Genomic DNA, 111,219 nt, shown 5'->3' on the forward strand with positions numbered 1-111,219 from the left:
CGGCTGGGTCTCTGACGAGGGCGGCTATCGCTACCAGCCCAGCCATCCCGAAACCGGGGAGCCCTGGCCGGCCATGCCTTTGCGGCTGCTGCGCGCCTGGGAGGAGCTCGCGCGCTATCGGCATCCGCCGCAGGCCTGCCTGATCAATTTTTACGAGCCGACCGCGAAGATGGGCCTGCACCAGGACCGTGACGAGGAGGAGTTCGCCGCTCCCGTCCTGTCGCTCTCGCTTGGCGACACCGCCGTTTTCCGCATTGGCGGCACGGTGCGTGGCGGCAAGACGATTTCGCTGAAACTGGCCTCGGGCGATGCGCTCGTCTTCGGCGGCGAGGCGAGGCTGGCCTATCACGGCATCGACCGCATCCTCGCCGGTTCGTCGAGCCTGTTGCCGCAGAGCGGGCGGATCAATCTGACGTTACGTCGAGTGACCGTTGCTGCCTAGTTCTTGATCGGCTAGCGTTTGGAGTAGCGGGGAGCGGGGAGTGAATTTGATATGAACGAATCAATCGTTCCACCCAAGCTTGGGTAGCATCTTCATACATCGTTGTAAGTTTTTGATACTGCTGCTCAAGTTCGTGGCGGTCATCTCGTCGAATTGTATGGACCTGCATGACGCCTTCCTCCCTGAAGAATCATTGCTAACAGGGGATTAACGAATCGTGAAGTCTCGGACTGTGGACGATGAAGGCAATCTTTTATTTCCAGAGCTGATTTTTGCTTTTGTTGCGCCTATCGGAGCCAATTTGGAATCATCTATCTCTGCCTTGGAGAAGCATCTAAAGATTCTTGATTATCAAGTTGAGCTGATAAAAGTTTCCGATTTTTTTCAGAAACTTAAAGATAATATTCCGCCTAAAGTCGAATTGGTTCAAGAGCTAGAATATAAGAGATATAAGACATACATTGAATACGGAAATCAATTAAGGCGTGATTTTGGAAGAAACGCAATTTTATCTGAACTGACTGTTGCTGAAATTTGTATCAGAAGAATAAGGAAATTTAGAAATAGTATACCGCAGAAGCAAGCTTATATTATTTTTCAGTTTAAGAGACCGGAGGAAATTGAGCTTCTTAGAAATGTTTATGGTCGCTTATTTTTCCAGGTTTCTGTTTATAATCGACGATCGGCTAGGGTTGATAACCTTGCGGCTCAGTTTGCGAGCGCCGACGGAAACGGCGATGTCGGAGTGTACCGCTCTGCTGCGGAGGAGCTGGTATGTATCGATGAAAATGAGATTCTAGATGAGCACGGTCAGAGAATCTCAAAAATATTCCACGAGGCTGATCTTATTATAAATGAAGACACTGATACGAGTGTTGATCGACAGGTTCAACGTTGTGTTGAATTAATATTTGGCGCGAACGATGTTTCTCCCACAAAAATTGAATACGGAATGTTTCTTGCACAGGCTGCAGCGCTTCGGACTATAGACCTTTCTCGACAGGTCGGGGCTGCAATTCTGTCTTCAAACTCTGAAATCATAGCCCTTGGTTCAAATGAAGTGCCAAAGGCTGGGGGAGGTACTTATTGGGAGGATGGGGAGTACGATGATCGTGAATATAGGCGTAAAATAGATTCCAACGATAAGCATAAAGACGATGTTTTAAAGGAAATGTTAGAAATTTTAGACATAAAATTTGATAGCATTTCTGCGGATCGTAAGAAAAGAATTGAAGATAGCGCCCTTATGGGTGCGTTGGAATATGGAAGGATCGTCCATGCCGAAATGTGCGCGCTGACGGATGCTGCTCGGTTGGGCCGTCCTGTCGCGAACGCTTTCTTATTTTCAACGACTTTCCCATGTCATTTGTGTGCAAAGCACATTGTTGCAAGTGGGATACGCGAGGTTTGCTTTCTGGAGCCGTACCCTAAGAGCCTAGCCGCAGTCCTGCACAACGATTCTATCAAGATCGAGGGTGTTGGTAGAGGTAAATATTCAAAGTTTCCAGCGGTTAGATTTTTCCATTTTCATGGCATTACGCCAAGAAGATATGGTGAGTTGTTTAAACGGGGAAAGCGTAAAGATAAAAATTCTCGATTTATAAAATGGCGAGGTGATTCGCCTCGGCCAACACCAAAGGTGAAGATGCCGTTTTATTTTGCGTCAGAGAGTTTTGTTTTAAGAAATATTGAGGTTCTTATTCGAGATGAGAAGTTAAAGAAAAAGATTCTGCCAAAGAAAATGATGACGAAGTGATTTTGCTTTACTTAAGTACGGTGCGACCAAGCAGGAGCTCGTGCACACAGCATGCTATACTAGGCGCTCCGATCCGTTTCGACGATCGGGGTGTCCGATGCCGCAGAGCGGGCGGATCAACCTGACGCTGCGCCGAGTGACGAAGCCGCCGGTCTGAGGCGCGACGGCTCGGCCAAGAAGATTGAGCAAGGCGAGGGCGGGCGACGTCGCGCGCCCTCGCGCCGTTCTTAGTTTCCGGCAGGCTTGTCGCCGGCCTCGGGAGCCTGGGCGCCGTTCGCCGCAGGCTTCGCGCTGCCGGCCGAGACACCGACCAGCGCCGGCCGCAGCACGCGCTCGCCGATCTTGTAGCCGGTCTGTACCACCTTCGAGACCAAGCCCTTGGCGATGCTCTCGTCGGGCGCCTCGAACATGGCCTGATGCAGGTTCGGGTCGAACTTCTCGCCATGCGGCTCGATGCGCCGCACGCCATGGCGCTCCAGCGTCTTGAGCAGTTCGCGCTCGGTCAGCTCCACGCCCTCGACGACCGACTTCAAGGCGCTGTCGGCGGCAGCCTCGGCCGTTGCCGGCACGCTCTCGATGGCGCGGCGGAGATTGTCGGCCGAGCCCAGCATGTCGCGGGCGAAGCTGGTCACGGCATAGGCCTTGGCGTCGGCGATCTCGCGCTCGGTGCGGCGGCGCAGGTTCTCCATTTCAGCGAGCGTGCGCAGCAGCTTGTCCTTGAGGTCGTCGCGTTCGGCCTCGGCGGCGGCGAGGGCGTCGGGCGTCTGGCCCTCGGTCTCGATCTGGGCTTCCGTCTCGGGCTTGGGATCGTCCATCGCAGGGTTCTGCGTCATCGCGTCATCAAACTCCGGTCATGCAAACTGTCAGGGGCGGAAGCGGGTCCCGCACCTGTTTCGAGGCCGATATCGGATTTCGGTCGCCCGAAATCAAGCTCGGGCTGGCGCTTTGCCCCGCGCCGACTGGGCTTTGTCGTGCTCGAAGCTGAACACGGCGAGCAGCGCCTGACGGATGATCAGCTGGCGCGCGGTCGTGGTGATCTTCGCTCCTGTGAGGTCGGTCACGTAGAAGACGTCGACCGCCTTCTCGCCGAAAGTGGCGATATGGGCCGAGGCGATGTTGAGATTGAGCTTCGAGATCGCGGTGGTGAGATCGTAGAGCAGACCCGGTCGGTCGAGGCCGGAGACCTCGAGCACGGTGTGCCGGGTCGAGAGCACGTTGTCGATGATGACCTCGGGCGCGACCTGGAAGGTCTGGCCGCGCGGCGGCGGGGCGCGGCGCTGCGCCACAAGGTCGGCGATCTTGATCTCGCCCTTGAGGGCGCGCTCGATCGCAGCCGCAATGCGCTCGGCCCGGCGCAGCTCGTCGTCGTCGCGCTCGAAGGCGCGCGAGACGAAGATCGTGTCGAGCACGAGGCCGTCGCTGGTGGTGAAGATCTGGGCGTCCACGATGTTGCCGCCGGCGGCCGCGCAGGCGCCGGTGACGATGGCGAGCAGGCGGGGATGGTCCGGCGCCAGGATGGTGAGCTCGGTCACGCTGCGGAAGCTGTCGGTCTCGACCTTGGTCGCCGTGGTGCGCCCGGCCGCCTCGGCGGCGTGCAGGAAGCGCGCATGCTGCTCCTGCCGGTCGAGCTCGACCTTGAGCCAGTAGGCCGGATAGTGCCGGGCGAGATAAGCTTGAACGGCATCCCGCGGCCAGTCGGAGAGCTTTTCCGCGAGCGCGTCCTGCTTCAGCTCGACCCTTGCCTTGCGCTCGATGGCCGAATGGCCGCCGGCGAGCACGACCTCGGTCTCGTAATAGAGCGTGCGCAAGAGCTGGCCCTTCCAGCCGTTCCAGACGCCGGGGCCGACCGCCTTGATGTCGGCGACGGTGAGCACGAGCAGCAGCTTCAGCCGTTCCAGAGACTGCACGATCGCGGCGAAGCTCTCGATCGTCTTGGGGTCGCCGAGATCGCGGCTCTGGGCGATCGTCGACATCACCAGATGGTTTTCGATCAGCCAGACCACGGTTTCGGTCTGCGCCTCGCTCAGGCCGAAGCGCCGGCAGAGCTTGCGGGCGATGCGCGCACCGGCGACCGAATGGTCCTCCGGCCGGCCCTTGGCGATGTCGTGCAGGAACAGCGCCACATAGAGGGCGCGCCGGTTGGCGATCGAGGCGAAGATCGAATTGGCCAGCGGATGCTCGGCTTCGAGCGCTCCGGCATCGATCTCGGCGAGGATACCGATCGAGCGGATCAGATGCTCGTCGACCGTGTAGTGATGATACATGTTGAACTGCATCATCGCGACGACGCGGCCGAAATCAGGGATGAAGCGGCCGAGCAGGCCGGATTCGTTCATGCGCCGCAGCACGGCCTCGGGCGAGCGGCGCGAGGTGAGGATCTCCAGGAAAATCCGGTTGGCCTCGCGATCATGGCGCAACTGGGCCGTCACCAGGCGGAGCGACTGCGTCACCAGCCGACTGGTGTCGGGGTGGATCGCGAGGTCGTCGCGGCTGGCGATCTCGTAGAGCCGCAGCAGGTTGACCGGGTCGCGCTTGAAGGCGTCGTCGTCGACGACTGCGAGGCGCTGGCCCTTCAGCGTGAAATCGGGATGGCCCAGCGCCCGCACGCGCTTGCGCTTGGTCAGCGAGCCCAGAAGCCGCGTCAGCGTGGCGCGCGGCTTCTGCTGGCGCGCCTCCAGTGCGGCGCAGACGATCGCGGTGAGGTCGCCGACATCCTTGGCCGTGAGGAAATAAGCCTTCATGAAGCGCTCGACCGGCGCCTGGCCGTTGCGGCCGGCATAGCCGATCGCCGCCGCCACCTGACGCTGCAGGTCGAAGGACAGGCGCTCCTCGGCCCGGCCGGTGATGAAATGCATCCAGCAGCGCACCCGCCAGAGGAACTCCTCGGCGCGCTGGAAGATCGCCAGCTCTCTTGCGTCGAACAGGCCGGCCTCGACGAGATCAGCGGGATCGTCGACGCGATAGGCGTATTTGGCGATCCAAAACAGCGTATTGAGGTCGCGCAAGCCGCCCTTGCCGTCCTTGACGTTGGGCTCGACCAGATAGCGCGAGGTGCCGGCCCGCATCACCCGCGTCTCGCGCTCGGCGAGCTTGGCCTCGGTGAAGGCGGGCGCCGTGCCCTCGACGACTTCGGCGCCATAGCGCCGCTGCATTTCCTTGAACAGCGCGGCATCGCCGGCGACGAGGCGGGATTCCAGCAGCGCTGTGCGGATCGTCATGTCGCCGCGGGCTTCGCGAATGCAGTCCTCGATCGAGCGGACGGAGTGGCCGACCTTCAGCTTCAGGTCCCAGAGCGGATAGAGCACGGCCTCGACCACGCTCTCGCCCCAGGCGGTCTGCTTGTCCGGGAAGAGGAACAAGAGGTCGACATCCGAGCCGGGGGCCAGCGTGCCGCGGCCATAGCCGCCGACGGCGACGACCGCCATGCGTTCGCCGGAGGAGGGGTTCTGGACGGGATAGAAATGCCGGGTCGCCGCAGCATGTAGGCTGGCGACGACGGCATCCATCGCGGCTGAGAGCCGCTTGGCGCAGGCAAGACCGTTACGGGTGCGGGCGAGGAGGTCCTTGGCCGAGGCGCGGCCGTCCTCGAGCGCGTCGCGCAGCACGGCGACGAGTTCGGCACGCAACGCATCGCTTCCGCCGCGGGTTTGTCGTGCCAGCCTTGCGACGGCCGCAGCCGGATCCTCGATCAGCTCGGCCAGTTTTAGGGCAGGCTTGTCGTTCGCTGGCGGCACGGCTGCGCTTTCGCGGCGTAGGGGTCGGGAACGATCCCTAGCACGATGGCGGCCATGGCTGAAATTCTTATTAAACATGATTTTGATGTGGAAATTCAGTAAGCCGATTCTGAGAAGGATTGTTTGACAAACAGAACGCGTGAACCTAAAAACCGGATACGCGCCGATTTGAGCCACCAGCTTGCGGGCGCGAAACAAGTGCAGCTAAAGCGTGGGGCGCGGGAGGCCCGGCAAAGGCCTCCGATCCCTTCGCAGCCATGTGACGAAAGGGAAACGCCATGATCCGGACTCTGCTTCCGAGCCGCCGCGCTGTGCTTGCCGGCTTCGCCGCTCTCAGCATCACCGCCGGCACCGCTTTGGCCCAGGCGCCGAAGGAAATCCGCATCGACTACGCGACCTATAATCCGGTCGGCCTCGTCCTGAAGGAGCGCGGCATCCTCGAGAAGGCGCTGGAAGCCGACGGCATCAAGGTGCGCTGGGTCTTCTCCGCCGGCTCCAACAAGGCGCTCGAATTCCTCAATGCCGGCTCGCTCGATTTCGGTTCCACGGCCGGCGCCGCCGCGCTGATCGGCAAGATCAACGGCAATCCGATCAAGTCGGTCTATGTCTATTCGCGGCCGGAATGGACGGCGCTGGTCACCGGCGCCAAGAGCGAGATCGCCAAGGTCGCCGACCTCAAGGGCAAGCGCGTCGCCGTCACCCGCGGCACTGATCCGCACATCTTTCTGGTGCGTTCGCTCGCCGACGCCGGCCTGACCGAGAAGGACGTCAAACTCGTCCTGCTGCAGCATGCCGATGGTCGCCTCGCGCTCGAGCGCGGCGACGTCGAGGCCTGGGCGGGGCTCGACCCGCTTATGGCGGCTGCCGAGGTCGAGAGCGGTGCCAAGCTCTTCCACCGCAAGGCGGCGGACAACACCTGGGGCGTGCTCAACGTCCGCGAGGAGTTCGCCGAAAAGAACCCGGATCTCGTCCGCAAGGTGCTGAAGGCCTATGAGGAGGCGCGCGCCATCGCCCTCGCCAATCCGGGTGAGGTCAAGAAGGCGCTGGTCGAAGCGACCAAGCTTTCGGACGCGGTGATCGAGCGCCAGCTCACCCGCACCGAACTGACCCACAGCAATATCGGGCCGGCCCAGGCCGAGACGATCCTCGCTGCCGGCCTCGCCTTGCAGCAGGCCGGGGTGCTGCCCGCGAGCACCGATGTGAAGGCGGCGGTCGACGCGCTGCTCGACCGGCGCTTCGCCGCCACCAACTGAGCGGCGTGACCGGGCGGCGATGAGCGCGATCGAGATCGGAACGGCGGCAGCGGCGTCTGAGGCTCCCCCGGCAAAACGGGCGGGCAGGGCGCAGCTGCGGCTCGCCGGGCTGGTGCTGCCGGTCGTGCTCGCCGTGATCTGGGAACTGCTGGTCAGGACCGGCCTCGCCAATGGCCGATTGATGCCGCCGCCGAGCGTCGTCGGCGCGACGCTATGGGAACTCGCGCGCAGCGGCGAGCTTGCCACGCACGCCGCCGCGACGCTCTGGCGCGTGCTGGCCGGGTTCGGCATCGGCGCGGTCGCCGGCACCGTGCTGGGGGCGCTGACGGGCGCCTTGCCCGTGGCGCGCAGCCTGCTCGATCCGACCTTGCAGGCGCTGCGTGCCATCCCCTCGATCGCCTGGGTGCCGCTCTTCATCCTCTGGTTCGGCATCTTCGAGGCGTCGAAGGTGGCGCTGATCGCGGTCGGCGTCTTCTTCCCGATCTATCTCGGCGTCGCCGCCGCGATCCTCTCGATCGACCGCAAGATCGTCGAGGTCGGGCGTGTCTTTCGCCTCAGCCGGCTCGCCATGGTCCGGCGCGTGCTGCTGCCCGCGATCCTGCCGGACTGGTTCACGGCGCTGCGCGGCGGTCTCGGCCTCGGCTTCATGTTCGTCGTCGCCGCCGAGATCATGGGAGCGAGCGAAGGTCTCGGTTATCTCCTGGTCGACGGTCAGCAGCTCGGCCGGCCGGCGACCATCATAGCCGCAATCATCTCCTTCGCCGTGCTCGGCAAGCTCGCGGACGGCGTACTCGTCGCGCTCGCCCGGCCGTTCCTGCGCTGGCAGGACACGGCGCGCGACAAGCTCTGAAGGGGAGGGGCGATGCTGACCTTCGACAACCTCTCCAAGACCTATGCCGATGGCACAAGGGCGCTTGCGGGCATCACAGCCGAGGTGGCGGCGGGCGAAATCCTTGCCCTCGTCGGCGGCTCCGGCTGCGGCAAGACCACTCTGCTGCGCCTCGTCGCCGGGCTCGACCGAGCGAGCGAGGGCCGGATCGTGCTGGACGGCAAGGCGATCACCGAGCCGCGCGCCGATGTCGGGGTGATCTTCCAGGAACCGCGGCTCTTCCCCTGGCTCAGCGTCGCCGACAATGTCGGCTTCGGCCTGTCGGACCTCGCGGCCGGCGAACGCCAGCGCCTCGTCGGCCATGCGCTCGAACGCGTCGGCCTTGGCGGTTACGACAGGCGCTGGCCGCGCGAGCTCTCCGGCGGCCAGCAGCAGCGCGTCGCCATCGCGCGGGCGCTGATCACCCGTCCGAAGCTCCTGCTGATGGACGAGCCGTTCTCGGCGCTCGACGCCACCACCCGCACCAGCCTGCATGAGCACCTCCTGGCGCTCTGGGAGGAAAGCCGGCCGACGGTTGTGATGGTCACCCATGACGTCGAGGAGGCGGTGACGCTGGCCGACCGGATCATGGTGATGCAGCCGAGGCCGGGCCGCGTCTTCGACGAGCTGGAGAACCCACAGACCCGGCCGCGAGACCGGCTCTCGCCGGCCTTCGAGGCGAGCAAGCGCGAGGTGCTGCGCACGCTCGACCGTTCGCTGCGCGACGACCAGCCCCAGCAGCACAAGGCTGCCGAGAGCGCGGGGATGTGGTGGTGAGGCAGGGTCCTTGCGTTTGACAAAACGGACGAAAGAACCTTATTAAAGGATACGCGCCGATTTGAGCCTCAGCTTGCGGGCGCGAAATAAATGCCGCTAAAGCGTGGGAGACGAGATGGTGGCCTCAGCCGCCGGCGCTTCCCTTCGCCTGATCTGGAAGGAAGCGTCCGATGTCCATCTGTCCCAATGATCCAACGCTTTTCGCTGCTGGTTTCGACGCCGCCGCGCTGCGCCCGGCGCCCGGGCAGGTCGTTGCGCTGCTCGGCGGGCCGGCTGGTGGCCGGAGCGCGTTGCTGAGGGCCCTTGCCGGGCTCGCAGCCGCTGCCGACCCGGTGCCGACGGCCGAGCTTGGCCTGCTCGGTGCGAGGCCGAGCTTCTTTCCCTGGCTCAACCTCTCCGAGAACCTCGCCTTCGCTCTCCCCGGTGCGACGCCTTTCGCCCGTGAGGGGCTGATCGCCAACGCGCTGGTCAGGGCAGGCCTCGGCGCGTTCAAGGACCGGCGCCCGGGCACCTTGTCGTCGGCCGAGCTCCAAGCTCTCGCGATCGCACGGCTGTCGCTGCTGCGCCCGAAGCTGCTGCTGGTCGACGCGCCTTTCGCAGGGCTGGACGATGAGGCGCAGGACGCTCTCGCCGGCTCGCTCTCCGAACTCTGCAGGCAGGGGCGGCCGGCGGTTGCGATCGCCACGAGCTCCGTCGAGGAGGCCGTTCGTCTCGCCGACCGTATCCTCGTGCTGCCGCAGACGCCGGGGCCGCTCGCCTTCAGGCTCGACAATCTCCTGCCGTACCCGCGCGATGCCCGTTCGGTCGGTTTCGTCGCCCTGCGCCGCGAACTGCGCCGTTCTCTGGAAAAAGAGCTGGGCGCAGCGCAGTTGGAAGTCGCGGAAGTCGCTGCCTGACAAGGTCGCGAGGCGGGCAACGCCCCTACCGAAAACCGCATCCACTTTTGCGCCCGATGCGGTAAACCCTGCCGGCATCCGTTTCGATCGATCGAGGATAAGCCATCATGGACGTCACCGCGCTGCGCGCCCTCCAGGCTCCGCTCAAGGACAAGTATCGCGAGGCGCCCGACGCCGCCGTGATCACCCTCAAGGCCAAGGGCGAACTCGACGACCAGCACATCGCCTGCAAGGTCGAGACCGGCCGCGCCATCGCGCTCGCCGGCCTGCACCCGGCGACCGGCGGCTCGGGTGCCGAGCTCTGCTCCGGCGACATGCTGCTCGAGGCGCTGGTCGCCTGTGCCGGCGTCACCCTGAAGGCGGTCGCGACCGCGCTCGAGATCGAACTCAAGAAGGGGGTCGTCCGCGCCGAGGGCGACCTCGATTTCCGCGGCACGCTCGGCGTCGCCAAAGACGCCGCCGTCGGCTTCAAGGCGATCCGCCTGTTCTTCGATGTCGAGACCGACGCTCCGCAGGAGAAGCTCGACAGCCTGCTCAAGCTGACCGAACGCTATTGCGTCGTCTTCCAGACGCTGAACGTCAAGCCGGAGCTGTCGGCGACCCTGCAGACGGCCTGAGCCACCGGCTCAGGCGGGGAGCGGGCGCGGCGTTCCGTCCGCGTCCGTCGCTTCCGGCTCCTGCGAGATCGGCGCCGCCAGCGGGTCGATGATCGCGAAGGGCCGCTCCGCCATCTGCTCCGGCGGCGCGCGGTGCCTGATCCGCAGGCCTGCGACCGCAGCCAGGGCGATCGCCGCGGCGGCCATGAAATAGAGCAGCCCGTTGATGTCGAGCTGTCCCATCACCTGGGCGCCGAGGATCGGGCCCAGCGCCGAGCCGATGCCGCTGACCAGGATCAGCCGGCCGCTCACCGCCACGACCCGGTCCTGAGGCATGCGGTCGAGCGCATGGGCGACGCAGACCGGGTAGAGCGTCGACATGAAGCCGCCGAGCAATGCCGCGATCGGCAGCACGAAGACGAGCCTCGGCGGCACGAGCTGGATCAGGATGGCCGCGACGGCGAAGCCGATCGCCAGTCCGGCGAGCACGACCCGCCGGTCGCCGCGGTCGGAGACCTTGCCGACCGGGACCTGGAAGGCGAAGCCGCCGAGCACCGCGACCAGCATGAACAGGGCGATCGTTCCCTGGGGAATGTCGTTGCGCGCCATCCAGGCCGGCACCAGTGCGTAGAAGGCGCTGGTCACGATGCCCGAGACGATGCAGCCGATCACCGAGACCGGCGCCTGCCGGGTCAGCTCGCCATAGGGCAGGGAGGCTTCGGGCGAGAGGGCCGGAGCCTCCGCGCGCGTCGCGCTCACCATCATCAGCGCCAGCGCGAACAATGCGATGATGATGAAGAACGGGGTCAACGAGGCGATCGGCAGCTTTCCGATCAGCAGCTGGCCCATCGCCAGCGCCAGGAAGGTGCCGACCATGTAGATCGAGAAGATCCGGCCGCGCTGGTCCGCCGGCGCCTTGGCGTTCAGCCAGCTTTCCGTGGTGATGAACAGGCCGACGCAGCCGATGCCGATCGCCATCCGGCACAGGATCCAGCCGAGTGGCGAGACGAAGAGCGCCATCCCGGCCGTTCCGACGACGACCATGCCGGCGAAGGCGGCATAGGCGCGAATATGCCCGATGCGCTGGATGATGGCGCCGCTGCCGACGGCGCCGATCGAGAAGCCGATGAAATAGGCGCTAAGCACGATGCCGGTCAGCGTCGGGCCGAAATTCTCGGTGGTCAGCCGCAGGGACAGAAAGGTGTTGAAGAAGCCGTTGGCGAGCTGGACGAGGCTCGTCGCGGCGATGAGCGTTCCGATCTGGACGAGCACGTCTGGCGGTCTCCTGCGCAGCGGGTAGGGCGCGCAGGCTACGCCGGAATGTGATCTGCAGATGGCGGCCCGGGTTTATTCTGCCGCCTTGAGCCGGTTTTCCCTCGCGAAGGGCAGTGCCGGCTGGCTGCCCGGACCGTCGTCGAACTCGAGCGCGCCGATCCTTTCCGCGCGGCCGGTGACCTTGCCGGCCGAGGTCTTGATCAGGCCGACATCCTCCTGCGCCTGGCGGAAATGCACGTCGAGCTTGTCGACTCGCTCGCCGAGCCGGCGGACATCGTCGAGCAGCTTGCCGACCTCGGACTGGATCACCCGAGCCTCTTCGCGCATGCGGGCATCGCGGACCAGCGACTGCATCAGCTGGATCGCCAGCGCCAGCAGCGAGGGCGAGACGATCATCACGCGGGCCCGGCTGGCCTTCTGGATCACGTCCTCGAAATGCTCGTGCAGATCGGCATGGATCGCCTCCGACGGCACGAAGAGCAGCGCCACGTCCTGCGTCTCGCCGGGCAGGAAATAGCGCTCGGCAATGTCCTTGATGTGCTGGCCGACATCGCCGCGCACCCGCGCTGCTGCCTGCTTCTTCGCCTCCTCGCCGCGTGCTTCGCGCAGCAGGGTGAAGCTCTCCAGCGGAAACTTGGCGTCGATGACGAGGCCGCGGCCGTCGCCGGGCAGGGTCACCAGGCAGTCGGGCCGGCGGCTATTGGAGAGCATGGGCTGGAACGAGAAGAATGCAGCGGGCAGCCCGTCGCGGATGATCGCCTCCATGCGGCCCTGGCCGTAGGCGCCGCGCGCCTGCTTGTTGGCCAGCACGTCCTTCAGCGTCACCACCTCGCCGGTCAGCTCCGTGAGGTTCTTCTGGGCGCTGTCGATCACCGCGAGGCGCTCCTGCAGCTTGCCGAGGCTCTCATTGGTCTGGCGGACATTCTGCTCCAGCCCGGCGCCGACCTGCTGGCGCAGGCCGTCGATCCGGTCGGCCACGAGGCGGGCGAGATCGCCCTGCCGGGTCGAGAGGATCTCGGCCATGGTCTGCATCCGGCCGGTCAGCTCGGACTGCATCCGGTTCATCTCGGCGACCTTGTCGTCCATCTCGCGCGCCCGCTCGGCTGCGGCGGCCGCTTCCGCCGCGTGCCTGTGCCCGCCGCGCCAGGCGGAGAGCAGCGCCAGCGCGAGCAGGAGCAGGGTGAGGCCGGCAAAGCCGAAGGCAGCGTCCGCCCAGCTGACGGGCCGTTCGAGCAGGACGAAGGCGATCTGGTTCATGGAACGAGCCTACACTAATGCGAACGAAAGCGGAACAGTTTGACCGCTCCTGCACAAGTGCTTATGTCGCCTCAATCTCAAGACATTTGCTGCAGAGCGCTCCATGGCCATTCGCCCCCTCGTCATCCTGCCCGACAGTCAGCTCAGGCTGGTCTCGGCCCCCGTCGCTTCGGTCACGCCCGAGATCCGCAAGCTCGCCGAGGACATGCTGGAGACGATGTACGACGCGCCCGGCATCGGCCTTGCCGCGATCCAGATCGGAAAGCCGGTCCGCCTCGTCACCATCGATGTCTCGAAGAAGAGCGAGGACGACGAGGAGACGCCGAAGACCCCGATGGTCTTCGTCAATCCCGAGGTCACCTGGAGCTCGGAGGAGAAGAACGTCTATGAGGAAGGCTGCCTGTCGATCCCCGAATATTACGAGGAGGTCGAGCGGCCGGCGCGCGTGAAGGTGCGCTATATGGATCTCGACGGGGCGATGCAGGAGATCGAGGCTGACGGCCTCCTCGCCACCTGCCTCCAGCACGAGATCGACCATCTCAACGGCGTGCTCTTCATCGACTACCTGTCGCGCCTGAAGCGTGAGCGTGTAACCAAGCGCTTCGCCAAGGCCGCCCGCCGGGAGAGTGCGGCCTGAGCGGCCGGGAAATCACATGAGCCTGCGCATCATCTTCATGGGCACGCCGGACTTCGCCGTGCCCACCCTGACCGAGATCATCGGCCAGGGCCACGAGGTCGTTTCCGTCTATACGCGCCCCCCGGCTCCGGCCGGGCGCGGCATGGAGCTGAAGCCGTCGCCGGTGCAGTGCACCGCCGAGCGCTTCGGCATCCCGGTGTTCACGCCGAAGACGCTGCGGAACGCCGAGGCCGCCGAGATCATGGCCTCGCATGACGCCGATGTCGCGGTCGTCGTGGCCTATGGGCTGATCCTGCCCAAGGCTATCCTCGAAGTGCCCGAGCTCGGCTGCCTGAACCTGCACGCCTCGCTCCTGCCGCGCTGGCGCGGCGCTGCCCCGATCCAGCGCGCGATCATGGCCGGCGACGCCGAGACCGGCGTCTGCGTGATGAAGATGGAGGAGGGGCTCGACACCGGCCCGGTCGGCATGGTCGAGCGGCTCGCCATCGACAGCGATGCCACTGCCGGCGACATGCATGACCGGCTTTCCGTGCTCGGTGCCGACCTGATGGTGAGGGCGCTGGCGGCGCTCGGACGCGGGGGCCTGCGCTTCACGCCGCAGGCGCAGGACGGCGTCACCTATGCCAGCAAGATCGGCAATGACGAGGCGCGGCTGAGCTGGACCAGGCCGGCACAGCAGGTGCACGATCTGGTGCGCGGCCTATCGCCCTTTCCGGGCGCCTTCGTCGAAGTCGACCTCGGCAAGGGGCCTGAGCGCCTCAAGCTGCTGCGCACGGCACGTGCCGGCGGTGCGGCCGAGCCCGGCACGCTGCTCGACGACGAGGGCACCGTCGCCTGCAAGGTCGGCGCGGTGAAGCTGCTGCAGGTCCAGCGCGCCGGCCGCGCCCCGATGAGCGGCGGCGAGTTCCTGCGCGGCGCCCGGCTCTCGGCCGGCGCGAAGCTCTAGCGTGTTGCAGCGCTCTCATTTCACGCCGTCATCCCGGGCGAGCTCAGCTCGACCCGGGATCCATGCCGGAGCGGTTCAGGCATGGGTCCCGGCTCTCCGCTTCGCTTCGGCCGGGACGACCGACAAAGGTGCAGTCTCCCTGGTGGAGCGAGTCTGATGCCGCGCTACAAGCTCGTCATCGAATATGACGGCACGCCGTTCTCGGGCTGGCAGCGCCAGCTCAACGGCCCTTCCGTCCAGCAGAGTGTCGAGGAGGCGGTCGAGGCCTTCTGTGGCCACCCCGTGCGTCTGCATTGCGCAGGGCGCACCGATGCCGGTGTCCATGCCACACATCAGGTCGCCCATGTCGATCTCGACAAGCAATGGCGCACCGACGTGGTGCGCGACGCCAGCAATGCCAGACTGAAGCGCCTGTCGGTCGCGGTGCTCAGCGCCGAGGCGGTGCCCGACACGTTCGATGCCCGGATCTCGGCGCTGCGTCGCTATTACATCTATCGCATCCTCGACCGCAGGGCGCAGCCGGCGCTGGATGCCGGCCGTGTCTGGCATGTTCCGGTTCGGCTCGACCATGAGGCGATGGACCGCGCCGCCAAGGCTCTGCTCGGCCATCACGACTTCACCACCTTCCGGGCTGCCGAATGCCAGGCCAACAGCCCGCTGCGCACGCTCGACCGGCTCGATTGCCGGCGCGAGGGCGCCGAGATCGTGGTCTATGCCCATGCTCGCTCGTTCTTGCACCATCAGGTCCGCTCCATGGTCGGTTGCCTGAAAATGGTCGGCATGGGGCGTTGGCCCGAGAACAAGGTCGGCAAGGTTCTGGCTGCACGCGACCGCTCGCAATGCGCTGCGCTCGCCCCCTCCTGCGGACTCTATCTCGCCGGTGTCGACTATCCGCCGTTGGCCTGAAATGCGCTCTACTCAAGGTTGCGGATTATGAGTCATTATGCAACTTTAGGTATATAGGCATTGTCAACGCCCGCCGGAGTTGGCCATGGGTCGGGAACCGAGATTGCGGCTCGCATTCTGCCTTCTAGCCGGGCTCCCACTGGCCGCCTGCCAGAGCGAGGACCGCCAGCTCGAAGGCATCGTCGTCAAATACGGCTTCTCGCGAAATGTGCCGCCCAGCACGTTGCACGGGCCGGGTCTGCTGGTCGCGAAGGAGAATTACGACCCGCGCGACCAGAGCCCCCGCTCGGTGCAACTGGCGACGCTCTGCACGGCGCGTTACTCGGTCGATCTCTATGGCTTCAAGCCGACGCCGAGCGAGACCGAAAGCCGCGACGTTGCCAGTCAGATCGGTGGGAGCTTCAGCGTCGAGGCGCCTGCGCTCAAGACGCTCTTCAACCTTTCCGCGACGGCTCGCGCCGCGAGGAGCGCCGTGGTGACGGTGGCGGACGCCAGGATCTACACCTATGCACGCGATGAACTGGCCGAGATTCGTGCACTTCTCAGGCCGGTCTGCCGCGAAACAGTCCGCACCAATATCGGGCAGGGCAATGCCCATCAGGTGGTGAAAGTCCTCGAGGCGACGATCGAGCTGAAGATCAACTTCGACGCGTCAGCGTCGGCTGCGGTCAAGGCCAAGGCGTTGACCGAGCTGACCAAGGCCGGCTTCGAGATCGGCCCCGTCTCGGAATCGCTCACCACCAGGGGCAAAGCGCTCTATTACGGCGTCACCCTGATGCCGGTCACGCAGATCTAGAGCCCAGCCAGAGAGCTAGAAGCCGGCAAGCCCGAAGGTCCGGATGATCGCGTAGTCGGCGAGGAGGCTGGCGCAGGCGATTGCTCCGGCGATGCCTGTTTCGGAGCCGAAGGTCGCGCGGGCCACGCAATAGCGCAGCCGCAGGATGATCACGCCGAAAGCAAGCGCCTGGATCACCGCGATACCGCCATTCGACCAGCCGAGCGCGAACACCGCCGCCGGCACCGCGATCAGCCCGGCCGAAAGAATGCTCGACCAGTTCCAGGCGATGATGAAGCCGGTGAAGCGCGGGCATTGCCAGAGCCCCGGCGCCAGCATGACCAGCAGGGCCGGCACGGTGATGACTGCCAGAAGCTGGGCCGCGATCACCGAGGCCAGCAGGACAGGGGCATCAAACAGGCCGGCCGCATTGGGCAGCCCGGCCAGCACGCGCTCGGCGGCCAGTACCGGAATGATCGCGGGCACGGTCAGCACCAGCGCCAGATAAGAGCGCCAGAAGCCGTCGCGGGAAAGATCGAAGTCGGGCAGGGTCCTGGAATCCGCCGAAAGCAGACGCCATGAAGCTCGCAGAGAGCGTGTCACATCGTCGGCACCAAGCCTCATGGCCAGACCCTCCGGGCTCGACAGCATTAGACTTTCGTCTAAAGCATGTCCGGCCCGAAAGGTTCCGTCAAGCCGCCGAAGCTGCGGCGAAATAGGCCGTCAGGAGCCGGTGAGTGATGCGCTCCAGCGCCCGCAGGTCGGCAAGGGAAACGCGTTCGTCGATCTGGTGCATGGTCTGGCCGACCACGCCGTATTCGACGACCGGGCAATAGTTCTTGATGAAGCGCGCATCCGAGGTGCCGCCGGTGGTCGAGAGCGCCGGGCGCTTGCCGGTCTCGGCTTCGACCGCGTCGGCCACCATGGCGACGAAGGGGCCGGGCTGCGTCAGGAAGGCGACCGCGTTGGTCGGCTCGAAAACGATCTCGTAGCGCACCGTGTTGCCGGCCGCCTCGCGCAGCCGACGTTCGATCTCGCCGGCGAGCGACTCGGGCGTCCAGAGATCGTTGAAGCGGATGTTGAACACGGCGCGTGCCTGCGCCGGGATGACGTTGGTCGCGGGGTTGCCGACATCGAGCGTCGTCAGCTCGAGATTGCTCGGGTCGAAATGCTCGGTGCCGGCGTCTAGCGGCGTCGCATCCAGCCCGGCGAGCAGCCGGACCATGCCGCGGATCGGGTTCTGCGCCAGATGCGGATAGCCGACATGGCCCTGGATGCCATGGACGGTGAGCTTGCCGGTCAGCGAGCCGCGCCGGCCGATCTTGAGCATGTCGCTCATCGTCGCCGGATTGGTCGGCTCGCCGAGCAGGCAATGGTCGAAGCGCTCACCGCGCGCCTTCACCCATTCCAGCAGCTTGACCGTGCCGTTGACGGCCGGACCTTCCTCGTCGCCGGTGACGAGAAAAGCGATCGATCCGGGAGCCTGCGGGTTGTCGCGGCGATAGCGGATAACCGCAGCGACCATCGAGGCGAGGCCGCCCTTCATGTCGCAGGCGCCGCGGCCATAGAGCGTGCCGTCGACGATCTCGGCCGCGAACGGCTCATGCGTCCAGCTGGTAAGATCGCCGGGCGGCACGACGTCGCTGTGGCCGGCGATGACCAGCACCGGCGCCTCGTTGCCGATTCGGGCATAGAGGTTCTCGATGTCAGGCATGCCGGGCTCGGAGAATACAGGCCTCTGGACGGAGAAGCCCTCGGCCGCGAGCACGGTTTCGAGCAAGGCGAGGGCGCCGGCTTCGGCGGGCGTCACCGAGGGGCAGCGTATCAGGGCCTGCGTCAGGGCGACGGGATCGGTGGCGTCGAAGGCGAGGGTGTGCGTCGTGCTCTGGCTCATGACGCCCGTTTAGCAGCAGCCTCCTGCGCTGCAAGCGCCCTGCCGGGCTCGACGCCCGGCATCAGTCCGAGATCGACCAGGGCGATCAGCCAGGCAATGGTCGAGATCGCCTCGAACGAAGGACGCCAAGCATAGCCGAGATACGGCCGCAGCTCGGTCGGCAGCACGATGGCGCAGACCAGGAAGATGCCGAACAGTGCCGAGCCGCCGCGGTCGGTGGCGCGCTTTGCCGCAAGGGCGGCCCAGGGAAAGAGCGCGAAGGCTTTGCTGAAGGCGACGATGCCGATTGCCGTCGGCCTTTCCACGAGGTGGGGCGCAGCCCATTGCACAGCCAGCAGGCAGAGCGCGAGCGCTATGCTGCCGAGCCAGAACTGGCGCAGGCCTATGCGGCCATCGAGATCGGTGAACAGGCGAATGAGGGTCATGCGTCGGGCTCCGATCCGGCACCCTCGCACGCCTAGGCCTTGAGATGAAGGATATGGTGAACAGAAGGTTAATTTTCCCGCGGCGGTTGGAGCGAGAAAAGGCTTGTGCCGCGGCGGTGGGCTCGGTAGCTGGCAGGGACGTCCGCCGGCCCGGCCCGCGGCAAGTGTTTGCAAGGGTTGAGTCAGAGCCATGACCATTCATCTGCATCGCGGCGACCTGCCGGCCGATTTCCAGCCCGGGCCGATCCTGGCGATCGACACAGAGACGCTCGGTCTCAATCCGCAGCGCGACCGGCTCTGCGTCGTGCAGCTCTCGCGGGGCGATGGCTCGGCCGATGTCGTCCAGATTCCCAAGGATGCGCCGGCGCCCGCCAATCTCTGCCGCATCCTCGCCGATCCCGGCGTGCTGAAGCTGCTCCATTTCGCCCGCTTCGACATTGCGGCGCTGCAAAAGGCCTTCGGCGTCGTCACCGCGCCGGTCTACTGCACCAAGATCGCCTCCAAGCTGGTGCGAACCTATACGGACCGGCACGGGCTGAAGGATCTGGTCCGGGAGCTGCTCGGCATCGACCTGTCGAAGCAGCAGCAATCTTCGGATTGGGGCGCCGAGACCCTGTCGGAATCCCAGCTCAGCTACGCTGCGGCCGATGTTCTGCATCTTCATGCATTGAAGCTGCGCCTCGACGTGATGCTGGCCCGCGAGGAGAGGACTCATCTGGCCCAGGCCTGCTTCGACTTCCTGCCGACTCGGGCGGAGCTCGATCTCGCCGGCTGGCCTGAGACCGACATCTTCGCACATACGTAAAGTTGTTGTATTCCAGCTAGGTCATCGTCGAGCGGTCGGTATGGCGATTTCGCAACTGCGCAATCGCCGACATGAAAAAGCCGTGGGCGGCTGGCATTGGGCGGGACATGACCTTGGCAATGACATCTCCTGACATCGCGGGATCGGCGGTGAAGCAGGCGCGGGCGCGGCAGGCCGCGTTCAAGGCCGCGCGCCGCCACTCCGGCGTGGTGCGGCTGCTGCGGCGCGCAATTCCGGTCGGCGCGGTCGTGGCCGTACTGGGGCTGATCGTCACGCCATTCCTTAACCCGCTGCGCGAGGCCGGCAATCTCTCGCTGGGCTCGATCGGCCTGTCCGGCGGCAAGGTCGTGATGGAGGCGCCCAAGCTCGCCGGCTATCGCAAGGACAACAGCCCCTACGTGGTCACCGCCGAGTCCGCGCTGCAGGACATCCGCAATCCCACGCAGATCGAACTGGTGAAGATGACGGCCCGGGTCCAAATGAAATCCGAGGAAGGCTGGGTCACCGTCAATGCCCTCAGCGGCCTTTTCGACCAGCAGAAGGAAAAGCTGAAGCTGGTCGACGACGTCAAGATCCGGACGGAATCGGGCTATGATGTGCGGATGCGAACGGCCGATGTCGATTTCAAGGCCGGAACGGTCGTGTCGCGCGAGCCGGTCACGGTTAATCTTGGCACGACCACGGTCAATGCCGATACACTCGATGTTAAGGATAACGGCGCCCTGATCGTGTTCGAGGGCCGCGTGCGTGTCGTGATCGAGAATGCGCCGGCCAACAGCCTTGCCGGGCCGGAGCGTCAGGGCAGCACGCCCAATCCGGGCCTGCTGCGGCCCGCTGCGGACGCGCAAGGCGAGGCGGCACCGCCGCCGCAGCGTTGAAATCGGCTCGAGACAGTGAAGCCAAGCGAATGACAGGTCGGCGATGAAACCTACAACCCTCCTCTTCGCAGCCGTATCCGCACTTTTCTGGCTGCCTTCGGCGGCGGCGCTGGCTCAGCAGCAGGCGCCGTCCAGGTCCGGCGCGACGCCGGCGCAGCCGGCCGCCAAGCCTGCGGCGGCGCCGGCAAGGCGCGGTGGCGCTCCCGGCTCGCCCTTTGGCGGCATGGGCGGCGACAGCAAGGAGCCGATCAAGATCGACGCCGACAAGCTCGACGTGCTCGACAAGGACAACAAGGCGGTCTTCTCCGGCAATGTCGTCGCAGTGCAGGGCGAGACGACGGTCCGCTGCTCGACCATGACCGTGTTCTATGAGGGGCGCGGCCAGAACGGCGCCGGCAAGCGCGCGGCGCCGGAGGCGGCTCCTGCGCCGGCGGCAGCCGGCGGGGCGCCATCGTCGAACGATGGCGCGATCAAGCGCATCGAATGCGCCGGGCCCGTCACCGTCGTCTCGAAGACCCAGGCAGCGACTTCCGACAACGCCGTCTTCGACCGCGCCAACAACAAGGTGATCATGACCGGCAATGTCGCGTTGAACGACGGCCCCAACATCACCCGTGGCGAGCGCCTCGTCTATGACACGCAGACCGGCATCGCCAATGTCGACACCAAGCCGGGCGGTCGCGTGCAGGGCTTTTTCGTGCCCAATTCGGCCGAGGCCGGCAAGGAGAAGCCGGGTGGAGCGGGAAAGCCCGCGACGCCGACGAACTGACCCCATCGCTCGGTACGTCTGGGTGACGAAGGCGTTGCCAGTTTGGAACGCCTCGAATACCAGAGCTCACGCCGTGCCGAAAACCAGCAGGTTGCGCCCTTTCCCGTGACGATCTCCCCGCCATCGCCCGCCGAAACCGCCACAAGGCCGCAGCGCTCGCAATCCTCGGCAGCCGCCGCTGCGTCGCTCGCTGGCGGTGGAATGCTGTCGCGCCTCGGCCGGCTGTTCGGCCGGAAGGGCGAGGCCCAGGCTACCGAACAGTTCGCAGGATCGGAACCGGTCGCCTCCTCCATCGGCGGCCCCGGCATCCTTGCCGTCAGCGGCCTGCGCAAGAGTTATGGCGCCCGCAATGTCGTGAGCGAGGCTTCGCTCTACGTGCGTAACGGCGAGGCCGTCGGCCTGCTCGGGCCGAACGGCGCCGGCAAGACCACGATCTTCTACATGATCACCGGCCTGGTCGGGGCCGATATGGGCGTGATCTCGCTCGAAGGGAACGACATCACCAACCTGCCGATGTACCAGCGCGCCCGGCTCGGCATCGGCTATCTCCCGCAGGAGGCCTCGATCTTTCGTGGCCTCTCGGTCGAGGACAACATCCGGGCGGTGCTCGAGGTCGTCGAGCCGAACCGCAAGAAGCGTGAGCGCGAGCTCGACAAGCTGCTCGACGAATTCAACATCACCCGCCTGCGCAAGGCGCCTTCGATCGCGCTCTCGGGCGGCGAGCGCCGCCGCTGCGAGATTGCCCGTGCGCTGGCCGGTCGTCCGTCCTTCATCCTGCTCGACGAGCCCTTCGCGGGCATCGACCCGATCGCCGTCGGCGATATCCAGGAGCTCGTCCGGCAGCTGACCGATCGCGGGATCGGCGTGCTGATCACCGACCATAATGTCCGCGAGACGCTCGGACTGGTCGATCGCGCCTACATCATCCATTCCGGCCGCGTGCTGACCGAGGGCTCGCCGGCCGAGATCATCGCCAATGCCGACGTCCGGCGCGTCTATCTCGGCGAGGATTTCCGCCTCTGAGCGGATCGGCCGGCCAGGGCCGGCGGTCGATGCTGCGGCGCGACAAAATCTCTCTCCTCGCGCATGCAAGGGCTTTGACGCCGCTGCGGCCCGAGTCTAGGCTTTCCTCACAGGCAAGAAGCGTGCCGAGGTGGCGCGGAGGAAAGGGGCCGGATCGTCTATGGCGATGATGCCGCGTATGGAGCTGCGCCAGGGGCAGTCCCTGGTGATGACGCCGCAGCTTTTGCAGGCGATCAAGCTCCTCCAGCTCTCCCATCTCGAACTCCAGAATTTCGTCGAGGGCGAGCTCGAGCGCAACCCGCTGCTGGAGCGTAATGACGAGGCCGGCGAGGCGCCGCTGGCCAATGGCGGCAGCGAGGGCGCGCATGCGGCCGATCAGGCGAGCTATGAGCGCGCCGAGAGCCTCAACACGCAGGAGGGCATGGAAGGGCGGCTTGGCACCGGGCTCGAGAACGTCTTCCAGAACGAGCAGCCACAGATCGCTCGGCTCGATACGCGTGGCGCCGACAGCCTGCCGATCACCGGCGGGGCTTATGGCGGCAGTGGCGGCTCGTTCGAAGATGGGCCCGAGGGGTTCGAGAGCAGCCTGACCGCCGAGCTTTCTCTGCATGACCATCTCGCCGCTCAGCTCGATCTGGCGGTCGCCTCGCCGGCCGAGCGGCTGATCGGCCGGCACATCATCGACGGGGTCGACGATGCCGGCTACCTCGCCGAGCCGCTGGCCGACATCGCCATGCGGCTGGGTGTCGACGAGGCCAGGGTCGAGCAGGTCCTGCGCATCGTCCAGGGCTTCGATCCCAGCGGCGTTGCGGCGCGCGACGTCAGTGAGTGCCTGGCCATCCAGTTGCGCGACCGGGATCGCTACGACCCGGCCATGCAGGCTCTGCTCGCCAATCTGCCGCTGGTCGCGAAGCGCGACTATACCGCGCTGAAGCGCATCTGCGGCGTGGACGACGAGGACATCGCCGACATGGTCGCCGAGATCCGGCGCCTCGATCCCAAGCCCGGCCGCGCCTTCGGCGGTTCGGCCGCCGAGACGGTGGTGCCGGACGTTTTCATCCGCCCCGCGCCGGATGGCTCCTGGCTGGTGGATCTCAACCCCGACACGCTGCCGCGCGTGCTCGTCAACCAGACCTATCACGCCCGCGTTTCACGGGCCGCGCGCAACGACGAGGACAAGGCTTTCATCGCCGAGTGCCTGCAAACCGCAAACTGGCTGACCCGTTCGCTCGAACAGCGTGCCCGTACCATCCTCAAGGTTGCCAGCGAGATCGTGCGCCAGCAGGACGGCTTCTTTGCCCATGGCGTCGAGCATCTGCGCCCGCTGAACCTCAAGACCGTCGCGGACGCGATCGGCATGCACGAATCGACGGTCTCGCGCGTTACGTCCAACAAGTACCTGACCTGCCCGCGCGGCGTCTTCGAGATGAAGTATTTCTTCTCGGCCGCGATCGCCGCGACCGGCTATGGCGAGGCCCATTCGGCCGAGGCGGTGCGCTACCGGATCAAGCAGATGATCGACGAGGAGAGCCCGGCGGAGATTCTGTCGGATGATGCGATCGTCACGAAGCTGAAGACGAACGGCATCGACATCGCCCGGCGGACCGTGGCGAAGTACCGGGAATCGCTGCGCATCCCGTCCTCGATGGAGCGCCGGCGGGAGAAGCTCGCCATGGCCGGCGGGGGGCGCTGAACCCGCCCGCGACACATGCCGCGCATGCCCCGGTGAAGAGGCCGCGGGGCCTGTCCTGCGATCTGCTCCGGCCGGTCGAGTTGCCCCTGCGGCATGCGTCCCGTTGAGAGCAGCCCCTTCGAGGCACCCGCCTTCGGGCTCATTGACAAGCCGGTGACCCCGTTCTTACCTCCAGTAGATGGTCGACTACTGGCCATGGCGACAAGAAGGGGAAGCACTCCATGAGCTTGCGAATCTCCGGCAAGAATCTCGATGTCGGCGAGGCCCTGCGGGGTCAGGCCGAAGCGCGCGTGGCGGCAGCCCTGAGCAAGTATTACGAAGGCGGTTATCAGGGGCACGTCACCGTCGGCAAGGACGGGACCGCCTTCAAGACGGACGGCGTCCTGCACCTCTCCTCCGGCATCACGCTCGAAGCTTCGGCAGTGGCGCATGACGCCTATGCCAGCCTCGACAAGATGGCCGAGCGCATCGAAAAGCGCCTGCGTCGCTACAAGCGGCGGCTGAAGGATCGCTCCGCGGCGATGAACGGGCGCGAAGCCGGCCTCGAAATCCCCAGCTATGTGATCGCGGCTCCCGACCAGGATATCGAGGAGCATGACGCCGAGCATGTCGGCGAAAACCCGGTCATCGTGGCCGAAACGACCAAATCCCTGCATCAGATGACGGTCAGCGACGCGGTTGCCGAGCTCGACATGACCGGCGCGCCCGTCGTCATCTTCCGCCACGCTGGCAATGGCCGCATGAACGTCGTATACCGCCGCCGCGACGGCAATATCGGCTGGATCGATCCGCCGGCTTCTCTCTCTTGAGGTTCCGCCGCTGACGAATCTGGGCGCCTGCCGGGCCTTCCGGCAGGGACCGGACCGGCAGGCACGGGACATGCATGGATTGGCCTATGACGCTGACCGATCTCCTCCGGCCCGAGGCGGTGATTTCGCCGCTGCGCGCCAACAGCAAGAAGCAGGCGCTTCAGGAACTGGCCCAGCACGCGGCTTTGCTCACCGGCCTGCCCGAGCGTGAACTCTTCGAGGCGCTGCTGCAGCGCGAGCGCCTCGGCTCCACCGGGATCGGCGACGGCATCGCCATCCCCCACGGCCGAATGCCCGGCATCGACAAGCTTGTCGGCCTGTTCGCGCGGGCAGAGAAGGCGCTCGATTTCGAGGCGCTGGATGGCCAGCCCGTCGACATCATCTTCGTGCTGATCGCGCCGGAAGGGGCGGGGGCCGACCATCTCAAGGCGCTGGCGCGCGTCGCGCGCGTGCTGCGCAATCAGGCCGTGCTGGACCAGGTGCGCCATGCGCATGATCCGGCGGCGATCTACGCCATCCTGGCGGAGACGGCCGCCAAGGCAGCCTGATCGGAAGGGCGCCCTGACTGGAAAGGTTTCAGTCTAGGGCTTGGAGCCCTCGGGCCGAAGGGTTATGACGCGGCGCAACGCCAAGGCGCCGCGCCCTCCGCGCAAGGCGCCGCCGAAATGCCGGAGTGCCGCCCGATGGCCTATACCCATGTCGATCTCTTCCCCCTCGGCGAGGACAAGACCCCTTACCGCTCGCTCGGCACGGAGGGCGTCACGGTCGAGAAAATCGGTGATCGCGAACTCCTGACGGTCTCGCGCGAGGCGATCCGCCGGCTCTCTGAGCAGGCCTTCATCGACATCAACCATCTGCTGCGTCCGGGCCATCTCGCCCAGCTCCAGAAGATCCTCGACGACCCTGAGGCGACCTCGAACGACAAGTTCGTCGCCTACGACCTGCTGAAGAACGCCAACATCGCCGCCGGCGGCGTGCTGCCGATGTGTCAGGACACCGGCACCGCGATCATCATGGGCAAGCGCGGCCGCAAGGTCTGGACCGATGGCGACGACGAGGCTGCGCTCGGCGAAGGCGTTGCGGATGCCTATTTCAAGCGCAACCTGCGCTATTCGCAGCTCGCGCCGCTCTCCATGTTCGAGGAGAAGAACACCGCGACCAACCTGCCGGCGCAGATCGACATCTACGCCGAGGGCGAGGATGCCTATAAATTCCTCTTCGTCTGCAAGGGCGGCGGCTCGGCCAACAAGACCTTCCTCTACCAGGCGACGCCGTCCCTCCTGACCAAGGACCGGATGACCGCCTTCCTGAAGGAGAAGATCCTGACGCTGGGCACCGCCGCCTGCCCGCCTTACCACCTCGCCATCGTCATCGGCGGCACCTCGGCCGAGCAGAACCTCAAGACGGTGAAGCTCGCCTCGACCCGCTATCTCGACGGCCTGCCGACCAAGGGATCGCCCTCCGGTCACGCCTTCCGCGACATCGAGATGGAAGAGGAAATCCACAAGCTGACCCAGTCGCTCGGCGTCGGTGCCCAGTTCGGCGGCAAGTATTTCTGCCATGACGTGCGCGTCATCCGCCTGCCGCGCCATGGCGCCTCGCTGCCGATCGGGCTCGGCGTCTCCTGCTCGGCCGACCGTCAGGCCAAGGGCAAGATCACCCGCGACGGCATCTTCCTCGAGGCGCTGGAAACCGATCCGTCGAAGTACCTGCCGGAGATCGAGGACGCCTCGCTTGGCGGCGAGGTCGTCAAGGTCGACCTCAACCAGCCGATGAGCGAGATCCTGGCGACGCTGACCAGGCACCCGGTCAAGACCCGGCTTTCGCTGACCGGGACTATCGTCGTTGCCCGCGACCTCGCCCATGCCAAGATCCGCGAGCGGCTGGAGAGCGGGCAGGGCATGCCTGACTATTTCAAGAATCACCCAGTCTATTATGCCGGCCCGGCCAAGACGCCGGACGGCATGGCCTCGGGCTCCTTCGGCCCGACCACGGCCGGCCGCATGGATTCCTTCGTCGACCAGTTCCAGTCCTTCGGCGGTTCGATGGTGATGCTCGCCAAGGGCAACCGCTCCTCGGCGGTGCGCGAGGCCTGCGCCCGCCATGGCGGCTTCTATCTCGGCTCGATCGGCGGCCCGGCGGCGCGCCTCGCCCAGGACTGCATCAAGAAGGTCGAGGTTCTGGAATATCCGGAGCTCGGCATGGAGGCAGTCTGGAAGATCGAGGTCGAGGATTTCCCGGCCTTCATCGTCATCGACGACAAGGGCAACGACTTCTTCAAGGAGCTGAACCTCGGATGATCGTTCGTGCCGCCGCCGCCGTCCTGCTGACCCTGGTTCCGACCTTCGCGTTGGCACAGCCGCGTCCCGTTCCGGCGACCTGCACGCGCGACCTGTTCCAGAACGAGGCTGGCATGCGCCAGCGGCAGTACAAGATGCAGCAGGTCGCCAATGCCGACCAGGCGACGCAATGCGCAGCCTGGCGCGAGCATGTCGCCTTCATGCAGAAGGCCCGCTCGGTCTTTGCGACCTGCCAGAGCGGGCGGGAGCGCGAGCAGAACGTCGCGCAGATGGACGAGTCGCTCTCCGACTACCGGGTGCTGCTCGCCAATCGCTGCGGCAAGCGCTAGCCCGCACCGGTCGGTTTCTCTCACCAAGCTCCGCCCATTTCAGCGAAAGGCGTCGTCATGACCGACCAAGCGCAGCCCCCGCTCAGCGTCGCCGTAATCCCGGTGACGCCGTTCCAGCAGAACTGCTCGCTGATCTGGTGCACGAAGACCAGGGAGGCCGCGGTCGTCGATCCCGGCGGCGATGTCGCGCGCATCCAGGCGGCTCTGAAGGAAACCGGCGTCAAACCAGTCGCGATCTGGCTGACCCATGGCCATCTCGACCATGCCGGCGGTGCGGCCGAGCTCGCCGAGGCGCTGTCCCTGCCGATCATCGGCCCGCACGAGGCTGACAAGTTCCTGCTCGACGCGCTGCCCGAACAAGGCCTGCGCTTCGAGATCCGCGACATGAAGGCCGTGACGCCGACGCGCTGGCTCGCGGAAGGGGACAGCGTCTCGGTCGGCGACGTCACATTCTCCGTCCAGCACGTGCCGGGCCACACACCGGGCCATGTCACCTTCTTCCAGAAGGAGCTGCGTTTCCTGCTCGCCGGCGATACCGTCTTCGCCGGTTCTGTCGGCCGCACGGATTTCCCTTATGGCAGCCACAGCGACCTGATCGCCGGCATCAAGGGCAAGCTCCTGCCGCTCGGCGACGATGTGCAATTCCTGCCCGGCCATGGCCCGGCGAGCACGCTGGGCGAGGAACGCCAGACCAATCCGTTTCTGCAGGGCTGACAAGAAAAGACCCGCCGCGAGCGCTCGCAGCGGGTCTCTGATTGGCCAACGGCCATGTCCCGAACCTGTGCGCGTACATCCGGCGTCACCGGTCCAAATTCATGGCCGTCTTCAACGGCGCTGGAGGGCCGTGGAACGCCCTCGACATCGCCGTGATCCCGATATGGGTATGCTCCTGCCCTTGCGCAAGGGGTAAGCCGGCAAGTCTGAGCCGGCGCCATTGCCGGGGCTGCGGGCCGTGCGATAGTCGCGGCCATGTGGGAGATTCTCTACGGCTACTGGCCGCATATCCTGGCCGCCCTGTCGCTTGCGATCACGGCGGTCGCCGCCAGCCACGCCGCGCTGACCAAGGACGAGGTGCGCGCTGCCATCGGCTGGGTCGGCGTCATCCTGCTCTCCCCTTTCCTTGGCGCACTGATCTATGCGGTCGCCGGCGTCAACCGCATGCGCCGCGCCTCCCTTGTCTCGCAGCGCAAGCAGGAGCCTGGGGTCGGCACGGCGGGCGAATCCGCCGCGATTCCCGACGAAGCGGTGGCGCGTGATTTCGGCCGGCGCTTCGCCGCGCTGAAGACGCTCGGCGACAAGGTCGCGCGCCGCCCCCTCAAGAGCGGCAATGCGATCTCGACCTTGCGGACCGGCGACGAGGCCTATGCCGCGATGGCGGAGGCGATCGCCGGCGCCCGCCGCGCGATCATCCTCGAGACCTACATTTTCGACCGCGACCCGATAGGCCTGCGTATCGCCGACGCGCTGATCGCGGCGCTCGGGCGCGGCGTTGCGGTGCGGGTGCTGATCGATGCGGTCGGCGCGCGCTATTCGGTGCCGAGCATCGTCGGCTACCTGCAGAAGGGCGGGGTCCCGGTCGACGTCTTCAATGGCAACATCATCATGGGATTGCGGCTGCCCTATGCGAACCTGCGCACGCACCGCAAGCTCCTGATCGTCGATGGGGAGGTTGCCTTCGCCGGCGGCATGAACATCAGGCAGGGCTTCACCCGCGAATTCGCCGGGGACGCGACGGCACGCGACACGCATTTCCGTATCGCCGGACCGGTGGTCGAGGACCTGCTCGCGGTAGCCGCCGAGGACTGGCGCTTCGCCTCGGGCGAGGATCTGGACGATGCCGCCTGGTCGGTCGCGCCGCAGCCTCCACCCGGCGAAGGCGGCGTGGTGATGCGCGCCGTCGCCTCGGGGCCGGATTCCAGCCTCGAGACCAATCACCGGCTGCTGATCGGGGCCTTCTCGGTGGCGCGCGATTCGATCCGGATCATGTCGCCCTATTTCCTGCCGGATCGCGAGCTGATCAGCGCGCTCGTCACCGCCGCCCGCCGCGGGGTAACGATCGACATCGTCGTGCCCGAGGTTAACAATCTCGTCCTCGTCGACCGCGCCATGCAGGCGCAGTTCGACCAGGTGCTGAAGGATGGCTGCCGGGTCTGGCGCGCCACCGGGGCATTCGACCATTCCAAGCTGCTCGCCATCGACGGCACCTGGGCCTATGTCGGCTCGTCCAATCTCGATCCGCGCTCGCTACGCCTGAATTTCGAGATCGACCTGGAAGTGCTGGACGAGGATTTCGCCCGCAGCATCGAGGCCCGCATTGACGGGGTGATTGCCTCGGCGCGCCCGGTCACCCTGGCGGAGCTCCGGGCCCGCCCTTTTCCGATCCGCCTGCTCGACCGCCTGCTCTGGCTCTGCTCGCCCTATCTGTGAGGCTGGCCGCTGCATCCAGTAGCGTCACGGAGTGACGGAGACACGGTCTCGTCGAAGTTCGGGCGAGCCGCTTGCCGTCATGATCGGGCTTGTCCCGACCATCCGCGTCTTCCCGTGACGAGCGCGGTGTTCGAGACGTGGATGCTCGCCACGAGGGCGAGCATGACGACGGTTGTCAGGTCCCATGCTCGCGGGAGTGCAGCGTGGCTCAGGCGTCGAACACGCCCTTGAGGAAATCCTGCTTGCCGATCGAGAAGCAGTTCTCGCGCAGGATCGCGTAGGCTGTGGTGGCGTGGAAATAGAAGTTCGGCACAGCGAAGCGGGTGAGATAATCCGCGCCCTTCATCGTCACGGTGGCGGACTGGCCGCGCGGGAAGGTGACGTCCCGCTCCAGCCCGGCATCGAGCGCCGCCCTGTCGACCGAGGCGACGAAGTCGAGTGTCCGGGCGATCCGCGCCTTGAGTTCCTGGAAGGTCTTTTCCTCGTCGGGGAAGCGCGGATTATCCCCCCCGGCGAGGCGGGCCGCGGCATTCTTGGCGAAATCAGACATCAGCTGGATCTGTCGGGTGAAGGGGAGCATGTCGGGCGCGAGCCGGCTCGACAGCAGCACCTCCGGCTGGATCTTGCGCGTTTCCGCCTCGGCCTGCGCCTTGTCGAGGATGGCGTCGAGCGCCTTCAGGGTCTGGACGAAGCCGGCGAAGGCGGCGGCGTGAGCGGATAGCGGCATGATTGGGCTCCAGAAATGGAAACGGGCCCGGAAAGGGCCCGCTGCCTCATTCTATAGCGCATGCGCCGTCACACGGGGCGCCGAAGCGCGATCAATCCTTCGCGCGCTCGACATAGGAGCCGTCGGCGGTCATCACCACGATGCGGGTGCCGACGCCGACATGCGGCGGCACGGCCGAGCGCACGCCGTTCGACAGGATCGCCGGCTTGTAGGAGGAGGAGGCCGTCTGGCCCTTGGTCACAGGCTCGGTCTCGACCACCTCGAGCGTGACGCGCTGCGGCAGCTCGATCGCGACCGCCCGGTCGTCGAACACCGAGAGGGTGACCTTCATGCCTTCCTGGAGATAGGCGGCGAGATCGCCGACCACATCGCCGTCGACCGGCAGCTGGTCATAGGTCTCGGGGTTCATGAAGACGTACTGCTCGCCGTCCTGGTAGAGATAGGTGAAGTCGCGATCCTCGACATAGGCGCGCTCGACCTGCTCGGTCGTCTTGTAGCGCTGCGTCACCTTCACGCCGTCCGCTATGCGGCGCATGTCGATCTGCGTCGTCGGCGTGCCCTTGCCGGGGAAGAAGCTCTCGGCCGACAGCACCGAGCAGAGGTGCCCGTCGACTTCGAGGACGTTGCCCTTGCGGACGGAGGAGGCGATGACCTTGACCACTTGAAATTCCTTGCTGGTGCGCGGCGGAGGGGCGCGCTATGCCGATTTCATCGCCGCGCAACTACCGCATTTATGCGCAAAACGGAAGCTGGCTGACGGGTTTGCCAGAGGATCCATGAACGAAAATCCCCCGCCCTTCTGGCGGCCGGACATCCATGCCGACCGGCGTCCAGCGCTGATGGCGCGGGGCCGCGTCAAGGCGGCGCTGCGGCGCTGGTTCGAGGCGCGTGATTTTGTCGAGGTCGAGGCGGCGCTGCTGCAGGTCTCGCCCGGCAACGAGACGCATCTGCACGGCTTTGCGACCACGCTGATCGACGAGGCCGGCGCTGCGCACCCCTATTACCTGCATACCTCGCCGGAATTCGCCGCCAAGAAATTGCTGGCCGCCGGCGAGCGGCGCATCTTCGATTTCGCTCGCGTCTTCCGCAATCGCGAACGCACGGCGCTGCATCATCCCGAGTTCACCATGCTGGAATGGTATCGGGTCGGCGAGCGCTATGAGGCGCTGATGCAGGACTGCGCGGCGCTGCTGGCCGAGGCGGCGCGGGCTGCCGGCGTGTCCCGTTTGCTCTGGCGCGGCGCCGAGGTCGATCCCTTCGCCGAACCCGAGCGACTGACCTTGCACGATGCCTTCACGCTCCATGCCGGAATCGACCTGATGGCGACGATCGCGGGCGACGGAGCGACGGATCGCGAAGCGCTGGCGCAGCAGGCCCGCGGCGCCGGCATCAGGCTGGCCGAGGACGACAGTTGGTCCGACATCTTCAGCCGCGTCCTTGCCGAGAAGGTCGAGCCGCATCTCGGCCGCGGGCGCGCCACCATCCTGTGCGAATACCCGATCTCCGAGGCGGCGCTGGCGCGGCCGAAGCCCGGCGATCCGCGCGTCGCCGAGCGTTTCGAGTTGTTTGCCTGCGGTGTCGAGCTGGCGAATGCCTTCGGCGAATTGACCGACCCGGCGGAGCAGCGCCGACGCTTCGAGGCGGACATGGACGAGAAGGAGCGCATCTATGGCGAGCGCTATCCGATCGACGAGGACTTTCTCGCGGCGCTCGCCGAGATGCCGCAAGCCTCCGGCATCGCACTCGGCTTCGACCGGCTGGTGATGCTCGCGACCGACGCGCGCCGCATCGACGACGTGCTCTGGACGCCGGTCGCGCAACCGGGCAGGGCAGGACGATGACGATCCACCAGCCGCCCGGCCAACCGCTGAAGACGGTCGACGCTCTCGTCGAGCGAGGCCTCGTCGCGCCCGCCAGGCGCGAGGCCTTGGCCGAGGTCGCCAAGCGCTACGCCGTTTCGGTGACGCCGGCCGTTGCGGCGCTGATCGACCCGGCCGACGCGGCTGATCCGATCGCCCGCCAGTTCGTGCCGGATGCCGACGAGCTGACCACCTTGCCGGAAGAGCTGGCCGATCCGATCGGCGACGAGGCGCATTCGCCGGTCGAGGGCGTGGTCCATCGCTATCCCGACCGCGCCTTGCTCAAGCTGGTCCACGCTTGCCCGGTCTATTGCCGCTTCTGCTTCCGCCGGGAGATGGTCGGCCCCGGTGGCGATGCCTTGACCGGCGAGAAGCTCGACGCGGCGCTCGCCTATCTCGCTTCCCGGCCCGAGATCTGGGAGGTGATCATGACCGGCGGCGACCCCCTGATCCTCTCCGCCCGGCGCCTGCGCGAGGTCGGCAAGCGGCTCGCCGCGATCCCGCATATCAAGGTGGCGCGCTGGCACACGCGCGTGCCGATGGTCCAGCCGGAACGCGTCACCGAGGACTACGCCAGGGCACTGCGCGTGCCCGGCAAGGCGAGCTATGTCGCCGTCCACGCCAACCATCCCCGCGAGTTCACCCCGGCGGCGCGCGAGGCGCTCGCCCGGCTCGCCGATGCCGGTCATGTCCTGGTCAGCCAGAGCGTGCTGCTCAAGGGCGTCAATGCCGATGTCGAGACGCTCTCGGCGCTGATGCGCGCCTTCGTCGAGAACCGGGTCAAGCCCTACTACCTGCACCATCCCGATTTCGCGCCTGGCACCAGCCATTTCCGGCTCTCGCTGGCGGAAGGGCAGGCCCTCGTCAAAAGCCTGCGCGGCAATCTTTCCGGCCTCTGCCAGCCGACCTATATCCTCGACATCCCCGGCGGCGCCGGCAAGATCCCGGTCGGCCCCGCCTTTCTCTCGGGCTGCGAGACGCCGGGCGCGCAAGGCCATGCGGAAGATCGCCATGGCGATCTCCACGTCTATCCGCCGAACTGAAACCAGCCGCGTCCGGCGCCAAGGAACGAGCCATGCAAGACAAGATGCCGATCGCGATCGTCTCCGATCTCGCCTGCCCCTGGTGCTTCATCGGCAAGGCGCGGCTTGAAACCGCGCTCGCCAATCACGGCCTTACCGAGCGCGTCGCCATCACCTGGCTGCCTTATGAACTCAATCCGGACATGCCGGAGGAGGGCATGGACCGCACCGCCTATCTCGATGCCAAGTTCGGCCCGGGCAAGCGCAGGGAGATCGAACTGCGCCTCTCCGAGGCGGCGCTGGAAAGCGGCGTCACCTTCAACTGGGCTGCGGTGAAGAAGAGCGTCAACACCCGCATGGCCCATATGCTTGTCGCCGCCGCCTCGACCGTGCAACGCGGCAGCGAGATGAAGGCGGCGCTGTTCAAGGCCTATTGGCAGGACGGCCGCGACATCGGCGATCTCGACACGCTCGTCGCGATCGCGGGCGAGCAGGGTTACGACGAACGGGCGGCGCGCGACGAACTCGCCAATGATGAGTTGCGCGAGACGGTGATCGGCCTCGAGGCCCATGCGCAGCGGGTCGGCGTCACCGGCGTGCCCTTCTTCATCGTCGACGGCAAGCTCGCCGTCTCCGGCGCGCAGACTCCGGACGTCTGGGCCAAGGTCTTCGCGCAGGTGCTGAGCGGCGCGGCCTGAAGCGGCTCCGGCCGGACGAGGCAGTCAGGCATCGCGCCAACCGCAGCTAGTTGAAGAACCGCCAGTTGATGCTCATGGCTTGGAGGCCGATCGTCTCATACGGGACCGAGCCGCCGGTGGTAAAACTGTAGTCTGCAATGATTGTCTTCGAGAGCGTGTAGATCATATAGGGCGTAGGGTGCCCTTGCTTGCGCAGCTCGATCGTGACGGTCTCGAACTCGGTTCCCTTGGCGGCATGCGTCATCAGCTTCGCCGAGAGGAAGTCAGTTTGCTTGGTGAATGTGATGTCGTCCGCCTGAGCGCGGGTGCGCAGCCCGGTGGGGGCGGCAGTGCTGCCGGTGTGGAGCAGCTGCGCGCTTTCTGCCGTGCAGCTGTTGCTGATCGGGGCGCTGAACGTGACATGGATTGGCATGACGGCTCCTCGCGAGGGCAGCTGGGCAGGCCGACGGCGAAGGCATGGGGCGCTGAGCTGATCTTGCTCCTGCGGCGGCAAGACTAACCCATCGCCTGTCGCAACGGAATGCTGTGCCCGGCTTGCGTCCGGCGTCGAATCGTGCCCCATCGCCGCCGGGCAGCGAGGAGGACAGGGCCATGGCGCAGAAAATCAACGATCTTCGGGACCGCATGATCGTCGCGCTCGACGTGCCGACGATCTGGGACGCCTATCGCATCGTTTCGACGCTCGGCGACCAGGCGAGCTTCTACAAGATCGGCTACCGGCTCGCCTTCGCCGGCGGGCTCGATCTCGCCCGCCAGCTGATCGGAGAGGGCAAGAAGGTCTTCCTCGACCTGAAGCTGCACGACATCGGCAACACCGTCACCGAAGGGGTGGAATCGCTGACCAAGCTCGGCGTCACCTTCCTGACCGTGCACGCCTATCCGCAGACCATGCGCGGCGCGGTCGAGGGGCGCGGCGACTCCGCCATGAAGCTGCTCGCCGTCACGGCGCTCACCTCCTATGACGATGGCGATCTCAAGGATGCCGGCTACGGGCTCGCCGTGCGCGACCTCGTGCGCATGCGCGCCCAGCAGGCCCGCATCGCCGGCGTCGACGGCATCGTCTGCTCCGCCGCCGAGACCGAGATCGTCCGCGGCGTCATCGGCCCCGACATGGTCATCGTCACGCCCGGCATCCGCCCAGCCGGCAGCGCCGCCGGCGACCAGAAGCGCACCTTGACGCCGGGCGAGGCCATCGCCGCCGGTGTCGACCATCTGGTGATCGGGCGTCCCGTCATTCGCGCAGCCGACCCGCGCGCAGCGGCGGCCGCGATCATGGACGAGATCGCCGGCGCCGCCTAAGCTTCGCTCCCCATCCAAACGGAAATGGAAGCCGAAATGCCCAAGGGATATGTGATCGCGCGCGCCAAGGTCACCAACGCGACGCAGTGGGCGGCCTATGCCGCCAAGGCCTCGGAAGCGATCAAGCAATATGGCGGCACGCCGCTGGTCCGCGGCGGCCAGATGACGGTGGCGGAAGGCTCGGGCACGGCCCGCAACGTCGTCATCGAGTTCGCCGACTTCGCCGCGGCCAAGGCCTACGCGATGTCGCCGGAATACGCCGAGGCCCGCAAGCTGCGCGAGGGCGCCGGCGAGATCGACATCGTCGTCGTCGAAGGGGTCTGACCATGGCGAAGGGCTACTGGATCGCCCGCCTCGATGTGCAGAACGAGGCGGAATACGCGACCTACCGCTCGCTCAACGCCATCGCCTTCGCGAAGTATGGCGGCAAGTTCATCGTCCGCGGCGGCGAATACAAGCTCGCCCGCGGCGAGGGCCGCAAGCACAACGTCGTCATCGAGTTCAAGGACGAGGCGACGGCCCGTGCCTGCTACGAATCGCCGGAGTACCAGGCGGCGGTGCAGCACCTCGCCAAGGTCGGCCCGGTCGATCTCGTGATCATCGGCGGCTATGACGGAGCCCAGCCGGGCGATTGAGCGGCTGTTTCGCAAGACGTCGTCTTTTCGGGGCGGCCGTAGGGCCGAGCCCGAAACCCATGAACACCACTTTTGCCGTCATGGTCGGGCTTGTCCCGACCATCCACGTCTTCCCGTTACGAGAGCGGTGTTCAAGACGTGGATGCTCGCCACAAGGGCGAGCATGACGAGCCGGAACAGCACTGATCATAGGGGCCTGGCTCTTCGCTGCGCGAAGCCCCGAAATGACAGCTCGAACCCGGCTCAGCTCTCGAACAGCTCCTTCAGCTGCCGCGGCTGCGAGCGCAGATACTGCTTCGGCGCCCTGACGCTGGCGCCGAGATGGGCGGCAGCGTGCCAGGGCCAGCGCGGATCGTAGAGAATGCCCCGCGCCAGCCCAACCATGTCGGCATCGCCGCCGGCGACGATCGCCTCGGCGTGCTCGTATTCGGTGATCAGCCCGACAGCGATGGTCGGAAGCCCGGTCGCGGCCTTCACGGCCCGGGCCAGAGGAACCTGGTAGCCCGGCCCGAGCGGGATCTTCTGCTCCGGCGAAACGCCGCCGCTCGAGACGTGGACGAAACTGACGCCGCGCGCCTTCAGCGCCCGCGCGAAGGCGATGGTCTGTTCGATCTCCCAGCCGCCTTCGACCCAGTCCGTGCCAGAGACCCGCACGCCGACCGGGATGTCGGCCGGCACCGCGTCGCGCACCGCCTCATAGACCTCGAGCGGAAAACGCAGCCGGTTCTCCAGTGTGCCGCCATAGGCATCCTCGCGCCGGTTGGCGAGCGGCGAGAGGAACTGGTGCAGCAGATAGCCATGGGCGCAGTGGATCTCGACCATCTCCAGCCCGATACGCACCGCGCGCTTCGCCGTCGCGACGAAGGCCTCGCGCACGCGCTTCAGCCCCTCGGCGTCGAGCGGCAGCGGCGGCCGGTCGCTCGCGTTCATCGGCAGCGCCGAGGGCGCGACGGTCTGCCAGCCGCGGTCGTCGAGCGGGCGCTGGCGGCTGCCGTTCCAGGGCGAATGCACCGAAGCCTTGCGCCCGGCATGACCGAGCTGGATGCCGACCGGCATGTCGGAATGGCGCCGGACGGCTTCGAGCACGCGGCCGAGCGCCGCCTCGTTCTCGTCGCTCCACAGCCCGAGATCGTCGGGGCTGATCCGGCCCTCCGGCTCGACCGCCGTCGCCTCGATGATCAGGAGGCCGGCACCGGAGAGGGCGAGGTTCCCGAGATGGATCAGGTGCCAGTCGGTCGCCGAGCCATTCTCCGCCGAATACTGGCACATCGGCGCGATGACGATGCGGTTCGGGAGCTGGAGCCCGTCGAGAGTAAGCGGGCGGAAGAGCTGGCTTGTCATGCGCTGTCCTCGGGCTGCGGGAGCGGTGGGAAGGCCGGGAGCCGGCCGGCTGCAGTTCAGCCGGAGACCAGCCAGATCGCGAAGGGGAATGTCAGGGCCGCGGCCGCGGTCGAGATCACGATGGCGGCAGCCAGCGGCCGGCTGTCGGTCTCGAAGCGCTCCGAGATCACGAAGACATTGGCGGCGATCGGCAGCGCCGCATAGAGCACGCCGGCCTTGACCCAGAACGGGTCGAGCCTGAGCACGACCGCGAGCACGAACCAGGTCAGCAGCGGGTGCAGCACCAGCTTGCCGAGGACGAGCGGCAGCACCCCGCGCAGCGGCAGCCTGCCTTCCCGGCTCCACTGCCAGGCGGCGACGCCGAGCGCGAAGATGCCAACCGGAGCGGCCGAGCCGCCAAGGAAGACGAGGAAGCGGTCGATCGGCTCGGGGATGGAAAGGCCGCTGAGCGAGAGCGCGACGCCGCCCATGATCGAGAGCATGAATGGGTTGACGATGGTGCCGCGCACCAGCCGCGCCGCGATACGCCAGGGCGAGCCCTTGCCCCGCCCGGCCTCGATCAGCCCGATTGCGAGGGGGACGACCAGCGCCGTGTCGCAGATCAGCCCGATCGCGATCGGTGCGGCGGCTCCGTCGCCAAGGAAGGCGAGCATCAGGGGAATGCCGAGGAAGGCGAAGTTGCCGCCGACCAGGCTTTGGCCGCGCGAGACCGCATTGGGGAAGGGTAGCCCGAAAAAGCGGCGGGCGATCAGGATGCCGAGGCCCATCACGGCGATGCCGATCAGCGCCAGCGCCGCGAAGAACACACCGTTCCAGAGCTCTGCGATCGGTTGGCGCGACATTACCCGGAGCACCATCGCCGGCGTCGCCACCATGAAGGCATAGGTGTTGAGAACCCGGACCGCATCGCTGCCGAACAGGCCGCGCCAGGCGGAAAGCGCGCCGAGCCCGATCACGGCGAAGAAGGGCGTGCTGGTGGCGAGGAAATGCAGCATGGCGGGTCCGGCGGCCCGTGTGCCGGACCCTGGGCGAGGAGCTAGCAGATTTCCGCCGCGATGACGGCCCCCGCCCATGCATGGCGCCCGGCACGTTTGCGGGATGGACGCAGCGGTCTGCCGCGGATCATGCGCGGCCGAGGCGTTCGAGCGCGAGCTGGAGCGGCAGGTCGGAGACGCGGATGAAGCCGAGATAGGGGTGGTCCATGTCGATGATCAGGACCAGCGCCGCCGTCACCGACAGCGCCGAGGCGAACAGCGTCACCACCACCGTGGCATTGCCCGGGGCCAGAAGGCCGAAGGAGGCGAAGAGCAAAGCGAGCCAGAAGACGAGGATGATGATGAAGATGCCGGGAAATCCGCCGGTTTCGGTTTCCGGCCGCTGCCACCTCATTTCCGAAATCTGCGAGCTGAGCTGGAGCGCGCGGACCTGAAGCCAGCGCTGCCCGTCATTTCCCGGCACCAGGCGCCTGAGGCCGACCTGGATGGGCTCGACGTCGAGGCCCTCGTGCAGCAATCCCTCGCGCTGGTCCCTGAGTTCGTTCAGCCGGGCCTGGAGGCTCCTTCGCAGCGTCTCCCGCAGGGCCGCCGTCTCCGGCCCGTACTGGGCCATCGTCCGATCGAGCAGCACCACATGCGCGGCCGAGGTCCTGAGCTCTGACGCTGCCTCGTCGAAGGACCGTTTCGCCGAGGCGATCAGCAGGCCGAGCGCGATGGCGGACAGTGTCCCGATGATCGCGGTCGCGAGCTTGATCAACTCCCGGGAGTCAGGGGAGAGGTGATGGTCAGGCAGGCGGGCGCGCAGCAACATTCCGCCAGCTGCCGCGCCGAATATGAAGAGGAACGCGACGGCGCCGACCAGGAACGGAGTCATGCCCTTCCCCCGCATTTGCGTGGCGCGAGATTAGTCGGCAAGCCACAGGCGCGGTAGTGAGCGTTTGGGTAGCGAAGTGCCGCCTGACAGCTTTCGTCGGCTGGACTATTTCCGCGCTGCGGCGCCGGCGGTCTTCGCCGCCCTGCCGCGCCAGGCCTTGAGAGCGGGCTCGACGACAAAATGCATGCCGACGAGGCAGAGCCCGCCGATCGCCACTCCGAACACGGCCGAAGCGCCGGCGGTGGTCAGCCATGCGAGCAGGCCGGACGCCGCCGGGACGGCCTGCCCGACGGTTACCGAGACGCCATGAATGGCGTGCTCGATTCCGTCGAGGCCGTAGCCGGCGAGGCCATGGATGATGATGCCGCCGCCGACCCAGAGCATCGCGGCCGTGCCGACCGCGCTCAAGGCTTTCAGGAAATGCGGCATGCCGAGGACGAGGCCGCGGCCGATCTGCCGGATGATGGGCTTGCCGGTGCGCGCCATGGCCGCGCCCGCATCGTCCGCCTTCACGATCAAGGCGACGGCGCCGTAGACCAGCATGGTCATGCCGAGGCCGACCACGGCGAGCACCAGGCCTTGCGTCCAGTAGGATGAGGTGGTGACGGTCGCGAGCGTGATCGCCATGATCTCGGCCGAGAGGATGAAGTCGGTCTTGATCGCGCCCGAGATCTTCTGCTGCTCGAGCTGTGCGGCATCGAGGATTTCGGCCGTGCCTTCGCCTTGCGCCGTCTCGTGCTCGGCATGCGGCACGACGAGCTCGTGGACCTTCTCGAAGCCTTCGAAGCAGAGATAGGCGCCGCCCGCCATCAGAAGCGGGGTGATCGCCCAGGGCGCGATGAAGCTCAGCACCAGCGCCGCTGGCAGCAGGAAGATGAGCTTGTTCTTGAGCGAGCCGAGCGCGATCTTCCAGATGATCGGCAATTCGCGGTCGGCGGAGAAGCCGACGGCATAGCGCGGCGTCACCGCCGCATCGTCGATGACGATGCCCGCAGCCTTGGCGCCTGCCTTGGTCGCCTGGCTCGCCGCATCGTCGAGCGCGGCGGCCGCGACCTTGGCGAGGCCGGCGATGTCGTCGAGAAGCGCGAACAGTCCTGAGCTCATCTCGGTCCCCGGAAAGGCGGCCGCTGGCGTGCCTGCGTCGCAGCAAGCCGATCAGCGTTTCCTTGATATGACAGAAACGCCGGGATTGGCGACAGTTGCGCCGGCTGGAAGACAATTCCGGCCGCGTCTCGCCTTTCTGGCAAGGAGCGTGCCGCATATCCGGGCTTGACTCCGGCGGGGTTTGGGAGTGGTTTTATATCGGAACAAATAGTGAACATTATTCCATGTCCGATGCTTCTTCCCGTTCCCTGGCCGGCCTCCGGCAGAGTCTCGCTCTGGCGGGGCTGGCGCGCGAGCTCGCGCCGGTGGAGCGCGTCGGCTTCGGCATGGCGGAGCTGGATGAGCCGCTGGGCGGCGGCATCGCCCGGGCCGCCCTGCACGAGGTCTATGCCTCGGCTGGGGCCGATCTGCCCGCGGCGACCGGCTTCGCCGCGGCCCTGGCCCTGCGGGCCGCGGGGACGCGGCCGCTGCTCTGGGTTCGGCAGGATTTCCTGGCGGCCGAGGCCGGCCGGCTGCACCCGTCCGGTCTCGCCGAGCTCGGCCTCGATCCCGCGCAGGTGCTGCTGGTGCGGGCCCGCGATGCCGAGGGCGTGTTGCGTGCCGGGGCCGAGGCGGCCCGCTGTTCGGCTCTCGGCGCGGCGCTGATCGAGCCCTGGGGCGAGCCGCGCCAGCTCGATCTGACCGCCAGCCGGCGCCTCGTTCTGGCGGCCGAGGCGTCCGGCGTCATGACCCTGCTGCTGCGGGTCGCTCCCGAGCCGGCGCCCAGCGCGGCGACGACGCGCTGGCTGGTGCGGGCCCTGCCGTCGCGGCCGCGCGAGGCCAATGCGCCGGGTGATCCGGCCTTCAGTTTGAGGCTGCTGCGCCATCGCGGCGGCCTCGGTGAGTGTGAGTGGCGTGTGGAGTGGAACCGTGAGCGACGATCTTTCCAGGAATGGAGCCGGGAGGGGGGAGGCCGACAGGATGCAGCGCCGCTATCTCGCCCTCTGGTTTCCATTCCTGGCGAGCGACCGGCTGCATCGGCAGAGGGCGCTCCCGCCTGGCGCCGGGCCGGATGAGCGACCGCTCGTCCTGGTCGAGAAGGAAGGCGGCGCGCTCAGGCTCGCCGATTGCGACCGGCGTGCCGTCGCGCTCGGCCTCACCCGTGGCCTGACCCTTGCCGATGCCCGCGCCCGCATTCCCGATCTCGCCATCGCCGAGGCCGATCCCGCCGCCGATGCGCGCTTCCTCGAACGCCTCGCCGGGCTCTGCGACCGTTTCACCCCGCTGGTCGCGCTCGACCCGCCGCATGGGCTGGCGCTCGACATCAGCGGCTGCGCCCATCTCTTCGGCGGCGAAGCGGCGCTGCGCCAGGAGATCGGCATCCGGCTGCGCCGGCTCGGCCTCCAGCTTCGCGCCAGCATCGCCGGCACGCCCGAGGCGGCGCGTGCGCTGGCCCGCTTCGGCGATTGCGCGATCTCCCCGCCGGGCGGCGATGCGGAGCGCACCCGGCTCCTGCCGGTCGCCGCCCTGGAGGCGCCGCCCGAGGTCATTCTTGCCCTGTCGCGGGCCGGGCTGAAGACGCTTGCGGATATCGCTGCCCGCCCTGCGGGCACGCTGTCCGCCCGCTTCGGCGAGGCCCTCGCCAGGCGCCTGCAACGCATCCTCGGCCATGAGGATATCCGCATCACGCCCTTGCGGCCGCCGCCCGATTGCATGGTCGAGCGGCATTTCCCCGAGCCGCTGCAGGATACCGAGGGGCTGGAGGCGATCCTGCGGCACCTGCTCGACGAGGCCGCCCGCATCCTCGAGCAGCGCGGCGAGGGCGGACGTGCCTTCGAGATCAGCTTCTTTCGCAGCGACGGCGCGGTCCGGCGCCTTTTCCTCGAGACCGGTCGTCCCTCCCGGGATCCTGCCGCCATCCTGCGGCTCTATCGCGAGCGCATCGACACGCTGGCAGACCCGCTCGATCCCGGTTTCGGCTTCGATGCGATCCGCCTCGCCGTGCCGGTCTGCGAGCCGCTCGGGACGCCGCAGGCGAGCCTCGACGGGCGTGCCGTCGAGGAGGAGGCGGTGGCCGATCTGGTCGACCGGCTCGTCGCCCGCTTCGGCCGCGACCGGGTGCTGCGCTTCGTCGCCCGCAACTCCCACCATCCCGAGCGGGAAGCGGGGGTGATCCCGGCTGTCGGCACGCCGGCCCCGGCGCAGGCCTGGCCGGAACCCGAACCGGGCGAGCCGCCGGCGCGCCCACTCCAGCTCTTCGAGCCGCCGCAGCCGGTGGAGACGCTCGCCGAGGTGCCGGACGGGCCGCCTTTGCGCTTTCGCTGGCGCCGGGTGCTGCATGAGATCGCCCGCGCCGAGGGGCCGGAGCGGATCGCGCCGGAATGGTGGCGCGACGGGCCGGACGAGCCGACGCGCGATTACTACCGTGTCGAGGATGCGCAGGGGCGCCGCTTCTGGCTGTTCCGCGCCGGGCTCTACGATCGCGAGAGCGTCCAGCCACGCTGGTTCCTGCACGGGCTGTTCGCATGACGACTTACGCCGAGCCCGTCGCCGCGACGAATTTCTCCTTCCTGCGCGGCGCCTCGCCCGGGCCGAACTTGGTCATGACCGCGCTGCTGCTCGGCCAGACAGGCCTCGGCATTGCCGACCGCAACACGCTCGCCGGCGTGGTGCGGGCCTGGAGCGCGCTGCGCGATCTGCGCGAGACCGGCTTGCCTGCCGCGGAAAAGGTCCGCGAGGGCGGCAGCCCCGGCGAGTATGTCTGGGTCGAGAATCCGGCTTTTGCCGATCTGCCCTTCACGGAAGAGCAACTGCGGACGAGGGCGCAGGCCTTCAAGCTCGTCACCGGCAGCCGCCTCGTCTTCGCCGACGGCACGCCCGACATCGTCGCTTATCCCGCCAATCGTGCCGGCTGGGGTCGGCTCTGCCGCCTGCTGACAGTCGGTAATCTGAAGACGGCAACGAAGGGCGAATGCATCCTCGCCCTCGACGATCTCCTGAACGATGCCCGCGACCTCCTGCTGATCGTCATGCCGGAGCGCCGGCTCGATGGCCTGCCGGATCTTCTCGCCCGGCTCGATGCTGCCGCGCCCGGCGCCGTCTGGCTTGCCGCCACCATGTCGCGCCGCGGTGACGACCGCCGCCGCCTCGCCCGGCTGAGGGGCATCGCGGCCCCGACCCGCACCCCGCTGATCGCCACGAACGACGTGCTCTACGACGCGCCCGGACAGCGCGATCTGCAGGACCTCGTGACCTGCATTCGCGAGGGCACGACGATCGCCAGGGCCGGGCGCCTGCTCGAGGCCAATGCCGAGCGCCATCTCAAGACCCCACAGGAGATGGCCCGGCTGTTCAAGGAGGCGCCGGAGGCGATCGAGGAGACGCAGCATCTCTTCGGCCGCGTCGATTTCGACCTCGATCAGCTCAGATACGAATATCCCGACGAGCCGGTGCCGCCCGGCTGGACGCCGCAGGGCTGGCTGGAGGAACTGGTGCGCCGGCGCCTGCCGATGCGCTATCCAGGCGGCATCCCGCCCGCGGTCCAGAAGCAGGTCGACGACGAACTCGTCCTGATCAGCAGGCTCGACTATGCCCGCTATTTCCTGACCATCCGCCAGATCGTCGAGTTCGCCGAAAGCGAGGGCATTCTCTGCCAGGGGCGAGGCTCGGCCGCCAATTCGGCCGTCTGCTACGCGCTCGGCATCACCGCGGTCGATCCGGCCGAGCATACCCTGCTCTTCGCGCGATTCATCTCGGAGGAGCGGCGCGAGCCGCCCGATATCGACGTCGATTTCGAGCATGAACGGCGCGAGGAGGTGATCCAGTGGATCTACCGGACCTATGGCCGTGAGCGCGCCGGCATCGCCGCGACCGTGATCCATTACCGGCCGCGCAGCGCCATCCGCGAGGCCGGCAAGGTGCTGGGGCTGACCGAGGACGTCACCGCCCGCCTCGCCGCGACGCAATGGGGCAGCTGGGGCTCCGACATCACCCGCGAACAGGTCCGCCAGGCCGGGCTCGATCCCGACAATCCGGTGATCGCGCAGGCCGTGCAGTTCGCCGTGCGCCTGCTCGGCTTCCCGCGTCATCTCTCGCAGCATGTCGGCGGCTTCGTGCTGATGCGCGGGCGCCTCGACGAGACCGTGCCGATCGGCAATGCCGCGATGGAGGATCGCACCTTCATCGAATGGGACAAGGACGATATCGACGCGCTGCGCCTGATGAAGGTCGACGTGCTGGCGCTGGGCATGCTGACCTGCATCCGCAAGGCATTTGACCTGCTGCGCGAGCATGAAGGCATCGACCTGGGGCTCGCTGACGTCCCGCAAAACGACAAGGCGACCTACGCCATGCTGCAGCGGGGCGAGTCGCTCGGCGTCTTCCAGGTCGAGAGCCGGGCGCAGATGAATATGCTGCCGCGGTTGAAGCCGAGAGAGTTCTACGATCTCGTCATCCAGGTTGCGATCGTCCGCCCCGGCCCGATCCAGGGCAATATGGTGCATCCCTATCTGAAGCGGCGCTCCGGGATCGAGAAGGTCAGTTACCCGTCGCCGTCCCCGGCTCATGGGGAGAGGGACGAGCTCTATCAGGTTCTGAAGCGGACCCTCGGCGTGCCGCTGTTCCAGGAGCAGGCGATGCAGCTCGCCATGACGGCGGCGAAATTCACCGATCCCGAAGCCAACGGCCTGCGTCGCGCCATGGCGACCTTCCGCAATGTCGGCACCATCGGCCAATATGAAGCGCTGATGGTCGGGCGCATGGTCGAGCGTGGCTATGAGCCGGCCTTCGCCCAGCGCTGCTTCGAGCAGATCAAGGGATTCGGCAGCTATGGCTTCCCGGAAAGCCACGCCGCCTCCTTCGCCAAGCTGGTCTATGTCTCCTCCTGGCTGAAATGCCATTATCCGGCGATCTTCGCCGCGGCGCTGCTGAACGCGCAGCCCATGGGCTTCTACGCCCCGGCCCAGATCGTCCGGGAGGCGCAGGAGAATGGCGGCGTCGAGCCGCGGCCGATCGATGTGAATTCCAGCGCCTGGGACAATCTCTTGGAGCCGGCGGCGCCCGGCTGGAAGAGCCCCTGGGCATTGCGCCTCGGGCTGCGCCAGCTCGATGGCTTCAAGGAGGCTTGGGCGGAGCGCCTGCTAGCGGCTCGCGGCGACGGCTATCGCGATGTCGAGGGGCTCGCCCGCCGGGCGCGGCTGCCGGCGCGTGCCATGCGCCTGCTCGCCGATGCCGACGCCTTCCGCTCGCTCGGGCTGGACCGGCGCGAGGCGCTCTGGGCGGTGCGGCGTCTGCCGGATGACGAGGCCCTGCCGCTGTTCGAGGCGGCAACGGCCCGCGAGCTCGGGGAGGAGCCGGAGGCAGCCTTGCCGGCGATGCCGCTAGCCGAGCATGTCGTCGCCGACTACCAGACGGCGCGGCTCTCGCTGAAGGGCCATCCGATGGGCCTGCTGCGCCCGCGCTTTACAGGGGCGGGCGTCGCGACCTGCGCGGCGATCGCCGCCGGACGCGACGGGGCCTTTGCGAGCGTCGCCGGCGTCGTGCTGGTGCGCCAGCGCCCCGGCAAGGGCAATGCCATCTTCATCACGCTGGAGGACGAGACCGGCATCGCCAACATCGTGCTCTGGGCCCGCGATTTCGTCCGCTTCCGCCGCGAGGTGATGGCGGCGCGGCTGCTCCTGGTCGAAGGCAGGGTACAGAAGAGCGTCGAGGGCGTGGTGCATCTGATGGCGCGGCGCGTCTTCGACCGCTCGGCCGATCTGCTCGGCCTGTCCGATACCCACCGGGCCGAGATCGCGCTCAGCCGTGCCGACGAGTTCCTGCACCCGCAGCATCCGCGCGCCGGTCATCCGCGCAATGTCCGCATCCTCCCGAAGTCGCGCGATTTCCACTGAGCTTGCGCCGGTCGGAAGCTGCTCAGAAAACGACATGATTTACGGGCAGATGGAGGCAGCCCCTGCCGGGTCTTGGTTGAAATAGCGACGGATGAACGACGGAAAACGGCTTCTTCGGCTGGCCTTCAAGCGGCTGGAGCAGGAACTGCCCGACAGGCTCGCCGCGGCCAGCCGCTGGCTCAGGCATCCCTCCTCGCGGCTCGTCCGCATTCCAGCGGCGCTCCTGCTGATCCTCGGCGGCATCTTCTCGATCCTGCCCTTCCTCGGCATCTGGATGTTGCCTCTGGGCCTGATGCTGATCGCCGCCGACATCCCTTTCCTGCGCAAGCCGATGGCGGCTTTCGCGATGCGCAGCGTCGGCCTGCTCGAGCGCTATCGGGCCTGGCGCGCCAGGCGGTGAAGCGGCCAATGCCTTCCGCGGTCCCACCGGGACCGCGGAGCCTGGAAAGCGCAGCGACCTGCGCGGGTATCCATCCGATAGGCCATCGATCACGGGCACTGGCTCAATGAATGGCAGTGCCCGGTTCGGGCACGTCGTGCCCCTCCGCAGCATAGGCTACGATCTTGTTCCTGAGCGTCCTGATCGAGAGCCCAAGGATATGCGCGGCATGCGTACGGTTGCCGCGTGTCTCACGCAGTGTCGCGAGGATGAGATCGCGCTCCACCTCCGCGACAGGCAGGCCGACGAGGTCATTGACCGCCGCCGCTTCTGGCCCGGCATCGCTCATGGCCTTATCCTTCCCCGGTTGCCCAGCCCCCGGTCGGATGTCTCCAGAAAGAAGCGATAGGGTTAACAAATGGTTGAGGCCGCGGAGATATTGCCGCTGAAGCCGGGGTGCCCGGCATCGCGGCCAAAGCGATGCCCCAGTCAGGGATGCCCCCTACAGCTCTGACCGGAATGGCATCGGCGCGGGCGCCTGCATAACGGCGGGTTATAAGGCCGCGTAAAATTGGCATGCGCGGTGCGTTGCCGGGACCGGCTAGCATGACGCTGCCATTTCAACGGAAACCGAGCCGGCCACATCATGAGCGACTTCGATCTCGTCCTTCGCGGCAACATCGTCCTGTCCGACAAGATCATCGAGGACGGCTATGTCGCCGTCTCGGGGGGCAAGGTCGGAGCGGTTGGCGCCGGCACGCCGCCTTCGGCCCGCGAGACGCAGGATTTCCGCGGCCAGTGGATCATCCCCGGCGTCATCGACGGCCAGGTCCATTCCGGCAGCCAGGCCAATCATGAGGGCATCGGCATGTGCTCGCGTGCCGCCGCTTCCGGCGGCGTCACCGTGATGGTCGACATGCCCTATGACGAGCCCGAGCCGGTCACCAATGCCAAGCTCTTCAACGAGAAGGTCGCGATCGTCGAGCGCGATGCGCATGTCGATGTCGCGCTCTATGCCACGATCACCATCGAGAACGGGCTGCATGCCATTCCCGGCCTCGTCGATGCCGGCGCCTGCGCCTTCAAGTTCTCGACCTTCGAGGCCAATCCGACGCGCTTCCCGCGCATCGGCGACGACACGCTCTACGAGGCCTTCAAGCTGATCGAGCCGACCGGGCTGCTCTGCGGTGTCCACAACCAGGATCAGGAGATGACCCGGCGCAACATCGCCCGCCTGATCGAGGCCGGCGATACCGGGCAGGACGCCTTCCTGCGCGCCCACACCCCGCTGATCGAGAACCTCGCCACCGCCCGCATCTACGAGCTCGGCGCCGAGACCGGAGCGCGCGCCCACGCCGTCCACGTCTCGACCTCGCGCGGCTTCGAGATCTGCAACCTCTACAAGCGCGCCGGCCACAAGGCGACGGTCGAAAGCTGCGTGCAGTACTTCATGCTCAATGCCGAGGAGCACGGGCCGCGCTTCGGCGCGAAGATCAAGCACTACCCGCCGATCCGGCCGAAGGCCGAGAGCGAGCTGCTCTGGAGCCATCTCGCCGCCGGGCATTGCGACTTCATCTCCTCGGACCATGTCTCCTGGGGGCTGGAGAAGAAGGGCGATCCCAACATCTTCAAGAACACGTCGGGCGGCCCCGGCATCGAGACGCTGCTGCCGGCGCTGTGGACCGGCTGCGAGGAGCGCGGTATCTCGCCGACCATGGTGGTGAAGCAACTCTGCGAAGGCCCGTCCAAGGCTTTCCTCCTCGCCGACAAGGGCCGTCTCGCCCCCGGCGCCGATGCCGACATCGTCGTGCTCGAGCCCGGCCGTTTCGTGCATGATCCCAGCAAGAGCCTGTCCGCGGTGAAGTGGAGCTCGCTCGAGGGCCGCGAATTCCGCGTCCGGGTCGCCGCGACCTATGTCCGCGGTGCGCTCGCCTGGGACGGCAGCAAGATCACCAACAAGGCCGGCGACGGCCGTTTCCTCCGGCCCGCGGCGTAATCTGACATGACGATCGATCAAGCTCGCCTCTGGAACCGTTTGGAGGCGCTGTCGCGGATCACCGACCCGGAGCGCCCCTGGACGCGGCGCTCCTTCACGCCGCGCTTCCTCGAAGGGCGGGACTGGCTGGCGGCGGAGTTCCGCGCCGCCGGGCTCGAAACTGCGATCGATGCCGCCGGCAACCTGATCGGCCGCCTGCCGGGGAGCGATCCCGCGCTGAAGCCGATCCTGATCGGCTCGCATTCCGACACGGTGCCCTCAGGCGGGCGCTATGACGGCATTCTCGGCGTGCTCGCCGGGCTGGAGGTGGCGCAGAGCCTTGCCGAAAGCGGGCAGAGGTTGCGCCATCCGCTGGAGATCGTCGACTTCCTGGCCGAGGAGCCGAGCGAGTTTGGCCTCTCCTGCATCGGCAGCCGGGGCCTCGCCGGCGCGCTGAGCGAGGAGCATCTGGCGCTGCGCCGGCCGGACGGCATGACCTTGCGCGAAGGCATCGCCTTCGTCGGCGGCCGCCCGGAGGAACTGGCGTCGGTGGTGCGCCCGGCCGGCAGCGTCGCGGCCTATGTCGAGGTCCATATCGAGCAGGGCCGCGTGCTGGAGAGCGAGGCGGTGCCGATCGGGATCGTCACCGATATCGTAGGCATCCGCCGCGAGCGCATCACCGTGACCGGCCGGGCCGACCATGCCGGGGCGACACCGATGCCGCTGCGGGCCGACGCGCTGGTCGGTGCCTCCCGGCTGATCGAAGCCGCCTATCGCCGCGCGCTCGCGACGGCGCGCGACAACCAGCCGCTGGTTGCGACCTTCGGGCGGATCGAGGTCAGCCCGAACGCCGCCAATGCCGTGCCGGGCGAGGCGGTGATGATCCTCGAAGTGCGCTCCGGCGACGAGGCGGCGGTCAAGGCCTTCGGCGCGGCGCTGGTGCGCGATCTCAGACCCGCGCTCGAGGAATTGCGCCTCACGGTCACCTCCGAGCCGATCAGCCATGTCGCGCCGACCGCCTGCGCCCCGGAGATCCGCAAGGCCATCGCCGATGCCTCCGCCTCGCTGGGACTTTCGACGCGGGGGCTGCCGAGCGGCGCCGGCCATGATGGCGTCTTCGTCGCCCGCACCGGGCCGATCGGGATGATCTTCGTGCCCTGCCTCGACGGTCGCAGCCATGCGCCGGAGGAATCGATCACACCGGAGCAGGCGGGAGATGGCACTCGCGTCCTCGCACAGACCTTGCTGTTGCTTGACGAGCGCCTGAGCTGAGCGGGTTCGGCCGAAGGGCCGAACGAAATTATGGTCCCCTCGGCCGCATGCGGCCGAGGGGAGTGGTGTTTCAGCGCAGCGGCGCGCCGTAGCGCTCGACCTGATACGGCTCGCGGGCGAGGCCGATGCAGAAGCTCGCCACCGCATCCTGCAGCTTCTCGGCCAGGATCTTCATCGGTGCGTTGACCGCCTCCAGCCGCTCGCGGGCAGCTTCCGCCTGCCGCGCCAGCTTGGCGAGGTCGATCGTCAAGAGGCGGCCTTCCTTCACGACGAAGCGGCCGCCGATCATCACGTCGCGCACCGCCGTGCCGTCCTCGACATGGACGATCTGGTTGACCGTGCGGTTATGCGGCAGCCAGTTGATGTGGCCGAGATCGACGAAGACGAGGTCGGCCTTGTAGCCGGCCTCGATGCGGCCGATCTTGCCCTGGAAGCCGAGCGCGCGGGCGCCGCCCTCGGTCGCCGCATGCAGCGCTTCCGGCGTGGTCAGCCATTGGTGCATGTCCGGTCCGCGCACCTTCGAGACGAAGGAGGCGAGCCGCGTCGCCTCGTACATGTTCTGGTTGTCGCCGCTGTTCGAGCCGTCGGTGCCGATCGCCACGTTGACACCGGCATCGAGCATCGCCCTGAGATCGGCGAGGCCGCTGCCGAGGCGCATGTTGCTGGCCGGGTTATGCGCGACCGAGGCGCCGTGGCCGGCGAGGATGCGCATGTCGTCGGGGTCGAGCCAGACGCCGTGCGCCACCGTGAAGTTCGGGCCGAGCAGGCCGAGCTTGTCGAGATGGGCGGTTAGCGTGCGGCCGTAGCGCTTCACGCCGGAGAGCGCCTGGATCTTCGATTCCGAGACATGGCTGTGCAGGCCGAGTCCGAAGCGCCGGGCGCAGTCGCGGCAGGCGCCGAGGAACTCGTCGGAACAGTGCAGCGGGATGGTCGGAGCAAGCGCGATCTTCAGCCGCTCGCTGTCGATCCGCGTCTGCGTCACGAAGGCCTCGAAGCCTTTCAGCGTCTCGGTATAGGGCTGCATCCGGAAGCGGTCGACGGCGGTGCGCAGCGTCTCGGGGAGGGCGTCGTAGAGGCCGGGAATGGCCTCGTAAAGCGTCTTGTCGGCGACCATAGGCGCGATCGTCGCGCGCATGCCGACATCCTGATAGGCCTGCGCGACCGCCGACATGCCCTCGACCGACGGCGCCGGCACCTCGAAGAACAGGTCGTAGCAGGCGGTCGTGCCCTTCAGCACCATCTCGGCGCCGTTGAGCGTGGCGCTGAGATACTTGTCCTCGAGGCTGCGATTGCCGCTGATCCAGGGGCCGGCGGCGAGCAGCAGCTCGAGCGTCCAGCGGTCGCCCATCGCCTTGGCGAGGGCGCCGTGCCCGTGCGTATGGGCGTTGATCAGCCCGGCATGGACGAGCTTGCCGGCGGCATCGACGACCGTCGCATCCGCCGGGGCCGACATGCCTTGCGGGCCGATCTCGCGGATCGTGTCGCCTTCGAGCAAGAGGTCGACCGGCTCGGCCTGCGCCTTGCCCGGCAGGAGGACGAGGGCGTTGCGGACGATGGTATAGAGCGGGCTGGTGGTCATGGCAGGTTTCCTTTCCGCGCAGTCCGTCAGCGCCGCTGCTCTGCGGCAGCCCAGGGGAAGAACACCCGCTCGGCCACGACGATGAGCTGGAACAGCACGATGCCGAGCAGGGCGAGGATCAGCATTGCGCCGAAGGCCACCGGCACCTTGAAGAAGGCGGTCGCCGAGGTGATGAGATAGCCGAGGCCCTTTTCCGCGGCGACGAATTCGCCGACCACGGCGCCGACCACCGAAAGCGCGATCGCCGATTTCAGGCCCGAGAACACGAAGGGGATCGAATAGGGCAGGCGCACCCGCAGCAGCTCCTGCAGCTTGGTCGCCCGGCAGGAACGGGCGAGCTCGACCAGCTCCGGCGGCACGGCGAGCAGGCCGGTCGTCATCGAGATCACCAGCGGGAAGAAGGCGACGAGGAAGGTCACGATCACGCGCGGCAGCTCGTTGGGGCCGAGCACCACGACGAGGATCGGCGCGATCGCGACCTTCGGCACCGACTGGGTCAGCACCAGCAGCGGATAGATTGCATCGGCGGCCAGCCGCGACGAGGAGATCAGCACGGCGAGCGGGAAGCTGACCGCGATTGAGAGCAGGAAGCCGAAGAGCACGGTCCGCAGCGTCGCCAGTGTGTGCTCCCCGAGCGCCGGGCCCATCGCCGCCGTGTCCTGGAAGATCCGCGAGGGGGCTGGCAGCAGGTATTCGGGAATGGCGAAGGCCTGGACGCTGACCTCCCAGATCGCCATCAGCACGACGAGCGCGGCGAGCGGGATCAGGAATTCGCGGCTGGCTCCGAGCAGGCCCTGGATCTTAGTGTTCGACATCGAAGCGCGCTCCCTGCTCGCCGAAGATCAGTTCGCGGATGCGGCCGGCGCAGCGCTGGAATTCCGGATGGCCCGACATCGCGAAGTCGCGCGGACGCGGCAGGTCGACATCGATGATCTCAGCGATTCGCCCGGGGCGCGGCGACATCACCACGACCCGGTCCGCCAGGATCACTGCTTCGGGAATCGAATGGGTGACGAAGATGATGGTCTTGGGCGCGTTCGCCCAGATCCGCAGCAGCTCGATCGTCATGATCTCGCGGGTCAGCGCGTCGAGCGCGCCGAACGGCTCGTCCATGAGCAGGATGCCGGGGTCGTGGACCAGCGCCCGGCAGATCGCGGCGCGCTGCTGCATGCCGCCGGAAAGCTGGCGCGGCCGGTGATCGGCGAAATCGGCAATCCCCGCGACGGCCAGAAGGTCCTTGGCCCGGCGGCGCGCCGCGTCGTCGGCACGCCCCATGATGGTGGAGGGGAACATCACGTTTTCCATGATGGTCGCCCAGGGCAGCAGGGTCGGCGCCTGGAAGACGATGCCGGTGTCCTGCCGGGGGGCGGTGACCCGCTCCCCGTTGATGGTGATGCTGCCCTCGCTCGGCGGCACCAGGCCGGAGATCAGGCGCAGCAGCGTGGACTTGCCGCAGCCGGAAGGCCCGACGAGCGTGACGATCTCGCGGTCCCGGATCGAAAGGTCGATCCCGTCGAGCGCGCGCACGCCGCCGTTGCCGACCGACCCGAAGACCTGGCCGGCTCCGCTTATTTCAATCATCTCTGTTCTCCGGCGGCGGCTGTCTTGCCCGCTGCGTTCACTTCTTCGGCGGCAGGAAGGACATGTCGACCGCGGTCGCCGGGTCAACCTTCGGGTCGAGGCTCTGCGCCTGGGCCACGACCTCATAGGTCTTGTTCAGGCGCTCGGCGGTGATGCCGCCGACGCCGGCATCCTTGGCATGGTCGGTGAAGATGAAGCCGAGCGTCGCCTTCAGGCTGCCGAGGCAGTCGTCGAGATCGACCTGCGGGATCGCCTTCACATGGGCCTCGCAGGTCGCCTGCGGATCCTTGCGGGCGGCCTCCCAGGATTCGGACGTCGCCTTCATGAAGTTCTTCAGCATCTCCGGGCGGTTCTTGATGTTCGCCTCGGTGGTGTGGAAGGCCAGCGAATAGATCGCGAAGCCAGCCTCGACGAAGGGCAGGAAGGCGAGCTCCTTGCCGGCCTTCTGGGCCTGCTTGTTCTGGTAGTAGAAGTTGGTCGAATAGGACGGGATGGCGTCGACCTTGCCGCTGATCAGCAGCGGGCCCATCGCCGAGCCGTCGACCGTCACCCATTCGATCTTGTTGGGGTCGGTCTTGGCGGCGGCCGCCACAGCCGGGAAATAGAGCCGATGGCTGTTGCCGGGCGTGATCCCGATCTTCTTGCCTTCGAGGCCGGTGAAGGTAGTGATTCCTGAATCCTTGCGCACGAAGAGCGAGTGCGGCGAGTGGGCGTAGACGGCGCCGATCATCTTCAGCGGCACGGAGCTGCGCTGCCGGGCGGTGAACAGCGCGGAGATGTCGGCCATGCCGATCTCGGCGGCGCCGCCAGCGACCTTGCTCAGCGTGTCGCCCGAGCCGTTGCCCTTGCTGATCCGCAGCTCGATGCCGTTGCGCTCGTAGATGCCCGAGGCGATGCCGGCATAATAGGGCGCGTAGTCGCCCGTCGGAATCCAGTCGAGCATGAGATGGACCTTGTCCGCGGCGCGCGCTGCGCCGGGCAGGGCGGCAAGCGCGATGGCGGCGCTGAAGACGGCGGTGAGAGCGCTCGACTTGGTCTTCGACATTGTGGTCGTCCTTTCTGGTTCCCCTTTCGACAGAAACAGCGGGGACGGCAATCGAATCAAATACCAATTTCGCTGCGGTACATAATCTCCGGTTATGGAATGGCTTCATGCGAGATGCGCATCGGGCGAGGATCGCCTCGTCGTGCCTCAGTCGAGCGCGGCGGAATCGGGCGGGCTCGGCACCATCTCCCTGAGGTCGCGCACGAAACTGCGCGCCACGCGCGAGAGGGGCTCGATCCGCGAGGACAGCAGGTGCGGCCGCGTCGTCGTCTTCGGCACCAGCGGGCGCGAGCGGATGTTCGGCCAGGCATTGTCGAGCAGCACGAACTCGTCGACGATCGCGATGCCGCCGCCGGCCTGGACGAGGCAGCAGGCATTCGGCGTGAAGCGCACCTGCGCATTGAAGCGGATCGGCTTCGGCGCGGCGCTGAGCGCCCGGTTGACGATCATGCCATAGGGCGTCTGCGAGCCGTAGCCGATCATCGGATAAGGGACGAGATCGGCCAGCTTCAGCACCCGGTTTGCGCCGAGCGGGTGCCCCTCCGGAAAGATCACGCGCAGGCGCCCTTCGGCGAGTTGTTCCGCCTTAACGCTGGCATCGTCGACGGCCATCGAGGTGATGGCGAGGTCGGCGCGATGGCTGGCGATGCGCGCGATCAGGTCCGTCAGCGTCAGGATCTCGAATTCGACCCGCACATCCGGGTGCGATTGCCGGAAGCGCGCAATCGCCTTCGGCACCAGCATATGGCCGACGCTCGGGCTCGCCAGCAGCCTGACCGAGCCGGCACTGCCGCGGCGCAGCTCCTCCGCCATCTCGTTGACCCGAGTGACGCCCTGATGGACCTGCTCGACCTCGGCGAAGAGCAGCCGCGCCTCCGGCGTCGGCTGGACGCGCCCCTTGACCCGCTCGAACAGCGTCAGGCCGAGCCGGTCCTCGGTATAGGAGAGCAGCCGGCTGATCGCCGGCTGCGAAACCGAGAGCAGCCTTGCCGCGCCGCTGATCGAGCCTGTCGCCATGACCGCGCGAAACATCTCGATCTGCCGAAGATTCATCGCCATTGCGCATAACATCCGCTTATGTGTGAGCGGAGAAATAGCATATGCTTGTTCTGAAGGCACTCGGCTAGATTGCGGCCCGTTCGATCTGGCTGTTCCAGTTCCAAGGAGTCTTCCCCGATGTCGCGCCTTCTCACCGTCGCAGCGGCTCAACTCGGCCCCATTCATCGCGCCGATGATCGCGCTTCGGTCGTGCGCCGGATGATCGCGCTGATGGAGCAGGCGAAGGCGCGTGGCGCCGATTTCATCGTCTATCCCGAACTCGCTTTGACCACCTTCTTCCCGCGCTGGTACTGCGAGGATCGTGCCGAGGCCGACCAATGGTTCGAGGCCGCGATGCCCGGGCCCGACACGCAGCCGCTCTTCGATGCCGCCCGCCGTCTCGGCATGGCCATGAGTTTCGGTTATGCCGAGCTGACGCCGGAAGGTCGCCATTTCAACAGCTCGATCCTGGTCGACCGGGCGGGCTCGATCGTCGGCAAGTACCGTAAGGTGCATCTGCCGGGTCATGCCGAGCTCGACCCGACCCGGGCGCACCAGCATCTCGAAAAGCGCTATTTCGAGCCCGGCGATCGCGGCTTCCCGGTCTGGAACTTCGAGGGCGGCCTCGTCGGCATGGCGATCTGCAATGACCGGCGCTGGCCCGAGACCTATCGTGTCATGGGCCTTCAGGGCGTCGAGATGGTCGTGCTCGGCTACAACACGCCGACCGTCAACGGCCATTCCAAGACCGAGACCCTGGCCGACCGCCTGTTCCATCACCGCCTGTCGGTGCAGGCCGGCGCCTATCAGAATTCGACCTGGGTCGTCGCGGTCGCCAAGGCCGGCGTCGAGGACGGCTACCCGCTCTTCGGGGGCACGCTGATCGCCGGGCCGGACGGCAAAATCGTCGGCGAGCTCGACCATGACGATGACGGCGTGCTCGTCCATGGCTGCGATCTCGACGCCACCCGCTTCGGCAAGGAGACGATGTTCAACTTCGCCGCCCATCGCCGCGTCGAGCACTACGAGCTGATCACGGCGCGCACCGGTGTCGGCGAGCCGCTCGGCCGCGCGGAGTAGCGCACCGGGCCTCGGCCCGCTGTCGCTCCGCATGGCCTGGCACGCCTCTCCGGACCATTTTGCAAGACCCGTCTCCTAAGAGGCCCGTGCAGCCGCACGGGCCTCTTTACGTTGCGGCCTCGGTCACGGCAGGCGGTAGGCGGGCGGCGGTGAGCGCCGCTTCGGGTCTGTGCCAATGCGTCGCGCGAGGCGTTTCGACCGTGGCTCAGGCGGTCACACTCCCTGGAACCGCCCAGCCTTCGGCTGGAGGTGGCACCTATCCGGGCGGAAGATCCCGCAGGGCATGCGAAGAAGCACAGGCAGGCGCCCGTCCGTTAGATCGCCAAGGGAGCCAACCTCCGGATGAAGTCCGCCTGCGATTGAGATCCTGTTTTCGCGAGGATTTTCTTGACCTGAGATCGGACGGTTTCCCGGGAGATGCGGCGCTCGACCGCAACCTCGTTGACGGAAAGGCCTGCGAGTATCCGGTTGGCCACGGTCGCCTCGGCCGGCGTCAGATCGAACAGGCCGGTCAGAATTTCGGCGGATGGCGACGTTGACCGATCCAGCTTGGTGACGATGACGATGGCTGTGGCTCCATCGAACACGTCGGATGCTTCTCCGGGCAAGGGAAGAGCGTGGATCACGGCGGCGGAGCTATCGGCCTGCGCGGGAACGGGGATGGAGTTCGTCGTCGTGACGGATGCGCGGATCGCGTGAAGCGCCTGCGCGAGGAGGCGGTTGCTTGCGACATCGGCCAAGGCGAGTTTACCGTGGGCCAGGAAAACGACCTGCTCTTTCATCGCTTCGAATGCGGAATTCGCTGCGAGAATCCTGTCCTGGCCACTCAGAATGGCAGCGGGCATGCCTGCCTTGTCCAGCGTGTCGACGATGGCGCGGGCCCGTTGAAGCTGAAGGCGTATCGAGAGCGCCGCCGATCGCGCCATATGCGGCCAGAGCGCGTTCAATTGAGCAAGCTCCTGGGCCGAAACCGGTCCGTCCGCGAAGCGCCTTTCCAGATCGAACACCGCGAGATCGCCATTCGGCATCGGCAGGACGCTGCCGGCCGCATATCCCCAGCCATTCGGCAAAAGGAAATCCGTATAGACTGCGCTGCTCTCCCTTTCAGCGCGTCCGTACAATTGATGAGTGCCGAAGAAGCCGTGGTGCCTGGCTTCGATGCCGCGTTTCAAGCGAATATTGTCTTCCTGAGCCGCACGATTGGCCAGGAACGCGTCGAAAAAGCGCTTGCCTTCGTCGGAACCTGTCCAGCGCGTTATCCCGCGCGCGGTTGTCGTGAAGATGATGCCGCCGAAGCAGCCTGCCAACTCTGCGATGTCATGCAGAACGCCCGGCCATAATTCCGGCACGACCGCCGCTTCGTAAATGCGGTCTACGAGCGCTTCTCTATCCGACATTGAGCTTCCGCCCACGTAACATTCGCTCGGAATGGGCTCGTTTGCGCGGGTAGAACCGGGTTTCGTCTCCCCGACCACGGCCTTGACGGGAATGGGCGAAGGGGAGCCTCCCGGTGCAGCCGAAATCCTGGGCCATGCACGTGATTGCCACAAGCCATATCTCCGACGCCGCAGCGGGCGCGTGGAGCGTCGCCACGGAATCGCCGAACCCGTTCGCATTCAGCATTCAACATTGCCCCAAGCCGCTCTTCGCTGATGCTGCACGCGGACGAATCCGTCAATTGTCACCCTATCGGGTGATGCGCGCGAGCATGACCCAACGGCGATGTAGGCAGTGGTTCCGATCGTCCTGCCGAGTATTGAATGACCGAGTATATTTCCCGCGATGTTCGGTTTTTCTCGATTTCAGACCACGTCGACGGCAGTCGAACCAATCTGATTTCACGGTGGAGCGCACTTGGACGATGGTTCGTCGAACGTGGAGATGCTGGCCTAGACACGTACCAGAGAGTTGCCTCCGAGCGTATCGGGCCGGAGACGAGGGGTTTTCTTCGGGACGGTGCTCCGTTCTCGGGCGTCAACTTCGTAAGCCAGGACTATCTTTCCCTAGCCAGCCATCCTTCCATCGTTCGATCTGCTGCGGAAGCGGCTGAGCGCTTCGGTGTTCATAGCGCCGGTTCCGCAGCCTTGATGGGGAACACGTCACTATCAGTGGCGTTGGAGGAGCGCCTTGCCCGCTTTCTCGGATACGAGATCTGCACCCTGTTCCCGATCGGCTGGGCTGCGGGCTACGGCATCATCAAGACGCTTGTTCGGGAGACCGATCACGTCGTCATCGATATCCTCGCGCATGCCTGCCTTCAGGAGGGCGCGCGTGCAGCAACAGCCAATGTCAGCCGCTTCCCGCATCTGTCGACGGGTGCGGTCGAGAAGCGCCTGAAGCGGATTCGCGATGGTGATCCGCGGGCCGGCATCCTCGTCGTGACCGAAACCCTGTTCTCAATGGACAGCGATATTCCGGATATCGTCGCGCTCCAGGCTTTTTGCCGTCGCTACGACGCGACGCTGCTGGTCGATTGTGCCCATGATCTCGGTGCCCTCGGAGAACGCGGCCTCGGCGTCCTTCATGCTCAGGGCATGGTCGGCAAGGTCGACATCCTGATGGGGTCGTTCTCGAAGACTTTCGCCTCGCCAGGAGGATGGTCGCAAGCTCGGCCGCTCGCCACTCGTCGGTCGGAGTTCTCGGCGAACGTGGTGGGCCGCAAGTCGCGCTAATCACGCAACTATCGCGTTGTCATTGGAAAATCACTGGTCATCCGGGAAATGGGCTGGTGCTGCGAGAGAGGATTGAACTCTCGACCTCTCCATTACCAATGGAGTGCTCTACCACTGAGCTACCGCAGCAGGATCGTGCCGTCTGCGCCAGGCCCTTGAAGGGCTTGCCGGCGCCGCGTCGTTCCGAAGCGGCGTCCTGATGCCACAAGCCCCGCCCCGACGCAACCTGTTCCGCGCATATCTCTGTGTCTGAAATTGAAGGGCGCTGGAATGCCGCGGGTGCAGAGCGGTGTCCTGCCTTCGGATGGGTGCGTGGATCGTACGCCCTTAACGTGCGTCAATCCGGCAGCAGCAGGCGCTGGTCGATGCGGAACAGCCTTCCGTCGCCGAGGAGATGGGCGGAAAGGCCTACGCCGAAGAGCGGCCGGAAGGCCGCGTCGCGGACATTGAGGCCGCCGGCATAGGCGCCCATCGCCGGCATGACGCAGCGCGTCGCGGAGAGCGCAAAGCAGCGCCGGCGCAGCGCCCGGCCGCGCATCCGGACCTTGGCGGCGGGATGCAGATGGCCGGCGATCTCCGGCAGCGCACCGGCAGAGCTCGGCTCGTGCCGCAGCAGGGTGCCGCGCAGTTCGAGCTCGTCCAACACTGTGCCGCCCATCGCGGCCGAGATCTGGGGGTCGTGGTTGCCGCTGATCCAGAGCCAGTCGCGGCCGGCCTGGAGGGCGCGCAGACTCGCAAGGCAGCTGTCGTCGATCCGCGCTTCGGCGCCGCGATCATGGAAGCTGTCGCCGAGCGCGATCACCCGCGCCGGCTGGTAGCGCGCAATCGCCGCACCCAGCAAAGCGAGCGTCGCGGCCGAATCATAGGGCGGCAGCAGGACGCCGCGGGCGGCATAGGCCGAGCCCTTTTCCAGATGCAGGTCGGCGACGACGAGGGTGCGCTCATCCGGCAGATAGAGCGCACCGGAGAGATCGGGCACGAGCGCGAGCCGGCCGAGCATGAAGGCTTCGGCCACCGTCTGCGTCGCTTGCTTCGCCGCCAGGTTCACGCCATCGCCTCTTCGAGCATCTGCGCTTCCGCCTCGGCCAGGATCTCGTCGGCCGCCTCGCCACTGACCGCCTCGCGCCCGATTTCGAGCATGACCGAGACCGAGAGCGGCGAGACGTGATCGAGCGGCTGATGCACGATTCGCCCGCTGATCCGTGTCAGCATCTGACCCAGACGGCCGATATCGAGCAAGCCGGTCGCGGCATCGGCCCGCGCGGCGCGGAGCAGCACATGGTCGGGCTGGTGCCGGCGCAGCACGTCATAGACCAGATCGGTCGAGATCGTGACCTGTCGCCCGCTCTTCTCCTGGCCGGGGAATCGCCGCTCGATCAGGCCGCCGATCACCGCGCAGGAGCGGAAGGTGCGCTTCATCAGCGCCGATTCGGCCAGCCATTCCTCGAGATCGTCGCCGAGCATGTCCTGCGAAAACAGCTCGTCGAGCGAGAGTGCCCCGCGCGCGATCGCCGCCGCCATGTCGCCGAGCGTCCAGACGGCGATGCCATAGTCATTGCAGACGAAGCCGAGCGGCTTCAGCCGTGCCCGTTCCAGCCGCCGCGTCAGCAGCATGCCGAGCGTCTGGTGGGCGAGGCGGCCTTCGAAAGGGTAGGCGACGAGGAAGAAGCGACCGGCGCGCGGAAAGGTCTCGACCAGCAGCTCGCCCGGCTTGGGGAGGCGCGATTTCAGGCGCTGCGCGTGCAGCCAGGACGAGACTTCCTCAGGCAGCTTCGTCCACTCCTTCGGCGAGGCGAGGATGGCGCGGACGCGCGCGGCGAGAAAGGTCGAGAGCGGGAACTTGCCGCCGGCATAGGACGGGATCTTCGGGTCGGTGCCGGCCGCGGTGCGCGAACAGACCACCTCGTTCTCGACGATGCCCTCGAAACGCAGCACCTCGCCGGCGAAGATGAAGGTGTCGCCCGGCGTCATCGTCTCGGCGAAGTACTCTTCCAGCTCGCCGAGCATGCGGCCGCCGCGACTGAGCATCTGCTGGCCGCCGGGGCGCGCCGGCCGCGAGCGCCCGAGCCGGACCTTGAGCATGGTCGATTCGACGATGGTGCCGACATTCATCCGGTATTGCTGGATGGTCTGGGCGTTGCTCGCCCGGTAGAGTCCGTCCTTGCCCCGGCGCAATTTGGCGAAGCGCTCATAACTCTTCAGCGCATAACCGCCGGTCGCGACGAAATCGACGACGGCATCGAAATCGGCACGGGGGAGATCGGCATAGGGCGAGGCACTCAAGACCTCCTCGTAGAGTGCGTCGGGCTCGAAGCCGTCGGAGCAGGCGACCCCCAGCACATGCTGGGCGAGTACGTCGAGCGCGCCGATCCGCGGCGGCGGGGTATCCTGCGCCGCTTCCGCCACCGCATCGAGCGCGGCGCGGCATTCGAGTAGCTCGAACCGGTTCGAGGGCACTAGGAGCGCCTGCGAGGGCTCGTCCATGCGGTGGTTCGAGCGGCCGATGCGCTGCATCAGCCGGCTTGCGCCCTTCGGCGCCCCGACATTGACGACGAGGTCGACATCGCCCCAGTCGATGCCGAGATCGAGCGTCGCGGTGCAGACGACGGCTTTCAGCTTGCCGGCCGCCATCGCCGCCTCGACCTTGCGGCGTTGGCCGACATCGAGCGAGCCGTGATGCAGCGCGATCGGCAGCGTCTCCTCGTTCACGCTCCACAGCGCCTGGAACATGAACTCGGCCTGCATGCGGGTGTTGACGAAGACCAGCGTCAGCCTGTGCGCCTGGATCGCGGCATAGATGTCGTCGACGGCATGGGCGGTGATATGCCCCGCCAGCGGCAGCCGGCGGGCGGTCTGCATGATGCCGATCTGCGCCTTCGCGCCGCCCTTGACGGTGACGAGGCCGGACGGTGTGCCGGCACCGCCGAGATAGGCCTGGAGATCGGCCGGCTCGCGCACCGTCGCGGAAAGGCCGACCGCGCTCATCTGAGGCGCAAGTCCACGCAGGCGCGCGAGGTCGAGCGAAAGCAGGTCGCCGCGCTTCGAGGTGACGAGCGCGTGCAACTCGTCGAGCACGACACGGCGCAGATTGGCGAAGAACGGTTTTGCATCGCGATGCGAGACCAGCAGCGCGAGCTGCTCGGGGGTTGTTAGCAATATGTCCGGCGGGCGCGCGATCTGGCGGGCGCGCTTGGCCGGCGAGGTGTCGCCGGTGCGGGTCTCGACCTTGACCGAGAGCCCCATCTCTCGGATCGGGGTTTCGAGATTGCGGGCAATGTCGACCGCAAGCGCCTTCAGCGGCGAGACATAGAGCGTGTGCAGCCCCTCGCGCTCGCTACCGCGCTCGGTCAGCTCGACCAGCGAGGGCAGGAAGCCGGCAAGCGTCTTGCCGGCGCCGGTCGGCGCGACCAGCAGGGTCGAGCGCCCCGCCCGGGCCTCCTCCAGCAGTGCGAGCTGATGCGGCCGCACGTTCCAGCCGCGGCTGGCGAACCAGGCGGCGAAGGCAGGGGGAAGGGGAGAGGCGACCGCATCCATGCGCCGACAGAGATAGGCTCTGTCGAACGAAATGGGAACATGCGGCGCGTCGTTTCCGGCAGCGGAAGGAGCCACAGCACCGCCCGTCATCCTGAGCGCCGGGATCTATCGTAAGGCTCCAGCGTTCTTCGCTGGATCCCTGGGGCAAGCCCGGGATGACCTCGTATTCTCCCGAAGCGATCGACTGCAGGTAGCCAGAATGCTGCGCTGCTGCCCTTTTCGAGCAGGGACCTCGGCTTATCTTGAGAGGCGATGACAAGAGCCTTCGGCAATCGGCCGCCGCTGCGGCCTTCGGAACTGCTGATTCCGACACCGGCCGGGCTCTACTGCCCGCCCGCCGATATCCATATCGATCCGGTCCGCCCGGTTGCGCGCGCGCTGATCACCCATGGCCATTCCGACCATGCGCGCGCCGGCCATGGCGCGGTGCTGGCGACGCGTGAGACGCTGGCGATCATGGCGCTGCGATATGGCGAGGCTTTCACCGGCTCGCGGCAGGTGGCCGCGCCCGGCGAAACCACTCGGATCGGGGAGGTCGATTTCCGCTTCGTGCCGGCCGGCCATGTCCTCGGTTCGGCGCAGATCGTGGTCGAGCACAAAGGTCTGCGCATCGTCGTCTCCGGTGATTACAAGCGGGAGCGCGACCCGACCTGCGCGCCCTTCGAGCCGGTCATCTGCGACGTCTTCATCACCGAGGCGACCTTCGGCCTGCCGGTCTTCCGCCATCCGCCGGCGAGCGCCGAGACCGCCAAGCTGCTCGATTCCGTCCGGCTCTTTCCCGAACGCACGCATATCGTCGGCGCCTACTCGCTGGGGAAGGCGCAGCGATTGATGGCGCTGATCCGCGAGGCCGGCTACGAGCGGCCGCTCTTCATCCATGGCGCGGTCGAGAAGATCACCGAGCTCTACCAGGCCGAGGGCATACCGCTTGGCGATGTCAGAAGGATCGAGCCCGGCGAGCGCAAGGCCGAGGGACGCAAGGCATTTGCCGGGGAGATCGTCATCTGCCCGCCGAGTGCCATCCAGGACCTCTGGTCGCGCCGCTTCCCCGATCCTGTCACCGCCTTCGCCTCGGGCTGGATGCGGGTTCGGGCCCGCGCGCGCCAGAAAGGCGTCGAATTGCCGCTGATCATCTCCGACCATGCCGACTGGGACGATCTCCAGGCGACGATCCGCGAGGTCCAGGCCGGCGAGATCTGGATCACCCATGGCGAGGCCGAGGCGCTGGCGCATTGGTGCGGCACCGTTGGGCTCAAGGGCATGCCGCTGCATCTCGTCGGCTATGGCGACGAGGGCGAGGCCGAGCCGGAGGGAAAGCCGGCGGAGGTTGCTCCATGAACCGCTTCGCCTGGCTGCTCGACCGTCTCGCCTATGAGCCGCGCCGCAACGGCAAGCTCGCGCTGATCGCGGACTATCTGCGCACCACGCCCGATCCCGATCGCGGCTATGCGCTGGCGGCGATGACCGGCGGCCTCGTCTTCCAGAACGCCAAGCCCGGCCTGATCCGCGCCTTGGTCGCCGAGCGTACCGACCCGGTACTGTTCGCGCTTTCCTATGACTATGTCGGCGACCTCTCCGAGACGGTCGCGCTGATGTGGCCGGCTCGGCATGGCGCCAACGACGTGCCGCATCTGCCCGATGTCGTCGCAGGACTGCAAAAGTCCGGCAAGACCGAGATGCCGCGCCTGATCGCCTCCTGGCTCGATGCGCTCGACGAGACCGGGCGCTGGGCCCTGCTCAAGCTGATCACCGGCGCCCTGCGCATCGGCGTCTCCGCTCGCCTCGCCAAGACCGCCGCCGCGAGCCTTGGCGGCATTCCCGCCGACGAGGTCGAGCAGGTCTGGCATGGGCTCGAGCCGCCCTATACCGCGCTTTTCGCCTGGCTGGAGGGCAGGGGCCCGCGTCCCGAGGCGACCGACCCTGCGCCGTTCCGGCCGGTCATGCTCTCGCATGCCATCGAGGACGGCGATTTCGAAAAGCTCGACGCGGCCGAATTCGCCGCCGAATGGAAATGGGACGGCATTCGGGTCCAGGCCGTCGCCGGCACGCGGCCCGATGGCGGCCGCACCGTCAGGCTCTATTCCCGCACCGGCGAGGAAATCGGCGGTGCCTTTCCCGATCTCACCGAGGCGCTGACGCAGGACGGGGCGCTCGACGGCGAGTTGCTGGTAATGCGCGATGGCGTCGTCCAGAGCTTCAACACGCTGCAGCAGCGGCTCAACCGCAAGGCGGTGACCGCAAAGATGCTGGCCGAATTCCCGGCCCATATCCGCGCCTATGATCTTCTCGCGGAGGGAGAGGAGGATCTGCGGGGGCTGCCCTATACGCAGCGGCGCGCTCGGCTCGAAGCCTTCCTCGGCAAGCTCGACAGCGCGCGCTTCGATCTCTCGCCGCGCATTCCCTTCGCCAACTGGGAAGAGTTGACGGCGGCCCGCGCCGATCCCGCATCAGCCGAAGCCGGAAACGACGCCGAAGCCGTCGAGGGCTGCATGCTCAAGCGGCTCGATTCGCCCTATCTGCCGGGCAGGCCGAAAGGCTACTGGTACAAATGGAAGCGCGATGCCCGGCTGGTCGACTGTGTGCTGATGTATGCCCAGCGCGGCCACGGCAAACGCTCTTCCTTCTATTCCGACTACACCTTCGGCGTCTGGCGGGTGGGCGAGGCGGGTGCGGATGAGCTGGTGCCGGTCGGGAAGGCCTATTTCGGCTTCACCGATGAGGAGCTGATCGAGATCGATCGCTATGTCCGCAAAAACACGCTTAATCGTTTCGGCCCGGTGCGCGAGGTGACGCACAACCCGTCGAGCGGCCTCGTCTTCGAGGTCGCCTTCGAAGGGTTGCAGCGCTCGACGCGGCACAAATCCGGCATCGCCATGCGCTTTCCCCGGATCAGCCGCATCCGCTGGGACAAGCCGCCGGGCGAGGCCGACCGGATCGAGGCGCTGGAAGCGCTCCTGCCGGCCGCGAGCTGAAAAAATGCGAGCCATGGCAGGTTGAAAGAGGCCGACTTACGACATTCGTCGACACTTGGGCATTGACAGCGCCGGAGCGTGGGCGCTTGAAATTTTAGCGGGCGCGAACGCGCCCGAGCCGGGGGGCGGCGCTGGAGATGGCTATGACGGGGCATCCGACACGGATCGTGATCGCGGACGATCACCCGCTGTTCCGTGGCGCCTTGCGCCAGGCGGTTTCGCATGCGCTGGCGGGGGCCGAGGTCAGCGAGGTCGGCTCGCTCGAGGCGTTGGGCCAGGCGCTGGCCGAGGCCGCCGATCTCGACCTGATCCTGCTCGATCTGACCATGCCCGGCGTGCAGGGCTTCTCTGGCCTGCTTTTCCTGCGCGCGGCTCATCCCGAGATCCCGGTCATCGTCGTCTCGGCCAATGACGACCCGGCGGTGATCCGCCGCTGCATCGAGTTCGGGGCGCTGGGCTTCCTGCCGAAGACCGCCGAGGTCGCGCAGATGGGCGAGGCGATCCGCGCCGTGCTCGATGGCGGGGTCTGGACCCCGCCCGGCGTCGATCTCTCCGCGCCCGTCGACCATGAGACTGCCGACATGGTGCGGCGCCTGGCGACGCTGACGCCCCAGCAGGTGCGCGTCCTGATGATGCTGTCGGAAGGGCTGCTCAACAAGCAGATCGCCTATGAGCTCGGCGTCTCCGAGGCGACGGTCAAGGCGCATGTCTCGGCGATCCTGACCAAGCTCGACGTCGACAGCCGCACTCAGGCGGTGATCGCGGCGGCAAAGATCGCGGGAGCCGGCTGGGCTGCGGCGGGCGCTTCCGCGACGAGCTGAGGCTCGAACCGAACGCGGCCTCATCCTGAGGGGCGATCGCAGATCGCGTCTCGAAGGATGTTCCAGCCGGTTCCAAAGCCTCCTGATGCATCCCTTCGAGACGCCGCAACGCGGCTCCTCAGGATGAGGGCAGCAAAATGGACACGGATCAGTTGACGGCGAGGTTCAGGCTCGGTTCAAGCGTGGGCTGATTTATCTCGCAGGGTCGGTCCAGAGGAGATTACGGCATGGCCAATGGTGGCATCGAGCGCTTTCTCGGCGGCTCCGTTCTCAGCGTCCTCGTGCGCCTGCTGTTCATCTCGCTCCTGGTCGGCGCGGCGATGGCCTTTCTCGGCCTGTCGCCGGCGGGGCTCTATGAAAGCGCGCTGCGCTTCGTGCGATCGCTCGGCAATCTCGGCTTCGGCGCGGTGCGCGAGGTCGGCGGCTGGGCCATCGCCGGCGCGCTGATCGTCGTGCCGCTCTGGCTGATCAGCCGGCTGTTCGCCTCGAAGCGGTAGGAGCAGAGGCGGGGCGCGGAGGCGGCTTTGGCCCATCGCGGACGTCTGGAACGTCTGCCTTCAGGCAGTGCAGTTGAGCGAGGAGCAGCATGGCGGCGCTCCTACTGGCTCGGCCATGCTCCCCCTTAGAGCACGCCCGATCTGCACCCAAGCAACAGTTCGACGACCTTCGCGATCGATCCGGCCCGGCTCGTCGAGCGATAGTGGACAAAGTAGGACTGCCCAGGGAAGCCGATCTCGGGGAGAACCGGACAGAAGATCGGCTTGCCCACATCGTTCTGGAACAGGTTGTAAGGGGCGACGATGGTCCCGATCCCGTCGCGGGCGCAGTGCAGTGCGATGAAAAGATGATCGAACAGGTGGCGGAAGCGGACATGCTCGCCGCGCAGCCCCGCACTGTTCAGCCAGTTGGGCCAGTCGGTCGGGCGTGTCACCGTGCCGATCATCTGGTGACGCAGCACGTCGCGCGCGCTTCTGACATCGGCCGTCTCCCGGAATGACGGCGTCGCCAGGAGGCGCATGTCCTCGTTCATCAGCACGAACTTCTCGAAGCTCTGCAGACGTCGGTCGAGCCCGCGATCGCGCGTGATGACGATGTCCCCCAGCGGGCCATCATAGCTCTGATTGGTCATCCGGGTCGCCAGCGAGATCTCGGTGTCGGGCGCGCGCGCCTCGAACTCCTTCAGCCGTGGCAGCAGCCAGTACATCGCGAAGGTGGTCGGCGCCTCGATCGTCACGACATGGCGCTTGCCGGTGCCGGCGATGTCGCTGCAGGCCGACATCATCTCAGTGAGCGAATGGCCGATCCGCGAAGCGAGCAGTTCGCCCGTCGGGGTCAGCACGAGCTGGCGGCCCTGTCGGCTGAACAGGTCCTGTCCCAGCCATTGCTCGAGCTTGCCGATCTGCCGGCTGATGGCGCCATGGGTCACGCCGAGTTCGTCGGCTGCGCGGCCTAGGCTGGTCCATTGAGCCGCGGCGGCAAAGGCACGCAGGGCCGAGAGCGGCAATTCGCGAGGTTTCATCTAATGTGACTTCAGCGCACAGATAGGTGAGTTATTATCGATTTTTTCGCGCGATTTAAGCCCCTATCGTCACCCCATCGCCTGGAACGAAGGAATGGCTGGCATGACGATGGGGACCAACGCAGAGATCAGGGTCAACGGCCGCAGCTACCGCAGGCCGACCGTTCCGACCGTCGTGATCTGCTTCGACGGCTGCGATCCGCGCTACATTGCGCATGGCCTGGAAGCGAACCTGCTCCCCAATATCTCGCGGGTCATTTCGCAGGGCTTCTATGCCATCGCCGATGCCGCGATGCCGACCTTCACCAACCCCAACAACATGTCGATCGTCGCCGGCGCTCCACCGAAAGTGCACGGAATCGCCGGCAACTATTATCTCGACCGGGCGACCGGCAAGGAGGTGATGATCACCGACGCCTCGCTGGTCGCCTCGGGCACGATCCTGGCTGCGCTTGCCGATGCCGGGGCGCGCGTCGCGGCGATTACCGCCAAGGACAAGCTGCGCAAGATGCTGGGCAGCGGCCTGAAGGGGATCTGCTTCTCCTCGGAACGCGCCGGCGAGGCCACTCTCGCGGAGAACGGCATAGAGAATGTCGAGGCGCTCGTCGGACGCAAGGCCCCCGACATGTACAGCCCCGATCTCTCTCTTTTCGTGCTCGATGCCGGCATCAAGCTGCTCGAAGCCGGGCGCGCCGACCTGCTCTATCTTTCGCTCTCCGACATGGTGCAGCACGCAGCCGCACCGGGTGATGCGCTGGCCGATCAGTTCAACCGCGATGTCGACCAGCGCGTCGGCCGCCTGCTCGAGCTCGGAGCAGTCGTGGGCATCGTCGCCGACCACGGCATGACCGATAAGAGCGGCCCCGACGGTCGGCCCCAGGTAGTCTATCTCGAAACCCTGCTGAACCAGCAGTTCGGCGCCGGCTCGGCCCGGGTCATCTGCCCGATCACCGACCCCTTCGTGAAGCATCACGGCGCGCTCGGTTCGTTCGTGCGGGTCTACGCCACCGGCGACACGCCCGCAGATGTGCTGATGGACGCGGCCGCCCGCATCCCGGGGGTCGGGCTGGTGCTCGACGGCGTCAGCGCCGCAGGGCGCTTCGAGATGCCGCTCGAGCGTGAGGGCGATTTCGTCGCGATCGGCGACACCCATACCGTGATCGGCTCGCGTCCCGACGAGCACGACCTGACCGGTCTCAACGGCCACAAGCTGCGCTCGCATGGCGGGCTCTCGGAGCAGCCCGTGCCATTCATGCTCTCGCGCCCACTCAGCGCCGAATACCAGGCACGCGTCGGTACTCAACGCCTGCGCAACTTCGACATCTTCGATTTCGCGCTCAACGGCACGGCCTGACCGTGCCGGCAGGTCTGATCTGCAACCCTGGACTCGCGGCGGCTGACCCGACCGGCGCGAGCGGAAGGACTACGCGTTTCGACTTCTGAACGTCTGCTTGGATTCAACGACAACAAGAACAAGGCGGAAAAAGAAAATAAAACCAACATGGTAGGAGGAAACACATGAAGCGTAGAGATTTTCTGATCGGCTCGTGCCTTGCGCCGGTCGTTCTGTCTGCGTCCGTCAACGCCCAGCAGAAGCGGACACTTTCGATCGTGACCTCCCTGCCGAAGGAGCTCTCCTCGGCTTACAAGGCGGCCTTCGAAAAGCTCAATCCGGACATCAACGTCGAGGTCCAGCAGCGCGGCACCCAGGCCGCCGTCACCTATCTGCGCGAGACGCGGGCGAAGAGCGCGACCGACATCTTCTGGGCTTCGGCGCCCGATGCCTTCGAGGTGCTCAAGGGCGAGGGCCTTCTGGCCAAGTTCGTGCCGGCCGACACCGGCGTGCCGGCCAAGATCGGCGATTATCCGATCAATGATCCGGAAGGCTATTATGCCGGCTTCGCGCTCTCCGGCGCGGCGATCATGTGGAACTCGCGCTATGTCCGGGCCAACAACCTGCCAGCCGTGAAGGGCTGGAACGACCTGGCCCTTCCCGTGATGTTCGACCATGTCGCGATGGCGATGCCCTCGCGTTCTGGCTCCACCCATCTAACGGTCGAAACCATCCTGCAGGCGCGAGGCTGGAAAGATGGCTGGGCACTGCTGAAGTCGGTCTGCGGCAACATGCGGCTGATTACCGAGCGCTCCTTCGGCGTGCCGGACGGCGTTACTTCCGGACAGTTCGGTTTTGGCGTGGTGCTCGACTATCAGGCCCTGGCTGCGCGCGGCGCCGGCTTCCCGGTCGAGTTCGTGCACCCGAGCGATACAACGATCGTTCCCTCCAACATCGGCGTCGTGAAGGACGGGCCAAACAGTGCCGCGGCGCAGAAGTTCATCGAATTCATGCTGTCGCCGGACGGTCAGGCGATCCTGTTCGAGCCGACGGTTGGCCGCCTGCCGGTGCGCCCTGATTCCTACAAGAAGGCGCCCGCCGGCACGCCGAACCCCTTTGCGATCGAATGGGGCGGTGGTGGCGGCTTCAAGTTCGACGTGGACCGTTCCGAGAAGCGCTACGCCATCGTCGACGTGGTTTTCGACCAGCTCATCAGCTTCCAGCTTCAGCCGCTGAAGAACGTCGCCAAGACCCTGCATGCTGTCGATGCCAAGCTCGCCAAACGGCCGAATGCCGAAGCCGCGACGCTGGCCGCGCAGGCGCGCGAGGCCATCGCCCTGATGCCGTTCGACGAGAAGGAGGCGCAATCGGCCGAGTTCGCTGAGGCCTTCCACGGCTCCAACGAGAAGAAGAAGGGCCCGCGTCAGGCGGAGCTGGAGCAGAAATGGGCGAGCTTCGCCCGCGACAACTACGCGAAGGCGCAGCAACTGGCCGACAAGGCCGCCCAGCTGGCCGGCTGACCCATGCGAAAGGCGGCTCCGGCAGGCGTCGGAGCCGCCCTTCCAGATCGAGTGGCGTAGGGGACAAGGCTCATAATGTCGTCGATTACCAAGACCGACCTGGCCGACCGGCCGGGATTCGCCGTCCGGCTGGGCGGCGTCGCATTCGGGCAATACGCTGCGGCCGGGCTGATCGCGCTGTTCCTGCTTGCCTTCCTCGTCGTCCCGGTGCTGACCGTTATCGTGGCTGCGTTCCAGGACAAGCACAGCGGCGCCTTCACGCTGATCAATGTCTACGACTTCCTGCGCAACGAGCTGTTTCTCCGCTCGTTCTGGAATTCGCTCTACGTCTCCCTGATGTCCGTGCTCTGGGCGACGGTGCTGGCGCTGCCGCTGGCCTACATCACGACGCGCTTCGCCTTCCGTGGCGCGGTGATGATCCAGACCCTCGGCATCATTCCACTGATCATGCCGCCTTTCGCCGGCGCCATCGCAATGCAGCTCCTGTTCGGGCGCAACGGCACGGTCAATCTGCTGCTGGGAGACTGGTTCGGCATCAACATCCCGCTGATGGAGGGCCTCAACGGTGTGATCTTCGTCCAGGCGGTGCACTATTTCCCGTTCATCCTGATCAACCTCTCGACGTCCCTGCGCAATATCGACCGGGCGATGGAGGAGGCGGCGCAGAATCTTGGCGCGCATGGACTCCGGCTGTTCCGGAAGGTGGTGTTCCCTCTGGCCATGCCGGGCTACATCGCCGGAGCCTCCCTGGTATTCGTCAAGGTCTTCGACGACTTGGCGACGCCGCTGCTGCTCAACGTCCAGGACATGCTGGCGCCGCAGGCCTTCCTGCGGATCACCTCGATCGGCATTGCCGACCCGATCGGCTACGTCATCGCCGTCGTCCTGATCGTCTTCTCGGTGTTCGCGCTCTGGCTGGCCTCCTTCGCGACGCGGGGCAAGGACTACGCCACCATCCAGCGCGGCGGTGGCGGCCTCTCCAAGCGGCAGATGACGCGGCTCGACGCGGTCTTCGCCTATGGCGTGATCGGCTTCATCCTGGCGATCGTGCTCGCCCCGCATCTCGGCCTGCTGCTGCTGTCCTTCGCGACGATCTGGTCCTATGCGCCGCTGCCCGACGGCTTCACCTTCGCGCACTATCGCACGATCTTCGGTGAATCCTCGCAGCTCATCACCAACACGCTGATCTATGCCACGCTGGCCGGGATCATCGGCGTCTGCCTCGGCACCGCCATCTCCTACCTCGTCGCGCGAACCAAGGTGATCGGCGCCCGCTGGCTCGACTTCATCGCCATGTCAGCGCTCGCCGTGCCCGGGGTTGTCCTCGGCATGGGCTATCTGCGCACCTACTACGCGATCGAACTGCCCTGGGGCGGATCGCTGGCGGCGTTCTGGGGCATGATCGCCATCGCGCTCGGCGTGCGCCGCCTGCCTTACGCCCTCAGGGCCTGCAGCGCCGCCCTGCAGCAGGTGTCCGTCTCTCTCGAGGAGGCGGCGGAGAATGTCGGCGCGACCAAGGCCCGAACGATCCGGCGGGTGGTGGTGCCGCTGATGACCGGCGGCATCGTCGCCGGCTTCGTCACCAGCTTCGCGACCGCTGCGGTCGAGCTGTCCGCAACCATGATGCTGGTGCAGTCGACGGCCGATGCGCCGCTCGCCTACGGGCTCTACGTCTTCATGCAGTCGCCTGCCGGCCGCGGCGCCGGCGCCGCGCTCGGCGTGCTCGCCGTCGTTATCGTCGGCATCTGCACCTACCTCAGCCATGTCTACCTCGAGCGGCGCTCGGCCCCGAGCCGGCGTGAGGAGGGGGCGTGATGGCCGCGCAAACCGCCCGTTCCCTTGTTCCCGACGTCCCATCGCCGGAGGTTTAGGCGCCATGACACATATCGACGCGAGCGGGCTCAAGACCGCCGGCATTTCGATCCGTAAGGTCAACCTGTCCTATGGCTCGTTGCAGGTCCTGAAGAACGTCGACCTCGAGATCCAGCCCGGCGAGTTCTTCGCGTTCCTGGGGCCATCGGGCTGCGGCAAGACCACGCTGCTGCGGGTGATCGCGGGCTTCAACACGCCGCAGAGCGGCAGCGTCACGGTCGGCGGGCGCGAGGTGCTGTCCCTGCCGCCCTGGAAGCGCGATGTCGGCATGGTCTTCCAGTCCTATGCGCTCTGGCCGCATATGAGCGTGCGCAAGAACGTCGCCTTCGGGCTAGAAGAGCGCAGGCTGCCCAAGGACGAGATCGGGCGCCGCGTCGACAAGGCTTTGGAACTGGTCGGCCTCGGCCATCTCGGCTCGCGCCGACCCTCCGAGCTATCCGGCGGCCAGCAGCAGCGTGTCGCGCTGGCGCGGACCATCGCGATCGAGCCGACGGTGCTGCTGCTCGACGAGCCGCTGTCCAATCTCGATGCGAGCCTGCGCGTGCAGGTGCGGCGCGACCTGCTGGCGATGCAGCGCCGGCTCGGCCTCACCACCATCTTCGTCACCCACGATCAGGAGGAGGCGAACACGATCTGCGACCGTATCGCCGTGATGAAGGATGGTGTGATCCAACAGGTCGGGACGCCGATGGCGCTCTACGACAACCCGGTCAATCTCTTTGTCGCCAGCTTCCTCGGAACGGCGAACATCCTCGACGGGGCGATGCGGACGAATGGCCGCGAGCAGGTCTTCGAACTGCCCTGCGGCAGCCGATTCCCGGTGCCCGACGAGCACCGCAACGGCGCCAAACTGTTCTTCCGGCCGCAAAATGCGCGGCTGGCGCTCGCCGGAGACCAGGCCGAGACGGCCAGCGTGCGGGTCAAGGGCAAGGTGTCCCACAAGGAATTCCTGGGGGCCTCGGTGCGCTATGGCATCCGGACGGAGGGAGGCGAGGTTTTCGCCGACATCCCTCATGCCCGCGGGGAGGCGCATCTGCCGGACGAGCACATCGTCGGCGTCGACGTGCCCCTGAGCCCGGTCAACTATCTGCCCGCCTAGCGAGATCCTCCCCTGGTCGCGCCCGCTGGATCGGGGGCGGGGCCGTCCGGGGCCGGCGTGCGTCCGAGCGCTCAATGAAATGAGGTGGATCTGCCGTCACGCCGATCCGCTCGTCATCTGGAGAGATGCAATGGCTATTTCGAAGGCACTCAACGTCAACGGCAAAAGGGAAACGCTTACCGTCGACGATCCCGACATGCCGCTGCTCTACGCGCTGCGCGACAACCTCGCCTTGCGCGGCCCGCGCTTCGGCTGCGGCATGGCGCAATGCGGCTCCTGCACCGTGCAGGTCGACGGCGAGGCGGTGCGCTCCTGCGTCGTGCCGCTGTCCTCGCTCACCGCCGAGCAGAAGGTCGTGACGCTCGAAGGCCTGGGCACGCCCGAAAAGCCGCACCCGGTGCAGCGCGCCTTCATCGAGGAGCAGGCGGCCCAGTGCGGCTACTGCATCAACGGCATGATCATGGAATCCGCCGCCTTCCTCAGCAAGAACACGCGGCCGACCGAAGCCGAGGTCAAGGAAGCACTGAAGGACAATCTCTGCCGCTGCGGCACGCATACCCGCATCGTCAAGGCCGTCCTGCGCGCAGCCAGCAACGGGTGAGGAGAGCGATCATGAACATTCAGATGTCTCGGCGCCGGCTCCTCAAGGGCTCGGGCGCATTGGTCGTCGGCTTCACGCTTGCAGGCCGCGCCGGCGCGGCGTTGGCGCAGGGCGCGAGCCTGCCCGCCGCCAAGCCGCTGGCGGTGACCGAAGTCGACGCCTTTCTCTCGATCGACATCGACGGAATCGCGACAGTCTATTCGGGCAAGGTCGATCTCGGCACCGGCGTCGCCACCGCCCTGCCGCAGATCGTCGCCGAAGAGCTCGACCTGCCGATGGCCGCGATCAGGTTCATCCAGGGAGACACCGGGCTGACCCCCGATCAGGGCATCTCCTCGGGCAGCCTCGCGATCCAGAACGGCGGAATCCAGTTGCGTCAGGCTGCGGCGACGGCGCGCAACGCCCTGCTCGACGAGGCCGCCAGGCGGCTTCAGGTCGCCAGGGAGGAGCTCAGCGTCGTCGATGGCGTGGTCAAGGCGAAGTCCGGCCAGTCGGTCAGCTATGGCGCGCTGATCGGCGGCAAGAACTTCAATCTCAAGCTCGACCCGAAGAAGCCGGTCGCGACCAAGGCGCCGAAGGATTTCAAGGTCGTCGGCAAGTCCGTCGCCCGCATCGACATTCCCGGCAAGGTCACCGGCCAGTTCACCTATATGCAGGATGTTCGCGTCCCCGGCATGGTCCATGCCCGCGTGGTCCGGCCGCCGGCGCTGGGCGCGAGGCTCGAAAGCGTGGACGAGAGATCGGTCGCTGGCATCCCCGGCGTCACGGTCGTGCGCCAGAAGGACTTCCTCGCCGTCGTCTCACCAAGCGAGTGGAACGCCGTCAGGGCCTCGCAGCAGCTCGCGGCCAAATGGTCGAAATCCGAGACGTTGCCCGACCAGGCCAAGCTCTGGGACCATGTGCGCAGCACCAAGGTCGTCAAGGACGACGTCACCAGCAATATCGGTGACGTTGCTGTCACCATGGGCAAGGACGGCCGCACGCTGTCCGCGACCTATGATTTCGCAATCAACCTGCACGGCTCGATCGGGCCGTCCTGCGGCATTGCAGAGTTCAAGGACGGCAAGCTGACCTGCTGGTCGGCCTCGCAGGCGACGCATAATCTGCGCAAACAACTCGCCGAGATGTTCTCCATGCCGGCCGAGGATGTGCGCTGCATCTATTTCGAGGGCGCCGGCTGCTATGGCCGCAACGGCCATGAGGATGCGACCGCCGATGCCGCCCTCATCGCCAAGCTGATCGGCAAGCCGGTGCGCGTGCAATGGTCGCGCGCCGACGAGCATGGCTGGGAGCCGATGGGACCGCCGACCCTAATCGACCTCAAGGCGACGCTCAGCCACAAGGGCGAGGTCACGGCCTGGGATTCGCGCTTCATTGTGCCTCAGGGCATGCCGGGCAATTGTCCGCTGGTGGCGCAGGAGCTGGCCGGTCTGCCGGCGCCGCCGGTGCTCTCGCCCGGGAATGTCATTCGCAACTCGGATATCCCCTACGGGATTCCCAATATCCGCACGATCTGCCACCGGCTTGAGACCACGCCCTTCCGTCCGTCCTGGATCAGGGCGCCGGGGCGAATGCAGAACACCTTTGCCAATGAGTGCTTCCTGGACGAACTCGCCGCCGCGGCGAACGTCGATCCGCTGGCGTTCCGGCTGAAGTATCTCGACGACAAGCGCGGCATCGAGCTGCTCGAGCGCCTGCGGGCCTTCGTCAAATGGGAGGCGCGCGCCTCGCCCCTGACCAAGGCGAGCGGTACCTCGGCCGGCGTGCTGAAGGGGCGCGGTGTCTCGTACACGAAATACGAGAAGACCCGAACCTATGTCGGCGTCGTCGCCGAGGTCGAGGTCGATACGGCGAGCGGGGCGGTGCGCACCACCCGGTTCCATGTCGTCCATGACTGCGGCCAGATCATCAATCCCGATGGGGTCATCAGCCAGATCGAGGGCAATATCCACCAGACCGTCAGCCGTACGATGAAGGAGGAAGTCCATTTCGACCGGGTGATGTCGACCAGCCTCGACTGGGCGAGCTACCCGATCATGACCTTCCCCGAGATGGCCGATATCCGCGTCGAGTTGATCGACCGCCCCGACCAGGCCCCATGGGGTGCGGGCGAGCCGACCGCGGCGGTGGTCCCCTCGGCGATCTCGAACGCGATCTTCGACGCGACCGGCGCCCGGCTGCGCTCGGCCCCCTTCCTTCCGGAGAAGGTCAAGGCCGCGCTGACAGCTTGACGTCGAGTGCGCCGTTGTAACGCGGACCAGAGAGACCCCGGCCAAGTCTATGTGCCAAGCCAGTTCGCTATCGGGCACGAGCTTGAAACCGGGTTCTCACCGGCTGCCGGGCGATTGAGATTGTGGTCGCGCAGTCCGCAATGGATCGCATCCTTTTCCGCGGTCGTGGGCAATGGATACGGCGCGAATCTGGAGGCCTGCGTCTCAGTCTCATGCCGAGGTCGGCTTCTGGCGCGTCTCGATCGAAGGCGAGCGCCACGGCGGGTGCAACATTTGATAAAGTAGTCCTGGATGCGGCATCCCATGACGGGATCTGCCATGGATATCCATCCGCAGAAACAGCTGCCTCATCAGGCGTGGAACCTCGGTCGCATCATCGGACCGAAACCACCTTTGAAGCCGAAGCATATCTAGGCGATACGGACAAGGTTACAGCACGAGGGGCGTGTTGGGGGCACCGCGACGTGTGGCGGCCCACTGACTCGCTTCAACCCGCAAGCTCCGGCCCTTCTAAACACTCTTCAAGCTGCCGGAGAAGGCTTTGTAGTTCGGCCAAGCGCTCGCTGCCATATCGCCTGGTGATCTCGGAATAGATCGCTTCAGATTCCACGCCGGCGCGCTCGATCAGTTCCATGCCCTGTGGCGAGATCGAAATGATACCTCGACGGTGGTCGGATGCCGAGGTCCTGCGGAGGATGAGTCCGCGTTCATCGAGATCCTTGAGGATGCGCGACAGGCTGGGGCCGAGCAGGAACGTCGCTTCCGCGAGCTCCGTCACCTCCAGGCTGCTCTGGGAGTTCAGGGCCCGCAGCACCCGCCACTGCTGCTCGGTGATGCCGAAGCGGCGGAGGCTGGCGCGGAAATGGCGCATTACGGATTCGCGCGCCCGTAGCAGCGACATCGGCAGCGAGCGCGAGAAATGCCTGATCCGGACCCGTGCCTCGGATGGGTTGGTATCGTTCGGCATCGGTCCGGCGCCCTTATGCGTATTCTCAGTCATGATCGGTCCCGGAGGCGGAGCGCGACGCGGACCAAGGTTCACGGTCGCGCCACCGCCTAGTCAAGCCTCGGGCTTCTCGGGGTTGCCGCGCTGCTTCAGATAGTCACGATAATTGCTCGTCTTGAAGTTGAGCGTCTCGTCGGCCTCTTCCATCTGCACGGAAATACCGAGCGGGCTCGCGGCGCTGACAGCGGCGAGATAGGCCTTCACCGCATCGAACACCCCGCGGGCGGCCTCCTTCTTGTCCTCGTCTGAGCGGCCCTTAGCGATGCGCAGCATCACGTGCACAAAGGCGTTGTCGGGGTGCCCGTCGACGATCAGATAGTTGGCGACCGGAACGCCCCGCGTGCGCGCGCCGGCGAAGGGGAAGATGGCGCCGTCGCCGATCAGAGCGTCCTGCGTGGTCTTGAGCAGGCCGGAGACGTCGATGCGGGATTCGAGGTTGGCCGAGTATTCGACCCAGATATGAGGCATGTCGATAATCCGATGCGGTTCAGCTGAGCGAGGCGACGGCGGCGGCGACACCGCAGCCGGGAGTGGGGACCGCGTGGCCGAGCGCGGTCAGGCTGCGCTCGAGAAAATAGAGGTCGGTCAGGACGTCGGCTTCGCTGATCAGCCCCATCGTACCGATGCGGATGACCCGGCCGGTCAGCTTGTTGCGAGCGCCTGCGATCGCGGTGTTGTAGGTCTCGTACATGTGTTTGACGATGGCTCCGCCGGTCAGCGGCTCGGGCACGGAGGCGACGACGACCGTATGCGAGGCGGTCGCCTGATCGCCAAAGGCCGGGAGACCCAGCGCGAGGCAGCCGGCCCGCATCGCATCCGACAGGCGCTTATGCCGGGCGAAGACCTGCGGCAGTCCTTCCTCATGGATCATCGTCAGGGCTTCATGGACGCCAAACAGCAGCGAGACCGGGCAGGTAAACGCCGTCTCGTGCTTGTCGACCACCGCCAGGGCTTTGCGCATGTCGAGGTAGAAGCGCGCACAGCGGTCGTCGCGCTCGATGACCTTACGGGCCTTTTCGCTGACGCTGGCGAAGCCGAGGCCAGGCGGGCACATCAGCGCCTTCTGCGAGCCGGTGACGATGATGTCGACGCCCCATTCGTCCTGTCGCAGTTCCAGGCCGCCGAGCCCGCTGACCGAGTCGACCAGAAGCAGGGTATCGCGGTCGCGCAGCAGCGCCCCGATCGCAGCGAGGTCGGTGACCGCGCCGGTGGAGCTCTCGTTGTGGACGGCGACCACGGCGCGATAGTCGTCCTTATCGAGCTTGGCGGCGATCACGGCCGGATCCGGCGTCCAACCCCACTCGCTTTCGATGACGTCGACCTCGGCCCCGAGCGCGCGGGCGATCTGGGCATAGCGTTCGCCGAACTGGCCATGGACAAGCGCGAGGACCTTCTCGCCGGGCGCGAGCACGTTGGCGAGGCTGGCTTCCATGACGCCCGTCCCCGAGCTGCCGAAGGTCAGCACCGGTGCCGTCGTCCCGAACAGCGGTTTGATCCATTGCTGGATCTCCTCGAGGATTACGCGCATCTCTGGACCGCGATGGTTGACGATCGAGCGCGCGGTGGCCTGGCGGATGCGCTCGGGAATCGTGATCGGGCCGGGCAGGCGCAGGCGGTAGGGATAGGCTGAGGACGGCGATGCGGTCACGGTCAAGCTCTCCGAAGGATAGGCTAGGCGTTGCTCTGTGCTTGGGGATGCCGGTGGGCGACCGACCGGCTAGTGGATGACTTGCTGGATGAACTGGCGCGCGCGCTCGGTCTTTGGGGCGGAGAAGAACGCATCGGGCCCGCCGACTTCAGCAATGGCGCCGTCCGCCATGAACACGACACGGTCGGCGACGGCGCGGGCAAAGCCCATCTCATGGGTGACGCAGATCATGGTCATGCCGGTACGGGCGAGCTCGATCATGACGTCGAGCACCTCCTTCACCATTTCCGGGTCGAGCGCGGAGGTCGGCTCGTCGAACAGCATCACGTCGGGGTCCATGGCGAGCGCGCGCGCGATCGCGACGCGCTGCTGCTGGCCGCCGGAGAGCTGGTTCGGGAATTTCCTGGCCTGGTGGCCGATATGGACGCGCTCCAGCAATTCCATCGCGCGGGCCTCTGCGGCGGCGCGCGGCACATGTTTCAGCTTGATCGGCCCGAGCGTGAGATTGTCCAGGATCGACAGGTGCGGAAACAGATTGAAGTTCTGGAAGACCATGCCGACGCGCTGGCGGATCTTCTCGATATTGTCGTCGTTCTGGGCGACGAGTTCACCGCCGACGGTGATCGCGCCCTGCTCATAGGCCTCGAGGCCGTTAATGCAGCGAATCATCGTCGACTTCCCGGAGCCCGAGGGGCCGCAGACAACGATGCGCTCGCCCTGCCGGACCTCAAGGTCGATGTCCTTGAGAACGTGGAAATCCGAATACCACTTGTTGAGGTTTGCAAGCCGGATGAGAGGCGATGTCATGGCAGTGATTGACCCGGTTGCGTTCAGGAGCGATCGGCGCGCGCGAAGCCGGCCTCGATGGCACGGCTGTAGCAGGAGAGGCCGAAGCTCATCAGCCAAAAGACCAGCCCGACGATGAAATAGCCCTCGGCCTGGGAACCCGCCCAGAGCGGGTCGGACACGCCGGCGGAGACGATGTTGAGCAGGTCGAACAGGCCGACCACCATCACAAGCGTTGTGTTCTTGAGCAGCGAGATGGTGGTGTTGACGACGCCCGGAACGACCTTGCGGACGGCTTGAGGCAGGATGATGTGAAGCATGGTACGCCAGTAGCCGAAGCCGATCGCCATCGCGGCCTCGTACTGGCCCTTGGGTACCGCCTGCAAACCGCCGCGCACCACCTCGGCCATATAGGCGGCCTCGTAGAAGATGATGCCGCCGACCGCGAGCGCAAGCGGATCCGGCTTCGTGCCCGGTGGCAGAAAGAACGGCAGCATCACGATGGCCATGAACAGCACCGTGAGGAAAGGCACGCCGCGGCAGAGTTCGATGAAGCCGACGCAGAACCAGCGGATCAATGGCAGCTTGCTTTGACGGCCGAGTGCGAAGACCACGCCGAACGGCAGCGAGAAGGTGATGCCGGAAACCGCCAGGATCATGGTTAGCATGAAGCCGCCCCACTGGTCGCTCGGCACCAGAGGCAGCCCCGCAAAGCCGCCGCGCAGCAGCAGGAACGTCGTGATCGGCAGCACCAGCGCAATAAAGGCGATGGCATAGGCCTTGCCCGGGATGCGCGGCACCATCAGCCAGACCAGCCCGACGAGCAGCAGGCTGAAGGCGATGTCGGGCCGCCAGCGTTCGAGCGGCGGATAGAAACCATAGATAAACTGCGGCGCCTTGCTGGCGACGAAGGCCCAGCACGCGCCGCCGCCGGTACAGTCGGCACGGCTCGCGCCGGTCCAGGTAGCGTTGACCAGGGCCCAGGGGAGGATGGCCGAGGCGATGCCGCCGAGGATCGCCAGGACCGCCAGCGACAAAAGCGCGTCGCGCCTGGTTCCGAACATGCGGCCGCGCAAGCCGCCGAGCAGCCGGGCCAGTGGATTGGAGGCGCCCAGGGGGGAAGGCCGGGCTCTGCCGGTCTCGGGAAGAGCGGCTGCTTGGGTCACCGTTCGACAATCCTGGTCATGCGGTTGAACAGGTTGATCAGCGCGCCGATGAGAAGGCTGATGGCGAGATATACGCCCATCGTCATGGCGACGATCTCGATGGCGCGGCCGGTCTGGTTGATGCTGATGCCGGTGAAGACGCCGACAAGGTCGGGATAGCCGATCGCGACAGCCAGCGACGAGCCTTTCAGGATGTTGAGGTATTGATTGGACAGGGGCGGCAGTAGCACGCGCACCGCCTGCGGGATCACGATGAAGCGCAGCGTCTGCCACCAGCCGAAGCCGATTGCAGCAGAGGCTTCGCGCTGTCCCTTGTTGACGGATTCGATGCTGGCGCGGACGAGTTCGCCGATGAAGGCGGCGTTGTAGATCGCCATGGCCAGGACCAGCGCCACGACTTCCGGCACGATGACCCAGCCGCCGACGAAGTTGAAGCCGCGCAGATGGGGCACCGAAAAGGAAACCTGCGCGCCCGAGAGGACGATCGCGAGTGCGGGCAGGGCAACCAGCACGGCGAATGCGGGAAGCCACGCATTGACCGTTCGGCCGGTCCGTTCCGCATAGCTCGTCAGGCTGCGGAGGAGGACGAGGGCGAGGATGAGCGCGAGCAGGATTGACAGAGCAAGCAGGCCGGGGCGGTCTGTCGTCAGACTAGGTATGTAGATGCCGCGATTGGACAGATAGGCAGCGTCGCCGAGCGAATGGGCGGCGCGCGGTGGCGGCAGTGCCCGCAGGGCGACATTGTACCAGATCAGGATATGCAGCAGCTGCGGCAGGTTCCGGACGACCTCGACATAGATCCGCGCCGCACGGGACACGGTCCAGTTGCTCGAAAGCTGGGCGATGCCGATGGCAAAGCCGAGCACGGTCGAGGCCGCTATGGCCAGCACCGTGACCAGCAGGGTGTTGGTGATGCCAATCAGGAAGACGCGCCAATAATTGTCGCTGGCAGTATAGGGAATGAGGTGGAAGGCGATCTCGAAGCCCGCCTCCTGCCAGAGGAAGTCGAAGCCGAGCTTGAGGCCGCGGGCGGCCAGGTTGGCGTAGAGATTGCCGATCGCGACATAGGCGATCAAAGCAATACCCGCGACGAGCAGGCCCTGGTAGAGCCAGCCCAGGATGCGTCGGCGCCCCAACGGGCTACGCTGCGGATGATCGGGTACTGAGATCGTCATCTTGGACGTAGGGCTGCTCGGCGGGGCTGGGAGGCCGGCGTCAGCACCGGCCTCGGCTGCGTGTTCGGCTCAGCGGATCAGCGGGGCGGACATCAGCCCCTTATTGTTCCAGAGGTTGTTCAGGCCGCGCTCAAGCTTGATCGGGCTCTTGTCGCCGACATTGCGCGCAAACATCTCGCCGTAGTTGCCCACGGCCTTGATCGTGTTGAAGGCCCAGTCATTGTCGATGCCGAGCTTGACGCCGAAATCGCCGGTGACGCCGAGCAGACGCTGCACCTCGGGCGAGGTCGAACTCTTCTTCATCTCGTCGACATTGGCCTGAGTAATGCCCAGTTCCTCGGCGGCGATGAGCGCATTCAGCGTCCAGGCCACGATATCGCGGAAGCGGGAATCGTCCTTGCGCACGACGGGGCCGATTGGCTCCATCGAGATCAACTCGGGCAGCACGACCCAGTCGTTGGCGCTGCCGAGCTTCGAAACGGCGCCGGCCAGCGCGCTGAGCACGTTCGCGTAGACGTCGCAACGCCCGGCTTCCAGGTTCTTTTCGTTCTGCTCGCGGGTATTGGCCGTGACAGGCGTGAACTTGAGGCCGTTCTTGCGGAAGTAGTCGGCTAGGTTGAGCTCATAGTTGGAGCCGCCCGAGACGCAAATCGAGGCGCCGTCGAGCTCCTTGGCGCTCTTCACGCCGAGCGACTTCTTTGCGAGGAATCCCTGGCTGTCGTAGAGGTAGACGCCGGCCCATTCGACGTTCAGCTCGATGTCGCGGATGAAGGTGTGCGTGGCGGTGCGAGCCAGCAGGTCGATGCCGCCGGACTGCAGTGTCGTGAAGGCGGTCTTGATCTCTAGCGGGACGAACTTGACCTTCTGGGGATCGCCAAGGACGCCGGCGGCGACGGCGCGGCAGAAATCAACCTCGAAGCCGGTCCATTTGGCGGCGCCGTCGAGCGTGCTCATGCCGGTCTGAACGCCGGTCGAGACGCCGCAATTGAGGACCCCGCGTGCCTTCACGGCCTTCTGCGTGGCGCCGCTCTCGGCGGTGGCGGCAGTAGAGCCGGCCAGCAGGCACCCGGCGACGAGGACCCATTTGTTGCAGATATTACCGAGCATTCATTCCTCCCAGCGGCTTGAACGGACGTGGGGCAGCTGCGCCCCGCATGACGGAGATGTTTGATGACATATAACACGTTAAATATCAAATTAATTAGCGCGTTAATCATCTCGGCGCGGTTGCGGAGGGACTCCCGTGCCGGACATGCCGGCGGAGGAGGGGAGGAGGCTGCCAGCGCTATGCCGCCCTGGCGTTTGCGCGATAGACCGCGGCGCCATTCAACGACGTCGCGTGACTTGGCCAGCAGTCAGATCGCTCCTGATCTCACTCGAAGAAGCAGCTTACGGTTCCCAATGGGCCGTAATCGGCGACAATGGTGTCGCCATGACGTACCTCGATCGGCCGGATGAAGGAGCCGCCGAGCACTACCTGGCCGGCCTCGATCTCATCGCCATAGGCCGCGAGCCGGTTCGCCAGCCATGCGACACCGCGCGCCGGCTGGTTCAGGACGCCGGCTCCTAGGCCCGTCTCTTCGACCACGCCGTTGCGGCTGACGATGGCGCCGATCCAGCGCAGATCGACCTGATCGGGCCGCATTGCGCGCCCCCCCATCACGATGCCGGCATTCGCGGCATTGTCCGCGATGGTATCGACGATGGTGCGCGCCCGCTTTGTCTCGGGATCGACGCGCAGGATGCGTGTATCCAGGATTTCGAGCGCCGGCGTGATGTAGTCGGTCGCGTTCAGCACATCCGAGACCGTGACGTTCGGCCCCTTCAGCGGGGCCTTCATGACGAAGGCGATCTCGGCCTCGACGCGGGGCTGGATAAAGCGTTCCTTGGGCACGGTGCTGCCTTCTTCGAAGCTCATGTCGTCGAGCAGCACGCCGGAATCGGGGGTGTCGATGTTCAGCGCGTACTGCATAGCCTTGGAGGTCAGGCCGATCTTCCAGCCGATTACCTTGCGGCCGGCCGCGCGCTTGCGCTTCACCAAGGCATGCTGGATGGCGTAGGCGTCGTCCGTCGAGATTCCGGGAAAGCGCAGCGACATCAATCCCGTCTGCCGGCGGGTCTGCTCGGCCTCGTCGAGGCTCAGCGCGGCGGCTTCGATCTGGTCAGGCGTCAGCATCGGTCAGGCCTCGTCGGAGATGGTGTTGCGGAGCAGGCCGATGCCGTCGGCCTCGACTTCGACGACGTCGCCCGGCTTCAGCCACACCGGCGGGTCGAAGCGCGCCCCTGCGCCCGTCGGCGTGCCGGTGATCAGGATGTCGCCGGGAACAAGGGTGGTGAAGGTCGAGACGTAGTTGATGATCTTCCGGAAGGAGAAGATCATCCGGCTGGTCCGGTCGCTCTGCCGAACCTCGCCGTTGACGCGGGTCGTCAGCGCGATATCTGCGATCTGCGCCTCGTCGGTATAGGGCACGAGCCAGGGGCCGATGGCGCCGGAGGCGTCGAAATTCTTGCCTTGGGTGACGTTGAACTTGGCGTGGCGCATCCAGTCGCGGATCGACCCCTCATTGGCCAGTGTCAGGGCCGCGATATGGTCGAGCGCCTCGCGCTCGGCGATCCGGCGCCCGGCCTTGCCGATGACGATGGCGATCTCGCCCTCATAATCGAGTTGCTCGCTCTCCGGCGGGCGGATGAGCGGGTGTCCATGGCCGACGAAGGAGCGCGCGAAGCGCGGAAACAAGGACGGATTCGCCGGAGCCTCCTTGCCGTCCTTGTATTCCGCGTTGCGGTCCGGGAAATTCACGCCGACGCAGATGATTTTCTCGGGAACGAGCGAGGGAATCGTGAACCGGATCTCCTCCAGCGACAGATCCGGTGACAGGCGAGCAGCATTTTCCTGGAGAGCCGCGAACGCATGCTCGTCCACAACCTGCTGCAGGGTCGGCCACCGGGCTTCGTGCCGAGCAGAGAGGTCGACGATTCCGCCATCGGTTGCCAGGCCATATCCCGCCCGCTCGGCGTGGATGAAACTTACGAACTTCGCGACCAAGAGAGGCGTCCTCACGAACAGGAATGGAGACGATGAGCGCTGGGGAGTTTCCCTTCAGGGAGACGCCTTCCGGCCGGAGAGCCGAAGCGCGATTGCCATCTAATTATCATGTTAAATATATCAGCCGCTGGGATGTCAACCCGTCGGGAGCGTCTCTCGTTATCGCGCAAAGCGCGTGGTGCGACAGTTGGGGAAATTGTGGACGCCTATAGCGACGTCGCCATCGACAAGATCGTACCGCAGGCTTGCGCGGAAGGAGCCAGCCCGGTGACGATGCTGATCACGAAGAACTGCACGCCGAGCGCGGGGCGGAAGCCGCTTTTCACCCTGCGCCTGAGGCTTTCCGCGAAACCGGTCCGGGCGAGAGGCACAATGCGAGGGCGGGCCCGAAGGCGTAGGAGAACAGTGCAAGCAAGATCGAGCCCAGTCGGTAGCAGAATCGCCGTGGCCGACGCCCGCACGGAGCGCCCCCGGTCTTGAACGGGATTGATCTGCTAGCGTCCCAATGCGCGCGAGAAGCCGGCCAGCGTCACGCCGCTGCCCCGCTTGAAGAAGCGGTTGAGGCGGCTTTGGTCAGCGAAGCCCAGCTCTGCCGCCACCTGCGCAGGAGTAACGCCATTCCGCAGGAACCGACGCACACTAGCTCGCCCCATCTGCATCGCCACGCCATCAGCGGCAGGCAAAGGCCCGGCTGAAGCTGCGAACCAGGTGCTCGGTGGAGATCTCGGCTTGACGCAGCGTCTGAGGCCGCCCGATCGACAGTAAGCTACGTGGCTGTGATCTCGTCCGGCTTCGTGTGGGTGATGTCGTGCTCGGCGGAACCGTGATGCTGAGGACATCGATCATCCAGCAGAAGACCGGCCGGCCGGTGCCATTCGAGCTTACCGACCCGACCCGGAGGCGCTGACAGCCTGGCCCAGGAGACGACCAGGGGCATTTGGCGACTGGCTCTTCCCGAGCCGCAGCCAACTTGGCGATCACGTGACGACCCGGAAATGCGGCCGCTTGCTTGACGGCAAGGTCGCCCGGATCGGCCTGGATCCGGCTCTCTATGGGGCGCATAGCCTGAGGAGGACGAAAGTTGCCTTGATCTACAAGCGCACCGGCAACCTTCGTGCCTGTCGGCTGCTACTGGGCTACTCCAAGCTTGAAAGCACCGTTCGTTAGCTCGGAATCGAAGTTGATGATGCTCTGCTTCTGTCCGAGCAGACGGATCTATGAGCTTTCCGGTCTAGCAAAAGAAGCCGTGCCGCTTGCATTTGCTCCGGAACTCAATGGTGGCCCTGCGGTGAACATGGACGAGGCGGCTTTGATTGCCTCCTCGTCCTCGCGGGTCAGCTTCGGACGAAAGTGAGGATGTCCCTGTTCACGACATCCGCGTGGGTCGTCGCCATGCCGTGCGGTAGCTTGTTGTAGATGTTCAGCGTCGCGCGCTTGAGCAGCTTGGCGGTGAGCGGGGCGCTGTCGCCGATCGGGACGACCTGATCGTCATCGCCATGCATCACCAGCGTCGGGGCCTCGATCACCTTGAGATCGTCGGTGAAATCGGTCTCCGAAAAGGCCTTGATGCCATCGTGATGGGCCTTGGCTGCGCCCATCATGCCCTGGCGCCACCAGTTCTGGATGAGGCTCGGATCCGCTTCGACCCCCGGCCGGTTGAAGCCATAGAACGGTCCCGCCGCGAGATCGGTGTAGAACCTGCTGCGATTGGCGGCGAGGCTCTTGCGAAACCCGTCGAAGACCTCGATCGGCAGGCCGCCGGGGTTGCGGTCGGTCTTGACCATGATCGGCGGCACCGCGCCGATCAGGACGAGCTTTGCCGTGCGCTTTTTGCCGTGACGGGCGACGTAGCGCGTGGCCTCGCCGCCACCGGTCGAATGGCCGATATGAACGGCATTGCGCAGGTCGAGATGCTCGACCACAGCCGCAACGTCGGCAGCGTAATGCTCCATGTCGTGACCGTCGGAGACCTGGCTGGAACGGCCATGCCCCCGCCGGTCATGCGCGACGACCCGGAAGCCCTGCGCCAGGAAAAACAGCATCTGCGCGTCCCAATCATCCGAGCTGAGCGGCCAGCCATGGTGAAAGACGAGCGGTTGAGCCGATTTCGGGCCCCAATCCTTGTAGAAGATCTCGACGCCATCACGGGTCGTCACATAGTTCATGCGTTGGCTCCTTCTGCTGTTCTGAGAGGAAACGGTGTCAGGTTGTGCGAAAGACGAGAGCGGAAGCGTGCCGGCCGCCGCCACGCAGGCGCCGCCGCAAAGGAGGCCGCGCCGGCTGCAATCGGTCGGGCTGGATGATCTATCGTTCGGCATTGGCGCCTCCGAGGCGCGGCTATGGGCTGCGATCGACGTCTCCGGACGATGCCCGGCTGAGCATCTCGGGAAGAGCCGGCTTTGAGGCCGCTACGAATATTTTGAGAGTCTTGCGGCTTATCGAAGCTAGCCGATCTTGGGCCAAGCAGATTTTCAATCAATAAGCTCGATGTTGGTCTATTCTATGCTGATGTATAGGTCGTATCGACTTTTGAATATTTGATTTCAGCCGGGCGCGTCCCGATCTCGGATCTTCCACATGGAGGTCCGCATGAACAAATTATCCAACAAGGTCGCTGTGATCACCGGCGGCAATAGTGGCATCGGCTTCGCCACGGCGCGTGCCTTCGTCGCGGAAGGCGCGAATGTCCTGATCGTCGGACGCCGCCAAGAAGCGGTCGATCAAGCCGTGGAGACCCTTGGGCAAAGGGCGATCGGCCTTGCCGGCGACGTCACCGATCTAGCCACACATGAACGCGTTGCCGCCTTCGTGGCTGAACGGTTCGGCAAGGCCGATATCTACATGGCGAATGCCGGCGGTATCCGGATCCAGCCGAGCCTGGCGGTGACGCCGCAGGATTACGACGCGCAGTTCCTCGCCAATGCGCGCGGCACCTTCTTCGGCGTGCAGAGGATCGCTCCGGTGCTGCGTGATGGCGGCGCCATCCTGCTGACCAGCTCGATCGCCAGCCGCAAGGTACTGGACGGCCACGCCGTCTATGCCGGCAGCAAGGCTGCAATCGAGGCGTTCGCCCGCAACTGGGCATTGGAATTCAAGGATCGACGTATCCGCGTCAACGTGCTCAGTCCCGGTCCGACTGCGACGCCGATCATCGGAAAGCTCGGCATCCCGGCCGAAGCGCTGTCGCAGGTCGAGGACATGGCCGCCCAGGCGATCCCGTTTGGCCGGATGGGTGAGGCCGACGAACTCGCCCAAGCCGCGCTTTTCCTCTGCTCGGCGCAGAGCGAGTTCGTGACGGGCGTCAATCTCACCGTCGACGGCGGCATGGCGCTGACCTGACCGCAAGGGTAGCGCGAGTTTTTGCGCATTGGCGCGGTGACTGGACCGCCGCGCCTGAAGCATATCTCCGGCTTCTCTCGAACCCCGGGGCATGCTCCATCCTGTTGTTCATCCCGCCACGTCGCCGCGACCAATTCCGGTTTCGCCTAAAGCCCCTATGCCGCCTTGTCTCGCGCGCACTCCGATCGGCAGGGCTTCCCAGGCCCGGATGAGCTCGCCGATCGAGGCGACCTCCATCTTCCGCATCAGATTGCCTCTGTGCAGCTTGACCGTGACCTCGCTGATGCCGAGGTCGAAGGCGATCTGCTTGTTGAGACGCCCCCGCGTCACCTCATGCATGATTTCGCGCTCCCGCGGCGTCAGCGTCTGCACGCGCTCGACATAGCTCTTGATCCTGGCGGCTTCCGCACGTCGTGCCGCATCCAGTCCGATCGCGGCGTTGACCGCGTCCAGCAGGGTCTGATCGCGGACCGGCTTCGTCAGGAAGTCTACCGCGCCGGCTTTCATAGCCTGAACGGTCATAGGGATGTCGCCATGCCCGGTCAGGAAAATGATCGGCTTCGGATTTCCGCTCGTCGTCAGGTGACGCTGGAGGTCGAGCCCGCTCGAGCCGGGCATACGGACGTCCAGGATCAGGCACCCCGGCTGATCGAGGGCGCTGGTCTCGAACAGGGTCTTGGTCGAGCTGAACGAAATCGCCTCGAAGCCGGCCGACAGCATCAATTCGCACAGCGCCTCGCGAACCGAAGCGTCGTCATCGACGATGATGACGAGGGGATGCTTTGCCTCGGCTTGGCGTTGTGCCGGCAGGGACCTCGACCTTGGCGAGAGTGAGCGATCAATGATCATGTTCACCTTCCACATTTCTCAGGAGCATTTTCCGCATCTTGTCGCTCTTGTTCACGCGAACTGGCGTCCGTTTCGCTCGAAAACGCGCTACCGACGCAGGGCACGCGCGATCGCCGCGAGGAGCGCCTGACCGTCGAAGGGCTTGCAGAAGAAGCTCTCCACGGCACGGGCCCTGATCTGATCGGCGATCTCATGGCGCCCGGTGATCAGAAAGACCGGTAGCTCCGGACGCTCCCTGTTCATGAGGTCGCGCAGCTCGAAGCCGTTCAGGCCCGGCATGCCGATATCGGTGATGAGAAGGTCGAAGCCGGAGAGGCCGGCCTGGGTCAAGGCTGCCGCCGATGAAAAGCTACGAACGGCATAGCCGGCGGATTCGAGCAGGTCTTCAAGCGACTCGAGCAATCTCGGATCGTCATCGACGACAGCTATGATGTATTTGTGCGTGAGCAAGCCTAGATTCCTCCCATCCGGCGCGAATGCTGGATCGGGATTGCCAACCGCTCCGCAATTCGCACCAGGTCGGCGAGCGATGACGCCGCCATTTTTTGCATGACGTTTCTTCTGTGGATCTGCAGGGTGACTTCGCTGATGCCGAGCTCGGCCGCGGCCTGCTTGTTGAGCAGCCCGCTCACCACCAGAGGCAGGACTTCACGCTCGCGCGGAGACAGCTCCTGATAACGCTGCCGCAGCAGTGCGACCTCGGCGCGTTTCGCCCTGGTCTCCCGGTCCTGCGCGATCGCCGAACCGATCGCCGCCATAAGTGCGGTATCGCTGAATGGCTTGGTCAGGAAGTCGACGGCGCCATGCTTGATGGCGCGTACCGATGAGGGAATGTCGCCATGGCCGGTGATGAACACGATTGGCGGATGGTCCTCCCGCGCGATCTGCTGTTGCAGTTCGAGCCCGTTGATATCGGGGAGCTCGACATCGAGGATGAGACAGGCCGGAAGATCGGGCTTGTCGGCGCCGATATAGTCGCCGGCGGATTGGAACAGCGCTGACCGGACCCCGTTGGCCTCAAGCAATTCGCCCAGCGCCTCGCGCAGAGCCTCGTCATCGTCGACGATGAACACGATGGTGTCGTCAACGATCATGGTCCGCTTTCGCTTCGGCGGGGAGTGTGAAGATGAAAGCCGCCCCGCTGGGCTGATTGTCCTCGGCCCAGAGACGCCCGCCATGGGATTCGATGATGGTGCGCGATATCGCGAGCCCCATGCCCATGCCGTTGGATTTGGTCGAAAAGAACGGCTCGAAGACCTTCTCTGGGGCGCTGATACCGGCGCCCGTATCGCGGACTTCGGTCCGGATGAGATCGCCTGCGCGCATCGACCGGATATGAAGCGCCCCGCGCTGTGTCGGCTCCATCGCCTCAAGGCCGTTGCGGATCAGATTGACCAGGACCTGCTGGATCTGGATGCGGTCCAGAGCCAGCGGCGGCAGCCCCGGCTCGACATCGACCTCGATGCGAATCCGCCGCCGGGTCGCCTCTTCCAGCATCAGGTCCCTGGCCTCGTGGAGGATGGTGTCGAGCTGCCAGAGGCTCCGCGCCTCGACGGTTTGCCTGAACAGGGCGCGGACCCTGCCGACCACGTCGGCGGCGGAATTCGCGTCCCGGATGATGCGCTCGACGGTCTTCTGCGCCCGCTCCAGATTGGGCGGGTCCGAGGTGAGCCAGCGTTGGCATGCATGGGAGTTCGCGACGACCGCGGCGAGCGGCTGGTTGACCTCATGGGCGATCGAGGCGGAGAGCTCTGCCAGGCTCGCGGCCTGTGCCGCGCGCGCGAGCCGCTCCTGCGTCAATGTCAGCGCTTCCTGCGCCCGCACCTGATCTTCGATCTCGAAGCAGATGCCGTTCCATTGGACGATCTCACCTTCGGCATTCCGCATCGCAGCGGTTCGCGTCTCGACCCAGCGGTAGTCTCCGTCGGCCCGCCTGAGGCGATGCTTCATCGCATAGGGGGTGCCCGTCGCCAGAGAATGCGCATACCGCTCTTTGACGTCGGGGAGATCGTCGGGATGGATGATCGCGTCGAGGGTGCCGGTCAGGCGAGTCTTGCCTTCCTCATCCTTGTCGCCGAGCCCGAAGCCGAGAAATTCCCGCAGCTTCTCGCTGCGATAGATCGGCTCTCCGTTCGGCGCGGCGCAGTAGATGAGGGCGGGCAGCGTCTCGACCAGCTGGCGCAGCGAACGCTCGCTTTCCCGGAGAGCCTCCTCCACCCGCAATTGATCATCAACGTCGTGGGACAGGCCGTGCCACTGGATGATGCTGCCATCTTCGTCCAGGAGCGGCTCCGCGCGCCCATCCATCCAGCGATAGACGCCATCGTGGCGGCGCAAGCGATAGCGCATGGCGAAAGGCCGGCCGCTGCTCAGACAATCCTTGAGACCGGCCCACACGCGAGCGGCGTCGTCTGGATGAACCGCGGCCTTCAGCGCCGCCGCATATTGCTCCGTCTGGGGCTGCTCGAGGCTACCTTCGTCAAGGCCCAGGAAATCGATGAAGCGGCGGTTGAAGAAGTTCGGCGCCCCGTCTGGAGTCAGCCGCCAAAGGAAGCTCGGCACCAGATCGACGAGCCGCGTCAATTCCTGCTTGCGCAGATGCAGCTCCGTCTGCGTGGTGATCAGGTCGTGGATATCGACGGATACGCCGTACCACCGGATGATCTGGCCCGCCTCATCACGCAGGGCTTCTGCTCGCGTTTCGGTCCAGCGATAGGTGCCGTCGGCGCGGTGCTGAAGGTATTTGATCGCGTACGGCGCTCCCGTCGCGACGGATCGGGCGAATGTCCGCTCCGCCATCTCCAGAAAATCGGGGTGGATCATCCTCTTGAGCGTGAGGGACCCATCAGGAGCCGTAACGGTCTCGGTCGTGGCGCCCGTCACTTCCATCATCCGCCTATTGAGATAGACGGGGTGGCCTATCCCCGTCATGCTCCAGATCATGGCCGGGACCGTGTCGATCAGCTGCTCCAGATGCTGCTCTCTGGCCCGTAGGGCGGCTTCGGTCTTCTTGTAGACATCGATATCGATCGAGGTGCCGAACCAGCCCGTGATGTGGCCATCGTCATCCCGCGTCGGCCGCGCCGAGATACGGTGCCAGACATACTGGCCCGTCGCGCGCAGCATTCGATATTCGATGTTCCACGGCTCGCCCGTCCTGAGGCAATGGCGCAAGGTCGAGGCAGCCCTGTCGACATCGTCGGGATGGACCCCGCGCATCCAGCCAGCTTCGCCGCCGTCGATGAATTCGCGTTCGCCAAGGCGGCGATTGAGGTCCTCCAGGGCCATGTCGATCGCGACCTGGGCAGCCGGCGTGACATAGGTGAACTTGCCCATCGCATCGAAGGCCCAAGCCTTGCCGTGCAGGCTCTCGATCACCTTGGCCGCCTTGACCGCCTCCACGGTCGCTCCGAGGGATTCCGCGACGGTCCAGCGATCATCCGGTCGGGAGATCATGGCGTCGACGTCGACGCTCACGCCATAGCCAGGCTCGGCGCGCAACTCCGTCCAGTGGTAGCTGCCATCCGGCTGGCGCAGCCGATAGCCCGTCACCTGCGGCACGCCCGTCCAGAATGCGTAGGCCGCCGCATGCGCGATCGCGGCCCGATCATCGGGGTGGATCGCGCCGTGCGCCGGAACGGGCCCGAACCCCTCCGGCTGCCCCGGTCCTGGTCGCCGCGGCACAGCGGAATGGTTGCCGCGACGAAGTGGGTCGGGGACGAGCAGCAGGCCGATACAAGCGGCAACCGCGGCAATCGCCCCGAGCGAAAGCGCGAACTCCCTTATGGTGCCCGGATAAAGCAGAGCGGCCAAGGCCGACGCGGTGAAGGCGATCAGCAGTCCGAGCCAGAGCGTCAGGAGCCAATAGCCCCGAGCATAGAGAAACAATGCGCCAAGCGGAGCCAGGATGCCGAAGAGTGCCCCTGTCGACCAGCACGCTGCGAGGCCGACAGCCAGCGTGACGATCATCAACACCGGCGGCGTTCGACGAAGCGCTGCTACCATGATCGGCTGTCCCTGTCGGAGACGGAATGCCTGGAAACCGTCACAGCTTCGTCTAGCACCAGTCCTCTCAGGCGTGACTGGCCAACTCACCTGAAACTAGCGCCGGGACGACGCGCCCGCACTTATGGAAATCCATGACTGGCCGGGAAATCGAGTCGGGAAGAGAGGAGCCTAGGCGGGCTCGGCCAGCGAAAGGCCGCCTGCTTCGCAGCGATCATGGATGAGGTCGATGATCTCGTTCCTGGCGGAGGTGCCTGTGGCGAGGCTCGCGACGCGAAACTGCAGTTCCACCTCGATGGCCTTCGCGTCGATGCCCTTCAGGGCGACGGCCGGCGGCGGCTCCTTGACGATCCGGTTGCTGGCTTCCAGCACGGATCGCATGGCGTCCTCGACGATGCGCGGCCTTTGCCCGGCAGTAAATCGCACGCCCAACGTGATGAGATGAGACTCGTCGGGGCGGCTCAAGCTGGTCAGGCTCTGCTTGGCCAGCAGGCTGTTCGGCAGCACCACGATGTTGTTCAAGCCGGTCAGCAGGTTGGTGGAGCGCCAATTGGTTTCGGTGACGCGACCCGCGGTGCCGTCGCTCAACTGCACCCAGTCGCCGATGGCATATGCCTTGCCGAGCGTCAGCGCGATGCCGGAAAAGACGTCACCGAGCGTATTCTGCAACGCCAGACCCAGGATGAGCGCGACGACGCCCGAGGTCGTCACCAGCGTGGCGACCGGCAGGCCGAAGACGAAGCCCATCACCGACAGCGCCACTCCGAGATAGATGGCGGCGACGGCCATATCCAGGATCAGATGCGCTTCCCGCGGCTTGCGGTTCAGCCTGACATAGATGTGGATGAAGCCGATGATCGTCCAGGCGAGATGGGTCCACCAGAGAACCCTGGCGGATTTGGAAAGCAGCGCGGTCAGTCCCTCGGCATAGGCATCGTCGGGCTGATGTGGAGCGATGCCGCCCAGGTAGAGCACGAGGCTCATGCCGGCGAAGAACAGGATCTGGACGATCAGGCGACCTGTCGGGCGCTCGCAACCCTGAATGTGCCAGACGACGATGCCGGCAAGTCCCAGGACGTTGATCAGGACAAGCGGGATGGTGTGGTCATCGCCGAACATGGAAGGGAGGCCTCGATCACGATCGCCCGGGCTGAAAAGGAGGTGCGCCGGGCCGAAGCCCGGCTAGCCCAACTACTTCTTGAGCGGAAACGTCAGCTCCTGCTGGGCGGTATCGACGACGAAGACGGCCAGCAGCTTTGCCGGCAGCGTCTTGCTGGCGTTCTCGCTGACGCCGTGGCGGTCGCCCGGCAGTTCCGAGAAGCTTTCGCCGGCCTTGTAGACCGTGGCGGGCCCGTCATTGACCTGGCTGCGGATCGCCCCTTCGAGCACGGTCGCATAGATGAAGGCCGATGTCGGGTGCGTGTGGCCCTCCGAGAAACCGCCCGGAGCGTATTCGACGAGAACGCCCCTCATGCTCTTGCCGGGTACGTTCGGCAGCTCGTGGTCGTAGACCAATGTGACCTTCGCGCCCTCGCCGCCGCCTGACGTGTCATGCGCCATAGCCGAGGCCGACAGGAGAGCCGTCAACGCCACGGCACACGCCAATGATTTGGCCATGTCGATCGTCCTTTCGTGCTTGAGATGGATGTGCCGTTACTTCCGGGGAGCCGCCGCGAACCAGCGATCGAAATCGATGCGGCCGATACGGGGATTGTTGTCGGAGACGAGCGAGCCGGCCTCCAGCCTGGTCCCGAAATACGGAGCGTTCGGATCGGGGACGACGATACGCGAATCCCCGATCGCCTTGAGGTAGCGTGCGACGAAATCGCAGAGGCGCGCGCGTTCGGGGCCGGCGATTTCGATGATGCCATCGGCAGGCGCCGCCAGCGCCGCTTCCGTCACGAAATCGGCGACATCGTCGGACGCGATCGGCTGCAGGTTGCCCGTCGACAGACGGGTGGTCCCGCCGACCGTTCCTGCCTGGGCGATGCCGTCGAGGAACTCCATGAACTGCGTCGACCGCAGGATCGTATAGGGGATGCCGGCCGCGCGGATGATGGCTTCCTGCGCCATCTTGGCACGAAGATAGCCGCTCTCCGGCAGCCGATCGGTGCCGACGATGGAAAGCGCGATATGGTGCTTCACACCGGCCTTCTTCTCAGCCGCCATCAGGTTTCGGCCCGAGGTCTCGAAGAATTCGAGCACGGCCTTGTCCTCGAAGGAGGGCGAGTTCGCGAGGTCGATCACGACCTTGGCATCCTTCAGCGCCTCTGCCAGGCCTTCGCCCGTGATCGTGTTGACGCCGGTATTGGGGGCGGCGGCAACGACGTCATGTCCTTTCTGGCGCAGGCGCTCCGCAGTCTTGGAACCGATCAGGCCGGTTCCGCCGATAATCACGATTTTCATCTGATGTCTCCGTTCTCGTAGCATTCGTGCGGCATGCCGTTCACCAATTCGCGGGCGAACGGCGCTGCCGGCGCGAAAGACCAGCTTTCAGTAGTCCCAGAAGGCCGGAACCCAGCGGAAAGCGTCGCCATCGACGGCCACCCGGCCGACGGACGGGAACGGCAGATGGGTTGCCACCAGCTGTTCGCCGGTCGTCGCGAGCTCGGTCAAAAGACGAACCCGGACGCGGGCCGCCTCCTCGGGGTCGTGCTCGAAACCATTGTGCCAGTCAGGGTGGTCGAAACCGACAGTGAAGACGGCGTCGCCGGCGAAGGTCAGCCGATCACCGCCGGATGCCAGGCGGACCACGCTGTGGCCGGGGGTGTGGCCGCCGGTGCGGCGCACGATCACGCCCGGCGCGATCTCATACTCCTCGTCGAACGGCCGCAGATGGCTGCGATATTCCTGGGCGAAGCGTTTCGCAGTGGCCCGCAGTGCATCCGGGAAGCCGTCGGGCATGTTGACCTGGCTGAAGTCCGGCGCTTCCCAGAACTTGACCTCGGCGGCAGCGACATGGATTCGCAGATCCGGACGAAGCTGCTCCTTCACGCCTTCGACCAGCAGCCCGCCGACATGGTCCATGTGCATATGCGTCAGCACGACATCGGTGACCGATGCGAGGTCGATACCGGCGGCCGCAAGTCGCTTGATCAGCTGGCCTGCCTTGGGCAGGTTCAGGTTCGGGTCCAGCCCCAGCCCCGCATCGACCAGAATGGTCCGGTCGCCGCTGCGGACCACGACCACGTTCAGCGACCAGTCGAACGCGTCCTGCGGCAGGAACATCTCGTTCAGCCACGTCGCCCGCTCGGTCGCGGCGACGTTGTGACCCAGCATCTTCGTCGGAAGCGGCAATACGCCATCGCTGATGATCAGCACCTCGATATCGCCGATCTGCACCGCATAGCGCGATGGAACGAGTTCCTCGGGTCCTGTCCTGCTTGGGCGTGAGGCGGTGTCCAGGCTCATGACTGTCTCCTAATGACGCCGCTCTGCTCACGGCACCGGAGACGCTATTGGGAGCCCGTTTTCCGGTCGATTGGATCGAGGAATAGGGCGAGCCATACCAAATCATAGATTCGCACCGCCAAGTTGGTTGCCTGGCCCAGGGCGCGCCGCTCAAACACATCGAAATGGACCGCCGCTGAAAGCAAGAATGCGGGCGGCGCGAGAACGCGCCCATCCAATACTGGGCGCAGAAGAATCCACTCCTATCCATTGGTGTGCATCGACTAGACCGTTGCCTGATTCCGCCGGGCATACGTTCCGAGCCTATTTGCCGACGCCGTTGCCACCAAGGACGTGGCCGATACGGCGCAGTTGCAGGATTGCCAGGAGGCTCCCGTGGGACAGCCACAAACGATGAAGACCTTTAAGACCGACGACAGCCCGGGGCCCGACGACCTCGTTCCCTCGCGCTACGCGGTGCGGGTCGGCGAGATCGACGTACTCGTGATCAGCGACGGCGTCCTGGAACCGCCGGCCGAGTCGATGGCGACCAACGCCGACCCGGCGACCCGGAATGCGTGGCTCGACCGTTCATTCCTCGCGCATGACACATTCGATTGGGCGCTGAACGCTGTCGTGGTGCGCAGCGGGGCTCAGACCATTCTCATCGACAGCGGGATTGGTGGAGAAGTTCCGGACTTCACGCGGGCCGGTTTGTTCGGTCACCGGCTGGCCGCCGCAGGCGTCGATCTGGCTGCCGTGACCGATGTGGTGCTGACGCATATGCACTTCGATCATGTCGGCGGGCTACTCGTCGAAGGGGTGAAGGAGCAGCTGCGTCCGGATCTGCGGATCCATGTCTCGGCCGCGGAAGCCGCGTTCTGGAAAGCACCTGATTTCTCCCGCACGGGCATGCCGCCGGCGCTTGCGGAGATCGCCAGAAATGCGTCGAGGCGCTTCTTGGATACGTACCATGCCGAGTTGCGCACCTTCGAGCAGGAGCAGCACGTTGCGCCGGGCGTGGTCGTCACGCGCACCGGAGGCCACACCCCTGGGCACAGCGTGGTCCGCATCGCATCCGGCAGCGACAAGCTGATGTTCGGTGGCGACGCCATCTTCCCGGTCTCGTTCGACCATCCCGAATGGCATAACGGTTTCGAACACGACCCCGAGGAGGCGACCCGCGTTCGGCTGCGCCTGATGCAGGAACTGGCGACGACCGGCTCCTGGCTCGTGTCCACGCATTTGCCCTTCCCGTCCGTCGGGCGCGTCGCGGCAGAGGGCAAGCTCTTTCGTTGGGTGCCCGCGTGGTGGGACTACTAAGCGGCTGATCGGACGCTGCCAGCCCGGAAGCTGGCAGCGCCAGAGCGCAGGCGATCTCGGCAGAGCCTCGCGAGATGCTGAGATCGCACGCGCCGCGCATCCAGAGGCGGAGCCAGCCAATCGAAGCTCGCGTCGCTAGGGTTTCGACGGCTCCACCGCTCGGTAACGCGGACTTGACGGTTGCGGACCGACGCCAGTCGTCCTGGCTGACGCACGGGATGTCCGCTTCCAGGCAAGGATCGAATGTCTGGTTATGGCGTAACGTGCGCAGCGGAGGAAAAATAACTCCTCAAGTGCTGAGCATTTGCCCCCGACGCAACGCGAAGATCCTAGATCTCCTGCGCATCCAGTTTGCGGTAGAGCGGCAGCGCCAGCGGCGCGATCCGGCGGATCAGGCTCTGGAAGGGCTGTGGCTTCGGCGTCGAGAGCGGCAGGCCCAGCGTCTCCAGTGCCGTCCCCTGTACCGCCTTCGCCAGCTCGCGGCCGAGCGAGATCGACAGCGCGACAGCGCGGCCATTGCAGCCGACCCAGCCGAAGCCGTTCGGCCCGAGCTGGTGGATGCGCGGATAGCCCGGCACCTGCGGCTGCAGCAGATTATCGGGAGTCATCCCGACATAGCCGGACCAGACATAGTCGAACTCGACATCGCCGAGCTGCGGCCAGAGCCGCTTCAGCCGCGCCGCGACCGTCGGGCGCAGATTGGCCCCGCCCGCTCCGGGCAAGATGGCGGCGCCGCCGGTCACCAGGCGGTTGCGCGCGTCCCAGCGGGCGAAATAGAGCTCTCTGTGCGTGTCCGACATCGCCTGCCGGCCCGGAATGACGGTCTTGGCGACGTTGTCGCTGACCGGCTTGGTCGCCATCTGCCAGGACAGGACGGGGATGACCTCATTGGCGATCTCCGGGGCGAGGCCGGGCTCGAACTCGCCGGTATAGGCGTTGGTCGCCAGCACGAGCGCCCGCGCCGTCACCGAGCCCTTCGCCGTCGTCACCACCCAGCGGCCGTTCTGGTGCGTCATGCTCACCGCCGGTGAGCGCGCATGGATCGTCGCGCCGAGCCGGAGCGCGACCTCGGCGAGGCCGCGCGTCAAGGCGAGCGGGTTGATATGGCCGCCGCTGCGGTTCCAGAAACCGCCGAACCAGGCATCCGAGCCCAGCATCTCGGCCGCCGCGGCGCGATCGAGCAATTCGACTGGCGCGCCGATCGCCGACCATTCCCGAGCGCGCTTCTCGGCCAGCTTGAAACGCCCTGGCGAATGCACCGGCTGGATCCAGCCGGCTTGCTCGGCTTCGGCCGGGATCTCGTATTTGCGGATGAGATCGAAGAGATATTGCGCGGCGTCGCGCAGCACGGCGTTGAAGCGCTCGCCGGCCTCGCCGTGCCGGGCGGTCATGGCGGAAGGGTCATGGCCGGCCAAGGTCGGGATGACCTGGCCGTTATTGCGCCCCGAAGCGCCCCAGCCCGGCTCGGCCGCCTCCAGGATGGTGACGCCGACCCCGCTCTCGCGCAGATGGATCGCGGTCGACAGGCCGGTGAATCCGGCGCCGATCACCACGACGTCACTCTCGACCGCGCCTTCGAGCGTCCCGAGTACGGGGCCGGGCTGGGCCGTCGCGGCCCAGAGCGAAGGCGGCCAGGCGACGGAGGAAGTGGCGGTCATCAGCGGCGGCTTTCGGCTGGAAAAAGGATAAGCGCGGCCCGTGGGACCAGTGCGCTCCTATCCTTGCCGCCAGGATCGCCGCCCCGCAAGTAGCCCTTTCCCGACGACTTATCTGCTGGAGAACAATTTTCTACTCAATCGACAATAGGCGACTATTTTCTACCAAAATTTAGCTTCTTGGCCTACGTTCTTGAAAATACTATTCTCCCAGCGCTATGTCTCCCATGCAGCGGGGGTTGCAGGAAACGCCATCCCGGAGCGGTTGCGCCCCTCTCTGCGTTCGGATGAACTCTCCTTCCGTTGGGTTCTGATCATAAGGGTGCGTCATGCCGCTCAAGCATATTCTCGGCCTCGACCATGTCGTGGTGACGGTTCGCGACCTCGACGCCTCGGCCCGGCAATGGCAGCGCCTCGGCTTCACCGTCTCGCCGCGTGGCACGCATTCGCCGATCCTCGGCAGCGGCAACTACACGATCATGTTCGGCGATGACTATGTCGAGCTGCTCGGCATCCTCGCCGAGACCGAGCACAACAAGCCGACCCGCGACTTCCTCAAGGAGCGTGAAGGCGTCGAGCGCGCCGCCTTCACCACGGATGACGCCGCCGCCGGCGCGGCCGAATTGAAGAGCCTCGGCCTCGAGCCGCTCGGCCCGGTCCATTTTGGCCGCCCGGTCGATCTGCCGAATGGCGGCAAGGGCGAGGCCAAATTCAACGTCTTCCGCTGGCCGCTCGACGAGAACCCCGGCAGCCTGCGCATCTTCGCCTGCCAGCACCTGACCCGCGACACCGTCTGGATTCCGGAACTGCAGAGCCATGCCAATGGCGCGAGCCGGATCATCCGCGTCGAGGTGCTCGCCGCCGACCCGAAGGCCGCGGCCGAGCATCTCAGCCGGTTGATCGACGAGCCGGTGAAGCAGCAGGATGATGGCTGGCTGGTGCCCTCCGGCGGCAAGCGCGCGGACTTCCTGTTCTACGATGCCGCTGGCCTCTCGCGGCGCTATCCGGACGCTGTGCGGGTTGGCGCAGGGCCATCTGGTGCCGTGGCGATCGTGCTGGCGAGCACGGATCTCGATGGCGCCGCCAAGGCGCTCGGCCCTGTCGGCGTCCGGCATGGCACGGCGCTCAGCGTTCCCGCCACCTCGGCCAATGGCCTGATCGTGAGCTTCCTGCCGCAATAGCACGGCTTTCCCCATTCCCGAGAATGGCCCCGTCGCATTGACGGGGCCTAGTGACGCCCGCATCGTGCCGAGCGTGCACGCCGGCCCCAGGAGATCATCCATGGATATGACCCGCCGCGCCGCGCTGAAGACCAGCGCCGCCATTGCCTCCAGCGTGCTGTTCCCGATGCGCTCGTTTGCCCAGGAAACGCCGCGCAAGGGCGGTGTCTTCACCGTTCATTACGGCGCCGAGCAGCGCCAGCTCAACCCGAGCCTGCAGGCCTCGACCGGGGTCTACATCATCGGCGGCAAGATCCAGGAACAGCTGGTCGATCTCGACGCCAAGGGCCAGCCAGTCGGCGTGCTCGCCGAAAGCTGGGAATCTTCGCCCGACGGCAAGACCATCACCTTCAAGCTGCGCCCCGGCGTGACCTGGCATGACGGCAAGCCGTTCACCTCCGCCGACGTGCAGTACACGGCGATGGAAATGTGGAAGAAGATCCTGAACTACGGCTCGACGCTGCAGCTCTTCCTCACCGCGGTCGACACGCCCGACCCGCAGACGGCGGTGTTCCGCTATGAGCGCCCGATGCCGCTCAACCTCTTGCTGCGAGCGCTTCCCGATCTCGGCTATGTCTCGCCGCGCCATCTCTACGAGGGCAAGGGCGACATCCGCCAGAATCCGGTCAATCTCGCCCCGGTCGGCACCGGCCCGTTCAAATTCGTGCAGTATGAGCGCGGCCAGCATGTCATCGCCGAGCGCAACGCGAACTACTGGCGCGCCAATGCGCCCTATCTCGACCGGATCGTCTGGCGCGTGGTCACCGACCGCGCCGCAGCAGCCGCCCAGATGGAAGCCGGGCAGATCCATTACAGCCCGTTCTCGGGCCTGACGATCTCGGACTCGGCCCGCTTCGGCAAGGATCCGCGCTTCATCGTCTCGACCAAGGGCAATGAGGGCAACGCCCGCACCAACACGATCGAGTTCAACTTCCGCCGCAAGGAGCTCGCCGACATCCGCGTCCGGCGCGCCATCGCGCATGCGCTCGACATTCCGTTCTTCATCGAGAACTTCCTCGGCGACTTCGCCAAGCGCGGCACCGGGCCGATCCCCTCGGTCTCGACCGATTTCTATCCGGCCGACAACGGCCCGCAGTACCCGTTCGACAAGAAGCTCGCCATCAAGCTGCTCGACGAGGCCGGCTTCAAGCCCGGCGCCGGCGGAACGCGCTTCTCGCTGCGGCTGCTGCCGGCGCCCTGGGGCGAGGACATCTCGCTCTTCTCCACCTTCATCCAGCAATCGCTCGCCGATGTCGGCATCAAGATCGAGATCGTCCGCACCGATGGCGGCGGCTATCTGAAGCAGGTCTATGACGACCACGCCTTCGATCTCGCCACGGGCTGGCACCAGTACCGCAACGACCCAGCCGTCTCGACCACGGTGTGGTACCGCTCCGGCCAGCCCAAGGGCGCGCCGTGGACCAATCAGTGGGACTGGACCGACCCGACCATCGACAGGATCATCGACGATGCCGCGACCGAGGTCGACGCGGCCAAACGCAAGGCGCTCTATGGCGACTTCGTCCGGCGCGCCAACACCGAGCTGCCGATCTGGACGCCGATCGAGCAGATCTTCCTGACCGCGATCAGCGCCAAGGCCCGCAACCACTCCAACACGCCGCGCTGGGGCTCGGCCTCCTGGCACGATCTGTGGCTGGCGGAGTGACCTCTTCGCGTAACCCAGAAGCCGAATCCGGCCAGTCCCCATGCGTGTCTTAAGTCTCGCGGGGCGGCGTCTTGCCGCCTCGATCCCGACCCTCTTCCTGATCCTGATCGGGGTGTTCCTGCTGCTGCAGCTCGCGCCCGGCGATACCGTAGACGCGCTGATGGCGCAGATGGGCGGGGGCGACGCCGCCACCGCCAAGCAATTGCGCGAATTCTACGGGCTCGACCTCTCGGTCTGGGCCCAGCTCGGCAATTATCTCTGGCGGCTGGTCCGGCTCGATCTCGGCTTCTCGGCGATCTACGGCAAGCCGGTGGCGACGGTGATCGCCGAGCGGCTGCCGGCGACGATCCTGCTGATGACCGCCTCGCTCTCCTTCGCCTTCTTCTTCGGGCTGATCCTCGGCGTCGTCGCGGCGCGCGGCGTCAACAAATGGCCGGATACGCTGATCTCCACCCTCGGCCTGATGTTCTATGCGATGCCGACCTTCTGGTTCGGGCTGATGGCGATCGTCGTCTTCTCGATCTACCTGCAATGGCTGCCCGCCGGCGGCTTCGAGGACATCACCGTCAGCTATACCGGCTTGCGGCGGACGCTCGACATCGCCACGCATCTCGTCCTGCCGACACTGACGCTCGGCCTGTTCTACATGGCGATCTATCTGCGCATCATGCGCGGCTCGATGCTCGAAGTACTCAACCTCGATTTCGTCCGCACCGCGCGCTCGAAAGGCATGGACGAGACGCGCGTCGTGGTGCGGCATGTGCTGCGCAACGCGCTCTTGCCGATGGTGACGCTGATCGGCCTGCAGGCCGGTACCATGCTCGGCGGCTCGGTCGTGGTCGAAAGCGTGTTCTCGCTGCCGGGGCTCGGGCGCCTCGCCTATGAATCGGTGATCCAGCGCGACCTCAACACGCTGCTCGGCATCGTCTTCGTCTCGGCGCTGCTGGTGATCGCGGTCAACTTCATCGTCGACCTGCTCTACGCCCGGCTCGACCCGCGCATCACGACGGGGAGCTGAGCCATGGACCTGGTGAAGCTCTATTTCCGCAGCCCGCCGGCCGTCATCGGCCTCGTGCTGCTCATCCTCGTGCTCGCCATGGCGGCGAGCGCCGACATTCTCTATCCGCGCGATCCGCTGGCACTCGCCGGGCGGCCGTTGATCTGGCCGTTCAGCAATCCGCGCTTCCTGCTCGGCACCGACAATTCCGGCCGCGACATCGCCGCCCAGATCTTCCATGGCGCGCGCATCTCGCTGCTGATCGGCGGCGTCGCGACGGTGATCTCGGTCATGATCGGCATCACCATCGGCGCGCTTGCCGGCTATTACGGCAGCTGGGTAGACACTGCGTTGATGCGCGTCACCGAGGCGTTCCAGACCCTGCCGAACTTCCTGCTGCTGCTGGTGCTGGTCGCCGTCTTCGGCTCGACCATCACCACCGTGACGGTCGCGATCGGCATCGTCTCCTGGCCGGCCTCGGCCCGGCTGACGCGGGCGGAGTTCCTCTCGCTGCGCAACCGCGAATTCGTGCAGGCGGGCCGGACGCTCGGCCTCAAGGATATGAGATTGATCTTCGGCGAGATCCTGCCGAACGCGCTGCCGCCGGTGATCGTCTATGCCAGCGTCGTGATGGCGATCGCGATCCTGCTCGAAAGCGCGCTCGCCTTCCTCAAGCTCTCCGACCCGAACGTCGCCTCCTGGGGCAATCTGATCGGCGCCGGCCGCGACGTCTTGCGGGTGCAATGGTATGTCTCGGCCATTCCCGGCATCGCCATCCTCGTCACCGTGCTCGCCGTCTCGCTGGTCGGACAGGGGCTCAACGATGCCCTCAATCCGAGGCTGAAGAGCCGATGAGCCCGATCCTCGTCCTCGACGATGTCAGCGTGAAGCTGCCGGCCGGCGGCGACCGCTCGCATGCGATGGCCCACGTCTCGCTCGCGCTGGAGGCGAACGAGATCCTCTGCGTCGTCGGCGAATCCGGCTCCGGCAAGTCGATGACCGCCAATGCGATCATGCGGCTCCTGCCGGGCGGCGTCACCATCGACGGCGGCCGCATCCTGTTCGAGGGGCGCGACCTCTGCGGGCTCGGCGAGGCCGAGATGCGCAAGGTGCGCGGCGCCGGCATCGCCATGATCTTCCAGGAGCCGATGACGGCGCTGAATCCGCTGCGCAGCATCGGCGACCAGATCGGCGAGATGTTCGAGCTCCATACGGAGCTGTCGGCCGCCGAGATCAAGGCGCGCACGCTCGCTTTGCTCGAGGAAGTCCGCATTCCCGATCCGGCGCTCGCCTTCAAGGCCTATCCGCACGAGCTCTCGGGCGGCCAGCGCCAGCGCGCCATGATCGCGATGGCGCTGGCGCTCGATCCGAAGGTGCTGATCGCCGACGAACCGACGACGGCACTCGACGTCACCACCCAGGCCCAGATTCTGAAGCTGATCCGCGACCTGCAGCGCCGCAAGGGTACCGCCGTCCTGTTCATCACCCATGATTTCGGCGTGGTCGCCGAGATCGCCGACCGGGTCGCGGTGATGAGCAAGGGCGAGGTCGTCGAAGCCGGCGAGACCGCCTCCGTGCTCGGCAACCCGCAGCACGCCTATACCCGCCAGCTGATCGCCGCGGTTCCGCCGCTCAAGGCGCCGCCGGCACGGACGCTGTCCGACGAGCCGATCATGACGATCGCGCACGTCTCGAAGACCTATCGCACCGGCGGCTTCCTCGGCCGCGGCCAGCGCGTCACCCATGCGGTCAAGGACGTCTCGCTGGTGCTGCCCAAGGGCGCGACGCTGGGCATCGTCGGCGAATCCGGCTCAGGCAAGTCGACGCTGGCGCGCTGCCTCGTGCGCTTGATCGACCCTGAGAGCGGCGAGATCCGCCTCAACGGCATCGACCTCGCCAGCTTAAGCCGCGAGGAAATGCGCTCGGCGACGCGCGATATCCAGATGGTGTTCCAGGACCCGTTCGCCTCGCTGAACCCGCGCCGCAAGGCCGGCGAGGCGGTGGCGCAGGGGCTGATCGTGCACGGCATGGCGCGGCCGCAGGCTCTGGCCCGCGCTAAGGAGCTGTTCGGGCTGGTCGGGCTCGACCCGGCGGCGACCGAGCGCTACCCGCATGAATTCTCCGGCGGCCAGCGCCAGCGCATCGGCCTTGCGCGGGCGCTCGCACTGGAGCCCGCAGTCTTGGTCGCAGACGAGCCGGTCTCGGCGCTCGACGTCTCCGTGCAGGCGCAGGTGCTGAAGCTGCTGGCGGAATTGCGTCAGCGCCTTGGCCTCTCGATCGTCTTCATCACCCATGACCTGCGTGTCGCAGCCCAGGTCTGCGATCTCGTCGCGGTGATGAAGAGCGGCGAGGTCGTGGAAGCCGGGCCGATCGGCTCGGTCTTCGGCCAGCCGCAACACCCCTATACGCAGGCGCTGTTGGCCTCGATCCCGGGCCGCGACTTCGGCGAAGGGCAAGGGCTGCCTCGAGAGGCACTAGCTTGATCTGTCGACGATTGGGCGCAGATCGGCGGAGGCTGAGACGCCGCTGCGCGGCGCATTCTGATGGTGAAAGTGCCGTCGCAGTCCACGCCCAAGCCCCGCCCACCTGAGTTGCGATCAGGAGCACGCTTTCTCGTGGCTGTAACGTGGCGGCTCGCCCGTCATGACGAAGCTCTGCCGAAGGCCTGACAACCTAGCGACCAATGTCTGTTTCCGAAGCGCCAATTTCCGCTCTTGACGCTCGTCCACCTTGCGGTCGCGTCCAGTCAGCATCGCCGAAGCTGCGAGTAGACCCCACAGCCACGCGGCTTTCGACCAACTCGTGAGCGAGGGCACCACTCCAACCGAACTTGGAACCTTCTACTTCGGTTCCTCAACCTTGTGTTCAAGGCGCCTCGCATAAGTTCGTTCGGTGCCTGTGCAGACGCAAGCTGCTCTTGCGACAGCCAGGTTCGCTCTTAATCCATGGAGTTGTCGTCAGCTTCCTTCGAATACCCGTCTTCTTGCGCTGTCGAGATGCGTTTGCATTGCCTGGCGTGCGGCCGCCTCGTCGCCGCTCTCGATCGCATTGAGGATCGCCTTGTGCTCGCGCTGGACGGTGAGCAGGCGAGAGCGAGGCTGGATCAGCGAGAGGTTGCGGTTGACGCTGATGCCGGTGGCGATCTGCTCGTGCAGCCCATTGAGGGTGGTAACGAAGAAATGGTTGCCAGTCGTCTCGGCCACTGCCCGATGGAAGGCGATATCCTCCTCGACGCCAAGTCGTCCCTGCTCGCTGACGATCTCAAGAGCGATAAAGGCATGACGAAGCTTCAGGAGCCCGTCCTCATCGCGTGTCTTCGCCGCCAGCGCAGCCGCCTCTCCCTCCACTGCGATGCGAAAGACGAAGCAGCGCTGGATGTCGGAGATGCTGCTGATCGGTGCGAAGCTGCGGACGTCTGGTGCCGGCCTGCGCAGAACATAAGAGCCAGAGCCACGCCGGGATTCGATCAGGCCATCGTCACGCAGCCGGCCCAGGGCTTCCCGCACGATGGGGCGGGAGACACATAGCCGCTCTGCAAGCTCGCTCTCAGAGGGCAGCCGCGCTGCCACCGCGAATTCCCCGGTCATGATCTGGCTGAGGATGTATTCGTAGACCCGGTCGCCGAGCTTGCCCGTACTCATCGTTTTCGTCGTCGCTGCCGCTTCGCGTCGCATGCGCCGGACTCTAGCCCAGCATGCATTTTTTGGACACGCCTCAAAAACGACTTTACAACTTATTTTACAAGTTATACTCCCCCATAGCCGCCGGCATCGACCGGCGCTGACCGGCCTTCTCGACGGGCCGCGCAAGAACAATCACCGTAGGGAGAGACGAGATGAACTTCAGCTTTCGGGATCGCTTGCGCGGCGGCGTGCTGCTTGCTGCCCTCATCGCCGGGATCGGCGGCGCTCAGGCCCAGCAGAAGATCGAACTGACCTACTCCGATTGGCAGCTCGCTCAGGAAGTCTGGGGCAAGTCGCTCAAGGACGAGATCGCGCAGTTTGAGAAGGAGAACCCCGGTATCACGGTGAAGACCGAACCGGTGCCGCTCGCCCAGCGCGACGTGCGGTTTACCACCGCGATCCGCGCCGGTCGCGGGCCGGACGTCTTCGCGCTCGATGCCAACCCAGTGCGACAGTACATCGCCGAGGGCTGGGTGCGCGACCTCACGCCCTTCATCGCCAAGGAAGGCCCGGATTTCCTCAAGGACTTCTATCCGGTCTCGCTCGCGCCGGTGACGGTCGACAGCAAGACCTACGGTATCCCGATGAACACCGTCGCGATGGTGCAGGTCTACAACGAGACCCTGTTCAAAGCGGCCGGAATCCAGCCGGCAAAGACCTGGGACGAGTTCAAGGTCAATGCCGCGAAGCTCACCGGCTCCTCGAAGCCGGGCGGGCCGAAGGACCGCTGGGCCTTCGCGCTGGTGATGGCGCCCGCCGGCTTCGACCTGCGCGTCTCGTCGATCATCCGCGCCTTCGGCGCCGATTTCCTGACGCCGGACAACAAGCATTCCGCTCTGGAGACACCTCAGTTCAAGTCTGCCTACAACTTCATCCTCGACCTCGTGAAGGACGGCGCGATCCCGCCCGGCGTCTCGCAGGTCGATGCCAACGGCTCGCGCCGAATGCTGGCCAACGAGCAGGTCGCGATCAAGATCGGCACGACCTGGAGCCTGCCGGAAGTCAGCGCGATGAACCCGAAGCTCGATGGTTGGAACACGCTGAAGATGGCGCCGATGCCGGTCGTCGCCGGCACCAACCCGGCCGTCCGCACGACGCTCTTCCAGAAGTCGATCTTCGTCAACAAGAACACCGAGCACGCCGAGGCGGCCTGGAAGCTGACGAAGTTCCTCACCGACAAGCAGCGCATGCGCCGCTGGTTCGACGACAACGCCATGCTGTCCTCGCGCATCAGCGTCAACGCCGACCCGAAGATCGCCAATGCCGACTATGCGCGGATCATCTCCGCTGAGATCGAGAAGGGCGCTTTCCTGCCGCTGATCCCGCAATGGCCGGCGATCCTCGAGACCTTCCGGCAGAGCCTGCAGGCGGCGGCAGCCGGCTCGAAGACGCGCGAGCAGGCGCTGGCCGACGCGCACAAAGAGATCGAGGCGATCCTCGCCCGTCCCTGAGGCCGCAAGGCGAATTGCGCCAAGGCTTCGGACCCGGCCCCCCGGCCCGAAGCTCCGCTTCTCCGCTCCGGTATCGGCTTTCCGATAGAGCCGCTTGCCGCGCTCCGGGCGATGCTCCCGCATTGCCGCAGACAAGGACGACGATCCCCGATGTTGGGTGAAAAATGGACCGGCTACTGGTTCGTCCTGCCCGGTACGATCATGCTGGCGGTCATTCTCGGCTTTCCGGCCGTAACCGCCATCCTCGAGAGCGTCGGCCTCGTCGGCGGCAAGGGTGGGGCGAGCCTCGCCAACTACACGCGCCTGCTCGGTGACACGCAGTTCCACGTCACGACCTGGAACACGGTGGTCTTCGTCGTCGCCGTCGTCACCTTCCACCTCGTGATGGGCCTCGCCGTCGCGCTGCTGCTCAACCTCGACGTGCCCGGCCGCTGGGTGTTCCGTGTGCTCGCCATCCTGCCCTGGACGATGCCGGACGTGATCGGCGGCCTCGTCTTTCGCTCGCTGTTCGACACGCTGACCGGCGGCGTCAACGCGGTCGGGATGATGCTCGGCCTGATGCAGGAGCCGAAAGACTGGCTTGGCAGCCCGAGCTGGGCACTGTTCTCAGTGATCATGGCGGAGAGCTGGCGCGGCTACCCCTATGTCATGCTGATCCTGCTTGCCGGCCTCCAGTCCATCCCGCGCGACCAGTACGAGGCCGCCGCGATCGATGGCGCCGGCTGGTGGACCTCGCTTTTCCACGTCACCCTGCCGAACCTAAAGCCGATGATCGTCATCGCCCTGGTGCTCGACATCGTCTGGGAATGCCGCCTCTTCGGCATGATCTACGGCATGACCGGAGGCGGGCCGGGCGACGCCACGCAGAACCTCTCGCTCATGGTCTACAAGCAGTATTTCCAGTTCTTCGACACGGCCTATGCCTCCTCGGTGGCGGTCGTCCTCGCCGCGGTGCTGCTGGTCGTGGCACTGCCCTATATGCGCTCCACCCTGCGCAAGGAGGCCTGAGCCATGAACCGCGGCGCCTCCTACTGGACCCTCACCTATGCCGCCCTTTTCGCGATGGCGGCCTACAATCTCACCCCGTTCTTCTGGATGGTTACGACCTCGCTGAAGACGGACATGGAGGTAACCTCCTTCCCGCCGACGTTGCTGCCGGCGGAGCTGACGACCGGCGCCTATGCCCGCATCTGGTCGCAGGAAGGCTTCCCGCTCTATTTCTTCAACAGCATCAAGGTTTCCGGCGCGACCGCCCTGCTGTCGGGAGCGATCGGCATCCTCGCCGCCTATGGCTTCTCGCGCTTCGCCTTCAAGGGGCGCACTGCGCTGATGGCCGCCTTTCTGGCCAGCCAGATGCTGCCCGGCGTGCTGCTGGTCGGCCCCTATTTCAAGATGCTCTCGGCGCTCGCCCTCTATGACACCCATCTCGGGCTGATCCTGGCGCAGACCACGATCACGCTGCCCTTCACCATCTGGATGCTGAAGGGCTACATGGACACGATCCCCGTCGAGATCGACCAGGCGGCGATGATCGACGGCGCGACGCGCTGGCAGTGCCTGATCCATTGCGTGCTGCCGAACATCCTGCCCGGCCTCGTCGCCACGATGATCTTCTCCTTCCTGCTCGCCTGGGGAGATCTGCTCTGGGCGCTCTGCCTGATCACCGACTCGGCCAAGCAGACGATGACGCTCGGCATCACCAATCTCGTCGGCCAGTTCCGCGTGCTCTGGTCGGACGTGATGGCCGCGACCGTGATCGGCTGCGCCATCCCCGCCTTCTTCTACCTTCTGCTGCAGCGCTACCTCGTGCAGGGCAGCGCCGGCTCCGCCGTGAAGAGCTGAACCATGGATTACTTCACTCTCGATAACGGCCAGGCTCGACTCTCCCGCGTCATCCTCGGCGGCCACGAATATCTGCCGAGCGGCGCCTCGCGCGGCTTCAACGAGGATTTCGCGCGGGCAGTGACGCCGGGCGAGATCTTCCCCGGCTTCGGCGGCGAAAGCCGTCGCGCCGTGCTCAAGACGGCCTATGATCTCGGCGTCAACGTCTTCGACGTCACCATCGACGCGGAGAAGGAGGCGCTCGGCCGCAACCTAGCCGAGATGCCGCCGCCCTACGAGGTCTTCGTCCAGACCCGGCCCGAGGGCATGTGCTACGGCTACGATGCCGGCAATCGCCGCATGGCCGATCTCGCGCAGCTGCGGGCCGAGGTGCAGCGCTGCCTGAAGCTCTTGCGGCGCGAGCGGCTCGACATCCTCAATCTCGGCATCCTGCGCGATGCGCGCGATCAGGATCCCGAGTTCCTTGCCAAGCTCGCATCCAACATTACGGCGCTGAAGTCGGAGGGGCTGATCCGCTTCGCCGCTGCCGACACCTTCTCCGGCGAGGAGACCTTCCTCGCGCTGATCGCGACCGGCGCTTTCGCAAGCATCAATCTCAACTTCAACGTCGCGGAAGATTTCGCCGAGAGCGCCGTGATGCCTGCTGCCCGAGCCAATGGCATGGCGGTGGTGACGCGCGAGGCCTTCATGAAGGGCGGACTCTTTCCGCTCGGCGCAGAGGCCGGCATCGCCGACAAGGCGCTGCTGGCGCGCAGCACGATGCGGTGGATCGCGGCGCGGCCGGGCGTCGATGCGGTGATCGTCGGTGCCGATACGCCGGAGCATCTTAGCGCGAATGCCGCTGCCATTCTGGCGCCGCGGCCGAGCGAGGCGGAGCAGGCTGCGCTTACCGCCCTGCGCGCCGCGCCGGGCTTCATCGATCATCGCCGCCGCAAGGCCGCCGAGTTCGGCGCCG

101 protein-coding genes, 1 tRNA gene and 3 pseudogenes (2 of these 105 only partly in view) are annotated in these 111,219 nt (G+C 66.0%); 59 read left to right on the top strand and 46 right to left on the bottom strand.

The window, feature by feature from the left end; genetic code table 11:
- Window positions 1-442, top strand: the 3' portion of a protein-coding gene (locus AC1REK_RS00535) for an alpha-ketoglutarate-dependent dioxygenase AlkB family protein (protein ID WP_492267575.1). 179 nt of this gene lie to the left of the window's left edge; only the last 442 of its 621 coding nucleotides appear in the window; its start codon lies beyond the left edge, outside the window; it ends in the stop codon at window positions 440-442.
- Window positions 443-674: 232 nt separating this feature from the next.
- Window positions 675-2,198, top strand: coding sequence for an anti-phage dCTP deaminase (locus AC1REK_RS00540; protein WP_492273774.1), 1,524 nt, complete (start codon window positions 675-677; stop codon window positions 2,196-2,198).
- Between the two features lie 227 nt (window positions 2,199-2,425).
- Here the strand turns inward: AC1REK_RS00540 and grpE are convergent, their stop codons facing one another.
- Both grpE and AC1REK_RS00550 read right to left on the bottom strand, forming a co-directional pair.
- Window positions 2,426-3,031 (bottom strand): nucleotide exchange factor GrpE, encoded by a 606-nt coding sequence (gene grpE, locus AC1REK_RS00545; protein WP_492267573.1) that lies wholly within the window; start codon window positions 3,029-3,031, stop codon window positions 2,426-2,428.
- A 93-nt stretch (window positions 3,032-3,124) separates the two neighbouring features.
- Window positions 3,125-5,887 carry a [protein-PII] uridylyltransferase gene (locus tag AC1REK_RS00550; RefSeq protein ID WP_492267677.1) on the bottom strand — a complete coding sequence of 921 codons (2,763 nt, stop codon included), beginning with the start codon at window positions 5,885-5,887 and terminating at the stop codon, window positions 3,125-3,127.
- 323 nt (window positions 5,888-6,210) lie between these two features.
- On the opposite strand from AC1REK_RS00550, the gene AC1REK_RS00555 reads away from it, so the two are divergent.
- The 5 genes from AC1REK_RS00555 to AC1REK_RS00575 all read left to right on the top strand — a co-directional run bounded on the left by AC1REK_RS00555 (window position 6,211) and on the right by AC1REK_RS00575 (window position 10,343).
- On the top strand, window positions 6,211-7,185 hold the full coding sequence (locus tag AC1REK_RS00555) for an aliphatic sulfonate ABC transporter substrate-binding protein (protein ID WP_492267572.1): 975 nt from the start codon (window positions 6,211-6,213) through the stop codon (window positions 7,183-7,185).
- Between the two features lie 19 nt (window positions 7,186-7,204).
- Window positions 7,205-8,035: an ABC transporter permease gene (locus AC1REK_RS00560; RefSeq protein WP_492267571.1), complete on the top strand. Its 831-nt coding sequence runs from the start codon at window positions 7,205-7,207 to the stop codon at window positions 8,033-8,035.
- 12 nt (window positions 8,036-8,047) lie between these two features.
- Complete coding sequence (locus tag AC1REK_RS00565) at window positions 8,048-8,830, top strand: ABC transporter ATP-binding protein (RefSeq protein ID WP_492267570.1); 783 nt, start codon at window positions 8,048-8,050, stop codon at window positions 8,828-8,830.
- Between the two features lie 170 nt (window positions 8,831-9,000).
- Window positions 9,001-9,726, top strand: coding sequence for an ATP-binding cassette domain-containing protein (locus AC1REK_RS00570; RefSeq protein ID WP_492267569.1), 726 nt, complete (start codon window positions 9,001-9,003; stop codon window positions 9,724-9,726).
- A 107-nt stretch (window positions 9,727-9,833) separates the two neighbouring features.
- Entirely contained in the window at window positions 9,834-10,343 is a 510-nt protein-coding gene (locus tag AC1REK_RS00575; protein ID WP_316016557.1) for an OsmC family protein, read from the top strand.
- A 9-nt stretch (window positions 10,344-10,352) separates the two neighbouring features.
- Here AC1REK_RS00575 and AC1REK_RS00580 read toward each other — a convergent pair whose 3' ends face one another.
- Window positions 10,353-11,594 (bottom strand): MFS transporter, encoded by a 1,242-nt coding sequence (locus AC1REK_RS00580; protein ID WP_316016558.1) that lies wholly within the window; start codon window positions 11,592-11,594, stop codon window positions 10,353-10,355.
- Between the two features lie 75 nt (window positions 11,595-11,669).
- On the bottom strand, window positions 11,670-12,854 hold the full coding sequence (locus tag AC1REK_RS00585; protein ID WP_492267568.1) for a DNA recombination protein RmuC: 1,185 nt from the start codon (window positions 12,852-12,854) through the stop codon (window positions 11,670-11,672).
- 103 nt (window positions 12,855-12,957) lie between these two features.
- Here AC1REK_RS00585 and def point away from each other — a divergent pair, with 103 nt between their 5' ends.
- The 4 genes from def to AC1REK_RS00605 all read left to right on the top strand — a co-directional run bounded on the left by def (window position 12,958) and on the right by AC1REK_RS00605 (window position 16,139).
- Window positions 12,958-13,491, top strand: coding sequence for a peptide deformylase (gene def, locus AC1REK_RS00590; RefSeq protein ID WP_492267567.1), 534 nt, complete (start codon window positions 12,958-12,960; stop codon window positions 13,489-13,491).
- Window positions 13,492-13,507: 16 nt separating this feature from the next.
- Window positions 13,508-14,437 carry a methionyl-tRNA formyltransferase gene (gene fmt / locus AC1REK_RS00595; protein WP_492267566.1) on the top strand — a complete coding sequence of 310 codons (930 nt, stop codon included), beginning with the start codon at window positions 13,508-13,510 and terminating at the stop codon, window positions 14,435-14,437.
- 156 nt (window positions 14,438-14,593) lie between these two features.
- Entirely contained in the window at window positions 14,594-15,343 is a 750-nt protein-coding gene (gene truA / locus AC1REK_RS00600; RefSeq protein ID WP_492267565.1) for a tRNA pseudouridine(38-40) synthase TruA, read from the top strand.
- Window positions 15,344-15,428: 85 nt separating this feature from the next.
- Window positions 15,429-16,139, top strand: a complete 711-nt coding sequence (locus tag AC1REK_RS00605; RefSeq protein ID WP_492267564.1) for a hypothetical protein — start codon at window positions 15,429-15,431, stop codon at window positions 16,137-16,139.
- A gap of 15 nt (window positions 16,140-16,154) precedes the next feature.
- Here the strand turns inward: AC1REK_RS00605 and AC1REK_RS00610 are convergent, their stop codons facing one another.
- From AC1REK_RS00610 to AC1REK_RS00620, 3 genes are all read right to left on the bottom strand, one after another.
- Complete coding sequence (locus tag AC1REK_RS00610) at window positions 16,155-16,742, bottom strand: hypothetical protein (protein ID WP_492267563.1); 588 nt, start codon at window positions 16,740-16,742, stop codon at window positions 16,155-16,157.
- 67 nt (window positions 16,743-16,809) lie between these two features.
- Complete coding sequence (dapE, locus tag AC1REK_RS00615; protein ID WP_492267562.1) at window positions 16,810-18,012, bottom strand: succinyl-diaminopimelate desuccinylase; 1,203 nt, start codon at window positions 18,010-18,012, stop codon at window positions 16,810-16,812.
- Entirely contained in the window at window positions 18,009-18,437 is a 429-nt protein-coding gene (locus AC1REK_RS00620) for a DUF805 domain-containing protein (RefSeq protein WP_492267561.1), read from the bottom strand. The genes dapE and AC1REK_RS00620 overlap by 4 nt, the downstream gene beginning before the upstream one ends.
- A 190-nt stretch (window positions 18,438-18,627) precedes the next feature.
- On the opposite strand from AC1REK_RS00620, the gene AC1REK_RS00625 reads away from it, so the two are divergent.
- The 11 genes from AC1REK_RS00625 (at window position 18,628) to AC1REK_RS00675 (ending at window position 29,470) form a co-directional block, all read left to right on the top strand.
- On the top strand, window positions 18,628-19,242 hold the full coding sequence (locus AC1REK_RS00625) for a ribonuclease D (protein WP_492267560.1): 615 nt from the start codon (window positions 18,628-18,630) through the stop codon (window positions 19,240-19,242).
- Window positions 19,243-19,349: 107 nt separating this feature from the next.
- The gene (gene lptC / locus AC1REK_RS00630) at window positions 19,350-20,120 is read left to right on the top strand and encodes an LPS export ABC transporter periplasmic protein LptC (protein ID WP_327521348.1); all 771 of its coding nucleotides are present in this window, start codon (window positions 19,350-19,352) and stop codon (window positions 20,118-20,120) included.
- Between the two features lie 43 nt (window positions 20,121-20,163).
- Complete coding sequence (locus AC1REK_RS00635; protein ID WP_316016569.1) at window positions 20,164-20,889, top strand: LptA/OstA family protein; 726 nt, start codon at window positions 20,164-20,166, stop codon at window positions 20,887-20,889.
- A 201-nt stretch (window positions 20,890-21,090) separates the two neighbouring features.
- Window positions 21,091-21,912 (top strand): LPS export ABC transporter ATP-binding protein, encoded by an 822-nt coding sequence (lptB, locus tag AC1REK_RS00640; protein WP_316016570.1) that lies wholly within the window; start codon window positions 21,091-21,093, stop codon window positions 21,910-21,912.
- A 160-nt stretch (window positions 21,913-22,072) separates the two neighbouring features.
- Window positions 22,073-23,605 (top strand): RNA polymerase factor sigma-54, encoded by a 1,533-nt coding sequence (gene rpoN / locus AC1REK_RS00645; protein ID WP_492267559.1) that lies wholly within the window; start codon window positions 22,073-22,075, stop codon window positions 23,603-23,605.
- 221 nt (window positions 23,606-23,826) lie between these two features.
- Entirely contained in the window at window positions 23,827-24,414 is a 588-nt protein-coding gene (hpf, locus tag AC1REK_RS00650) for a ribosome hibernation-promoting factor, HPF/YfiA family (protein WP_316016572.1), read from the top strand.
- Between the two features lie 86 nt (window positions 24,415-24,500).
- On the top strand, window positions 24,501-24,962 hold the full coding sequence (ptsN, locus tag AC1REK_RS00655; RefSeq protein WP_316016573.1) for a PTS IIA-like nitrogen regulatory protein PtsN: 462 nt from the start codon (window positions 24,501-24,503) through the stop codon (window positions 24,960-24,962).
- 135 nt (window positions 24,963-25,097) lie between these two features.
- Window positions 25,098-26,714: a fumarate hydratase gene (locus AC1REK_RS00660; RefSeq protein ID WP_492267558.1), complete on the top strand. Its 1,617-nt coding sequence runs from the start codon at window positions 25,098-25,100 to the stop codon at window positions 26,712-26,714.
- The gene (locus tag AC1REK_RS00665) at window positions 26,711-27,043 is read left to right on the top strand and encodes a hypothetical protein (protein WP_327521344.1); all 333 of its coding nucleotides are present in this window, start codon (window positions 26,711-26,713) and stop codon (window positions 27,041-27,043) included. Before AC1REK_RS00660 ends, AC1REK_RS00665 begins: the two co-directional genes overlap by 4 nt.
- 57 nt (window positions 27,044-27,100) lie before the next feature.
- A complete protein-coding gene (locus AC1REK_RS00670; RefSeq protein WP_492267557.1) occupies window positions 27,101-27,757 on the top strand; it encodes an MBL fold metallo-hydrolase in 657 nt (218 codons plus the stop codon).
- A gap of 255 nt (window positions 27,758-28,012) precedes the next feature.
- Entirely contained in the window at window positions 28,013-29,470 is a 1,458-nt protein-coding gene (locus AC1REK_RS00675; RefSeq protein WP_492267556.1) for a phospholipase D-like domain-containing protein, read from the top strand.
- A 208-nt stretch (window positions 29,471-29,678) separates the two neighbouring features.
- On the opposite strand, the gene AC1REK_RS00680 is transcribed toward AC1REK_RS00675, so the two are convergent.
- On the bottom strand, window positions 29,679-30,197 hold the full coding sequence (locus AC1REK_RS00680) for a DUF1993 domain-containing protein (protein WP_492267555.1): 519 nt from the start codon (window positions 30,195-30,197) through the stop codon (window positions 29,679-29,681).
- Window positions 30,198-30,288: 91 nt separating this feature from the next.
- Window positions 30,289-30,858: an elongation factor P gene (gene efp, locus AC1REK_RS00685; protein WP_327521340.1), complete on the bottom strand. Its 570-nt coding sequence runs from the start codon at window positions 30,856-30,858 to the stop codon at window positions 30,289-30,291.
- A 115-nt stretch (window positions 30,859-30,973) separates the two neighbouring features.
- On the opposite strand from efp, the gene epmA reads away from it, so the two are divergent.
- Genes epmA through AC1REK_RS00700 form a run of 3 tightly spaced genes read left to right on the top strand, consistent with a single transcriptional unit; the run spans window position 30,974 to window position 33,776 of the window.
- Entirely contained in the window at window positions 30,974-32,038 is a 1,065-nt protein-coding gene (gene epmA, locus AC1REK_RS00690) for an EF-P lysine aminoacylase EpmA (protein ID WP_492267554.1), read from the top strand.
- Window positions 32,035-33,099, top strand: a complete 1,065-nt coding sequence (locus tag AC1REK_RS00695; RefSeq protein ID WP_492267553.1) for a lysine-2,3-aminomutase-like protein — start codon at window positions 32,035-32,037, stop codon at window positions 33,097-33,099. The genes epmA and AC1REK_RS00695 overlap by 4 nt, the downstream gene beginning before the upstream one ends.
- 32 nt (window positions 33,100-33,131) lie before the next feature.
- Window positions 33,132-33,776, top strand: coding sequence for a DsbA family oxidoreductase (locus AC1REK_RS00700; protein WP_066478334.1), 645 nt, complete (start codon window positions 33,132-33,134; stop codon window positions 33,774-33,776).
- 46 nt (window positions 33,777-33,822) lie between these two features.
- Here the strand turns inward: AC1REK_RS00700 and AC1REK_RS00705 are convergent, their stop codons facing one another.
- Window positions 33,823-34,188 carry a type VI secretion system tube protein Hcp gene (locus tag AC1REK_RS00705; protein ID WP_492267552.1) on the bottom strand — a complete coding sequence of 122 codons (366 nt, stop codon included), beginning with the start codon at window positions 34,186-34,188 and terminating at the stop codon, window positions 33,823-33,825.
- A gap of 179 nt (window positions 34,189-34,367) precedes the next feature.
- Between AC1REK_RS00705 and pyrF the strand changes: the two genes are divergently transcribed.
- From pyrF to AC1REK_RS00720, 3 genes are read left to right on the top strand one after another with little or no spacing between them, the layout of a single operon-like run.
- The gene (gene pyrF / locus AC1REK_RS00710; RefSeq protein ID WP_492267551.1) at window positions 34,368-35,075 is read left to right on the top strand and encodes an orotidine-5'-phosphate decarboxylase; all 708 of its coding nucleotides are present in this window, start codon (window positions 34,368-34,370) and stop codon (window positions 35,073-35,075) included.
- Window positions 35,076-35,111: 36 nt separating this feature from the next.
- Window positions 35,112-35,399: a DUF1330 domain-containing protein gene (locus AC1REK_RS00715; protein WP_492267550.1), complete on the top strand. Its 288-nt coding sequence runs from the start codon at window positions 35,112-35,114 to the stop codon at window positions 35,397-35,399.
- A 2-nt stretch (window positions 35,400-35,401) separates the two neighbouring features.
- Window positions 35,402-35,710, top strand: coding sequence for a DUF1330 domain-containing protein (locus tag AC1REK_RS00720; RefSeq protein ID WP_066478322.1), 309 nt, complete (start codon window positions 35,402-35,404; stop codon window positions 35,708-35,710).
- 243 nt (window positions 35,711-35,953) lie between these two features.
- Here AC1REK_RS00720 and AC1REK_RS00725 read toward each other — a convergent pair whose 3' ends face one another.
- The 4 genes from AC1REK_RS00725 to AC1REK_RS00740 all read right to left on the bottom strand — a co-directional run bounded on the left by AC1REK_RS00725 (window position 35,954) and on the right by AC1REK_RS00740 (window position 40,024).
- Window positions 35,954-37,051, bottom strand: a complete 1,098-nt coding sequence (locus AC1REK_RS00725; RefSeq protein WP_492267549.1) for an NADH:flavin oxidoreductase/NADH oxidase — start codon at window positions 37,049-37,051, stop codon at window positions 35,954-35,956.
- Between the two features lie 56 nt (window positions 37,052-37,107).
- On the bottom strand, window positions 37,108-38,046 hold the full coding sequence (locus tag AC1REK_RS00730) for an AEC family transporter (RefSeq protein ID WP_492267548.1): 939 nt from the start codon (window positions 38,044-38,046) through the stop codon (window positions 37,108-37,110).
- Window positions 38,047-38,173: 127 nt separating this feature from the next.
- Window positions 38,174-38,920 (bottom strand): bestrophin-like domain, encoded by a 747-nt coding sequence (locus AC1REK_RS00735; RefSeq protein WP_327521333.1) that lies wholly within the window; start codon window positions 38,918-38,920, stop codon window positions 38,174-38,176.
- A 105-nt stretch (window positions 38,921-39,025) separates the two neighbouring features.
- Window positions 39,026-40,024: a DUF808 domain-containing protein gene (locus tag AC1REK_RS00740; protein WP_492267547.1), complete on the bottom strand. Its 999-nt coding sequence runs from the start codon at window positions 40,022-40,024 to the stop codon at window positions 39,026-39,028.
- A 224-nt stretch (window positions 40,025-40,248) separates the two neighbouring features.
- Here AC1REK_RS00740 and AC1REK_RS00745 point away from each other — a divergent pair, with 224 nt between their 5' ends.
- The 4 genes from AC1REK_RS00745 (at window position 40,249) to AC1REK_RS00760 (ending at window position 46,294) form a co-directional block, all read left to right on the top strand.
- Entirely contained in the window at window positions 40,249-41,079 is an 831-nt protein-coding gene (locus tag AC1REK_RS00745; RefSeq protein ID WP_492267546.1) for an ImuA family protein, read from the top strand.
- The gene (locus AC1REK_RS00750) at window positions 40,985-42,532 is read left to right on the top strand and encodes a Y-family DNA polymerase (protein WP_492267545.1); all 1,548 of its coding nucleotides are present in this window, start codon (window positions 40,985-40,987) and stop codon (window positions 42,530-42,532) included. The genes AC1REK_RS00745 and AC1REK_RS00750 overlap by 95 nt, the downstream gene beginning before the upstream one ends.
- Window positions 42,529-45,894 (top strand): error-prone DNA polymerase, encoded by a 3,366-nt coding sequence (locus tag AC1REK_RS00755; RefSeq protein WP_492267544.1) that lies wholly within the window; start codon window positions 42,529-42,531, stop codon window positions 45,892-45,894. The genes AC1REK_RS00750 and AC1REK_RS00755 overlap by 4 nt, the downstream gene beginning before the upstream one ends.
- A 91-nt stretch (window positions 45,895-45,985) precedes the next feature.
- On the top strand, window positions 45,986-46,294 hold the full coding sequence (locus tag AC1REK_RS00760; RefSeq protein WP_316016593.1) for a hypothetical protein: 309 nt from the start codon (window positions 45,986-45,988) through the stop codon (window positions 46,292-46,294).
- A 103-nt stretch (window positions 46,295-46,397) separates the two neighbouring features.
- Here the strand turns inward: AC1REK_RS00760 and AC1REK_RS00765 are convergent, their stop codons facing one another.
- A complete protein-coding gene (locus AC1REK_RS00765; protein ID WP_390893180.1) occupies window positions 46,398-46,622 on the bottom strand; it encodes a helix-turn-helix domain-containing protein in 225 nt (74 codons plus the stop codon).
- 297 nt (window positions 46,623-46,919) lie between these two features.
- On the opposite strand from AC1REK_RS00765, the gene ertD reads away from it, so the two are divergent.
- Window positions 46,920-48,269, top strand: coding sequence for a hydantoin-5-propionate amidohydrolase (gene ertD / locus AC1REK_RS00770; protein WP_492267543.1), 1,350 nt, complete (start codon window positions 46,920-46,922; stop codon window positions 48,267-48,269).
- Between the two features lie 6 nt (window positions 48,270-48,275).
- Complete coding sequence (ertE, locus tag AC1REK_RS00775) at window positions 48,276-49,520, top strand: N-carbamyl-l-glutamate amidohydrolase ErtE (RefSeq protein ID WP_492267542.1); 1,245 nt, start codon at window positions 48,276-48,278, stop codon at window positions 49,518-49,520.
- 70 nt (window positions 49,521-49,590) lie between these two features.
- Here ertE and AC1REK_RS00780 read toward each other — a convergent pair whose 3' ends face one another.
- From AC1REK_RS00780 to AC1REK_RS00800, 5 genes are all read right to left on the bottom strand, one after another.
- Window positions 49,591-51,099: an amidohydrolase family protein gene (locus AC1REK_RS00780; protein ID WP_492267541.1), complete on the bottom strand. Its 1,509-nt coding sequence runs from the start codon at window positions 51,097-51,099 to the stop codon at window positions 49,591-49,593.
- Window positions 51,100-51,125: 26 nt separating this feature from the next.
- Window positions 51,126-51,914: an ABC transporter permease gene (locus AC1REK_RS00785; RefSeq protein WP_492267540.1), complete on the bottom strand. Its 789-nt coding sequence runs from the start codon at window positions 51,912-51,914 to the stop codon at window positions 51,126-51,128.
- A complete protein-coding gene (locus AC1REK_RS00790) occupies window positions 51,901-52,680 on the bottom strand; it encodes an ABC transporter ATP-binding protein (protein WP_316016598.1) in 780 nt (259 codons plus the stop codon). Before AC1REK_RS00790 ends, AC1REK_RS00785 begins: the two co-directional genes overlap by 14 nt.
- A 37-nt stretch (window positions 52,681-52,717) precedes the next feature.
- Entirely contained in the window at window positions 52,718-53,725 is a 1,008-nt protein-coding gene (locus AC1REK_RS00795; RefSeq protein WP_492267539.1) for an ABC transporter substrate-binding protein, read from the bottom strand.
- A 147-nt stretch (window positions 53,726-53,872) separates the two neighbouring features.
- Window positions 53,873-54,784: a LysR family transcriptional regulator gene (locus AC1REK_RS00800; protein ID WP_327521321.1), complete on the bottom strand. Its 912-nt coding sequence runs from the start codon at window positions 54,782-54,784 to the stop codon at window positions 53,873-53,875.
- Between the two features lie 117 nt (window positions 54,785-54,901).
- Here AC1REK_RS00800 and AC1REK_RS00805 point away from each other — a divergent pair, with 117 nt between their 5' ends.
- Complete coding sequence (locus AC1REK_RS00805) at window positions 54,902-55,843, top strand: N-carbamoyl-D-amino-acid hydrolase (RefSeq protein WP_492267538.1); 942 nt, start codon at window positions 54,902-54,904, stop codon at window positions 55,841-55,843.
- A 314-nt stretch (window positions 55,844-56,157) separates the two neighbouring features.
- Here AC1REK_RS00805 and AC1REK_RS00810 read toward each other — a convergent pair whose 3' ends face one another.
- Window positions 56,158-57,240: a helix-turn-helix transcriptional regulator gene (locus tag AC1REK_RS00810; protein WP_492267537.1), complete on the bottom strand. Its 1,083-nt coding sequence runs from the start codon at window positions 57,238-57,240 to the stop codon at window positions 56,158-56,160.
- A 363-nt stretch (window positions 57,241-57,603) separates the two neighbouring features.
- Here AC1REK_RS00810 and AC1REK_RS00815 point away from each other — a divergent pair, with 363 nt between their 5' ends.
- Window positions 57,604-58,515, top strand: coding sequence for an aminotransferase class I/II-fold pyridoxal phosphate-dependent enzyme (locus tag AC1REK_RS00815; RefSeq protein WP_492267536.1), 912 nt, complete (start codon window positions 57,604-57,606; stop codon window positions 58,513-58,515).
- Window positions 58,516-58,569: 54 nt separating this feature from the next.
- Here the strand turns inward: AC1REK_RS00815 and AC1REK_RS00820 are convergent.
- From AC1REK_RS00820 to AC1REK_RS00830, 3 genes are all read right to left on the bottom strand, one after another.
- Window positions 58,570-58,644: transfer RNA gene (locus tag AC1REK_RS00820), tRNA-Thr, on the bottom strand.
- A 208-nt stretch (window positions 58,645-58,852) separates the two neighbouring features.
- Window positions 58,853-59,515, bottom strand: coding sequence for a ligase-associated DNA damage response endonuclease PdeM (pdeM, locus tag AC1REK_RS00825; RefSeq protein ID WP_492267676.1), 663 nt, complete (start codon window positions 59,513-59,515; stop codon window positions 58,853-58,855).
- Between the two features lie 44 nt (window positions 59,516-59,559).
- Complete coding sequence (locus tag AC1REK_RS00830) at window positions 59,560-62,049, bottom strand: ligase-associated DNA damage response DEXH box helicase (protein ID WP_492267535.1); 2,490 nt, start codon at window positions 62,047-62,049, stop codon at window positions 59,560-59,562.
- A 252-nt stretch (window positions 62,050-62,301) separates the two neighbouring features.
- On the opposite strand from AC1REK_RS00830, the gene AC1REK_RS00835 reads away from it, so the two are divergent.
- From AC1REK_RS00835 to AC1REK_RS00850, 4 genes are all read left to right on the top strand, one after another.
- The gene (locus tag AC1REK_RS00835) at window positions 62,302-63,387 is read left to right on the top strand and encodes a ligase-associated DNA damage response exonuclease (RefSeq protein WP_492267534.1); all 1,086 of its coding nucleotides are present in this window, start codon (window positions 62,302-62,304) and stop codon (window positions 63,385-63,387) included.
- Complete coding sequence (locus AC1REK_RS00840; protein ID WP_492267533.1) at window positions 63,384-65,021, top strand: cisplatin damage response ATP-dependent DNA ligase; 1,638 nt, start codon at window positions 63,384-63,386, stop codon at window positions 65,019-65,021. Before AC1REK_RS00835 ends, AC1REK_RS00840 begins: the two co-directional genes overlap by 4 nt.
- A 143-nt stretch (window positions 65,022-65,164) precedes the next feature.
- Window positions 65,165-65,842: a response regulator gene (locus tag AC1REK_RS00845; RefSeq protein ID WP_066467715.1), complete on the top strand. Its 678-nt coding sequence runs from the start codon at window positions 65,165-65,167 to the stop codon at window positions 65,840-65,842.
- Window positions 65,843-66,069: 227 nt separating this feature from the next.
- On the top strand, window positions 66,070-66,339 hold the full coding sequence (locus AC1REK_RS00850; protein WP_316016605.1) for a DUF6460 domain-containing protein: 270 nt from the start codon (window positions 66,070-66,072) through the stop codon (window positions 66,337-66,339).
- Between the two features lie 125 nt (window positions 66,340-66,464).
- Here AC1REK_RS00850 and AC1REK_RS00855 read toward each other — a convergent pair whose 3' ends face one another.
- Window positions 66,465-67,361, bottom strand: a complete 897-nt coding sequence (locus tag AC1REK_RS00855) for a LysR family transcriptional regulator (RefSeq protein ID WP_316016606.1) — start codon at window positions 67,359-67,361, stop codon at window positions 66,465-66,467.
- 109 nt (window positions 67,362-67,470) lie between these two features.
- On the opposite strand from AC1REK_RS00855, the gene phnA reads away from it, so the two are divergent.
- The 7 genes and pseudogenes from phnA to AC1REK_RS00890 form a co-directional block, all read left to right on the top strand.
- The gene (phnA, locus tag AC1REK_RS00860; protein WP_414644890.1) at window positions 67,471-68,715 is read left to right on the top strand and encodes a phosphonoacetate hydrolase; all 1,245 of its coding nucleotides are present in this window, start codon (window positions 67,471-67,473) and stop codon (window positions 68,713-68,715) included.
- A 164-nt stretch (window positions 68,716-68,879) separates the two neighbouring features.
- On the top strand, window positions 68,880-70,214 hold the full coding sequence (locus AC1REK_RS00865; protein ID WP_492267532.1) for an ABC transporter substrate-binding protein: 1,335 nt from the start codon (window positions 68,880-68,882) through the stop codon (window positions 70,212-70,214).
- 75 nt (window positions 70,215-70,289) lie between these two features.
- A complete protein-coding gene (locus AC1REK_RS00870; RefSeq protein WP_492267531.1) occupies window positions 70,290-72,029 on the top strand; it encodes an ABC transporter permease in 1,740 nt (579 codons plus the stop codon).
- 61 nt (window positions 72,030-72,090) lie between these two features.
- Window positions 72,091-73,185 (top strand): ABC transporter ATP-binding protein, encoded by a 1,095-nt coding sequence (locus AC1REK_RS00875; protein WP_492267530.1) that lies wholly within the window; start codon window positions 72,091-72,093, stop codon window positions 73,183-73,185.
- A gap of 130 nt (window positions 73,186-73,315) precedes the next feature.
- Window positions 73,316-73,786 (top strand): (2Fe-2S)-binding protein, encoded by a 471-nt coding sequence (locus tag AC1REK_RS00880; RefSeq protein WP_492267529.1) that lies wholly within the window; start codon window positions 73,316-73,318, stop codon window positions 73,784-73,786.
- Window positions 73,787-73,797: 11 nt separating this feature from the next.
- Window positions 73,798-76,017 (top strand): xanthine dehydrogenase family protein molybdopterin-binding subunit, encoded by a 2,220-nt coding sequence (locus AC1REK_RS00885; RefSeq protein ID WP_492267528.1) that lies wholly within the window; start codon window positions 73,798-73,800, stop codon window positions 76,015-76,017.
- Between the two features lie 318 nt (window positions 76,018-76,335).
- A pseudogene (locus tag AC1REK_RS00890) lies at window positions 76,336-76,428 on the top strand (integrase); the annotation flags it as partial.
- A gap of 76 nt (window positions 76,429-76,504) precedes the next feature.
- Here the strand turns inward: AC1REK_RS00890 and hpaR are convergent.
- The 9 genes from hpaR to AC1REK_RS00935 form a co-directional block, all read right to left on the bottom strand.
- Window positions 76,505-77,017, bottom strand: a complete 513-nt coding sequence (hpaR, locus tag AC1REK_RS00895) for a homoprotocatechuate degradation operon regulator HpaR (protein ID WP_316016613.1) — start codon at window positions 77,015-77,017, stop codon at window positions 76,505-76,507.
- 60 nt (window positions 77,018-77,077) lie between these two features.
- On the bottom strand, window positions 77,078-77,491 hold the full coding sequence (locus tag AC1REK_RS00900) for a hypothetical protein (RefSeq protein WP_492267527.1): 414 nt from the start codon (window positions 77,489-77,491) through the stop codon (window positions 77,078-77,080).
- 19 nt (window positions 77,492-77,510) lie between these two features.
- Window positions 77,511-78,671 carry a pyridoxal-phosphate-dependent aminotransferase family protein gene (locus tag AC1REK_RS00905; protein ID WP_492267526.1) on the bottom strand — a complete coding sequence of 387 codons (1,161 nt, stop codon included), beginning with the start codon at window positions 78,669-78,671 and terminating at the stop codon, window positions 77,511-77,513.
- 69 nt (window positions 78,672-78,740) lie between these two features.
- Entirely contained in the window at window positions 78,741-79,478 is a 738-nt protein-coding gene (locus tag AC1REK_RS00910) for an amino acid ABC transporter ATP-binding protein (RefSeq protein WP_492267525.1), read from the bottom strand.
- A 23-nt stretch (window positions 79,479-79,501) separates the two neighbouring features.
- On the bottom strand, window positions 79,502-80,623 hold the full coding sequence (locus tag AC1REK_RS00915; RefSeq protein ID WP_492267524.1) for an amino acid ABC transporter permease: 1,122 nt from the start codon (window positions 80,621-80,623) through the stop codon (window positions 79,502-79,504).
- Window positions 80,620-81,798, bottom strand: coding sequence for an amino acid ABC transporter permease (locus AC1REK_RS00920; RefSeq protein WP_492267523.1), 1,179 nt, complete (start codon window positions 81,796-81,798; stop codon window positions 80,620-80,622). The genes AC1REK_RS00915 and AC1REK_RS00920 overlap by 4 nt, the downstream gene beginning before the upstream one ends.
- A 69-nt stretch (window positions 81,799-81,867) precedes the next feature.
- Entirely contained in the window at window positions 81,868-82,905 is a 1,038-nt protein-coding gene (locus tag AC1REK_RS00925; protein ID WP_492267522.1) for an amino acid ABC transporter substrate-binding protein, read from the bottom strand.
- Between the two features lie 265 nt (window positions 82,906-83,170).
- Complete coding sequence (hpaH, locus tag AC1REK_RS00930) at window positions 83,171-83,974, bottom strand: 2-oxo-hept-4-ene-1,7-dioate hydratase (protein WP_492267521.1); 804 nt, start codon at window positions 83,972-83,974, stop codon at window positions 83,171-83,173.
- A gap of 3 nt (window positions 83,975-83,977) precedes the next feature.
- On the bottom strand, window positions 83,978-84,844 hold the full coding sequence (locus AC1REK_RS00935; RefSeq protein WP_492267520.1) for a fumarylacetoacetate hydrolase family protein: 867 nt from the start codon (window positions 84,842-84,844) through the stop codon (window positions 83,978-83,980).
- Between the two features lie 754 nt (window positions 84,845-85,598).
- Between AC1REK_RS00935 and AC1REK_RS00940 the strand changes: the two are divergent.
- Window positions 85,599-86,011, top strand: a pseudogene (locus tag AC1REK_RS00940) (tyrosine-type recombinase/integrase).
- 167 nt (window positions 86,012-86,178) lie between these two features.
- Here AC1REK_RS00940 and AC1REK_RS00945 read toward each other — a convergent pair.
- The gene (locus tag AC1REK_RS00945) at window positions 86,179-87,009 is read right to left on the bottom strand and encodes an alpha/beta fold hydrolase (protein ID WP_492267519.1); all 831 of its coding nucleotides are present in this window, start codon (window positions 87,007-87,009) and stop codon (window positions 86,179-86,181) included.
- 424 nt (window positions 87,010-87,433) lie between these two features.
- On the opposite strand from AC1REK_RS00945, the gene AC1REK_RS00950 reads away from it, so the two are divergent.
- Window positions 87,434-88,183, top strand: a complete 750-nt coding sequence (locus AC1REK_RS00950) for an SDR family NAD(P)-dependent oxidoreductase (RefSeq protein ID WP_492267518.1) — start codon at window positions 87,434-87,436, stop codon at window positions 88,181-88,183.
- Between the two features lie 108 nt (window positions 88,184-88,291).
- On the opposite strand, the gene AC1REK_RS00955 is transcribed toward AC1REK_RS00950, so the two are convergent.
- From AC1REK_RS00955 to AC1REK_RS00995, 9 genes and pseudogenes are all read right to left on the bottom strand, one after another.
- A complete protein-coding gene (locus AC1REK_RS00955; protein ID WP_492267517.1) occupies window positions 88,292-89,032 on the bottom strand; it encodes a response regulator transcription factor in 741 nt (246 codons plus the stop codon).
- 87 nt (window positions 89,033-89,119) lie between these two features.
- Window positions 89,120-89,482 carry a response regulator gene (locus tag AC1REK_RS00960; RefSeq protein ID WP_492267516.1) on the bottom strand — a complete coding sequence of 121 codons (363 nt, stop codon included), beginning with the start codon at window positions 89,480-89,482 and terminating at the stop codon, window positions 89,120-89,122.
- Window positions 89,483-89,484: 2 nt separating this feature from the next.
- Window positions 89,485-90,126, bottom strand: a complete 642-nt coding sequence (locus tag AC1REK_RS00965; RefSeq protein ID WP_492267515.1) for a response regulator transcription factor — start codon at window positions 90,124-90,126, stop codon at window positions 89,485-89,487.
- Entirely contained in the window at window positions 90,116-92,062 is a 1,947-nt protein-coding gene (locus tag AC1REK_RS00970) for a PAS domain-containing protein (RefSeq protein WP_492273781.1), read from the bottom strand. The genes AC1REK_RS00965 and AC1REK_RS00970 overlap by 11 nt, the downstream gene beginning before the upstream one ends.
- Window positions 92,036-93,037: pseudogene (locus AC1REK_RS00975) on the bottom strand (PAS domain-containing protein); the annotation flags it as partial. The gene AC1REK_RS00970 and the pseudogene AC1REK_RS00975, both read right to left, overlap by 27 nt.
- Before the next feature lie 171 nt (window positions 93,038-93,208).
- Window positions 93,209-94,156: a mechanosensitive ion channel family protein gene (locus AC1REK_RS00980; RefSeq protein WP_327522143.1), complete on the bottom strand. Its 948-nt coding sequence runs from the start codon at window positions 94,154-94,156 to the stop codon at window positions 93,209-93,211.
- A 72-nt stretch (window positions 94,157-94,228) separates the two neighbouring features.
- The gene (locus AC1REK_RS00985; RefSeq protein ID WP_327522142.1) at window positions 94,229-94,654 is read right to left on the bottom strand and encodes a cupin domain-containing protein; all 426 of its coding nucleotides are present in this window, start codon (window positions 94,652-94,654) and stop codon (window positions 94,229-94,231) included.
- Between the two features lie 36 nt (window positions 94,655-94,690).
- A complete protein-coding gene (locus tag AC1REK_RS00990) occupies window positions 94,691-95,443 on the bottom strand; it encodes an SDR family oxidoreductase (RefSeq protein ID WP_492267514.1) in 753 nt (250 codons plus the stop codon).
- A gap of 87 nt (window positions 95,444-95,530) precedes the next feature.
- The gene (locus AC1REK_RS00995; RefSeq protein WP_492267513.1) at window positions 95,531-96,448 is read right to left on the bottom strand and encodes an MBL fold metallo-hydrolase; all 918 of its coding nucleotides are present in this window, start codon (window positions 96,446-96,448) and stop codon (window positions 95,531-95,533) included.
- A gap of 393 nt (window positions 96,449-96,841) precedes the next feature.
- Between AC1REK_RS00995 and AC1REK_RS01000 the strand changes: the two genes are divergently transcribed.
- Entirely contained in the window at window positions 96,842-97,750 is a 909-nt protein-coding gene (locus tag AC1REK_RS01000; protein WP_492267512.1) for an MBL fold metallo-hydrolase, read from the top strand.
- A gap of 329 nt (window positions 97,751-98,079) precedes the next feature.
- Here the strand turns inward: AC1REK_RS01000 and AC1REK_RS01005 are convergent, their stop codons facing one another.
- Window positions 98,080-99,408 (bottom strand): NAD(P)/FAD-dependent oxidoreductase, encoded by a 1,329-nt coding sequence (locus tag AC1REK_RS01005; protein WP_492267511.1) that lies wholly within the window; start codon window positions 99,406-99,408, stop codon window positions 98,080-98,082.
- A gap of 326 nt (window positions 99,409-99,734) precedes the next feature.
- Here AC1REK_RS01005 and AC1REK_RS01010 point away from each other — a divergent pair, with 326 nt between their 5' ends.
- The 5 genes from AC1REK_RS01010 (at window position 99,735) to AC1REK_RS01030 (ending at window position 105,771) form a co-directional block, all read left to right on the top strand.
- Window positions 99,735-100,586 (top strand): VOC family protein, encoded by an 852-nt coding sequence (locus tag AC1REK_RS01010; RefSeq protein ID WP_492267510.1) that lies wholly within the window; start codon window positions 99,735-99,737, stop codon window positions 100,584-100,586.
- Window positions 100,587-100,686: 100 nt separating this feature from the next.
- The gene (locus AC1REK_RS01015; protein WP_492267509.1) at window positions 100,687-102,291 is read left to right on the top strand and encodes an ABC transporter substrate-binding protein; all 1,605 of its coding nucleotides are present in this window, start codon (window positions 100,687-100,689) and stop codon (window positions 102,289-102,291) included.
- A 40-nt stretch (window positions 102,292-102,331) separates the two neighbouring features.
- On the top strand, window positions 102,332-103,309 hold the full coding sequence (locus AC1REK_RS01020) for an ABC transporter permease (protein ID WP_492267508.1): 978 nt from the start codon (window positions 102,332-102,334) through the stop codon (window positions 103,307-103,309).
- 3 nt (window positions 103,310-103,312) lie between these two features.
- A complete protein-coding gene (locus AC1REK_RS01025) occupies window positions 103,313-104,143 on the top strand; it encodes an ABC transporter permease (protein WP_492267507.1) in 831 nt (276 codons plus the stop codon).
- Window positions 104,140-105,771, top strand: coding sequence for an ABC transporter ATP-binding protein (locus tag AC1REK_RS01030; protein ID WP_492267506.1), 1,632 nt, complete (start codon window positions 104,140-104,142; stop codon window positions 105,769-105,771). Before AC1REK_RS01025 ends, AC1REK_RS01030 begins: the two co-directional genes overlap by 4 nt.
- A gap of 474 nt (window positions 105,772-106,245) precedes the next feature.
- Here the strand turns inward: AC1REK_RS01030 and AC1REK_RS01035 are convergent, their stop codons facing one another.
- Window positions 106,246-106,962, bottom strand: a complete 717-nt coding sequence (locus AC1REK_RS01035; protein WP_327522122.1) for a FadR/GntR family transcriptional regulator — start codon at window positions 106,960-106,962, stop codon at window positions 106,246-106,248.
- Between the two features lie 161 nt (window positions 106,963-107,123).
- Between AC1REK_RS01035 and AC1REK_RS01040 the strand changes: the two genes are divergently transcribed.
- The 4 genes from AC1REK_RS01040 to AC1REK_RS01055 all read left to right on the top strand — a co-directional run.
- Window positions 107,124-108,422 (top strand): ABC transporter substrate-binding protein, encoded by a 1,299-nt coding sequence (locus AC1REK_RS01040; protein ID WP_492267505.1) that lies wholly within the window; start codon window positions 107,124-107,126, stop codon window positions 108,420-108,422.
- A 150-nt stretch (window positions 108,423-108,572) separates the two neighbouring features.
- Window positions 108,573-109,430, top strand: a complete 858-nt coding sequence (locus AC1REK_RS01045; protein WP_492267504.1) for a carbohydrate ABC transporter permease — start codon at window positions 108,573-108,575, stop codon at window positions 109,428-109,430.
- Window positions 109,431-109,433: 3 nt separating this feature from the next.
- Complete coding sequence (locus AC1REK_RS01050) at window positions 109,434-110,264, top strand: carbohydrate ABC transporter permease (protein WP_327522119.1); 831 nt, start codon at window positions 109,434-109,436, stop codon at window positions 110,262-110,264.
- Window positions 110,265-110,267: 3 nt separating this feature from the next.
- Window positions 110,268-111,219 carry the 5' portion of an aldo/keto reductase gene (locus tag AC1REK_RS01055; RefSeq protein WP_492267503.1) on the top strand. 17 nt of this gene lie beyond the right edge of the window, so the window shows 952 of its 969 coding nt (coding positions 1-952); it begins with the start codon at window positions 110,268-110,270; the stop codon falls past the right edge of the window.

The organism is Allobosea sp. GW823-FHT02B03 (assembly GCF_058797755.1).

What these genes read in the sequence shown, in the direction of transcription:
- AC1REK_RS00760 (WP_316016593.1), top strand. Translation starts at nt 45,986, where the DNA reads ATGAACGACGGAAAACGGCTTCTTCGGCTGGCCTTCAAGCGGCTGGAG.
- AC1REK_RS01025 (WP_492267507.1), top strand. Translation starts at nt 103,313, where the DNA reads ATGGACCTGGTGAAGCTCTATTTCCGCAGCCCGCCGGCCGTCATCGGC.
- AC1REK_RS00695 (WP_492267553.1), top strand. Translation starts at nt 32,035, where the DNA reads ATGACGATCCACCAGCCGCCCGGCCAACCGCTGAAGACGGTCGACGCT.
- AC1REK_RS01000 (WP_492267512.1), top strand. Translation starts at nt 96,842, where the DNA reads ATGAAGACCTTTAAGACCGACGACAGCCCGGGGCCCGACGACCTCGTT.
- AC1REK_RS00925 (WP_492267522.1), bottom strand. Translation starts at nt 82,905, where the DNA reads ATGCTCGGTAATATCTGCAACAAATGGGTCCTCGTCGCCGGGTGCCTG.
- AC1REK_RS00610 (WP_492267563.1), bottom strand. Translation starts at nt 16,742, where the DNA reads ATGAGGCTTGGTGCCGACGATGTGACACGCTCTCTGCGAGCTTCATGG.
- lptC (WP_327521348.1), top strand. Translation starts at nt 19,350, where the DNA reads ATGACCTTGGCAATGACATCTCCTGACATCGCGGGATCGGCGGTGAAG.
- AC1REK_RS00870 (WP_492267531.1), top strand. Translation starts at nt 70,290, where the DNA reads ATGTCGTCGATTACCAAGACCGACCTGGCCGACCGGCCGGGATTCGCC.
- AC1REK_RS00955 (WP_492267517.1), bottom strand. Translation starts at nt 89,032, where the DNA reads ATGATCATTGATCGCTCACTCTCGCCAAGGTCGAGGTCCCTGCCGGCA.
- AC1REK_RS00990 (WP_492267514.1), bottom strand. Translation starts at nt 95,443, where the DNA reads ATGAAAATCGTGATTATCGGCGGAACCGGCCTGATCGGTTCCAAGACT.
- rpoN (WP_492267559.1), top strand. Translation starts at nt 22,073, where the DNA reads ATGGCGATGATGCCGCGTATGGAGCTGCGCCAGGGGCAGTCCCTGGTG.
- AC1REK_RS00950 (WP_492267518.1), top strand. Translation starts at nt 87,434, where the DNA reads ATGAACAAATTATCCAACAAGGTCGCTGTGATCACCGGCGGCAATAGT.
- AC1REK_RS00660 (WP_492267558.1), top strand. Translation starts at nt 25,098, where the DNA reads ATGGCCTATACCCATGTCGATCTCTTCCCCCTCGGCGAGGACAAGACC.
- ptsN (WP_316016573.1), top strand. Translation starts at nt 24,501, where the DNA reads ATGACGCTGACCGATCTCCTCCGGCCCGAGGCGGTGATTTCGCCGCTG.
- AC1REK_RS00670 (WP_492267557.1), top strand. Translation starts at nt 27,101, where the DNA reads ATGACCGACCAAGCGCAGCCCCCGCTCAGCGTCGCCGTAATCCCGGTG.
- AC1REK_RS00605 (WP_492267564.1), top strand. Translation starts at nt 15,429, where the DNA reads ATGGGTCGGGAACCGAGATTGCGGCTCGCATTCTGCCTTCTAGCCGGG.
- AC1REK_RS00920 (WP_492267523.1), bottom strand. Translation starts at nt 81,798, where the DNA reads ATGACGATCTCAGTACCCGATCATCCGCAGCGTAGCCCGTTGGGGCGC.
- AC1REK_RS00910 (WP_492267525.1), bottom strand. Translation starts at nt 79,478, where the DNA reads ATGACATCGCCTCTCATCCGGCTTGCAAACCTCAACAAGTGGTATTCG.
- AC1REK_RS00575 (WP_316016557.1), top strand. Translation starts at nt 9,834, where the DNA reads ATGGACGTCACCGCGCTGCGCGCCCTCCAGGCTCCGCTCAAGGACAAG.
- pdeM (WP_492267676.1), bottom strand. Translation starts at nt 59,515, where the DNA reads ATGCTCGGCCGGCTCGCGCTCGTGCCCGATCTCTCCGGTGCGCTCTAT.
- dapE (WP_492267562.1), bottom strand. Translation starts at nt 18,012, where the DNA reads ATGAGCCAGAGCACGACGCACACCCTCGCCTTCGACGCCACCGATCCC.
- AC1REK_RS00765 (WP_390893180.1), bottom strand. Translation starts at nt 46,622, where the DNA reads ATGAGCGATGCCGGGCCAGAAGCGGCGGCGGTCAATGACCTCGTCGGC.
- AC1REK_RS00805 (WP_492267538.1), top strand. Translation starts at nt 54,902, where the DNA reads ATGTCGCGCCTTCTCACCGTCGCAGCGGCTCAACTCGGCCCCATTCAT.
- def (WP_492267567.1), top strand. Translation starts at nt 12,958, where the DNA reads ATGGCCATTCGCCCCCTCGTCATCCTGCCCGACAGTCAGCTCAGGCTG.
- AC1REK_RS00865 (WP_492267532.1), top strand. Translation starts at nt 68,880, where the DNA reads ATGAAGCGTAGAGATTTTCTGATCGGCTCGTGCCTTGCGCCGGTCGTT.
- AC1REK_RS00750 (WP_492267545.1), top strand. Translation starts at nt 40,985, where the DNA reads ATGCAGCGCCGCTATCTCGCCCTCTGGTTTCCATTCCTGGCGAGCGAC.
- AC1REK_RS00700 (WP_066478334.1), top strand. Translation starts at nt 33,132, where the DNA reads ATGCAAGACAAGATGCCGATCGCGATCGTCTCCGATCTCGCCTGCCCC.
- AC1REK_RS00755 (WP_492267544.1), top strand. Translation starts at nt 42,529, where the DNA reads ATGACGACTTACGCCGAGCCCGTCGCCGCGACGAATTTCTCCTTCCTG.
- AC1REK_RS00880 (WP_492267529.1), top strand. Translation starts at nt 73,316, where the DNA reads ATGGCTATTTCGAAGGCACTCAACGTCAACGGCAAAAGGGAAACGCTT.
- AC1REK_RS01010 (WP_492267510.1), top strand. Translation starts at nt 99,735, where the DNA reads ATGCCGCTCAAGCATATTCTCGGCCTCGACCATGTCGTGGTGACGGTT.
- AC1REK_RS00625 (WP_492267560.1), top strand. Translation starts at nt 18,628, where the DNA reads ATGACCATTCATCTGCATCGCGGCGACCTGCCGGCCGATTTCCAGCCC.
- hpf (WP_316016572.1), top strand. Translation starts at nt 23,827, where the DNA reads ATGAGCTTGCGAATCTCCGGCAAGAATCTCGATGTCGGCGAGGCCCTG.
- phnA (WP_414644890.1), top strand. Translation starts at nt 67,471, where the DNA reads ATGGGGACCAACGCAGAGATCAGGGTCAACGGCCGCAGCTACCGCAGG.
- AC1REK_RS01030 (WP_492267506.1), top strand. Translation starts at nt 104,140, where the DNA reads ATGAGCCCGATCCTCGTCCTCGACGATGTCAGCGTGAAGCTGCCGGCC.
- AC1REK_RS00735 (WP_327521333.1), bottom strand. Translation starts at nt 38,920, where the DNA reads ATGACTCCGTTCCTGGTCGGCGCCGTCGCGTTCCTCTTCATATTCGGC.
- AC1REK_RS00780 (WP_492267541.1), bottom strand. Translation starts at nt 51,099, where the DNA reads ATGACCACCAGCCCGCTCTATACCATCGTCCGCAACGCCCTCGTCCTC.
- truA (WP_492267565.1), top strand. Translation starts at nt 14,594, where the DNA reads ATGCCGCGCTACAAGCTCGTCATCGAATATGACGGCACGCCGTTCTCG.
- AC1REK_RS00830 (WP_492267535.1), bottom strand. Translation starts at nt 62,049, where the DNA reads ATGGATGCGGTCGCCTCTCCCCTTCCCCCTGCCTTCGCCGCCTGGTTC.
- AC1REK_RS00800 (WP_327521321.1), bottom strand. Translation starts at nt 54,784, where the DNA reads ATGGCGATGAATCTTCGGCAGATCGAGATGTTTCGCGCGGTCATGGCG.
- AC1REK_RS00850 (WP_316016605.1), top strand. Translation starts at nt 66,070, where the DNA reads ATGGCCAATGGTGGCATCGAGCGCTTTCTCGGCGGCTCCGTTCTCAGC.
- AC1REK_RS00740 (WP_492267547.1), bottom strand. Translation starts at nt 40,024, where the DNA reads ATGAGCTCAGGACTGTTCGCGCTTCTCGACGACATCGCCGGCCTCGCC.
- AC1REK_RS00555 (WP_492267572.1), top strand. Translation starts at nt 6,211, where the DNA reads ATGATCCGGACTCTGCTTCCGAGCCGCCGCGCTGTGCTTGCCGGCTTC.
- hpaR (WP_316016613.1), bottom strand. Translation starts at nt 77,017, where the DNA reads ATGACTGAGAATACGCATAAGGGCGCCGGACCGATGCCGAACGATACC.
- grpE (WP_492267573.1), bottom strand. Translation starts at nt 3,031, where the DNA reads ATGACGCAGAACCCTGCGATGGACGATCCCAAGCCCGAGACGGAAGCC.
- AC1REK_RS00635 (WP_316016569.1), top strand. Translation starts at nt 20,164, where the DNA reads ATGAAACCTACAACCCTCCTCTTCGCAGCCGTATCCGCACTTTTCTGG.
- AC1REK_RS00725 (WP_492267549.1), bottom strand. Translation starts at nt 37,051, where the DNA reads ATGACAAGCCAGCTCTTCCGCCCGCTTACTCTCGACGGGCTCCAGCTC.
- AC1REK_RS00730 (WP_492267548.1), bottom strand. Translation starts at nt 38,046, where the DNA reads ATGCTGCATTTCCTCGCCACCAGCACGCCCTTCTTCGCCGTGATCGGG.
- pyrF (WP_492267551.1), top strand. Translation starts at nt 34,368, where the DNA reads ATGGCGCAGAAAATCAACGATCTTCGGGACCGCATGATCGTCGCGCTC.
- AC1REK_RS00675 (WP_492267556.1), top strand. Translation starts at nt 28,013, where the DNA reads ATGTGGGAGATTCTCTACGGCTACTGGCCGCATATCCTGGCCGCCCTG.
- AC1REK_RS00665 (WP_327521344.1), top strand. Translation starts at nt 26,711, where the DNA reads ATGATCGTTCGTGCCGCCGCCGCCGTCCTGCTGACCCTGGTTCCGACC.
- AC1REK_RS00795 (WP_492267539.1), bottom strand. Translation starts at nt 53,725, where the DNA reads ATGTCGAAGACCAAGTCGAGCGCTCTCACCGCCGTCTTCAGCGCCGCC.
- lptB (WP_316016570.1), top strand. Translation starts at nt 21,091, where the DNA reads ATGCTGTCGCGCCTCGGCCGGCTGTTCGGCCGGAAGGGCGAGGCCCAG.
- hpaH (WP_492267521.1), bottom strand. Translation starts at nt 83,974, where the DNA reads ATGCTGACGCCTGACCAGATCGAAGCCGCCGCGCTGAGCCTCGACGAG.
- AC1REK_RS00885 (WP_492267528.1), top strand. Translation starts at nt 73,798, where the DNA reads ATGAACATTCAGATGTCTCGGCGCCGGCTCCTCAAGGGCTCGGGCGCA.
- AC1REK_RS00845 (WP_066467715.1), top strand. Translation starts at nt 65,165, where the DNA reads ATGACGGGGCATCCGACACGGATCGTGATCGCGGACGATCACCCGCTG.
- AC1REK_RS00900 (WP_492267527.1), bottom strand. Translation starts at nt 77,491, where the DNA reads ATGCCTCATATCTGGGTCGAATACTCGGCCAACCTCGAATCCCGCATC.
- AC1REK_RS00720 (WP_066478322.1), top strand. Translation starts at nt 35,402, where the DNA reads ATGGCGAAGGGCTACTGGATCGCCCGCCTCGATGTGCAGAACGAGGCG.
- AC1REK_RS00815 (WP_492267536.1), top strand. Translation starts at nt 57,604, where the DNA reads ATGACCGAGTATATTTCCCGCGATGTTCGGTTTTTCTCGATTTCAGAC.
- AC1REK_RS01035 (WP_327522122.1), bottom strand. Translation starts at nt 106,962, where the DNA reads ATGCGACGCGAAGCGGCAGCGACGACGAAAACGATGAGTACGGGCAAG.
- AC1REK_RS00835 (WP_492267534.1), top strand. Translation starts at nt 62,302, where the DNA reads ATGACAAGAGCCTTCGGCAATCGGCCGCCGCTGCGGCCTTCGGAACTG.
- AC1REK_RS00560 (WP_492267571.1), top strand. Translation starts at nt 7,205, where the DNA reads ATGAGCGCGATCGAGATCGGAACGGCGGCAGCGGCGTCTGAGGCTCCC.
- AC1REK_RS00965 (WP_492267515.1), bottom strand. Translation starts at nt 90,126, where the DNA reads ATGATCGTTGACGACACCATCGTGTTCATCGTCGACGATGACGAGGCT.
- AC1REK_RS00980 (WP_327522143.1), bottom strand. Translation starts at nt 94,156, where the DNA reads ATGTTCGGCGATGACCACACCATCCCGCTTGTCCTGATCAACGTCCTG.
- AC1REK_RS00715 (WP_492267550.1), top strand. Translation starts at nt 35,112, where the DNA reads ATGCCCAAGGGATATGTGATCGCGCGCGCCAAGGTCACCAACGCGACG.
- AC1REK_RS00620 (WP_492267561.1), bottom strand. Translation starts at nt 18,437, where the DNA reads ATGACCCTCATTCGCCTGTTCACCGATCTCGATGGCCGCATAGGCCTG.
- AC1REK_RS01040 (WP_492267505.1), top strand. Translation starts at nt 107,124, where the DNA reads ATGAACTTCAGCTTTCGGGATCGCTTGCGCGGCGGCGTGCTGCTTGCT.
- ertE (WP_492267542.1), top strand. Translation starts at nt 48,276, where the DNA reads ATGACGATCGATCAAGCTCGCCTCTGGAACCGTTTGGAGGCGCTGTCG.
- AC1REK_RS00875 (WP_492267530.1), top strand. Translation starts at nt 72,091, where the DNA reads ATGACACATATCGACGCGAGCGGGCTCAAGACCGCCGGCATTTCGATC.
- AC1REK_RS00585 (WP_492267568.1), bottom strand. Translation starts at nt 12,854, where the DNA reads ATGAACCAGATCGCCTTCGTCCTGCTCGAACGGCCCGTCAGCTGGGCG.
- AC1REK_RS00985 (WP_327522142.1), bottom strand. Translation starts at nt 94,654, where the DNA reads ATGGCCAAATCATTGGCGTGTGCCGTGGCGTTGACGGCTCTCCTGTCG.
- AC1REK_RS00705 (WP_492267552.1), bottom strand. Translation starts at nt 34,188, where the DNA reads ATGCCAATCCATGTCACGTTCAGCGCCCCGATCAGCAACAGCTGCACG.
- fmt (WP_492267566.1), top strand. Translation starts at nt 13,508, where the DNA reads ATGAGCCTGCGCATCATCTTCATGGGCACGCCGGACTTCGCCGTGCCC.
- AC1REK_RS00810 (WP_492267537.1), bottom strand. Translation starts at nt 57,240, where the DNA reads ATGTCGGATAGAGAAGCGCTCGTAGACCGCATTTACGAAGCGGCGGTC.
- AC1REK_RS00945 (WP_492267519.1), bottom strand. Translation starts at nt 87,009, where the DNA reads ATGAACTATGTGACGACCCGTGATGGCGTCGAGATCTTCTACAAGGAT.
- AC1REK_RS00995 (WP_492267513.1), bottom strand. Translation starts at nt 96,448, where the DNA reads ATGAGCCTGGACACCGCCTCACGCCCAAGCAGGACAGGACCCGAGGAA.
- AC1REK_RS01005 (WP_492267511.1), bottom strand. Translation starts at nt 99,408, where the DNA reads ATGACCGCCACTTCCTCCGTCGCCTGGCCGCCTTCGCTCTGGGCCGCG.
- AC1REK_RS00855 (WP_316016606.1), bottom strand. Translation starts at nt 67,361, where the DNA reads ATGAAACCTCGCGAATTGCCGCTCTCGGCCCTGCGTGCCTTTGCCGCC.
- ertD (WP_492267543.1), top strand. Translation starts at nt 46,920, where the DNA reads ATGAGCGACTTCGATCTCGTCCTTCGCGGCAACATCGTCCTGTCCGAC.
- AC1REK_RS01050 (WP_327522119.1), top strand. Translation starts at nt 109,434, where the DNA reads ATGAACCGCGGCGCCTCCTACTGGACCCTCACCTATGCCGCCCTTTTC.
- AC1REK_RS00785 (WP_492267540.1), bottom strand. Translation starts at nt 51,914, where the DNA reads ATGTCGAACACTAAGATCCAGGGCCTGCTCGGAGCCAGCCGCGAATTC.
- AC1REK_RS00840 (WP_492267533.1), top strand. Translation starts at nt 63,384, where the DNA reads ATGAACCGCTTCGCCTGGCTGCTCGACCGTCTCGCCTATGAGCCGCGC.
- AC1REK_RS01020 (WP_492267508.1), top strand. Translation starts at nt 102,332, where the DNA reads ATGCGTGTCTTAAGTCTCGCGGGGCGGCGTCTTGCCGCCTCGATCCCG.
- AC1REK_RS00790 (WP_316016598.1), bottom strand. Translation starts at nt 52,680, where the DNA reads ATGATTGAAATAAGCGGAGCCGGCCAGGTCTTCGGGTCGGTCGGCAAC.
- AC1REK_RS00570 (WP_492267569.1), top strand. Translation starts at nt 9,001, where the DNA reads ATGTCCATCTGTCCCAATGATCCAACGCTTTTCGCTGCTGGTTTCGAC.
- AC1REK_RS00745 (WP_492267546.1), top strand. Translation starts at nt 40,249, where the DNA reads ATGTCCGATGCTTCTTCCCGTTCCCTGGCCGGCCTCCGGCAGAGTCTC.
- AC1REK_RS00680 (WP_492267555.1), bottom strand. Translation starts at nt 30,197, where the DNA reads ATGCCGCTATCCGCTCACGCCGCCGCCTTCGCCGGCTTCGTCCAGACC.
- AC1REK_RS01045 (WP_492267504.1), top strand. Translation starts at nt 108,573, where the DNA reads ATGTTGGGTGAAAAATGGACCGGCTACTGGTTCGTCCTGCCCGGTACG.
- epmA (WP_492267554.1), top strand. Translation starts at nt 30,974, where the DNA reads ATGAACGAAAATCCCCCGCCCTTCTGGCGGCCGGACATCCATGCCGAC.
- AC1REK_RS00565 (WP_492267570.1), top strand. Translation starts at nt 8,048, where the DNA reads ATGCTGACCTTCGACAACCTCTCCAAGACCTATGCCGATGGCACAAGG.
- AC1REK_RS01015 (WP_492267509.1), top strand. Translation starts at nt 100,687, where the DNA reads ATGGATATGACCCGCCGCGCCGCGCTGAAGACCAGCGCCGCCATTGCC.